Annotated in this window: 67 protein-coding genes, 5 tRNA genes and 5 pseudogenes (1 of these 77 running past the window's edge); 24 read left to right on the forward strand and 53 right to left on the reverse strand. The window is 61.6% G+C overall.

Annotation, left to right across the window (positions count from 1 at the left end):
• The 11 genes from folC to leuC all read right to left on the reverse strand — a co-directional run.
• Nucleotides 1-1193: the 5' portion of a bifunctional tetrahydrofolate synthase/dihydrofolate synthase gene (folC, locus tag LQ215_RS03495; protein WP_230147446.1), read on the reverse strand. It extends 115 nt beyond the left edge of the window; the window shows 1193 of its 1308 coding nt (coding positions 1-1193); its start codon is at nt 1191-1193; its stop codon lies off the left edge, out of view.
• Nucleotides 1190-2110, reverse strand: a complete 921-nt coding sequence (gene accD, locus LQ215_RS03500; RefSeq protein WP_058546590.1) for an acetyl-CoA carboxylase, carboxyltransferase subunit beta — start codon at nt 2108-2110, stop codon at nt 1190-1192. The genes folC and accD overlap by 4 nt, the downstream gene beginning before the upstream one ends.
• Nucleotides 2111-2362: 252 nt before the next feature.
• Nucleotides 2363-2995 carry a phosphoribosylanthranilate isomerase gene (locus LQ215_RS03505; protein ID WP_230147447.1) on the reverse strand — a complete coding sequence of 211 codons (633 nt, stop codon included), beginning with the start codon at nt 2993-2995 and terminating at the stop codon, nt 2363-2365.
• A 63-nt stretch (nt 2996-3058) separates the two neighbouring features.
• Nucleotides 3059-3883, reverse strand: coding sequence for a tRNA pseudouridine(38-40) synthase TruA (gene truA / locus LQ215_RS03510; RefSeq protein ID WP_230147491.1), 825 nt, complete (start codon nt 3881-3883; stop codon nt 3059-3061).
• Between the two features lie 385 nt (nt 3884-4268).
• Nucleotides 4269-6863, reverse strand: a complete 2595-nt coding sequence (locus tag LQ215_RS03515) for a FimV/HubP family polar landmark protein (protein ID WP_230147448.1) — start codon at nt 6861-6863, stop codon at nt 4269-4271.
• 209 nt (nt 6864-7072) lie between these two features.
• Nucleotides 7073-8083, reverse strand: coding sequence for an aspartate-semialdehyde dehydrogenase (locus LQ215_RS03520; RefSeq protein ID WP_230147449.1), 1011 nt, complete (start codon nt 8081-8083; stop codon nt 7073-7075).
• A gap of 246 nt (nt 8084-8329) precedes the next feature.
• Complete coding sequence (asd, locus tag LQ215_RS03525; protein ID WP_024779161.1) at nt 8330-9442, reverse strand: aspartate-semialdehyde dehydrogenase; 1113 nt, start codon at nt 9440-9442, stop codon at nt 8330-8332.
• Between the two features lie 54 nt (nt 9443-9496).
• Nucleotides 9497-10579, reverse strand: a complete 1083-nt coding sequence (gene leuB, locus LQ215_RS03530) for a 3-isopropylmalate dehydrogenase (RefSeq protein WP_230147450.1) — start codon at nt 10577-10579, stop codon at nt 9497-9499.
• A gap of 48 nt (nt 10580-10627) precedes the next feature.
• Entirely contained in the window at nt 10628-11392 is a 765-nt protein-coding gene (locus LQ215_RS03535; protein ID WP_230147451.1) for a class I SAM-dependent methyltransferase, read from the reverse strand.
• Nucleotides 11393-11550: 158 nt separating this feature from the next.
• Nucleotides 11551-12195 (reverse strand): 3-isopropylmalate dehydratase small subunit, encoded by a 645-nt coding sequence (gene leuD, locus LQ215_RS03540; RefSeq protein ID WP_003203864.1) that lies wholly within the window; start codon nt 12193-12195, stop codon nt 11551-11553.
• 11 nt (nt 12196-12206) lie between these two features.
• Entirely contained in the window at nt 12207-13625 is a 1419-nt protein-coding gene (gene leuC / locus LQ215_RS03545) for a 3-isopropylmalate dehydratase large subunit (protein WP_003179747.1), read from the reverse strand.
• Nucleotides 13626-13782: 157 nt separating this feature from the next.
• On the opposite strand from leuC, the gene LQ215_RS03550 reads away from it, so the two are divergent.
• Together LQ215_RS03550 and LQ215_RS03555 are read left to right on the forward strand one after the other, a co-directional pair.
• Nucleotides 13783-14673 (forward strand): LysR family transcriptional regulator, encoded by an 891-nt coding sequence (locus tag LQ215_RS03550; protein ID WP_058546583.1) that lies wholly within the window; start codon nt 13783-13785, stop codon nt 14671-14673.
• A 68-nt stretch (nt 14674-14741) separates the two neighbouring features.
• Nucleotides 14742-18020, forward strand: a complete 3279-nt coding sequence (locus tag LQ215_RS03555; protein ID WP_230147452.1) for an EAL domain-containing protein — start codon at nt 14742-14744, stop codon at nt 18018-18020.
• Nucleotides 18021-18143: 123 nt separating this feature from the next.
• Here the strand turns inward: LQ215_RS03555 and LQ215_RS03560 are convergent, their stop codons facing one another.
• The 11 genes from LQ215_RS03560 to uvrB form a co-directional block, all read right to left on the reverse strand.
• The gene (locus LQ215_RS03560; protein WP_003203872.1) at nt 18144-18596 is read right to left on the reverse strand and encodes an Hsp20 family protein; all 453 of its coding nucleotides are present in this window, start codon (nt 18594-18596) and stop codon (nt 18144-18146) included.
• Between the two features lie 119 nt (nt 18597-18715).
• Nucleotides 18716-19675: a tRNA dihydrouridine synthase gene (locus LQ215_RS03565; RefSeq protein ID WP_230147453.1), complete on the reverse strand. Its 960-nt coding sequence runs from the start codon at nt 19673-19675 to the stop codon at nt 18716-18718.
• 247 nt (nt 19676-19922) lie between these two features.
• Nucleotides 19923-20372 (reverse strand): acyl-CoA thioesterase, encoded by a 450-nt coding sequence (locus LQ215_RS03570; protein ID WP_230147454.1) that lies wholly within the window; start codon nt 20370-20372, stop codon nt 19923-19925.
• Between the two features lie 76 nt (nt 20373-20448).
• Nucleotides 20449-21282: an alpha/beta fold hydrolase gene (locus tag LQ215_RS03575; protein WP_230147455.1), complete on the reverse strand. Its 834-nt coding sequence runs from the start codon at nt 21280-21282 to the stop codon at nt 20449-20451.
• A 28-nt stretch (nt 21283-21310) separates the two neighbouring features.
• The gene (locus LQ215_RS03580; RefSeq protein WP_230147456.1) at nt 21311-21850 is read right to left on the reverse strand and encodes a TetR/AcrR family transcriptional regulator; all 540 of its coding nucleotides are present in this window, start codon (nt 21848-21850) and stop codon (nt 21311-21313) included.
• Nucleotides 21851-22030: 180 nt separating this feature from the next.
• Nucleotides 22031-22106 (reverse strand) — tRNA-Glu (locus LQ215_RS03585).
• A gap of 75 nt (nt 22107-22181) precedes the next feature.
• A tRNA-Ala gene (locus LQ215_RS03590) sits at nt 22182-22257 on the reverse strand.
• Between the two features lie 53 nt (nt 22258-22310).
• Nucleotides 22311-22386: transfer RNA gene (locus tag LQ215_RS03595), tRNA-Glu, on the reverse strand.
• A 79-nt stretch (nt 22387-22465) separates the two neighbouring features.
• Nucleotides 22466-22541 (reverse strand) — tRNA-Ala (locus LQ215_RS03600).
• Between the two features lie 146 nt (nt 22542-22687).
• Nucleotides 22688-24169 (reverse strand): glutamate--tRNA ligase, encoded by a 1482-nt coding sequence (gene gltX, locus LQ215_RS03605; protein ID WP_014337445.1) that lies wholly within the window; start codon nt 24167-24169, stop codon nt 22688-22690.
• Nucleotides 24170-24398: 229 nt separating this feature from the next.
• Nucleotides 24399-26414, reverse strand: coding sequence for an excinuclease ABC subunit UvrB (gene uvrB, locus LQ215_RS03610; protein WP_230147457.1), 2016 nt, complete (start codon nt 26412-26414; stop codon nt 24399-24401).
• Between the two features lie 331 nt (nt 26415-26745).
• Here uvrB and LQ215_RS03615 point away from each other — a divergent pair, with 331 nt between their 5' ends.
• The gene (locus LQ215_RS03615) at nt 26746-27942 is read left to right on the forward strand and encodes an amino acid aminotransferase (protein WP_230147458.1); all 1197 of its coding nucleotides are present in this window, start codon (nt 26746-26748) and stop codon (nt 27940-27942) included.
• Between the two features lie 305 nt (nt 27943-28247).
• On the opposite strand, the gene LQ215_RS03620 is transcribed toward LQ215_RS03615, so the two are convergent.
• The gene (locus LQ215_RS03620) at nt 28248-28475 is read right to left on the reverse strand and encodes a hypothetical protein (protein WP_018612405.1); all 228 of its coding nucleotides are present in this window, start codon (nt 28473-28475) and stop codon (nt 28248-28250) included.
• Between the two features lie 235 nt (nt 28476-28710).
• Here LQ215_RS03620 and LQ215_RS03625 point away from each other — a divergent pair.
• From LQ215_RS03625 to LQ215_RS03640, 4 genes and pseudogenes are all read left to right on the forward strand, one after another.
• Nucleotides 28711-28786, forward strand: a tRNA-Asn gene (locus LQ215_RS03625).
• Between the two features lie 161 nt (nt 28787-28947).
• Entirely contained in the window at nt 28948-30270 is a 1323-nt protein-coding gene (locus LQ215_RS03630) for a tyrosine-type recombinase/integrase (RefSeq protein WP_230147459.1), read from the forward strand.
• Between the two features lie 912 nt (nt 30271-31182).
• Nucleotides 31183-32153, forward strand: a pseudogene (locus LQ215_RS03635) (integrase domain-containing protein).
• A pseudogene (locus LQ215_RS03640) lies at nt 32150-32451 on the forward strand (hypothetical protein). Before LQ215_RS03635 ends, LQ215_RS03640 begins: the two co-directional pseudogenes overlap by 4 nt.
• A 16-nt stretch (nt 32452-32467) precedes the next feature.
• Here LQ215_RS03640 and LQ215_RS03645 read toward each other — a convergent pair.
• Genes LQ215_RS03645 through LQ215_RS03675 form a run of 7 tightly spaced genes read right to left on the reverse strand, consistent with a single transcriptional unit; the run spans nt 32468 to nt 39736 of the window.
• Nucleotides 32468-32905: a hypothetical protein gene (locus tag LQ215_RS03645; RefSeq protein WP_032904920.1), complete on the reverse strand. Its 438-nt coding sequence runs from the start codon at nt 32903-32905 to the stop codon at nt 32468-32470.
• Between the two features lie 10 nt (nt 32906-32915).
• Entirely contained in the window at nt 32916-33749 is an 834-nt protein-coding gene (locus tag LQ215_RS03650) for an enoyl-CoA hydratase/isomerase family protein (protein ID WP_020302259.1), read from the reverse strand.
• A 37-nt stretch (nt 33750-33786) separates the two neighbouring features.
• Nucleotides 33787-34521, reverse strand: a complete 735-nt coding sequence (locus LQ215_RS03655; RefSeq protein ID WP_020302260.1) for a nitroreductase family protein — start codon at nt 34519-34521, stop codon at nt 33787-33789.
• Nucleotides 34521-35441 (reverse strand): alpha/beta hydrolase family protein, encoded by a 921-nt coding sequence (locus LQ215_RS03660; RefSeq protein ID WP_020302261.1) that lies wholly within the window; start codon nt 35439-35441, stop codon nt 34521-34523. Before LQ215_RS03660 ends, LQ215_RS03655 begins: the two co-directional genes overlap by 1 nt.
• A complete protein-coding gene (locus LQ215_RS03665; RefSeq protein ID WP_230147460.1) occupies nt 35438-37129 on the reverse strand; it encodes an AMP-binding protein in 1692 nt (563 codons plus the stop codon). Before LQ215_RS03665 ends, LQ215_RS03660 begins: the two co-directional genes overlap by 4 nt.
• A 12-nt stretch (nt 37130-37141) precedes the next feature.
• The gene (locus LQ215_RS03670) at nt 37142-38917 is read right to left on the reverse strand and encodes an acyl-CoA dehydrogenase family protein (protein WP_115486828.1); all 1776 of its coding nucleotides are present in this window, start codon (nt 38915-38917) and stop codon (nt 37142-37144) included.
• Nucleotides 38918-38938: 21 nt separating this feature from the next.
• Nucleotides 38939-39736: a crotonase/enoyl-CoA hydratase family protein gene (locus LQ215_RS03675; RefSeq protein WP_038442105.1), complete on the reverse strand. Its 798-nt coding sequence runs from the start codon at nt 39734-39736 to the stop codon at nt 38939-38941.
• 173 nt (nt 39737-39909) lie between these two features.
• Here LQ215_RS03675 and LQ215_RS03680 point away from each other — a divergent pair, with 173 nt between their 5' ends.
• A complete protein-coding gene (locus tag LQ215_RS03680; RefSeq protein ID WP_020302265.1) occupies nt 39910-40485 on the forward strand; it encodes a TetR/AcrR family transcriptional regulator in 576 nt (191 codons plus the stop codon).
• Here the strand turns inward: LQ215_RS03680 and LQ215_RS03685 are convergent.
• Nucleotides 40482-41069: a TetR/AcrR family transcriptional regulator gene (locus LQ215_RS03685; RefSeq protein ID WP_020302266.1), complete on the reverse strand. Its 588-nt coding sequence runs from the start codon at nt 41067-41069 to the stop codon at nt 40482-40484. The genes LQ215_RS03680 and LQ215_RS03685 overlap by 4 nt on opposite strands.
• A gap of 128 nt (nt 41070-41197) precedes the next feature.
• Between LQ215_RS03685 and LQ215_RS03690 the strand changes: the two genes are divergently transcribed.
• Nucleotides 41198-41593 carry a cupin domain-containing protein gene (locus LQ215_RS03690; RefSeq protein WP_020302267.1) on the forward strand — a complete coding sequence of 132 codons (396 nt, stop codon included), beginning with the start codon at nt 41198-41200 and terminating at the stop codon, nt 41591-41593.
• A 462-nt stretch (nt 41594-42055) separates the two neighbouring features.
• Here LQ215_RS03690 and glyA read toward each other — a convergent pair whose 3' ends face one another.
• Together glyA and LQ215_RS03700 are read right to left on the reverse strand one after the other, a co-directional pair.
• A complete protein-coding gene (gene glyA / locus LQ215_RS03695; RefSeq protein ID WP_230147461.1) occupies nt 42056-43327 on the reverse strand; it encodes a serine hydroxymethyltransferase in 1272 nt (423 codons plus the stop codon).
• Nucleotides 43328-43423: 96 nt separating this feature from the next.
• A pseudogene (locus tag LQ215_RS03700) lies at nt 43424-44244 on the reverse strand (YggS family pyridoxal phosphate-dependent enzyme).
• Nucleotides 44245-44341: 97 nt separating this feature from the next.
• Here LQ215_RS03700 and LQ215_RS03705 point away from each other — a divergent pair.
• The 3 genes from LQ215_RS03705 (at nt 44342) to LQ215_RS03715 (ending at nt 46551) form a co-directional block, all read left to right on the forward strand.
• Nucleotides 44342-45841: a PLP-dependent aminotransferase family protein gene (locus LQ215_RS03705; RefSeq protein ID WP_230147462.1), complete on the forward strand. Its 1500-nt coding sequence runs from the start codon at nt 44342-44344 to the stop codon at nt 45839-45841.
• Between the two features lie 243 nt (nt 45842-46084).
• Complete coding sequence (locus LQ215_RS03710) at nt 46085-46279, forward strand: hypothetical protein (RefSeq protein WP_003203896.1); 195 nt, start codon at nt 46085-46087, stop codon at nt 46277-46279.
• Between the two features lie 89 nt (nt 46280-46368).
• Nucleotides 46369-46551 carry a hypothetical protein gene (locus LQ215_RS03715; RefSeq protein ID WP_003203898.1) on the forward strand — a complete coding sequence of 61 codons (183 nt, stop codon included), beginning with the start codon at nt 46369-46371 and terminating at the stop codon, nt 46549-46551.
• Here the strand turns inward: LQ215_RS03715 and LQ215_RS03720 are convergent.
• On the reverse strand, nt 46548-47609 hold the full coding sequence (locus LQ215_RS03720) for an AI-2E family transporter (RefSeq protein WP_230147463.1): 1062 nt from the start codon (nt 47607-47609) through the stop codon (nt 46548-46550). The two genes, LQ215_RS03715 and LQ215_RS03720, sit on opposite strands and share 4 nt — an antisense overlap.
• Before the next feature lie 148 nt (nt 47610-47757).
• On the opposite strand from LQ215_RS03720, the gene trhP reads away from it, so the two are divergent.
• Nucleotides 47758-49083: a prephenate-dependent tRNA uridine(34) hydroxylase TrhP gene (trhP, locus tag LQ215_RS03725; protein WP_230147464.1), complete on the forward strand. Its 1326-nt coding sequence runs from the start codon at nt 47758-47760 to the stop codon at nt 49081-49083.
• 243 nt (nt 49084-49326) lie between these two features.
• Here trhP and LQ215_RS29650 read toward each other — a convergent pair whose 3' ends face one another.
• The 7 genes and pseudogenes from LQ215_RS29650 to LQ215_RS03755 all read right to left on the reverse strand — a co-directional run bounded on the left by LQ215_RS29650 (nt 49327) and on the right by LQ215_RS03755 (nt 55357).
• Nucleotides 49327-50148, reverse strand: a complete 822-nt coding sequence (locus LQ215_RS29650) for a methyl-accepting chemotaxis protein (protein WP_436839556.1) — start codon at nt 50146-50148, stop codon at nt 49327-49329.
• A 36-nt stretch (nt 50149-50184) separates the two neighbouring features.
• Nucleotides 50185-51162, reverse strand: a pseudogene (locus LQ215_RS29655) (cache domain-containing protein); the annotation flags it as partial.
• 44 nt (nt 51163-51206) lie between these two features.
• Nucleotides 51207-52523, reverse strand: a complete 1317-nt coding sequence (locus tag LQ215_RS03735; protein WP_230147492.1) for a Na+/H+ antiporter family protein — start codon at nt 52521-52523, stop codon at nt 51207-51209.
• Nucleotides 52524-52759: 236 nt separating this feature from the next.
• Nucleotides 52760-54073, reverse strand: coding sequence for a sensor histidine kinase (locus LQ215_RS03740; protein ID WP_230147466.1), 1314 nt, complete (start codon nt 54071-54073; stop codon nt 52760-52762).
• Entirely contained in the window at nt 54070-54738 is a 669-nt protein-coding gene (locus LQ215_RS03745; protein WP_230147467.1) for a response regulator transcription factor, read from the reverse strand. Before LQ215_RS03745 ends, LQ215_RS03740 begins: the two co-directional genes overlap by 4 nt.
• Complete coding sequence (locus tag LQ215_RS03750) at nt 54738-55049, reverse strand: PepSY domain-containing protein (RefSeq protein ID WP_230147468.1); 312 nt, start codon at nt 55047-55049, stop codon at nt 54738-54740. Before LQ215_RS03750 ends, LQ215_RS03745 begins: the two co-directional genes overlap by 1 nt.
• A complete protein-coding gene (locus LQ215_RS03755; RefSeq protein ID WP_230147469.1) occupies nt 55049-55357 on the reverse strand; it encodes a PepSY domain-containing protein in 309 nt (102 codons plus the stop codon). The genes LQ215_RS03750 and LQ215_RS03755 overlap by 1 nt, the downstream gene beginning before the upstream one ends.
• A 228-nt stretch (nt 55358-55585) precedes the next feature.
• Here LQ215_RS03755 and LQ215_RS03760 point away from each other — a divergent pair, with 228 nt between their 5' ends.
• The 5 genes from LQ215_RS03760 (at nt 55586) to codA (ending at nt 60993) form a co-directional block, all read left to right on the forward strand.
• On the forward strand, nt 55586-56665 hold the full coding sequence (locus LQ215_RS03760) for a patatin-like phospholipase family protein (protein ID WP_230147470.1): 1080 nt from the start codon (nt 55586-55588) through the stop codon (nt 56663-56665).
• 82 nt (nt 56666-56747) lie between these two features.
• Nucleotides 56748-57104, forward strand: coding sequence for a 6-carboxytetrahydropterin synthase QueD (gene queD / locus LQ215_RS03765; RefSeq protein WP_003203918.1), 357 nt, complete (start codon nt 56748-56750; stop codon nt 57102-57104).
• Nucleotides 57105-57349: 245 nt separating this feature from the next.
• Nucleotides 57350-58180, forward strand: coding sequence for an alpha/beta fold hydrolase (locus LQ215_RS03770; protein ID WP_230147471.1), 831 nt, complete (start codon nt 57350-57352; stop codon nt 58178-58180).
• A 281-nt stretch (nt 58181-58461) separates the two neighbouring features.
• A complete protein-coding gene (gene codB / locus LQ215_RS03775) occupies nt 58462-59733 on the forward strand; it encodes a cytosine permease (protein WP_230147472.1) in 1272 nt (423 codons plus the stop codon).
• 12 nt (nt 59734-59745) lie between these two features.
• Nucleotides 59746-60993: a cytosine deaminase gene (codA, locus tag LQ215_RS03780; RefSeq protein WP_230147473.1), complete on the forward strand. Its 1248-nt coding sequence runs from the start codon at nt 59746-59748 to the stop codon at nt 60991-60993.
• A 215-nt stretch (nt 60994-61208) separates the two neighbouring features.
• On the opposite strand, the gene LQ215_RS03785 is transcribed toward codA, so the two are convergent.
• Nucleotides 61209-62201: a diaminopimelate epimerase gene (locus LQ215_RS03785; RefSeq protein WP_230147474.1), complete on the reverse strand. Its 993-nt coding sequence runs from the start codon at nt 62199-62201 to the stop codon at nt 61209-61211.
• A 169-nt stretch (nt 62202-62370) separates the two neighbouring features.
• Here LQ215_RS03785 and LQ215_RS03790 point away from each other — a divergent pair, with 169 nt between their 5' ends.
• Nucleotides 62371-63522 (forward strand): MFS transporter, encoded by a 1152-nt coding sequence (locus LQ215_RS03790; protein WP_230147475.1) that lies wholly within the window; start codon nt 62371-62373, stop codon nt 63520-63522.
• A 59-nt stretch (nt 63523-63581) separates the two neighbouring features.
• Here LQ215_RS03790 and LQ215_RS03795 read toward each other — a convergent pair whose 3' ends face one another.
• From LQ215_RS03795 to LQ215_RS03840, 10 genes are all read right to left on the reverse strand, one after another.
• Nucleotides 63582-64022 (reverse strand): carboxymuconolactone decarboxylase family protein, encoded by a 441-nt coding sequence (locus tag LQ215_RS03795; protein WP_230147476.1) that lies wholly within the window; start codon nt 64020-64022, stop codon nt 63582-63584.
• Between the two features lie 286 nt (nt 64023-64308).
• Nucleotides 64309-65751 (reverse strand): mechanosensitive ion channel family protein, encoded by a 1443-nt coding sequence (locus tag LQ215_RS03800; protein WP_230147477.1) that lies wholly within the window; start codon nt 65749-65751, stop codon nt 64309-64311.
• Nucleotides 65752-65943: 192 nt separating this feature from the next.
• A complete protein-coding gene (locus tag LQ215_RS03805; protein ID WP_230147478.1) occupies nt 65944-66810 on the reverse strand; it encodes a pirin family protein in 867 nt (288 codons plus the stop codon).
• 226 nt (nt 66811-67036) lie between these two features.
• A complete protein-coding gene (locus LQ215_RS03810; RefSeq protein ID WP_230147479.1) occupies nt 67037-67651 on the reverse strand; it encodes a response regulator transcription factor in 615 nt (204 codons plus the stop codon).
• Nucleotides 67652-67765: 114 nt separating this feature from the next.
• A complete protein-coding gene (locus LQ215_RS03815; protein ID WP_230147480.1) occupies nt 67766-68200 on the reverse strand; it encodes a response regulator in 435 nt (144 codons plus the stop codon).
• A gap of 107 nt (nt 68201-68307) precedes the next feature.
• The gene (locus LQ215_RS03820; protein ID WP_230147481.1) at nt 68308-71529 is read right to left on the reverse strand and encodes a transporter substrate-binding domain-containing protein; all 3222 of its coding nucleotides are present in this window, start codon (nt 71527-71529) and stop codon (nt 68308-68310) included.
• A gap of 55 nt (nt 71530-71584) precedes the next feature.
• Nucleotides 71585-71761, reverse strand: a complete 177-nt coding sequence (locus tag LQ215_RS03825; protein WP_230147482.1) for a hypothetical protein — start codon at nt 71759-71761, stop codon at nt 71585-71587.
• A 45-nt stretch (nt 71762-71806) separates the two neighbouring features.
• The gene (locus tag LQ215_RS03830) at nt 71807-72289 is read right to left on the reverse strand and encodes a sigma-70 family RNA polymerase sigma factor (RefSeq protein WP_290369081.1); all 483 of its coding nucleotides are present in this window, start codon (nt 72287-72289) and stop codon (nt 71807-71809) included.
• 357 nt (nt 72290-72646) lie between these two features.
• The gene (locus LQ215_RS03835; protein WP_230147484.1) at nt 72647-75118 is read right to left on the reverse strand and encodes a TonB-dependent siderophore receptor; all 2472 of its coding nucleotides are present in this window, start codon (nt 75116-75118) and stop codon (nt 72647-72649) included.
• Nucleotides 75119-75485: 367 nt separating this feature from the next.
• A complete protein-coding gene (locus LQ215_RS03840; RefSeq protein ID WP_230147485.1) occupies nt 75486-76220 on the reverse strand; it encodes a thioesterase II family protein in 735 nt (244 codons plus the stop codon).
• Between the two features lie 200 nt (nt 76221-76420).
• Here LQ215_RS03840 and tam point away from each other — a divergent pair, with 200 nt between their 5' ends.
• From tam to LQ215_RS03860, 5 genes and pseudogenes are all read left to right on the forward strand, one after another.
• Nucleotides 76421-77191, forward strand: a complete 771-nt coding sequence (gene tam / locus LQ215_RS03845; protein ID WP_230147486.1) for a trans-aconitate 2-methyltransferase — start codon at nt 76421-76423, stop codon at nt 77189-77191.
• Nucleotides 77192-77319: 128 nt separating this feature from the next.
• A complete protein-coding gene (locus LQ215_RS29660; protein ID WP_230147487.1) occupies nt 77320-77505 on the forward strand; it encodes a hypothetical protein in 186 nt (61 codons plus the stop codon).
• Nucleotides 77480-77685: pseudogene (locus LQ215_RS29665) on the forward strand (cupin-like domain-containing protein); the annotation flags it as partial. The gene LQ215_RS29660 and the pseudogene LQ215_RS29665, both read left to right, overlap by 26 nt.
• Before the next feature lie 412 nt (nt 77686-78097).
• The gene (locus LQ215_RS03855; protein ID WP_230147488.1) at nt 78098-78898 is read left to right on the forward strand and encodes an SDR family oxidoreductase; all 801 of its coding nucleotides are present in this window, start codon (nt 78098-78100) and stop codon (nt 78896-78898) included.
• Nucleotides 78891-80714, forward strand: coding sequence for a glycoside hydrolase family 15 protein (locus LQ215_RS03860; protein WP_230147489.1), 1824 nt, complete (start codon nt 78891-78893; stop codon nt 80712-80714). The genes LQ215_RS03855 and LQ215_RS03860 overlap by 8 nt, the downstream gene beginning before the upstream one ends.
• Nucleotides 80715-80854: 140 nt before the next feature.
• On the opposite strand, the gene LQ215_RS03865 is transcribed toward LQ215_RS03860, so the two are convergent.
• The coding region (locus LQ215_RS03865) for a DUF6124 family protein (RefSeq protein ID WP_230147490.1) at nt 80855-81139 on the reverse strand (285 nt) is incomplete at its 5' end.

An 81139-nucleotide genomic window follows, 5' to 3' on the forward strand; every position in this document is an offset into this window, starting at 1 on the left:
AGGGCGCACTGCCCTTCCAGCGCGGCGGCTACGCTAGCGTAGGCTTGCACCGAAGCACCACGGCGCTGCAGGGCTTCCTGCAACTGAGCCGCGGTACGCGAACGTGGCGAATCCAATGGCGTCACTGCCCAATGTTGGACACTAGCACCCAACGCCTCGACAACGCCATCCAGATCCTTGTCGGACAACAGCCCGAACACCGCCAGGCGCCGCCCCACCACGGGCCGCCGTGCCAGGCGCTCGGCCAGGTACTGCGCGGCGTGGGGGTTATGGCCGACATCCAGCAACAGGTTCAGACGCTTGCCTTGCCAATCGAACTGGCGACGATCGAGGCGCCCGACCACACGGGTCGCCTGCAGCGCCTGGACGATTTGCCCGGCATCCCATGGCAAGCCCAGCAACAGGTAGGCCTGGAGCGCCAGGGCGGCGTTCTCCATCGGCAGGTCCAGCAAGGGCAGATCGTGCAACTCCACTGGGTTGCCCTGCAGGTCGCTGCCGCGCCATTGCCAATGCTGCTCGGTCATCGCCAGGTCGAAATCCCGCCCGCGCAGAAAGAACGGGCAGTTCAATTCGCGAACCTTGTCCAGCAACGGCTGGGGGGGATTGAGATCGCCGCAAAGCGCAGGCGCGCCCTGGCGAAAGATCCCGGCCTTCTCGAAGGCCACCGATTCGCGGGTATCGCCCAGGTAATCGGCATGGTCCACGCCAATGCTGGTGACCAAGGCAATGTCTGCGTCCACCAGATTGACTGTATCCAGCCGTCCGCCCAGGCCGACTTCCAGCACGACCGCATCGAGACCGGCACGGGCAAACAACCAGAACGCCGCCAGGGTGCCCATCTCGAAATAAGTGAGGGTTGTATCGCCTCGCCCGGCTTCCACCGCGGCAAAGGCTTCGCACAGCTGGGCGTCCGTGGCTTCGACGCCGTTCACTTGCACCCGCTCGTTGTAGCGCAGCAGGTGCGGCGAGCTGTAGACGCCGACACCCAGCCCCTGGGCTCGCAGCAGCGAGGCCACGAAGGCGCAGGTCGACCCCTTGCCGTTGGTGCCGGTGACGGTGATGACCCGAGGCGCCGGCTTGGCCAGCCCCATGCGGGACGCTACCGCTTGCGAGCGCTCCAACCCCATGTCGATGGCCGATGGATGCAACTGCTCGAGGTAGGCAAGCCAGTCGCCCAGGGTACGTTGGATCATAGGCCAGCAGGCACCGGCGGAACCACGATCGGCTCGATCGGCGCGGCGACGAACTTCGGCGTCGGCAGGCCCATCAGTTGAGCCAGCAGGTTGCCCAGGCGCGGACGCAACTCCTGGCGATGGATGATCATGTCGATGGCGCCGTGCTCCAGCAAAAACTCACTGCGCTGGAAGCCTTCCGGCAGTTTTTCACGCACGGTCTGCTCGATCACGCGTGGGCCGGCAAAGCCGATCAGGGCTTTCGGCTCGCCGACGATCACGTCGCCCAACATGGCCAGACTGGCGGAAACGCCGCCGTAGACCGGGTCGGTCAGCACCGAGATGAACGGAATGCCTTCTTCGCGCAGACGCGCCAGCACCGCGGAGGTCTTGGCCATTTGCATCAGGGAGATCAGCGCTTCCTGCATCCGCGCCCCGCCGGAAGCGGCGAAGCAGATCATCGGGCAACGATTTTCCAGAGCATAGTTGGCGGCACGAACGAAGCGCTCACCGACGATGGCGCCCATGGAACCGCCCATGAAGGAAAACTCGAAGGCCGAGACCACTACCGGCATGCCCAGCAGGGTGCCACTCATGGAGATCAGCGCGTCTTTTTCGCCGGTCTGCTTCTGGGCAGCGGTCAGGCGATCCTTGTATTTCTTGCCGTCGCGGAATTTCAGGCGATCGACTGGCTCCAGGTCGGCACCCAGCTCAACACGGCCTTCGGCATCGAGGAAAATGTCGATACGGGCACGCGCACTGATGCGCATGTGGTGGTTGCACTTGGGGCAAACGTCCAGGGTCTTTTCCAGCTCGGGACGGTACAGCACCGCCTCGCAGGATGGACATTTGTGCCACAGACCTTCAGGCACCGAGCTTTTCTTCACCTCGGAACGCATGATCGAAGGGATCAGTTTGTCTACCAACCAGTTGCTCATGCTTTCTTTCTCCAGTACCGGCGGCCCGAACGCTTTGGTTCGCGGCCCCGCGTATGCCCTTGAGCTAAATTCATTGTGCGGCGAGTCGAGGGGCCGCCACGGTCAGTGCAAAACATGACCTGCGTGCAACCCAGCCTTCCTCAGCCATCCCGGCAACCGCACGGCGGCTACCACTTCGCTATCGGCCCACCCGGAGGCGGCGCCTGCCTGCTTTGTACAGTGCTGGTATGGACGGCGGCAGTCTGCCAGCCGTCACATTGACGACTGGCTGTTGCGCACAGCGGCCATGAATGCACGAATCTTTGCAGGGTCCTTGATGCCCTTGCTCTGCTCCACGCCTCCGCTCACGTCCACCGCGTAAGGGCGAACCTGGCGAATGGCCTGAGCCACGTTGTCCACGGTCAGGCCACCGGCCAGGATAATCGGTTTGTCCAAGCCTTGGGGCACCAGCGACCAATCGAACGCTTCGCCGGTCCCTCCGGGAACGCCTTCCACATAGGTGTCCAGCAAAATGCCGCTGGCACTGGCAAACGCCTCGCATGCGGCGGCGATGTCGTCACCGGCCTTGACCCGCAACGCCTTGATGTACGGACGATGCCAGCCTTCGCAATCAGCTGGGGCCTCGTCGCCATGGAACTGCAACAAGCCCAGCGGCAGCGCATCGAGTATTTCGCCCAACTCGCAACGACTGGCATTGACGAACAGGCCCACCGGGGTCACGAACGGCGGCAGGGCCTGGATGATCGCCCTCGCCTGCTGCACCGTCACCGCGCGCGGGCTCTTGGCGTAGAACACCAGCCCAATGGCATCGGCCCCGGCCTCGACCGCCGCCAACGCGTCCTCAACGCGGGTGATCCCGCAAATCTTGCTGCGAACGACCGGCATGATGGGTAAAACCTCAGGCAAATCCGTGAAAGTCCCGGATGGTAGCAAATGCTGCGCAGGGCGTCAGCCGTCGAGCTCCGAGAAGCCCGTGAGGAAATGTGGCCCGATGTAACGCTCCGGCAGCTCGAATTCATCGCGATATTCGACCTGTACCAGGTACAAGCCAAACGGGTGCGCCGTGACGCCACCGGAGCGACGGACACGACTGTCGAGCACTTCCTTGATCCACTCCACTGGCCTCTCGCCCGCACCAATGGTCATTAGCACGCCGGTAATATTGCGCACCATGTGATGCAGGAAGGCGCTGGCGCGGATGTCGAGCACGATCATCTTGCCGTGACGGGTCACGCGCAGGTGATGCAACTCCTTGATCGGCGACTTGGCCTGGCACTGGCCGGCACGGAAGGCGCTGAAATCATGGACGCCGACCAGGTATTGTGCGGCCTCGGCCATGCGCTCGACGTCCAGCGGACGGTGATTCCAGGTAATTTCTTCGTTCAGGTGCGCCGGGCGGATCTGATCGTTGTAGATCACGTAGCGATAACGCCGGGCGATGGCCTTGAAGCGGGCATGGAAATGCGCCGGCATCACCTTGGCCCAACTGACGCTGACGTCGTGGGGCAAGTTGATGTTGGCGCCCATCACCCAGGCCTTCATCGAACGCTCGACCTGGGTGTCAAAATGCACCACCTGGCCGCAGGCATGCACGCCAGCATCGGTACGGCCGGCGCAATGCAGCGACACGGGCGAGTCGGCGACTTTGGACAGGGCGTTTTCAAGGGCTTCCTGTACCGTCAATACACCGGAAGCCTGGCGCTGCCAGCCACGGTAGCGCGAGCCTTTGTATTCAACGCCCAAGGCGATCCGGAAAAAGCCGTCGGCCGCCATTTCGGCGGCCGGGTTGTCTATGTTTGCCAAGGAATTACAGCCTGCTGAGGTACGCAAAGGCGGGCATTATAAGGCCGATGGCTGGGGATGCCAGTCCGACGGGTGATCCTGTGTTGAATGGGCTGGCGCTATCGGCGGATCGCCGCCCGGAGCAAGCTCGCCCCCACAGGGGCTCAGATGATTTTTCAGACCAGGACAAGTCCTTGTGGCGAGGGAGCTTGCTCCCGCTGGGCTGCGAAGCAGACCCTCTTCATGGCGCGTCGAGCACTTTTGCGAGCTCTGCGCACTCGAGCGGGAGCAAGCTCCCTCGCCACAAGAGCAGCGTGAATTGCTCACAAACAAAAACGGCAGCCTCACCGGCTGCCGTTCTTGTATAACCACTGACTCAAGCCAAACGCGACAACATCTCCTGCGCTTCGCTCTTCTGGGTGGCGTCGCCTTCGCTGAGGACTTCGCCGAGGATGTCGCGGGCGCCGTCGTTATCGCCCATATCGATGTAGGCCTGGGCCAGATCGAGCTTGGTCGCCACTTCGTCGGTACCGCTAAGGAAGTCGAAGTCCGGCTCGTCTTCAGCACCGACCAGGGCATCTTCGGCGGTAAACGTCGGCTGGCCCAGGCTGTCGGACAGGCGATCCAGCTCGGCGTTTACATCGTCCAGCTCGGACTCGAAGGCATCCTTGGGCGCATCGTGCGCGTCCATCTCATCGGACAGGGACAGATCGAAATCCGCCGGCAGTTCGAGATCGTCAGCCGGGGTATCGACCAACGCTGGCGCTTCAGTCGCAGGCAAGTCCAGGCCCTTGAGATCGTCGTCCAAGTCCAGCAGGAAGTCTTCGTCGTCGAGCGCAGGAATTGGGGTCGGGGCATCGGCACCCAGGTCCAAATCGAATTCCGACAGGTCGTCCAGGCTTTCGCTGGCTTCAGTCTGCTGCTTGAGCACCGACTCGAAACTCAGGTCGTCGTCTTCCGGGAACGCGTCCAGTTCGGCGACAGGCTCTGGCGTCGGCGCAACCGGGGCGGCTTCCAGGTCATCCAGGCTCAGGTCGAAGGCGCTGTCCAACTCCTCATCGGTCGGTACCTTGTCTTCCAGCAGCTCCTTGACGTACTGCGCGTCCAGCTCTGCTGCCACTGCCGCGGCTGCCAAGCCTGCGGCGGTGGCGACCACCATGGCCGGGAAACGGCTTTTCAGCTGTTCGACCTGGGCGAAGTTTTCGCCATTGGCCACCAACTGGCGTTCCTGGGCAACGAAGGCGTCGCGGTCGCCCTGCTGACCGTAGACTTCCATCAGCTTCAGGCGCAGGTCGCTGCGCTGGGGCTCGGCCTTGATGCCCTGCTCAAGCAAGTCGGCAGCCTGGTTCAAGCGACCGCGGTCGATATGGGACTGGGCCTGGGGCAGCACGTCGTCGGAGCGCTCGGCAGCCGGCGCCACCAAGGGTGCCGCGATAGGCGGCGTAACCACTACAGGCGCAACCACTGGCGCCGGCTTGGGTACTGGCGCAGGAGCAGGCGCGGGTTTTGGCTCGAGTTTTACGCTAGGCGGTGGAACGTCAATGCCCTCGAAGCTGCTCGGGGGCAGATCGAGCTCCGGGGAGAAGTCAGCCTCCTCCTCGAGGGCCCGGGCCATGCGCAAGTGTTTTTCCGCTTCCTGTTGAGCCTTGCGCCGACGGGCGAGCAGCAACAGCAGCAACAACAGGAGCAGCGCGCCGCCACCAATCAATCCCAGCAGGATCGGGTTGGTCAGCAGGTCGTTGTATTTTTGCTCGTTGGACGCGGCAGGCGTCGGCTCGACCGGAGCGGCAGGCGGCGTCGCTTCCGGGGCCGCCTCTGGCGCAGGTGCAGCCGTCGGGGCCTGTGCCGCTGGCGCAGGGGTCAGCTCCGCGGACATCGCCGGAGGCGCTTCGCCAGCAGGAGGCACGGCGACACCTTCGGCCTGCATCTTGGCCAGTTGGTTGTTCTTCAGCTCGATCAGGCGCTGCAGTTTGTCCAGTTGACTCTGCAGATCCGCCATGCGGCTTTTCAGTTCTTCGTTATCCCGGCGAGCCGAGTCGAGGCTTTCCTGGGTGACGGCAAGCTTGTTGGAGAGCGCCTGGGCATCGCCGGCAGCGCCCTTGCCCTTGCCGCCCGCCTTCGCTGCGTCAGCCGACACCAGGCTCAAGTTGTCGCGACCGGCAGCCTGTGCCGGCGCGCCTTCGCCACGGCCACGCTTGGTGGCATCCAACTGCTGCTTGCCAGCACCCGCCACGCCACGGCGCCCCGAGCGCCAGGCGGCGTTCTGTGCAGCCACTTCAGCGATGGCCTGGGGTTGCGGCAATGCCGTGCTTTGCACCGGGTCCGGCAGGCGTAATACCTGGCCGGTCTTGAGCAGATTGATGTTGCCGTTGATGAATGCGTTCGGGTTCAACGCCTGGATCGCCAGCATGGTTTGCTGGACCGATCCACCATTACGCACCTTGGCGGCGATTTCCCACAGGGTATCGCGCGGCGTGGTGGTGTATTGCGAAGGCTTGGTCGCCCCGGTGACCGGCGTGGACACGACCTGGGGCGGTTTCGCCCGGGCGGCGTCGGCGGCCTGTGGCGAGAATTTGGAGGGATCGAGCAATACGCTGTAGTCGCGCAGCAGGCGGCCGTTGGGCCACATCACCTGCACCAGGAACTTGACCATGGGTTCAGACAGCGGCCGGCTGGACGTTACCCGCAGGACGCTCTTGCCATTGGCGTTGATGACCGGGGTGAAGCTCAGGTCATTGAGAAAGGCCTGACGGTCGACGCCGGCCTTGGCGAAGTCTTCGGGCGAGGCCAGGCTCGGCACGACTTCGGCGGCGGTCAGTTGCTGGACGTCGAGCAGCTCGATCTCGGCGACCAGGGGCTGGTTCGGCGGCGACTTCAGGGTCAATTCCCCGAGCCCGAGCGCTTGCGCCATACCGGAGGACAGCGCCGAGGCGGCCGCTATTGCTAACACCAGTTTGCGAACTTGAACCATAGCCTCTTCCTTTGTTTGAACATTCCTCGGCCAGCGAGAAGGTATTGATGCCGCTGCCGTAAGGCATTGCGCGCAGCCCCGAAGCGACGGTGCGCGCGATCATTTCACTCATGCCCCGGGAAAGTCCCCCAGAGGGATGTTCGCCTCAGCACTCCGACCAAGCATAGCGCCCAGCTAGAATCATTCGACAAATTGATGCCAAGTATCTTTTACAGCAAGTCTTTTATCAACAACTCAGCCACCTGCACGGCATTGAGCGCCGCGCCCTTGCGCACGTTATCTGACGTCAGCCACATATTTAGTTCCGCCGGATCGTCGATCCCACCGCGTACACGACCAACGTAGACCACATCCTGCCCCACCGCATCGCCCACCGCCGTCGGGTAATCGCCCGCATCCACCAGCTCGATACCCGGCGCCGCTTCCAGCATCGCGTTGACCTTGGCCAGGTCGATGGGACTGGCAGACTGCACCGTCACGCTAAAGCTATCGCCAAAAAACACCGGGGCTTGAATGCAAGTGACGGAAATCTTTAACAAAGGTTGATTCAGCACCTGGCGCAACTCGCGGACCAGGCGCTTTTCCAACTGCGTATGGCCCTGCTCGTCCGGGGTGCCGACCTGGGCCAGCAAGTTGAACGCCATCTGCCGATCAAAGAATTTCGGCTCCAGCGGACGGGCGTTGAGCAGCTCGGCGGTCTGGCGCGCCAATTCGCTCACGGCCACGCGACCTTGGGCGGACACGGCGAGGCTGGCGGTCAGGCTGATGCGCTGCAAGTCCAGGCACTCGCGCAGCGGTGCCAGCACGACCGCCAAGGCCGTGGCCGAAGCGCTGGGGCTGCTGACCTGCAACGGCTTGCTCAAACCGGCGAGCACCTGGGGATTGGCTTCCGGCACGATCTGCGGCGCCTGCTCGGGCGGCAAGGCGCCGGACAGGTCGATCAACGCACAGCCTGCCGCCGTGGCCCGCGGGGCGAAACTCAGGGTCACCGCCGGCCCGGCGGCGAAGAACACCAGTTGGACTTTGCTGAAATCGAACTCGTCGACTTCACGCACCCGCACGTTTTTGCCGCGGAACATCACCGAGCTGCCTGCCGATTCGCTGCTGGCCAGCAGGTGCAGGGTGCCGACCGGGAAGTCCCGCTCTTCGAGAATCTGGACGAGGGTTTCGCCGACAGTACCGGTGGCGCCGATCACGGCAATATCAAAGGACTGGCTCATGGGTCTACCTCAGGTAAAACGTGGGGAGCGGCACTTTACCGGGTGGTGGGTATGCAGGCAATTGAACACAAGAGAACCTGTGGCGAGGGAGCTTGCTCCCGCTCGGTTGCGCAGCAGCCGCCAGAGTTTTGGGGCTGCTTCGCAGCCCAGCGGGAGCAAGCTCCCTCGCCACAGAGAACTCACCAAACCGACATAAAAAAACCCGCACCTCTCACAAGGCACGGGTTCTTTCACAGCAGCAATCGATCAACGCTCAAGCAGGATCCGCAGCATGCGACGCAGCGGTTCGGCCGCGCCCCACAGCAGTTGGTCGCCGACGGTGAAGGCACCGACGAATTGCGAACCCATGTTCAGTTTGCGCAGACGGCCCACCGGTACGTTCAGGGTGCCGGTGACCTTGGTCGGGCTCAGCTCCTGCATGCTGGTTTCGCGGTTGTTCGGCACCAGCTTGACCCAAGGGTTGTGCTGGCTGATCAGCCCTTCGATGTCGGCGATCGGCACGTCTTTGTTCAGCTTGATGGTCAGCGCCTGGCTGTGGCAGCGCATGGCGCCGATACGCACGCAGATACCGTCCACCGGGATCGGGCTCTTGAAGCGACCCAGGATCTTGTTGGTTTCGGCCTGGGCCTTCCACTCTTCGCGGCTCTGGCCGTTGGGCAGTTCCTTGTCGATCCAGGGGATCAGGCTGCCGGCCAGCGGTACGCCGAAGTTCTCGGTCGGGTAGGCATCGCTGCGCATCGCCTCGGCGACCTTGCGGTCGATGTCGAGGATGGCGCTGGCCGGATTGGCCAGGTCATCGGCGACGGCAGCGTGGGTGGCGCCCATCTGCTTGATCAGCTCACGCATGTTCTGCGCGCCGGCACCGGACGCCGCCTGGTAGGTCATGGCGCTCATCCACTCCACCAGACCGGCTTCGAACAGCCCGCCCAGGCCCATCAGCATCAGGCTGACGGTGCAGTTGCCGCCGATGTAGTTCTTGGTGCCCGCGTCCAGCTGCTGGTCGATGACCTTGCGGTTGACCGGATCGAGGATGATCACCGCGTCGTCCTGCATGCGCAGGCTGGAAGCGGCGTCGATCCAGTAACCCTGCCAGCCGGCTTCACGCAGCTTGGGAAAGACTTCGCTGGTGTAGTCGCCACCCTGGCAGGTCAGGATCACGTCGAGAGTCTTGAGCTCTTCGATGCTGTAGGCATCCTTGAGCGCACCGGTGTCCTTGCCCACGGACGGGCCCTGGCCACCGACATTGGAAGTGGTGAAAAACACCGGCTCAATGAGATCGAAATCCTGCTCTTCCAGCATTCGCTGCATGAGCACGGAACCGACCATGCCGCGCCAACCGATCAGACCTACACGTTTCATCGCAACTACACCTATACAAAAGTGGGCCACCGTCGAAGCGGTGGGCCCGAAAGATTACAGATTCCGCAGCGCGGCGACTACTGCATCGCCCATTTGCTGCGTACCGACTTTGGTACAACCTTGCGACCAGATATCACCGGTGCGCAAGCCTTGGTCCAAGACCACGCTGACGGCTTTTTCGATCGCGTCGGCGGCATCGTTCAAGTTGAAGCTGTAGCGCAGCATCATCGACACCGACAGGATGGTCGCCAACGGGTTGGCAATGCCCTGCCCGGCGATGTCCGGCGCCGAACCGTGGCACGGCTCGTACATGCCCTTGTTGTTGGCGTCCAGGGACGCCGACGGCAGCATGCCGATGGAACCGGTGAGCATCGACGCTTCGTCGGACAGGATGTCGCCAAACATGTTGTCGGTGACGATCACGTCGAACTGCTTCGGCGCACGCACCAGTTGCATGGCGGCGTTGTCGACGTACATGTGGCTCAGCTCGATGTCCGGGTAATCCTTGGCCACCTGCTCGACCACTTCACGCCACAGTTGGCTGGAAGCCAGCACGTTGGCCTTGTCCACCGAGCACAGCTTCTTGCCACGCACGCGGGCCATGTCGAAGCCGACCCGGGCGATACGGCGGATTTCGCTTTCGCTGTACGGCAGGGTGTCGTAGGCCTGGCGCTCGCCATTATCCAGCTCACGGGTGCCACGCGGGGCGCCGAAGTAGATACCGCCGGTCAGCTCACGGACGATGAGGATGTCCAGGCCCGCGACGATTTCCGGCTTCAGGCTCGAGGCATCGGCCAGTTGCGGGTAGAGAATCGCCGGACGCAGGTTGCCGAACAGGCCCAGTTGCGCGCGAATCTTCAGCAGGCCGCGCTCAGGACGGATGTCGCGTTCGATCTTGTCCCATTTCGGCCCGCCCACGGCGCCCAGCAGCACGGCATCGGCTGCACGGGCACGGTCCAGGGTTTCATCGGCCAGGGGCACGCCGTGCTTGTCGATGGCCGCGCCACCGATCACGTCGTGGCTGAGTTCGAAGCCCAGGCTGTACTTGTCGTTCGCCAGCGCCAGGACCTTGACCGCTTCGGCCATGATTTCCGGGCCAATGCCATCACCTGGGAGAATCAGAATCTGCTTGCTCATGCTTTCCTCGTTTTACTATCGGCGCCCATGGGCTGGCCGGGAAAAATGCTATCGCTCGGCCCACAGCACCAGTACATCTGTACTGAACGAACCATCGGCCTCAATCTCAAAATATTCACGCACTTCATCGCCCATCGCGCGCTGCAACTCGAGGATCGCCCCACGCATCACCTCGGGGGTGCGCATGCGTTCGACCCAGGAGCGGTATTCCAGGCGCAGGCGTTGACGCGAGGTGCTGCGGGTGTGCAACCCCGCTTCGCTGACCTGGCGCAACCACTCGCCGGCAGAATAATCGCGCACGTGGCTGGTGTCGCGCAGCACTTCGACGCTTTGCAGGTACGTGTCCAGCAACGGCATGCCAGGCGACAGGACGTCGATGAACGCCACCACCCCGCCCGGCTTGAGCACCCGGCGCACTTCCCGCAACGCCAGGCCCAGGTCGCTCCAATGATGCGCCGAATAGCGGCTGAACACGAAGTCGAACTCAGCGTCGGCGAACGGCAGGCGCTCGGCGGCGCCGCATACCGTGCTGACATTGCCCAGGCCACGCTCGGCAGCCGCCGTGGCGACCACGTCGAGCATCTGCTGGGACAAATCATAAGCCACCACTTCACCGGCCAGCGGCGCCACGTGGAAACTCACATGGCCAGCGCCACACCCCAGGTCCAGCACACGAGCATCGCCACGACCGGCCAATGCAGCCTGTAGCTGCGCGAATTCAGCGCCCTGGGCGTGCACGGCACTGCTCAGATAGGCCGAAGCCTGTTCACCGAATTGCTTTTGTACAACCTGGGTGTGGGCGGTGCTGGTCATGGGTGGTTTCCTTTTTGGTGTTGTGTTGCCTGGGCGGGCCTCATCGTCGGATCGCCGCCCGGAGCAAGCTCGCTCCCACAGGGAATTTGTGGCGTTCACAAAACACCTGTGGGAGCGAGCTTGCTCGCGATAGGGCCGGTACTGCCTACATCAATCCATCAAGCATCACGAAACAACCAAGGCTGGCTCGCCCGGTGCTTGGCCTCGAACGCGGCAATCGCCTCGCCGTCCTGCAAGGTCAGGCCGATGTCATCCAGGCCGTTGAGCAGGCAGTGCTTGCGGAACGCGTCGATCTCGAAACCCAGCACCTTGCCGTCGGGACGGGTCACGGTCTGGGCGGCCAGGTCGATCTGCAGTTGATAGCCGGGGTTGGCCTCGACCTGCTGGAACAGCTCATCCACGTCAGCATCGCTGAGGATGATTGGCAGCAAGCCGTTCTTGAAGCTGTTGTTGAAGAAGATGTCGGCATAGCTCGGCGCGATGATGCTGCGAAAACCGTACTCTTCCAGGGCCCACGGCGCGTGCTCGCGGCTCGAGCCGCAGCCGAAGTTCTCCCGGGCCAGCAACACGCTGGCGCCTTGGTAACGCTCGGCGTTGAGCACGAAATCCTTGTTCAATGGCCGCTTGGAGTTGTCCTGGTACGGCTGGCCGACATCCAGGTAACGCCATTCGTCGAACAGGTTCGGGCCGAAGCCGGTGCGCTTGATGGACTTCAAGAACTGCTTGGGAATGATCTGGTCGGTGTCGACGTTGGCACGATCCAAAGGCGCGACAAGACCGGTGTGCTGGGTAAAAGCTTTCATGCTGCGCTCCTTCAGATCAATTCACGGACGTCGACGAAACGGCCGTTGACAGCCGCCGCCGCGGCCATGGCCGGGCTCACCAGGTGCGTACGGCCACCGGCGCCCTGACGGCCTTCGAAGTTACGGTTGGAGGTGGAGGCGCAATGCTCGCCCGACTCCAAGCGGTCCGGGTTCATCGCCAGGCACATCGAGCACCCCGGCTCACGCCATTCGAAACCGGCCTCGAGGAAGATCTTATCCAGCCCTTCCGCTTCGGCCTGGGCCTTCACCAGGCCCGAGCCCGGCACCACGATGGCCTGCTTGATGGTCGAAGCCACCTTGCGACCCTTGGCGATCACTGCAGCGGCGCGCAGGTCTTCGATCCGCGAGTTGGTGCAAGAGCCGATGAACACGCGGTCGAGCTGAATGTCGGTGATCGCCTGGTTGGCGCTCAAGCCCATGTATTTCAAGGCGCGGACGATAGAGTCACGCTTGACCAGGTCCATTTCCTTGGCCGGATCCGGTACGTTCTGGTCCACCGCCAACACCATCTCAGGCGAAGTGCCCCAGCTGACTTGCGGCTTGATCTGCGTCGCGTCGAGCTCGACCACGGTGTCGAACTTGGCATCGGCGTCCGACACCAGGTCTTTCCAGGCCTCGACCGCCAGGTCCCATTCCGCGCCTTTTGGCGAGAACGGACGGCCCTTGACGTATTCCACGGTTTTTTCATCGGCGGCCACCAGGCCAACGCGGGCACCGGCCTCGATGGACATGTTGCAGATGGTCATGCGGCCTTCGACGGACAAATCGCGAATCGCGCTGCCGGCGAACTCGATGGCATGGCCGTTACCGCCGGCGGTGCCGATCTTGCCGATCACGGCCAGGACGATGTCCTTGGCGGTCACGCCGAACGGCAACTTGCCCTCGACGCGCACCAGCATGTTTTTCATTTTCTTGGCGACCAGGCACTGAGTGGCGAGCACATGCTCCACCTCGGAAGTGCCGATGCCGTGGGCCAGGGCGCCGAAAGCACCGTGGGTCGAGGTGTGCGAGTCGCCGCAGACCACGGTCATGCCAGGCAAGGTCGCGCCCTGCTCCGGGCCGATGACGTGGACGATGCCTTGGCGCACGTCATTCATCTTGAATTCGACGATGCCGTATTCATCGCAGTTGTCGTCGAGGGTCTGGACTTGCAAGCGCGAGACCTGGTCGGCAATGGCTTCGATGCCGCCCTTGCGCTCCGGCGTGGTCGGTACGTTGTGGTCCGGGGTCGCGATGTTGGCATCGATGCGCCACGGCTTGCGCCCGGCCAGGCGCAGGCCTTCGAAGGCTTGCGGCGACGTCACTTCGTGGATGATGTGACGATCGATGTAGATCAGCGCCGAGCCATCGTCGCGCTGCTTGACCAAATGCGAATCCCAGAGCTTGTCGTAGAGCGTTTTGCCGGCCATCAGACGGTTTCCTCATCAGCTTGTTTCTATGCCCCGGGCCTTGAACGAATCAATAACCCCTTGGCTTGTGAGGCTGATCCTATGGGGTTACATTAAATAACTCAAATTCATATTTTTCATACTTTGCATAACCAACTGGAATTCGACCGGAACCGCCATGGACCTCGCCAATCTCAACGCCTTTATTGCCATCGCCGAGACCGGCAGTTTCTCCGGCGCCGGCGAACGCTTGCACCTGACCCAGCCGGCCATCAGCAAGCGCATTGCCGGCCTCGAGCAACAGCTCAAGGTGCGCCTGTTCGACCGCCTGGGCCGTGAAGTGGGCCTGACCGAGGCCGGCCGGGCCCTGTTGCCACGGGCCTATCAGATCCTCAACGTACTGGACGACACCCGTCGTGCCCTGACCAACCTGACCGGCGAAGTGACCGGGCGCCTGACACTCGCCACCAGCCACCACATCGGCCTGCACCGCCTGCCACCTTTATTGCGGGAGTTCACCCGGCGGTACCCCCAGGTGGCGCTGGACATCCAGTTCCTGGATTCGGAAGTGGCCTACGAAGAAATCCTCCATGGCCGGGCGGAACTGGCCGTCATCACCCTCGCCCCCGAACCCCACACGCTGGTACGGGCCACGCCAGTGTGGGACGACCCTTTGGATTTCGTGGTCGCCCCGGAGCACGCATTGCTGGAAAACGGCGCGGTCAGCCTGGCGGACATTGCCTTGCATCCAGCGGTTTTCCCGGGGGGCAACACGTTTACCCACCACATCGTGCAACGACTGTTCGAAGCCCAAGGCCTGACACCGAACATCGCCATGAGCACGAATTACCTGGAAACCATAAAAATGATGGTCTCCATCGGCCTGGCCTGGAGCGTCTTGCCGCGCACCATGCTCGACGAACAGGTGGCGCGCATTCCTTTGCCGGGCATACAACTCAGTCGCCAGCTAGGCTATATCTTGCACACCGAACGGACGCTGTCGAATGCCGCACGGGCTTTCATGGCCTTACTGGACGCACAAATCGATTTGCCAGGGACAAGGGCATAGGTTGTGCCGCGCCTGCAGGCCCGAACGCTTGTGCTTTATGCCCAAACCCGCTCAAGGCTCGCGAGATAATGCCCAAACCTGCTGACCACCTCCCGCCCATGCCACGCATCCAGGCGCTCGACCCAAAACGGTCCGAGCAAAGCTGGGACAGCGCGCCGCAGCTGCTGGCCGCCCTGAACGGTGCGCGGCTGGGGGCCTGGTCGTGGGACATCGATAGCGGACAGATCAGCTGGTCCCGCGGCACCCAGGCGCTGTTCGGCTTCGATCCACGCCAGCCATTGCCGGCGGATGTGGACTATCTGGATCTGTTGCTGCCCGAAGACCGGGCCAAGGCCGTGCGCGCCTTTCACGCGGCAGTGGCCGGGGCGCCGCTGGAACAGGCCATGCACCACCGCATCGTCTGGCCCGACGGCAGCCTGCACTGGCTGGAAATCAGCGGCAGCGTGCTGCCCGACAAACACGGTCGCCCGCGCATGATCGGGGTAATCCGCGAAATCACCCATCAGCGTCAACGGGAACAGGCACTGCGCAGTTCGGAAAAACGCTTTGCCACGCTGTTCCACCTGAGCCCCAACATGGTGCTGTTGACCCGTCAGGAAGACGGGATGATCAGCGAGGCCAATCAGTATTTCGAAAGCCTGTTCGGCTGGCCGCTGCACGATGTGATTGGCCGCACCACCCTGGAACTGGGCTTGTGGGTCGACCCCGGGCAACGGGTAAAACTGCTGGAAGCCATCAAGGCCAAGGGCGAACTGGCGGGCATGGAGGTGGAACTGCGGGCCAGCAACGGCCAGATCCACACCGGCCTGCTCAGCGCGCAGAAAGTCGAACTGGAGGGCCAGCCCTTCCTGCTGAGCACCTTCCTCGACACCACCGAGCACAAACTCGCCGAACAAGCCCTCAAGGACAGCCAGGAACGCCTGGACCTGGCCCTCGACTCGGCACAACTGGGCACCTGGGACTGGCACATTCCCAGCGGCATGCTCTACGGCTCGGCCCGCGCCGCGCAGCTCCATGGCCTGGAGCCCAAGCCGTTCCACGAATCGTTCGATGCGTTTTTCGAAGGCGTCCCCACTGAAGAACGCAACAACATGCGCAATGCTTATCGCAGCCTGCGCGAAGGCCCGGCGGGCAACTATCAGTTGACCTACCGCGTGCAACTGCCGGACGGCAGCTCGCGCTACCTGGAAAGCCGCGCCCGTCTCTATCGCAACGACGACGGCAGCCCCTTGCGCATGGCCGGCACCTTGCTCGACATCACCGACCAGGTGGAACGCGAACAGAGCCTGGTCGCCTCGGAAGAAAAATTCGCCACGCTGTTCCAGGTCAGTCCTGACCCGATCTGCGTCACCCACCAGGACAGCGGCCGGTTCCTCGAAATCAACTCCAGTTTCACCCAAACCTTCGGCTGGACCGCCAGCGACGTGATCGGCCTCAGCGCCGACGAAATCGGCCTGTGGGGCGCCTCAGGCAGTAGCCTGCAACGCATCGAACGGGTGATCCGCGAACAATCGCTGAACAATGTCGCCATCGTCGTTCACCATAAGAACGGCCAGCCGCTGACGTGTGTGATTTCCAGCCGGCAAATCAACGTCGGCAACCAGCCCTGTATCGTCACCACCTTGCGCGACATTACGCAGCAGCAACGCTCCGAAGCCGCCCTCAAGGCCAGCGAAGAAAAATTCGCCAAGGCGTTTCATTCCAGCCCCGACGCCATCACCATCACCGAACTCGAAAGCGGTCGCTACCTCGAGGTCAACGACGGTTTCTGCCGGTTGACCGGCTACCGCGCCGACGAAGTGATCGGGCACACCGTCTACGAAGTGGGGATCTGGGCCGAAGAAAAACAACGCGCCGCCCTGCTGGCCGAACTGCAACTCAAGGGCCGCGTCTTCCACCAGGAAATGCTCGGGCGCAATAAACGCGGGGAAATCCTCACGATGGAGGTGTCCGTCGAGCCCATCACCCTCAATGAAACCGCGTGCCTGCTGCTGACCGCCCGGGACGTGAGCCTGCTGCGCAATGCCGAAGCCCAGATTCGCCACCTGGCCTACCACGACTCACTGACCAACCTGCCCAACCGGGCCTTGCTGATGGACCGGCTGAGCCAGCAGATCGCCCTGCTCAAACGCCATAACCTGCGTGGTGCCCTGTTGTTTCTCGACCTGGACCACTTCAAGCACATCAACGACTCGCTCGGTCACCCGGTGGGCGACACTGTGCTGAAGATCATCACCGCGCGCCTGGAAGCCAGCGTGCGCCTGGAAGACACCGTCGCGCGACTGGGTGGCGATGAGTTCGTGGTGCTGCTCAGCGGCCTGGAAGGCTCGCGCAACGAAGTCAGCAAGCAAGTGCAGACCCTGGCCAACACCCTGCGCGAACTGCTCTCGGAGCCGATGTTCCTCGATGGCCAGCGACTGCAGGTCACGCCGAGCATCGGTATCGCGCTGATTCCCGACCACGGTTCCACGCCCACCGATTTGCTCAAGCGCGCCGACATTGCGCTGTACCGCGCCAAGGACTCGGGGCGCAACACCTCGCAGATGTTTCACACCACCATGCAAAAAGCCGCCAGTGAGCGGCTGCGCATGGAAACCGACCTGCGCCTGGCCCTGGCCCGTGGCGAGTTCAGCGTGCATTTCCAGCCTCAGGTCGATGCCCGGGACAACCGCATCATCGGCGCCGAAGCCCTGGTGCGCTGGCATCACCCGGACCTGGGCGCCCAGTCGCCCAACGAATTCATCAAAGTGCTGGAAGACAGTGGCCTGATCCTGGAGGTCGGGACCTGGATCCTCGACGAAGCCTGCGACGGCTTCAAGCAACTGATCGCCAAGGGCAAGATCGACCCCCAGCAATTCAGCCTGTGCGTGAACATCAGCCCACGGCAATTCCGCCAGAGCGACTTTGTCGAGCGCATCGAAAACAGCCTCGTCACCCACGGCCTGCCCTTCTCCCTGCTGAAACTGGAGATCACCGAAGGCATCGTGATCCAGAACCTGGACGACACCATCGCCAAGATGCGCCGACTCAAGAAACTGGGGGTGAGCTTCGCCATGGATGATTTCGGCACCGGTTATTCGTCGCTGACCTACCTCAAGCGCCTGCCGGTGGACACGCTGAAAATCGACCAGTCATTCGTGCGCGACGCCACCAGCGACCCCAACGACGCCGAAATCATCCGCGCCATCGTCGCCATGGCCCGTAGCCTCAACCTGATCATGATTGCCGAAGGCGTGGAGACCCTGGAGCAATTGCAGTTCCTGCAAGGGCTTGGTTGTCATTTGTACCAGGGTTATTTGCATAGCCGGCCGTTGCCGCTGGAGGCGTTTGAGCGGTTGTTGCCCTAGCCTGTGCAGCCAGGCAGGAGGCTTTTGTGGCGAGGGGATTTATCCCCTCGCCACAATTAATCTTCCACTGATCTCCACAATGAAAAAGGGCGCCATTGGGCGCCCTTCTTCATTTGCGCTGCATCAGTTTTGCAGCGCGGGTTGCTGCTGCGCTCCGTTGATCGGGATGCGCTTGGCCTTGGCCTCTTCCGGGATCACCCGCAGCAGGTCGATGCTCAACAGACCGTTGCTCAGGCCGGCGGACTTGATCTCGATATGATCGGCCAACCGGAAGGACAGCTTGAACGCACGCTGGGCGATGCCTTGGTGCAGGTAGGTGACGCTGTCGTTACTGGCTTCACGTTTGCCGCCACTGATGGTCAGCACACCTTTTTCCACTTGCAGGTCCAGGTCTTCTTCCTGGAACCCGGCGGCGGCGACCACGATGCGGTACTCGTCATCACCATGTTTCTCCACGTTGTAGGGTGGATAGCTGCTGCCCGGCTCGTTACGCAGGGCGGTTTCGAACAAGTCGTTGAAACGGTCGAAACCGACCGAGGAACGGAACAGCGGGGCCAGCGAAAATGCAGTACTCATGATTCAAATCTCCTGAAAAATTCAGCAAGTTTTTTTGTCTCCGCGACCCGAATTCGGCATCGCGTAACCCCTATCTAGGGACCGCCAAAAACTTTTCAAGCGCTTTTTTGAAATTTTTTTCAGGCCGCTTCGCTGCGTTTCACACCCAGCAAATGGCCCACCGCGTCCAGGTCGGTTTCCCGGCGCAAAGCGGTAAACAGCGCCACCGCTTCGGGGTAGTTGCGGGTCAGCATCGCCAGCCACTGCTTCAACCGGCCCGGCGCCTGGCGCGGCGTCAGTTGCTCGACCACTTGCACCCAGAAGTCCTGGAGCATCGGCTGCAGCTCGGCCCAGGACATCTCGACCACGTCCTCACCGGCCCGGGCGGCGGCGATCTGCCGGGCCAGGTCAGGACGGGAAACGAGACCGCGACCGAGCATGATGTCTTCGACACCGCTGATTTCGCGACAACGGCGCCAATCCTCAACGCTCCAGATATCGCCGTTGGCAAACACCGGCACCTTGACCACTTCCTGCACCCGGGGAATCCACTCCCAGTGGGCCGGAGGCTTGTAGCCGTCGACCTTGGTCCGCGCATGCACCACGATGTGCGCCGCGCCGCCTTCGGCCAGCGCCGTGGCACACACCAGCGCGCCGTCCGGGCTGTCGAAACCCAGGCGCATCTTGGCGGTGACCGGGATGTGTTTCGGCACTGCGCGGCGCACGTGCTCGACAATTTCGTTGAGCAGTTCCGGCTCCTTGAGCAACACCGCCCCGCCCCTGGACTTGTTCACGGTCTTGGCCGGGCAACCGAAGTTCAAGTCGATGACCTGCGAACCCAGCTCACACGCCAACGCCGCGTTTTCCGCCAGGCACACCGGATCGGACCCGAGCAACTGCACCCGCAACGGTACGCCGGCAGCCGTCTGGGCACCGGTCAGCAGCTCAGGGGCGAGCTTATGGAAATAGGCCGGCGTGAGCAGACGGTCGTTGACACGGATGAACTCGGTGACACACCAGTCGATCCCGCCAACACGGGTCAGGACATCCCGCAGGATGTTGTCGACCAACCCCTCCATGGGCGCCAGGGCAATTTGCATGGAAACACACACTCGAACGAAAAAACGTGCGGCAGTTTACCGGATTTTGCCCACAACATCGGAATTCACCACCCATCCCTGTGGGAGCGAGCTTGCTCGCGAAAGCGGTGGGTCAACTTGCTGGGATGTTGGATGTACCGCCGTCATCGCGAGCAAGCTCGCTCCCACAGGGGTTCTCGATCATTCAAAAATCCTGTGCTCACCACAAATCCCTTGTGGGAGCGAGCCTGCTCGCGATGACGGCGGGTCAGTCGATGAGGATGCCGGATGGCCTCAACGCGGGACCATAACCTTCGATGAATTCCGGCGGCATGCGCTTGGGCCGGCCTGTGGACAGTTCGATGCAGACGAAGGTGGTCTGGGCCCGCAGCAGCGTGGTGTTGTCGCTGGGGCGGATCAACTGGAAATGCCGGGTCATCTTCAACCGCTGGTCCCAATCGACGATCCAGGTCGCCAACTGCAATTCGTCGCCTTCATAGGCGGCCGCCAGGTAATCGATTTCATGCCGCACCACTGCCATGGCCCGGTCCAGGCGCCGGTACTCCACCAGATCCAGGCCCAGGCGCTGGGAATGACGCCAGGCGCAGCGCTCGAGCCAGCTGACGTACACTGCGTTGTTGGCGTGGCCCAGCCCGTCGATGTCTTCGGCATTTACCTGAAGATCAATAATAAACGGTGTTGCGCGATCCCAGCCCATGCCCCTCTCCTGGTCGAATTTGGATGGGGGCAGTGTACCGGATCCGAGCTGGACCGCTATCGCGAGCAAACTCGCTTCAAGCCGATTGCCGCGCCTGCAGGCTGCGCCCGGCCAGCAGTGATAACACCCCATCAATGACACGAGGATCGGCCAGCACCCGCTGGTGCCCGCCCTGCGGCAGTCGCAGCAGGCGGCTGTCGAACCAGGCTTCATGAATCAGTTGCGATTCCTTGGCCGAGACGAAAGTGTCGTCCTCGGCATGGACGATCAGCCCGGGTACGTCCAGTTGGTAATGGGCAACATCCATTTTCGAGGCTTGCATGCCGACATCGCTTTCCACCAGGCGAATGAACGCCGAACGCGCCTTGGGTGGCAGCCCCATCATCCGGGAGAAACCGCGCAGTACCCCAAGAATGCGCGCAGGAGCAGCGATGCTGACCAGCGTTTCGGTCCGCAACCCCAACTGAACCGCGAGCATGGCACTGGCGCCGCCCATGGAATGCCCGATCACAGCCTGCAACGGCGGCAGCTCAGCGGCGGCTTCGAGCATGGCCCTGGCAAACAACAGGACATTCGCCTCGCGACCCGGTGAGCGACCATGAGCCGGACCGTCCAGTGCCACCACCGTGTAACCGGCGTCCACCAGGGCTGTGATCAGCGCTGCGAACTGAGTCGGCCGCCCTTCCCAGCCATGCATCAGCAAGACGGCCGGGCCTTTGCCCCAGCGCAAGGCCGAGAGACCGAAGCGCAAGGTAATACGTTCGGACGAGGCCAGCAGCGGCAGTTCCCAATCCCGCGGCGGCAAGTTGCGCGGGCGCATGAACAGCGTACGCATCTGTTTGGCCACCAGGCGCGGCGCCACCCAACCAAGCGTGCCATTGACGCTACGAATCCAGCTCAGCCTGTTCATCGCTCATCTCCAGGGCTTGCGCCTCAGCTCATCGCACCGCCGACTTGGCGGCGCGTAGCAAACGGTCCGATAACTCTCCAGGGCCCAGCGCCCGTGCCAGGGCCAGCCCGCCCACCATCAAGGCGATGTCGGCCAGGGCCTTGTCGGCCTCCTCGGGGCTGGCCGCCAATTGCGCGACCATCAACTCGATGTGCTCGTTGAGCACTTCACGAAATGCATCCGGCAGCCGGCCGAGCTCGCCGACCGACGCGGGGATCGGACAGGCTTGTTCGGTGGAGTCACGGTGCTTGCGTGACAGATAGAACGCCGCCACCAGAGCGCGCCGCTCTTCGCCTGTCAGCTCGCCGTCCATGTCGGCGATCAGGCCGCGGCGGCGATTGAGCAATTGCTTGAATGCCTCCAGCATCAAGGCATCCTTGCTTTCGAAATGGGCATAAAAACCGCCCACCGTCAGCCCGGCCGCGCCCATCACCTCGCCCACGCTCGGCTCAGCCGGCCCACGCTGGATCAGCGCATCGCTGGCGGCCTTGAGAATGCGTTCACGGGTTTGTGCCTTTTTATCGCTCATCGTCGCCTCCGAATATTACGATTGAAATATTATTCCTATAATAATTTTCCGCAAGCGGAAATTTGACCGCTGGTCAGAAGTCTATTTTCAAGGATAAGGGAATTGGCCGAACGCCAGACAAACAAAAGGGCCATTCAAGAATTGAATGACCCTTATAAAATCCCGCAGAGCGGGTAATCGTGGCGTCCCCTAGGGGACTCGAACCCCTGTTACCGCCGTGAAAGGGCGGTGTCCTAGGCCACTAGACGAAGGGGACACAAACCTTCTGACTTGATCAGCGCTGAGAACTGATCGATTCAAGGACGGTGTGGCCAGACCTTGAACCTGTAATTGGTGGAGCTAGACGGGATCGAACCGTCGACCTCTTGCATGCCATGCAAGCGCTCTCCCAGCTGAGCTATAGCCCCGGATTTTTCGCCTCGCGGCGGAGTGACATCTTGCAACATCGCTTCTGTAAAACTGGCGTCCCCTAGGGGACTCGAACCCCTGTTACCGCCGTGAAAGGGCGGTGTCCTAGGCCACTAGACGAAGGGGACGCAAACCCTTCTATACAACTGATCAACGCTGAGTGTTGATCGCTTCAAGCCCCGTGTGGCCAGGTCTTGAAGTGTAAATTGGTGGAGCTAGACGGGATCGAACCGTCGACCTCTTGCATGCCATGCAAGCGCTCTCCCAGCTGAGCTATAGCCCCTCATCGCTGAGGACGGGGCGAATCTTAAGGGCGTATCGGAGGGCTGTCAAATTTATTTTCAACAAATTTGAAAATTTTTTGCCGGGATAACAATCACTTACCGACAAACCCCGGAAAACCGGGGTATGTCCTGCCTCATCGAGCGCTTACGCGATCGCGCCCAGCAGTTTTTCCCACTCCTTGTTTTCCTTCTTCGACACACCACCGAGCAGATCGATGGCCTGGCGCAGGCGGAAACGGGTCAGGTCCGGCCCGAGGATTTCCATCGCATCGAGCACCGACACCGAGCTGGCCTGGCCGGTAATGGCGGCGAACATCAGCGGCATGGCATCACGCAGTTTCAACTCCAGCGACTCGACCACGGCCTGGATGGTCGCGGTGATGCTGTCCTTCTCCCACTGACGCAGGCTTTCGAGCTTCCACAGGATCAGTTGCATCAACTGGCGCACCTGGTCGCCCGAAAGCTTCTTGGATTCGAACAACTTCGCATCCGGCGTCACGCCACCGGCGAAGAAGAAGCCGGCCAGCGGGGCGATCTGGCTGAAGGTCTCTACCCTGCCCTGCACATGGGGAGCGATCTTCATCATGTATTCAGGGTTCAAGGCCCACTTCTGCACACGTGCGGCGAACTCTTCCACCGGCAGGTCCCGCAGCCACTGGCCGTTGAGCCACGACAGCTTCTCGACGTCGAAGATCGGCCCGCCCAGGGACACGCGCGACAGATCGAAATGCTCGACCATTTCCTGCAGCGAGAACTTCTCGCGCTCGTCTGGCATCGACCAGCCCATGCGTCCCAGGTAGTTGAGCATCGCCTCGGGCATGAAGCCCATGCGCTCGTAGAACGTCACCGAGGTCGGGTTCTTGCGCTTGGACAGCTTGCTCTTGTCCGGGTTGCGCAACAGCGGCATGTAGCACAGCTGTGGTTGCTCCCAGCCGAAGTATTCGTACAGCAGGATCAGTTTCGGCGCCGATGGCAGCCATTCTTCACCGCGCAGGACGTGGGTGATGCCCATCAGGTGATCGTCGACCACGTTCGCCAGAAAGTACGTCGGCAGGCCGTCGGTCTTCATCAGCACTTGCATGTCCATGCGATCCCACGGGATCTCGACATCGCCACGCAGCATGTCCGGCACCACGCAGACGCCCTCGGTCGGCACCTTCATGCGGATCACATGGGGCTCGCCGGCCGCCAGGCGACGGGCGACTTCTTCCTTGGACAGCAGCAGCGCCCGGCCGTCGTAGCGCGGGGTTTCGCCACGGGCCATTTGCTCGGCGCGCATCTGGTCCAGCTCTTCGGCGGTGCAGAAACACGGGAACGCATGCCCCATGTCCACCAGTTGCTGGCAATACTGCTGGTAGATATCACCGCGCTCGCTCTGGCGGTACGGACCGTGCGGGCCGCCGACGTCCGGGCCTTCGCTCCAGTCGATCCCCAACCAGCGCAGGGCGTCGAAGATCTGCTGTTCGGACTCGCGGGTCGAACGTAACTGGTCGGTGTCCTCGATCCGCAGGATGAACTCGCCGCCATGCTGCTTGGCAAAGCAATAGTTGAACAAAGCGATGTAGGCGGTGCCGACATGGGGATCGCCAGTGGGCGAAGGCGCGATGCGGGTGCGGACGGTGGTCATGGCATGTCTCGGAAAGAATATAAAAGCGAAGATCAAACAGGGGGCGAATGGTAACAGGCGATGGCGGGCGGGCTCCAGTGAGAGGCTGATTTGAGTAGAACCTGCCAGACCGAGTCGCGCCCATCGCGAGCAGGCTCGCTCCCACATTGGACCGCATCCAGTCCAGACGACTCGGTTTCCTGTGGGAGCGAGCCTGCTCGCGAAGAGGCCTTTGAAGCCACTGCAAAACTCAAACGGTCAGCAACCGCTCACGCAACTTGCCAATCTCATCACGCAACTGCGCCGCCGCCTCGAATTCCAGGTCCCGGGCCAGTTGATACATTTTCTCTTCCAACTGCCGGATGCGCTTGGTGATTTCGCTCGGCGAGCGCAGCTCGGCCTCGTAGCGGGCGCTCTCTTCGGCCGCCTTGGCCATGCCCTTGCGCTTCTTGCTGCGCGAGCCGGGCACGGTGGCGCCTTCCATGATGTCGGCGACGTCCTTGAACACGCCCTTGGGGGTGATGCCATTGGCCAGGTTGAAAGCGATCTGCTTGTCGCGACGGCGCTCGGTCTCACCGATGGCCCGCTCCATGGAGCCGGTGATGCGGTCGGCGTATAGAATCGCCCGGCCGTTGAGGTTACGTGCCGCGCGACCGATGGTCTGGATCAACGAGCGCTCGGAACGCAGGAAACCTTCCTTGTCGGCGTCGAGAATTGCCACCAGCGACACTTCCGGCATGTCCAGGCCTTCGCGCAGCAGGTTGATACCCACCAGCACGTCGAAGGTCCCCAGGCGCAGGTCGCGGATGATCTCGACCCGCTCCACCGTGTCGATGTCCGAGTGCAGGTAGCGCACCCGCACGCCATGGTCGGCCAGGTAATCGGTGAGGTCTTCGGCCATGCGCTTGGTCAGCGTGGTAACCAGCACCCGCTCTTCCAGTGCCACGCGCTTGGTGATTTCCGAGAGCAGATCGTCTACCTGGGTCAGCGCCGGGCGCACTTCGATCTGCGGGTCGACCAGCCCGGTAGGCCGTACCAATTGCTCGATGACCCGGCCAGCATGCTCGGCCTCGTAGTTGCCAGGGGTGGCCGAGACAAAAATCGTCTGCGGGCTCACGCTTTCCCATTCGTCAAAGCGCATCGGCCGGTTGTCCAGCGCCGAGGGCAGGCGGAAGCCGTATTCCACCAGGGTTTCCTTGCGCGAACGGTCGCCTTTGTACATGGCGCCGACCTGGGGCACGCTGACGTGGGATTCGTCGATGACCAGCAAGGCATCGGCCGGCAGGTAGTCATACAAGGTCGGCGGCGGCGCACCCGCTGGACGGCCCGACAGGTAGCGCGAGTAGTTTTCGATGCCGTTGCAGTAGCCCAGCTCCAGGATCATCTCCAGGTCGAACCGGGTCCGCTGCTCCAGGCGCTGGGCTTCCACCAGCTTGTTGTTCGAACGCAGGTACTCCAGGCGCTCCTGCAACTCGACCTTGATCCCTTCGATGGCGTCCAGCAGGGTTTCCCGGGGCGTCACGTAGTGGCTCTTGGGGTAGAAGGTGAAGCGTGGCAACTTGCGGATGACTTCGCCGGTCAGCGGGTCGAACGCCGAAATGCTCTCCACTTCGTCGTCGAACAGCTCGATGCGGATCGCTTCCAGGTCCGATTCCGCCGGGTAGATGTCGATCACATCGCCCCGCACCCGGAACGTCGCCCGGGCAAAATCCATGTCGTTGCGGGTGTACTGCAAGTCCGCCAGGCGCCTGAGCAAGGCGCGCTGGTCGAGTTTGTCGCCGCGATCCACGTGCAGCACCATCTTCAGGTAGGTTTCCGGGCTGCCCAAGCCGTAGATGCACGACACCGTGGTGACGATGATCGCGTCCTTGCGCTCGAGCAACGCCTTGGTCGCCGACAGTCGCATCTGTTCGATGTGGTCGTTGATCGAGGCATCCTTCTCGATAAAGGTGTCCGACGACGGCACGTAGGCCTCGGGCTGGTAGTAGTCGTAGTAGGAAACGAAGTACTCCACGGCGTTATTCGGGAAAAACGCCTTGAACTCACCGTACAACTGCGCCGCCAGGGTCTTGTTCGGCGCCAGCACCAGGGTCGGGCGCTGAATCTGGGCGATCACGTTGGCGATGCTGAAAGTCTTGCCCGAGCCGGTCACACCGAGCAGCGTCTGGTGCGCCAGCCCGGCCTCGATGCCCTCGACCATCAGGCGGATGGCTTCCGGCTGATCGCCGGCGGGCTGGAAGCGGGTGACTAGCTGGAATTCAGACATGATATAACCTCTGGATTCACTCCTGTCGGCCAGCCGACAGGAACGAGAAAGACCGAAACGACTGATGTCGCCCGAGGAAAAAACTGGAATGCACACAATGTGGAGGTGAATGCCTTCGCTTTCAAGACGAACGTCCTACACCCCTTGAAGACTTTGACGCGGCGAGAGGACTAACGGTCGAAAAAAATCGTAAAAACTTAGTGTAAAAACCGAATCGCCTGTCGCCGCGCCGGGTGATGGCCTCTATACTAGCTCCCCGTTTGTGCACCGCTCTAGTGCATTCGGCTGGAGCGCCACACCTCCCCTCACTCTCCATTAGAGCCGCGCAATAATGAGCCTGTTTTCCGCTGTCGAATTGGCACCCCGCGACCCCATCCTGGGCCTCAACGAAGCTTTCAATGCCGACACCCGTACCAATAAGGTCAACCTGGGTGTAGGTGTTTACTGCAATGAAGAGGGGCGTATTCCACTCCTGCGCGCGGTTGTCGAGGCCGAGACGGCTCGCGTGGCTCAGCACGTTTCCCGTGGTTACCTGCCGATCGACGGCATTGCCGCCTACGACCAGGCCGTGCAGACCTTGCTGTTCGGCAAGGATTCGCCGCTGATCGCCTCCGGCCGTGTCATCACCACCCAGGCCGTGGGCGGCACCGGTGCCCTGAAGATCGGTGCCGACTTCCTCAAGCAATTGCTGCCTGACGCCGTCGTCGCCATCAGCGACCCAAGCTGGGAAAACCACCGCGCCCTGTTCGAAACCGCCGGCTTCCCGGTGCAGAACTACCGCTACTACGACGCCGCCACCCACGACGTGAACCGCAGCGGCCTGCTGGAAGACCTCAACGCCCTGCCCGACCGCTCGATCGTTGTGCTGCACGCCTGCTGCCACAACCCGACCGGCGTGGACCTGAGCCCCGAAGACTGGAAAAACGTGCTGGCCGTGGTCAAGGCCAAGAACCACGTGCCGTTCCTGGACATGGCCTACCAGGGCTTTGGCGCCGGTATCGACGAAGACGCGGCGGCCGTGCGCCTGTTCGCGGAGTCGGGCTTGACCTTCTTCGCCTCCAGCTCGTTCTCCAAGTCGTTCTCGCTGTACGGCGAGCGCGTCGGCGCCCTGTCGATCGTCAGCGAATCGAAAGAAGAAAGTGCCCGCGTGCTGTCCCAGGTCAAGCGCGTGATCCGCACCAACTACTCCAACCCACCGACCCACGGCGCCAGCATCGTCGCCGCCGTGCTCAACAGCCCGGAACTGCGGGCCCAGTGGGAAGCCGAACTGGCCGAAATGCGCCTGCGCATTCGCGGCATGCGCAACCAGATGGTCGACATGCTGGCCAAGGCTGCCCCGCACCACGACTTCAGCTTCGTCGCACGCCAGAGCGGGATGTTCTCCTACTCCGGCTTGAGCGTTGAACAAGTGACGCGCCTGCGCAACGAGTTCGGCATCTATGCCCTGGACACCGGCCGCATCTGCGTGGCCGCGCTGAACCAGAACAACATCGATGCGGTGACCAAGGCCATCGTCCAGGTGATCTGACGCCCTCGGCGCTGGATAAAAAACGGGAAGCCATTGGCTTCCCGTTTTTTTTGGCCTGATGCTTCTGTGGCCTGCTTTTGTGGCCTGCTTTTGTGGCCTGCTTTTGTGGCGAGGGAGCTTGCTCCCGCTGGGGTGCGAAGCAGCCCTAAACCAGGCAACTCGGTGTGTCAGGCTGAGTGAGTTGACTGTTTTGGGGCTGCTTCGCACCCCAGCGGGAGCAAGCTCCCTCGCCACAAAAGCAAAACCACCAAAGCAAAACCACCAAAGCAAGGCCACAAAAGCATCTGGCACGACTCTCGGTGAGCCTACAACTCCGTCGCCCGCTGGCTCGCCGCATCGTCATAAATGACATACAACGACTCGGCCACCTGGCTCTTGATCGCCTTGGTGCTTTCCAGCCCCAGGACAAAGCCCTCGGCCTTGCCACCGGCGCGGTTCAGTTCTTCGGCGGTGCTGGCCTGGGTAATGGCGTCGTACAGTTTCTCGGCATGAGGTCCCACGCCCTTGGGCAAGCTGATCTGGGCGGTACTCACAGGATCACCTCGGCGCGGCGGGCACTGAGAAGGGGTAATAGGTGGTTCATGGCGCGTACCTTAATGTCGGCGAATGGCCGGCAGCGCGTCCTGCCACTTCCGGGCGACCATGGTAGTCCTCTCCTGCCCTGGCGGTAACTGCCAATCGTTGATTGACCGTCAAAGCGCACCAGGAATGCGCCGTCCGCCAATGGACGCTTGACTTCTCTTTTCCAATCAGTAACATACGCGCCATTCCGCGATAGCTCAGTTGGTAGAGCAAGTGACTGTTAATCACTGGGTCCCTGGTTCGAGTCCAGGTCGTGGAGCCAGACAAGGTTCCAGAGAAGGCTTTAAAAATCTCTGAAACCCCCGAAAACCCGCCTTCTGGCGGGTTTTTTCGTTTTGGCGTTCTGTCGGATTCCGGTGGATACCAGCCATTTTAAGGGTAGAGTTTGGGATAAAGGTCAGTTCGATAAAAGGGAGTACCCTTATGTCGCGCACTACTGCTCCACTCTCCGACGCCGCTTGCCGTTCGGCCAAGCCCACAGACCGCGCCTACAAGCTTTTCGACGGCTACGGCCTTTACCTTCTAGTCCAACCCAATGGCCGCAAAGGCTGGCGTCTCAGATACGTCAAACCTGATGGCCGGGAAGGACTGACCTCATTCGGCAACTACCCCATCGTTGGCCTCTCGGATGCGCGCCGCAAGCGCTTGGAGGTCAAGCGAATGCTGGCGGATGGCATTGACCCTATAGGAGCCAAGCACCAAGCCAAGACGCAAGCCCTAATCAAAGGCCGCACCTTTGAAAGCGTTGCCCTCGGCTGGCACACGGAAATGTCAGCCAAGTGGGCACCGGACTATTCCAAGACAGTGATGAGTCGCCTCAAAACTCATCTCTTCCCGCTGATCGGCGCCCGCGCCATTGTCGACCTTGATACCCACGACCTTATGCGGCCCCTGGACGCGATTAAGAAGCGCGGAACGATAGATATTGCTTTAAGGGTACAAAACTACCTGCAGAGCATCATGCGCGAGGCAAAGCGCCTCCGGCTTATCACCGTAAACCCTGCTTACGACCTCGTAGGCTCGATCAAAGCCTCGCGGGTCGTCCACCGCCCCGCCTTATCCTTATCGCGCTTGCCTGAATTGCAGGAACGGATCGACACCTATAAAGGCCGCGCACTTACCCGGCTGACGGTCTTGCTGTCGCTGCACGTGTTTGTACGCTCCAGCGAGCTGCGCTTCGCCCGCTGGAGCGAGTTCGACCTCAAACGTGGCGTCTGGGAAATACCCGACACGCGACCAGCGTTGGAAGGCGTACCCTTTTCCACAAGGGGTACGAAGATGGCAGGCGATATCCATCTTGTACCCTTATCGCCGCAAGCGATCGCCCTGCTCGAGCAGATCCACGCAATCACAGGCAAATTTGACTTGGTGTTCGCAGGCGATACCAAGTCTTGGAAACCAATGTCCGAAAACACGGTGAACAGCGCGCTTCGGAAGATGGGGTACGACACCAAATCCGAGATCTGTGGGCATGGGTTTCGTTCGATGGCCTGCAGCGCACTGATCGAGTCAGGCTTGTGGACGGACACAGCCATCGAGCGGCAGATGAGCCACAAGGAACGCAACAACGTCCGCGCCGCTTACATCCACAAGGCCGAGTTCATCGAGGAGCGCAGGCTGATCATGAACTGGTGGAGTCGCTACCTTGAGGCTAATCAGCAGAAGCATGTCAGCCCACGCGAATTCGCCAATCAGACGGGTGCCAATGTCACTCGCCTAAAAGCAAAACGTGGCGCAACTGAGTAAGCGCTCGGTCCTCATATCTCAGTGATCCGTTTGTCCACGCGGGTCCATCCAAACAGGGCTGCAAAGCCGCCCTGTTTGGATGGACCTCACTTAAAAAATCTAAAGCCCACGCAATTGTCTGTGGAAAACCACTGATTTCCATTAGTGGATAATTTCATCCACAGCCGCAGAACTCCCGAAAATTCGAGCCTTGACCCTAATTCTCCACAGGCGTAGAAAAGGTCGGGCAAAGCGCTGTCGCTGACAGCAACCCAGGTAGCCAGAACCTTTAAGGCTACGCCACACCGTGGTGGTTCTCCCAAAGTGCGATTAGCGTCCGGCGGCTCGCACGGTCACTCACCGAGTGATGGATGCCTACTTTTACCAGTGTGCCCACTGCGGCAACTCATACCCTTTTATAGCTGCCCTGCAGCAACCTATTCGCTTGGCCATTTCATTGCGCCAACCTGCGCCCGTCTCTTTCTCCCGGAAAGAGACGGGCGCTCCTACCGCTGCTGCAGCCCAACTCGTACAAGGCTTTGCGGCATTCCCCCTCGTGACAATCGGCGTGACAAACACCGAAGTCACCAGCAACAGCGATGCAGATGATGGTGCCGCAGCCCAAGGAATGGGTTGCACCTGACTGACAGTCAGGCATGCCCCAGTCATCTCATCACTGCCTTCACCCGACTCAGGATCTCGCGGCGCTGGTCTCGTCAGCCAGTGCAGCCTCCACCCGCCCACTTCCTCGGAAGTGCTCAGGAGGTCAGATCATGAGATGCCCAAGCTCCCGGTCGTAAGGAGCCGCCAGTCCCGCGTGAGTGGACAACCCTCACAGGCCGCAGGGGCCTTGATCCCTGATAACACTCAACATTCTTGGCGGGATGACGTGGGGAAGGTTTTAAAAGTATTGGCTTCGAGAGGCGTTCGATCATGGCACTGGTGGGCAGGCGAGATGAACGCAATTTTGGCTATGGCCGGCAACTGAGTTATGCCGGGCCGCAGGCATTGCGCGATCTATTTGGCGGCGGGCATTACGGGACCGTCAAGGCGCACAGTGATCGCTGGCAGGCGTTTGTACGCTGGTGTCGCTCGGAGGATGGGCCAGGGTTTAACGATGCGCGGCAGATTGATCGGCAGACCTTGCTGGACTACGCCGGACATCTGCGCCAGCACGTTGAACAAGGCGCTATCGGCATCGCCACCGCGCAAAACCGGTTGTCCAGCGTGAACCGAACGATGGCTGCGCTGCGCGGTGATCAGTATGTGAAGGTGGCGAGTCCGAGCAAGGCGTTGGGAATGCGGCGCACCAGTGTTCGTCGCTCGGTGCCGCAAGGCCAAGACCGCGAACACGTGAAGCGGGTCGTAGACGGGCTCTGCGGACATCAGCAGTCGCGCGCCGCCTCCATCGCGCAGTTGGCGCGAGCAACCGGTATGCGCTTACGCGAGGCGATTTTGGCCGACCTTCCCCGACTACAACGGGAAGCCGAGCAACTCGGGAGGATCAACATCCAAGACGGCACCAAAGGTGGCCGATCCGGCGCCTCGGCCCCTCGGTGGATGAGCACATCCTCGACGCACTGGCATTCGCCCTTCAAGTCTCGCCTGACGGTAGCCGCAACCTGCTTGCAGCGAATGAACGCTACCTCGATTTCCAACAGGTAATCGTTCGCCCCGCACGGGAGATTCTCCATGCGCACAACCTCAAGGGTTTCCACGAATTGCGGGCGACCTATGCGTGCAAACGCTATGAGCAAATCACCCAGCATCCTGCACCCATCAACGGTGGCAGCTGCTACCAGCCCGACCGACACCTCGATCAGGAGGCCCGAGCACAAATCAGCTATGAGCTGGGGCACGGTCGTATCGACGTAGTTTCGGCTTACATAGGGGGCCGAGCATGAGTAAGGCATTCGATATGGAGTTGTTCCTGGCGGGCGGGTCTCATACCACACGCCAACGCCACCTGCGTCAGCGAAGGCTATCCAAACAGCAATAGCTGATCGCTGGCGACGCGACAATCCATGGACTTGGCAGCAAAAGCATCTCGCATGGTTCCTATATCACCATATGAACCAGCACGCTGAATCGACGCGCTATTACTATCTGCTGACCGTGCACTTGCTTGCTCATCGTCTAGGAAAGTCCTGGCAGTTCAACCGCCAAACAAGGGCCAACAACCGGCCAAAAACGAACCTTTGAGCAGGGTATCAAGATGTCAGCGAAGTACCGTCAGATAGACACCACAGGCTAGTGCCACCAGCCCAGCCGGGATGGCCAACAAGGAGATCTGGTCGATCATCTTTGACTGATAAATGACATCGGCGAGGTCGTCTGTCTCTGCGGATGCACGTCGCTTCAGTACGGGCACAAGGCACAGTGCATTGCCGAGAACAGCGATGCCTCCTGCCACAACTTTTAGGGCATAAATTCCGTCGAAGCGCGCAGGCTCGATGAGCAGCAATCCGGTCACCAGCACCACGCTGAAGGCGGGCATCTCGAAGAACAGATCGATCTGGCTGTGCAGCCTGGCGACTGTGAAGCCCTGACTCCGACTCTGTGCTCGGGTGCGTTCAAGCAGGTACTCGACCGCTACGACGCCCAGCCAGAAGGCCACGGCGAAAAGATGTAGTTGAAGCAAAAGGTTAAATCGCATGGTGTTCTCCTCAGTCCCTGATCAAACCTGGCGTCTTAGTTGGCGCATCGGAGCGTCTGTCGGGATGATCGCGCTCAAGAAAGCGACGCAGCCCCTCGCGGGTCTCGGGTTGATGGATGGAACGGTTGAAACACTCCGCCTCGATGCGCAAGCCCTCAGACAGGGGTTGGCCATAGCCGCGGATCGCGGCCTCCTTGTCCCCGCACATGGCGGGTTGAGGGAGGGCACAGAGGAATTTGGCCAGTTCCATCGCACGCTCCAGTGAGCGCCCTTTGGGGACCACTTCATTGGCCAAGCCGATGGTGAGGGCTTCAGAGGCCGAGATGACCTTGCCTGTCAGGATCAGCTCCATTGCCCTGCCCAACCCCACGATGCGCGGCAGGCGTTGGCTGCCGCCATCGGCCAGGCCAATGTTCCAGCGGCGACAGGTCACACCGAAGGAGGCGTGCTCCTCGGCGATGCGCATGTCTGCGAAGCAGGCCCATTCCAGGCCGCCGGCGTAGGCAGCGCCATTCACAGCAGCGATCACGGGCTTGTAGATGTCCGTCCAACGGCTGGGTCCGAGAATACCCGGGCGCTCGCCGCGGTCGTGCGCAGCAATCTCGTCCGCGGTGGAAGGCACCAGGTCAAATCCTGCCTCAAGGTCTCCACCGGTACAGAAAGCTTTGTCGCCGGCACCAGTGATGATCGCAACCAGAGCACTCTGGTCATCCCGGAAACGTGTCCAGGCCTCCACCAGCTCCAAGTGGGTGGTTGGCCCAATGCAGTTGCGCTTGTCTGGGCGATTGAAACGGATGACCCTGATAGGGCCGTGTGTCTCGTAGTCGATTTGGGTAAAAGCCATGGCAGCTAGCCCTCTTGTTATTGTTCTGTGCGGATGATCAATGCCACGCCACGCGCTGATTGAGCGGGAAGCGCAACCGTGGGTTGTAGACCGCGCGTTCTCCGGGCATCCCGACCGCCAGCAGCATGACTGGGATTGCGCCTTTCGGAACGGGCAGCACCTGCTTCAGACGCTTCTCATCGAAGCCCTCCATGGGGCAGGTGCTGTAGCCGTGGCTCTGGAACGCCAGCATCAGGTTCTGCGCCGCCAGCGCTGTCGACTTCACGGCCCAGAGTCGCATCTGTTCCAGGCTATTGGGCGTGCGCATGACGGGGCGCCTGAAGCCCATCAGCCTGACCATCTGTCGTTTGAGCAAACCGCGCCAACCCAACCAGCCTTGGTTGTACTGGAATGGGGCGCTGTTCTTGTAGAAATGCTCAATCGCCTTGGGCACAGCGGGTTCTGGCCAAAGCCTGAGTACATCGGCACATGCCTGTTCCCAGGTGTTCGAATGTGCGAACACGGCAATGATCAGCGGTGCTTTCGCAGCGCTCTGGCCCAAACACACAGGCTGCAGTTGTTGCAGGAGATCGGGATTGCGTACGACATGAAAAGACCAAGGCTGCAGATTACATGAGCTAGGTGCCAGCATTGCCAGCTCCAGACACTCCTGGATAACCGCCTTGGGCACCGCTTCGGCCGTGAAATGTCGCACTGCGCGCCGACTTTCGACCAGTGAGCGGAATACCTTGGCAGATGCAGAAAACTCTGTGCGTGGCGCGGTGGTGCTCATCAGCGGCATCCCGTGCCAGCGCGACTTTGCGTCGTTGTACTGTTGCTCTGCGCCGCAAACCAGTTGAGCACCTCGTCCCAGGCATCCGTAGCTGAAGCCCGGAAATACCCCATGTGACCGATGGGGTGCTTTTTCGTCTCGGGATGGAGATCACGCGTCAGCAACGGAGCATTGCGATAACCCTTGAGGAAGGCGTCTCGCGAGGCAGGAGGCGCCCATGGGTCATCCACCGCATTGGCGAAGACGCAGGGCATGCGGACTTCGGCATAAAGGCTGGCGACCGGAGCCATTGAGGGATCGTCGAAAAAGTAATGGGGGTGGGCACACCAGCGCCGCCAGTCTTTGTAGACACCCAGTGGCAGGTCATCGCCCATCCCCAGCATGCTCCAGGCCATGTAGCCCTTGTACGCGACGATCAGCGGCAGAACACAAGACCACAGCAGGCGAACTTTGAAGGCTTCAAGCCTGGGCATCCACCCGGCCCATCCGGCGCCAGTACCGAAGCAATAGGCAGAAGTGATCTTGTGATGATTGGGCAGCAAGCCCAGAGCATGCCCACCAAAGGAGTGGCCGACCCAGAACAGCGGAGTCCTGCCATCGTCCATGTGCTCAACGGCTGCTGCCAGATCGCGAAAGCCCCAGTCCAGGTAGGACATCTCGAAACCTTTCAGGGATGTGGGCCTGGACTCTCCGATACCTCGGTAATCGACAGTCAGGACGTTGAAGCCTTGTTTACTGGCATGCTCGGCGAAGCGGCGGTAGAAACGCTGTTGCACACCGGTCGCACCGGCCATGATCAGGTTGCCCTTCAGATTGCCCTGTGCTGAATAGTGGGTGGCGGCGAGGCGGTAGCCGTCGTCGGCCACTAGCGTCAGTTGATCAATCACCGAGAAGGTGGCGGCTGAATTAGGCAGAGTCATTCAGAGCACTCCTGCTGTTCTGCGCCAACCAGTTCTTTTCGGAGAATCTTGCCCACATTGCTCTTGGGCAAGTCGTCTCGGAAGATGATGCGGCGGGGACGCTTGTAGCTGACCAGATACTTTTCGCAGTGTGCGATCACGTGGGCCTCATCCAGATAGGGTTGGCGACGAACGACGTAGGCGATGGGTATTTCTCCGGCCTTCTCGTCAGGAGCCGGCACGACCGCCGACTCCATCACCCCGGGGTGAGCATTCAGAACTCGCTCGATCTCCGAAGGGAAGACTTTGAATCCCGAGGAAATGATCATTTCCTTCTTGCGGTCGACCAGGCGCAGATAGCCGTCCGGGTCGAAGAGACCGATGTCCCCCGTGCGGAAGAAGCCATCGCTGGTGAATGCAGACGCGTTTTCTTCGGGCCGTCGCCAGTAACCGGCCATGATGGCGGGGCTGCGCACACATATCTCGCCGGCACCGACGGTGACCTCGTCGTCATTCTCGCTTCGTAGGGAAATTTCAATTCCCGCTACTGGCAAACCTACCGAGCCGGGGCGGGAGCGTCCGGCCGGGTTGCAGGAAATCAGTCCGGTTTCAGTCATACCGTAGGCTTCGGTGATATGGCAGCCAGTGATCCGGTGCCAGAACTTGGCCGTGGACTCGCTGACCGGCATGCCCGCACCGAGGCAGAGAGCGAGGTCCGTGAAGTCCTGCGAGTGAAATTCTTCGTTCTCCAGGAGCGAGTTGTAGAGGGTGTTGACGCCGGGGAAACTGCTTATGCGGTGCCGGGACCACTCTTTGACAAACGCCGTGGTATCGCGTGGATTCATCACCAATACCGCTTTACCGCCTTTGGCCAGGGTGAAGAGCAGATTGCCCAGGCCGAGAATGTGGTAGAGCGGCACCGCGAGCAGCAACACGTAATCCGGCTCGGCCCTGCCTAAAAGATGCGGACGCAGAGCCGAATGCTGTTGGCCAACGTTGAACAGCAAAGCCCGATGACTGATGGGCACTCCTTTGGGCTGCCCTGTAGTGCCACCGCTATAGATTATGAAGGCCGTCTGCTCGGCTGTAATGGGCGCGCGTTGACTTAGTTTGGTCGCACGAGTCGCTACGACCTTGCGCCAGTCGACGGCTCCTTCTATGCGGGTGAACTTACTACCCAAGCGTCGATGAGCTACCCAATTAACCAATGACCGTCGCCAGCCTAGTTGATCACCTGGGGCGACTTGCACAGCAATACTTACACCGGCCTTGAGCATGGCCTGCTGGACACCCTGGCCCATGGGTTCGAAGAGAAATACGGCTTTGACTTCACTGTCCTTGAAAACCTGCGCCAGCTCCTGCGGCGTATACAAAGGGTTCACACAGACGGCGATCAAACCCGCCCGGATTATTCCCAGGCACGCCACCGGATGGGCGAGCATGTTCGGCAAAGCGACTGCAACCCGAGCTCCCGGTTGCAGCCCCTGGTTGATCAACCAGGTCGCTACCGCAGCACTCAGATTCTGTAATCGCTCGTAGCTTATGTTGGCACCCATTGCCGACAGGGCCGGGGCTTTAGGCGTTTTCATAGCGCTACGCTGCAGCAGCTCTTCTATGGTGCAAACCCCAAGGTCAGCAAGCTCGCTGCCACTCTGCGGGGTACTGACTAACTTCAGTTTCTCATTATCTTTTTTATTTGAACGATTCATCTGTGGTCCGCCCTAGCAGAGTTGGATCTGTTCGAGCAGCCCAAGACGCGATGCATTGCGCTTCAGCTTTTCGATAAGTGAAGGAACACGTACTTCGGCTTCGGAAAAATACAGACGGGCCAGAGCAGGTTTGCTTCTGAGGAATTCTTCATCAGACGTTGACGGCGCGACGGCATCCGCGATCCATGCCCACAAATAGCCAAAAACAACGGTACCCAGCAGTTCAAGAAAGTCCGGCGCAACCAAACCCACAACGTCCCGGTTGAAAACCGTATCGACCGATAGTTGCTGAACCAATGGTTCGAACTCGGTCCCCCATGACGCCAAGGTCGTGGCGACCCCTTCCAGTCCTGGACGCTGGCGCAGACGCTCGGCTAGCGCGGGGATGTGGCTGAGGAAGATCCCCAAGCGCTGTCCCTGATCGCTCAGAGTCTTGCGCCCTAGCAAGTCCAGAGACTGGATGTAGTTCGTGCCTTCATAGATCGGACAGATGGCCGCATCGCGCAGCAGCTGCTCCATGCCGGTTTCGACGATGTAACCGTGCCCACCGAACAGCTGGAGAGCGGACGAGATATGTGTACCCGCGTGCTGAGACAGGTAGCCCTTGACGATGGGGGTCAACAACTCTGCCAGCTGTGAGGCCTCCTTGCGTCGCGCGTCATCCGGGTGGCAACGCGCTTCATCAAGCAGGGTGCCGACCCAGGCGCAGAGCAAGCGTGCTGGCTCAATAAACAGCCGCTGCTGAACAAGGCTCGACTTGACGCCAATATGACTTAACAGAGGGTCAGCGGGTTGATCGGGGTGCGTGGCACCATTCAGCGCGCGGCCTTGCAAGCGCTCCTGGGTATAGCGCAGCGCGTTTTGGTAAGCGACCTCGGCCAGACCTACGGTTTGGACACCGACGGCGAGCCGTGCGCTGTTCATCAGCAGGAACATGCAGGCAAGGCCACGGTTCAATTCGCCGACGCGGTAGCCCCTGGCATTCTCGAATGCCAGGGCGCATGTGGCGTTGGCACGAATGCCATGCTTGTGCTCAAGCGCGATGACCGACACCCCGTTGGCTGAGGCAGGAACCTCCAATTGGTATTTCGGCACGACGAATAGGCTGAGGCCGCCAGTACCTGCCGGGGCCCCTTCCGTTCTGGCGAGCACCAGGTGAACGATGTTCTCGGTCAGGTCGTGATCGCCGTTCGAGATGAATATCTTGGTTCCACTCAGGAGGTAGGAGCCATCCGACTGCGTGACTGCAGTCGTGCGAATCAGACCAAGATCGCTGCCAGCCTGAGGCTCGGTAAGGCACATGGTGCCAAGCCATTCGCCACTGGCAAGCTTGTCGGAAAACAGGGATCGAACCCGCTCATCGCCGAATCGGTCGACACAACGGAGAACACCTTCGCGCACGTTGGCGAAAATGCTGAAAGACAGGTTGGTGGAGGCGAGCATCTCGTCAAAGAAGACACCTGCCGTTCCTGGGAAACCTTGCCCCCCAATGGACAGTGGGACCGTCAGGGCGGGCCAGCCGTTCTCCTGAAACAGGCGGTAAGCTGACTTGAAGCCCTGTGGGGTTTTGACCCCACCCTGTTCAAGCCTGCAACCCTCGGCATCGCCGCTGCCGTTCAAGGGCAGCAGTTGCTCTTGGGTGAGCTCGGCACCGACCTCCAGAGTGGCCTTGAACAGGTCGACGTCGATATGGTGGTGCTCTGGCAGCAGAGGCAACAGCTCTGAAAGTCGAAGAACCTTGTGAGCGAGGAAGTTGAACTCCTCCAGTGGTGCTTGGTACTGCAGCATCTCTTGCCCCTGCCTTATTGGTTAACGACCTTTGAACACCGGTTCGCGCTTCTGCATCATCGCCATGACGCCTTCACGCACGTCTTCGCTCTTGATCAGCGTGAACAGCAGTTCGTTGAGCTTGGAGAGCGCGGCATCGTCACCCTCGTCGCGCGCCTGGAAGGCAGACTGCAGGGTGGCCTTGATGGCCAGCGGTGCGGCTTTGGCGATGCGCTCGGCGTACTCGATGGCGCGCGCCAGTTCCTGGCCTGGCTCAACGACCTCGGTCAACAAACGCATAGCCAGCGCCTCGTCAGCCCCAAACTCTTCGCCGGTCAGCATGTAGCGCATGGCGTTAGTCCAACCTGCGGCCTGAGTAAAGCGCACGGTGGAGCCGCCAGACGGCGGAATGCCGCGCAGCACCTCCAGATGGGCGAAGCGGGTGTTGCTGGCGGCAATCGCGATGTCGGCGTTGAGCACCAGCTCGATGCCCGCAGTCCAGCAGGTGCCTTGCACGGCGAGGACCACTGGTTTGGTGCGGCGCGGCTTCGAGACGCCCCACGGGTCGATACCCTCGTCCGGGTACTTGAAGCCGCCCGAAGCCAGCTTCGGCGTCAGCTCCATCAGATCGAGGCCTGCCGTGAAATGGTCGCCGTGGGCGAACACGACGGCGCAGCGCATTTCATCGTTGCGCTCGAATTCCCCCATGGCCAGGGCCAAGTCATTGAGCATGGCGCTGTCGAAAGCGTTGCGTTTGCCGGCCCGTTCAAGACCGATAAGGAACAGATGACCACGCTGCTCTCGGGTAACGCGACCCGGACCGCTGTTTGCTTCGCTCATGGGAGACTTCTCCTGGCTTAATGAGGGGGCTGCCTGGCAATTCCAGGCGGGCTCTAATTACTTACCGAATGTTCGGTTTGATAAACCTAAACAAACATTCGGTAACCGTCAAATTGAGACGCCAAGGCTTATGACGTAGAATCAATCTGCATGATTTAGAGCAGGAGTAACCCGTGCGCCCACTGAAAATCCCACGCGATGAGCTTCTGCAGCGCTGCGCCAATACCTTCAAGCGCCTCGGCTACCACGGCACCACCATGGATGCGTTGTCGTCCGCCTGCGGGTTGACCAAGGCGTCCTTCTACCATCACTACCCCAACAAGGAATCGCTACTGCGGGACGTGCTGGGCTGGACGCATGAGCGGTTGAAACAGTCGCTGTTCTCCATCGCCTTCGATGAAAACCTGGCTCCGCAAGAGCGACTCACAAGCATGGGGCGCAAAGCCAAGAAGCTCTTCCAGGACGACTCGATCGGTTGTCTGATGGGCGTCGTCGCGGTCGATGCCACCTATGGCAAGGTGGAGCTGATGGAGCCGATCCGGCTCTTCCTGGATGACTGGACTGCCGCGTTCGCCAAGCTCTATAGCGCCGGGTACAGCCAGGAGGAGGCGCAACGGCTGGCGAGGCAGTTGGTGGCCGACTTCGAGGGGGCCATCTTGCTGGCTCGTATCTATGGCGATCCGAGCTACATAGATGCTGTGACCGAGCGAGGCCTGCATCAGCTGGAATCAGCGGGCGTAGGCGTCTAGGCCAGTTCCCGCTCAAAACTCCGTTGCAATTCCTGCCAGATCAGGTCGAGCGGCTCCACACTGCGAGCGGCTCTGCACAGCGCGACAGAACCCTCGATGGAAGCAATCGCGAACAGTGCCAAGCTGCGAGAGCGGATTTCCGCTACGCCCGCTTCCTGTAGCGAATGACTGATGATTTCCTGCCATCGCACAAAGATGCCGTTGGCCTGATCCAGCAGCTGCAACTGGATCTGCGCTTCCAGTTCGGTTTCCGACTCGCCGCGCTGGTCGGACGTGTACTGCTCGACCGCCACGGCCAACACCGCACAGCCGGCCTGGAAGGCCGTCTCTTCAAGGGTGCTGCGCCACAGGGCGACGAACAGCTCCAAACCTTTCAAAGGACCATGCTTGCCCAGCAGCTGCACCAGCGGCTCGCTAACCTCTCGACCCGCGTGGTCGACGGCGGCCTCAAGCAGCTGACGCTTGCCGCCGGGAAAGTGGTGCGCAATGGAGCCGCGCGGCGTGTTCGAGTAACGAACGACCTCGCGCATGCTGGTCGCGGTCATGCCCTTGCGGCGCAGAAGATCCGCGGCGCCGACGATCATTCGGTCACGAGTGGAAGCGCTCATCGTAAAAATTATGCCACCTGTCATATTTTGATGTAGTCTCGACCTCGACTATGCCACTTGTCATAGTCGTTCATCCACCTCTTCCAATACGAGGCACCGAAAAGATGACCGTTCGCCCCACACTTCCCAATCCAATCGATTCCGTAGCCCTGGCATCGCTGAACACTCCCGATGGCTGGCTTGCCTACCCACTGGGCGATGATGTGATCGAAGGCAATCCCGACACCCGGATGAAGCTTCTGCGTACGGTCGGCGTGAAAACCCCGTACAAAGCCGTGGCGTTCTTCACTTCACAACCGTCGAAGTTTGACTGGCGCTTCGATAATGATGAAGCCTTCGTGCTGATCGAAGGTCGCATCGCCATCACCATGGACACCGGCGAGCGATTCGAGATGAGCGCGGGCGATGCCGTCTCGATTCCGGCTGGGCACACGGGGGTCTGCGAGGTCTTTGAGTTCAGCCGGAAATTCACCGTGGTAACCAGCGGATCCGTTGATTGACCTCACATGGATCTTCGCATCGTGTTCAGGCCACCTGCAGTCATGCTCCAGTTTTATGACCTGAACAGTTGCTCGCCCCGCTCACAGGTGAACGCACCCAACTTGAATTGAAATTGATTGGCTGCTTTGGGTTGCTTTCGGCCATTTATGACAAGCAGTCACAACCAAAAGGAGTCATTCGGATGTACTTTCCTGATCCAGCACAGAATGGCCTGGGTACGCCACCTTCGGCAGCTTGCTGCTGCCGTGCTCATGGGGAATCGAAAGAACTCCAATAAAATACGGGCTTGATTAGGATAATCGTAGGGATATGAATACTAAAAATCAGCATAATTTCATTGTAAAACAAATGCTTATTTTTCTGTTCGAGTCCAGGTCGTGGAGCCAGACAAAGGGTCCAGAGAAAGCTTTCAAAATCTCTGTACCCTCCGAAAAACCCGCCTTATGGCGGGTTTTTTCGTTTTAGCGCTGCCGATATACAGGATGACGACGACACAGCGCCACCACCTGCTCGCGCACATGATGCGCAACCTGCTCGCTGCCGCCGGATTCCAGCGCGTCCAGCACATCACACAGCCAACCTGCCAATTGCTCGCACTCTAGTACTCCAAACCCGCGAGTGGTTACCGCCGGGGTGCCGATGCGCAGCCCTGAGGTCACGAACGGCGAACGGGGATCGTTGGGCACCGAGTTTTTGTTGGCCGTGATGTAGGCATTACTCAGGGCGGCATCGGCGTCCTTGCCGGTGTAAGGCTTGTCGGACAGGTCGATCAACATCATGTGGTTGTCGGTCCCCCCGGAGACAATCCTGTAGCCACGCTGCTGCAGCACGGCAGCCATGGCCCGGGCGTTGATCACGATCTGCTTCTGATAGGTCTTGAACCCGGGCGCCAACGCTTCCTTGAAGGCAACGGCCTTGGCCGCGATCTGGTGCATCAACGGACCGCCCTGGACACCAGGAAATACCGCCGAGTCGAGCTTCTTGTAAAACGTATCGTCCTGCCCCTTGGACAGGATCACCCCGCCCCGTGGGCCACGCAGGGTCTTGTGGGTCGTACTGGTGACCACATGGGCGTGGGGCAATGGGTTTGGATACTCGCCCGCCGCCACCAGACCGGCGACGTGGGCCATGTCGACCCAGAAAATCGCTCCGACCTTGTCGGCAATGGCCCGCATGCGTCCCCAGTCCTTGTACCGTGAATAAGCGGAAAAACCACCAATCAACATCTTTGGCCGGGTTTGAAGGGCGATGCGCTCCATTTCATCGTAGTCGATCAACCCCGTCTGCGGGTCGAGACCGTAGGGAACGATCTTGTAATGGCGGCCAGAGAAATTGGAGGGGTTGCCGTGGGTCAGGTGACCACCCTGGGCCAGGTTCATGCCCATCACGGTGTCGCCAGGATTGAGCAGCGCCAGGAACACCGCGGCATTGGCCTGGGCCCCGGCATGAGGCTGGACGTTGGCGTAATCGCAATCGAACAGCGCCTTGACCCGCTCGATGGCCAGGCGCTCAGCCACATCGACATACTCGCAACCGCTGTAGTAGCGCCTGCCCGGGTAACCTTCGGCGTACTTGTTGGTGAGCACCGAGTTCTGAATCTCCATCACTAATGGGCTGGCATAGTTCTCGGAGGCGATCAGCTCGACGTGATCTTCCTGGCGGCATTCTTCGTTGTGAATCGCCTCACATAGCTCGGCGTCGAACGCTTCAAGGGTCAGGGATGAGTCGTACATGATGATAGGGTCCTGTGGATTGGGAAAATGTGACGGGCGCAGTGCCTGACGATCAGCGACGGCAGCAGTCGCCCCGAGCGGCTCCTTCGGCTCGGACTAGTCGTGACTGCCTGGCCGGGCATCGGCCGTAGGCCAGTAATAGGCGTCCGGCATGGCGCGTGCACCGAAGATGGCCTGACCGACACGTACCACGGTCGCCCCTTCTTCGATGGCGATTTCGAAATCGCCGGACATGCCCATGGACAGCTCCTCCAGCCCGATACCGGCCGGTGCGTCCTGGCGCAGGCGCTCGCGCAGTTCGCGCAGCCGCACGAAACAAGGGCGGACACGGGCGACGTCGGCCGAGAACAGTGCCAGTGTCATCAGCCCGCGCACGCGTAGCGCCGAGAACGCAGGTAGCGCACGCAAAAAGGCAGCGACCGCTTCGGGTGGCAGGCCGTACTTGCTGACCTCTCCAGAGGTATTGACCTGGACGAACACATCCATCCGCCGTCCCTCGATTTGCAGGCGACGGTCCAGCGCCTCGGCCACACGCAGGCTGTCCAGCGCTTGGAATTCGCTGGCAAAACGAGCCACTTGCTTAACTTTGTTGGTTTGCAAGTGGCCGATGATCGACCATTGCAGGTCAGCCAGATCAGCCATGGCTTCCCATTTGCGCTGCGCTTCCGCACCTTGTTCTCGCCCAGTAGCCGGCAGCCTGCGGCGTAGGCCAGGCGAAGTTGTGCTTCGTCAAAGGTTTTGCTCACCGCCAGCAGGCGCACGCTCGCCGGATCACGACCGACACGCCGGCAGGCGCTGGAAATGCGCTGCTGCACTGCCGCCAGATTGCGGCGAAAGTCCTCAACGCTGTTGGCCTGTGGGTAGCGGCCGTGGGACTCGTGCAGGGCTGGGGTGACCTCTTCAATAGAGACTTTCATCGGTTGGCGACTCCTTCGCGGGCAATAGCGATGGACAGAGTCTACGGATAAACTGGCCTGCCAAAGCAGGCCAATTTATTCCTATAGAGCAGACCGCATGGCAAAAACCTTCGAGCTCGAAACGCTGAAGATTCGACTCAACGATGCCGAACTTCAGATGCTGGATCTGCATCAGCGGATTCAGCGCGCCCTGCGCGCACTGATCCTCGATGGCGCCCTTGACGCAGGCCTGAAGCTGCCGGCAACCAGGGTTTTGGCCAAGACGCTGGGCGTTGCCCGTGACACGGTGGAGAACGCCTATGTGCAATTGCACCGGGATGGCTTCATCGTGCGGCGCGAGGGCTCGGGCAGCTATGTATCGGAGACGGTTGGCACCGAGTTGCGCGGGGCTGCGCGTCGGCATAGGAAATTGCAAGACAGCCAGCGCAGCGAGGCGACGCCAGGATCGGGCTTGAGCCGGCGCGGTCGGATGATTTTCGACAGTGGTGGCGTGGCCGATCAACAGGTCATCAAGGCCTTTGCCACAGGGCTGCCGGAAACCCGCACCTTCCCCACCGATCTATGGGAACGCCTGCAACGCCAGGTCATGAAGGACTACCGGGGTAACATCCTGCTGCACGGCGACCCGCAAGGCGCCGAGCCTCTGCGCAAGGCGATCGCCACCTACTTGAACCTCGAACGCGGGGCCAAATGTTCCCCCGAGCAGATCCTGGTGTTGAGCAGCACTCGCCAATCGCTGTTTCTGTGCGCGCAGTTGCTCGTGGATGCCGGCAAACCAATCCTGCTGGAAAACCCGGGCTACTACGGCGCCAGGAAGGCCTTCGAAACGGCAGAGACCAAGGTCGTGCCCATTGACGTCGATGCACTGGGTATACGCACCGACCTGCTACGGGCAGATCGCAGCGGCGCCAGCTGCGTCTATGTGACGCCTTCGCATCAATACCCCACCGGGGCAACCTTGCCGCTGGAACGCCGACTCGAGCTGATCAACTGGGCGGCCGAGCATGGCAGGTGGATCATCGAGGACGATTACGACAGCGAGTTCCACTACGACGGGCTGCCGACCGCATGCGTGCAGGGCCTGGACAAATACCAGCGCACGATTTATCTCGGTACCTTCAGCAAAACGCTCTATCCGGGGTTGCGGATGGGTTACATGGTGCTGCCTTTCGAACTGGTCAAAGCCTTCACCTACGCACGCAGCATCATGGACGGCCACACACCACAGATCCTTCAGTTGACCCTGGCTCGCTTCATGGAAGACGGTCACTACAATGCCCATGTCCGGGCCATGCGCAAACTCTACGCCGGACGCCGTACCACCCTGCTCGATGCCATTGGCAAGCACCTGGACGGAATCGTTACCGCCTTGCGCCCACAAGGCGGGCTGCAGATTCCCTGCCTGCTGGCCGATGGCTGGTCGGAGGAAAAGACCCTCCGCCAAGCGGCCAGTGCGGGCGTGCAGCTGCCCGGCCTCAGCCGGCTGTACGCCGGCGACGAAAAGAAACAAGGTTGGCTGTTGGGGTACTCGTCCTTGACCGCCCATGAAATCGAAGCGGCCATGCGGCGGCTGGCCAACGCGCTGAGCAAAAAATAGACCGACACATGGCGTTCGACGCTCAAAACGCATCCCTTTTTTGTCGGTAAAAAAGCACTTCGATGGCCATATATGCCTGGCCGAGGTCGCTGCCGGAACAATAATCCGGCGCCAAAAAGGCATTATGGTCCGGATCCTGCTTGCTTTTTTTCCAACAACCCAAGCTGTCACGTGTGCGTCATGACCGGGCCGCAAACTGGCTCTGTCCGCCAACAACAGCTTCATAAAAACAAGGACGAAGGTATGCCCACACAAAACCCTCATCGTATCGTCGGCCTGTGCACTTCCAGCAAGGTGTACAACGTGCTGACCGAACTCAAGCAACTGGAAGGCCACCGCAGCGCCAAGTTCCTTTCCCTGCTGGCGGAAAACCTGGTGCGCAAGGGTCTGCTCAATGAGCAGGAAGTGGTGCACATGCTCGATCTGGTCGTCGATTGAGCGGCATCGATTCCTACTATTGAGCCGGTTGATTTTTCGTTACCCCCACTGAGTCGTAAGGTAACCCCATCGATTGATGGAGGTTTCCCATGCCCAAGGTTCAAATCATGTCTGTCATTGGCAGCGCCGTCCCCGCCCCACTCCGGGAACTCGGATTGCTGGCCTGCTGGTATCTGGTGCAGGACGGCGTGACCATCAGCGGCCCGCTGACTTCACTGCCCGCCGCCCAGGCCCTGTCGCAACGTATCGGCCCGTACCTGCTGAGCGCCTAAGGCAACTGCACCCGCGGCGTGGTTTCGACGAACAGGGCCCAACACGACATGAACAGCGCGGCGATCAGCGGCCCGATCACGAAGCCATTGAGCCCGAACACCGCCAGCCCGCCCAACGTCGAGACCAACACCATGTAGTCGGGCATCTTGGTGTCCTTGCCCACCAGGATCGGCCTCAGGAAATTGTCCACCAGGCCGATCACGAACACCCCGAACAGCGTCAGTACCACGCCCTGCCAGATCGCCCCCGAGAGCAGGAAATACACCGCCACTGGCGCCCAGACGAGGCCCGCCCCCACCGCCGGCAATAACGACAGGAACGCCATCAGCACCGCCCAGGGCAACACCGTTGGAATCCCCAGGATCCAGAAGATCAGCCCACCCAGCGCACCTTGGCTGATGGCGACCAGCAGGTTGCCTTTCACCGTGGCCCGCACCACCCGATTGAACTTCAACTGCAGGCGGCGCTTCTGGTGTTCGGCCAAGGGAATGGCCGTGCGCACCTTGCGCACCAGCTCCGCGCCGTCGCGCAGAAAGAAGAACAGCAGGTAGATCATCACGAAGAAGCTGACCAGGAACTGAAAGGTCCCCTGGCCGAAACTGAAGGCTTGGGTGGCGAAGAACTCGCTGCCCTGCATCGCGCTCTTGACGATCTTGTCGCGCAAGCCGTTCAGGTTGCCCAGGCCGAAGCGATCCAGCAGGTGCTGGAAGTACGGCGGCAAGGCATCCTTGAAGCGGGCCAGGTAATCGGCAATGTCCAGTTCTCCGCTTTCCAGGCTCTTGTACAACGCCGCGCCTTCCTGGACCAACAACGTACTGATGATGATCACTGGCAAGATCGCGCTGACCACACAGATGCTCAGCGTGAACAGCGAAGTGACATTGCGGTGCCAGCCGAACTTCAACTGCAAGCGACGCTGCATCGGCGCAAAGACGATGCCCAAGATCACCGCCCAGAACACCGCGCCGTAAAACGGCAGCAGAATCCAGATGAAGGCGATGGTGACCAGCACCAGGAGCAACATCTGGGCTTTGTTTTGCAGCAACTTTCGATTCATCAGCTTTCCATGTCCAAAGGCGGGATACACATTAGTCAGCCAGGACGCGCCGGAGTGCCTTCGCGTTTGCCCTGTGCCTTTGATCCAGATCAATAACGCCTGGCCGAGCATGGGCTACCCTCGCCGCCTTTTGCGATCCGACGCCATCATGACCCTCGCCGCCCCCGAACTGCTGGCCCCCGCCGGCACCCTGAAAAACATGCGCTATGCCTTCGCCTACGGTGCCGATGCGGTGTATGCCGGCCAGCCGCGCTACAGCCTGCGGGTGCGCAACAACGAATTCGACCATGAGAACCTGGCCTTGGGTATTGCCGAGGCCCAGGCCATGGGCAAGCGCTTCTATGTGGTGGTGAACATCGCCCCGCACAACGCCAAGCTGCGCACCTTCCTCAAGGACCTCGAACCGGTGATCGCCATGGCGCCGGACGCGCTGATCATGTCCGACCCGGGGCTGATCATGCTGGTGCGCCGGCATTTCCCCCAGATGCCGATTCACCTGTCGGTGCAGGCCAACACGGTGAACTGGGCGAGCGTCGAGTTCTGGCAGCAGCAGGGCTTGAGTCGGATCATCCTTTCCAGGGAACTGTCCCTGGAGGAAATCGCCGAGATCCGCGAGCAGGTGCCGGCCATGGAGCTGGAAGTGTTCGTCCACGGCGCGCTGTGCATGGCCTATTCCGGACGCTGCCTGCTGTCCGGCTACTTGAACAAGCGCGACGCCAACCAGGGCAGTTGCACCAATGCCTGTCGCTGGAAATATTCGGCGCAACCGGCGGTGGAAAACGCTGTGGGCGACATTGTGCAGACCTATCAACCCGAGCCGACCCTGGGCCTTGGCGCGCCCACCGACCAGGTGTTTTTGCTTCAGGAAGCCAACCGCCCGGGAGAATCCATGCCGGCCTTCGAGGACGAGCACGGCACCTACATCATGAATGCCAAGGACCTGCGAGCCGTGCAGCACGTCGAGCGCCTGGCGCGCATGGGCGTGCATTCGCTGAAGATCGAAGGGCGGACCAAGTCGCACTTCTATTGCGCGCGCACCACCCAGGTGTATCGCCGAGCCATCGATGACGCGGTGGCCGGCCGGGAATTCGATCGCAGCCTGATGACCGACCTGGAGTCCCTGGCCCAGCGCGGCTACACCGAAGGTTTTCTAAGGCGCCATGTGCATGATGAGTATCAGAACTACCAGAACGGCAGCTCGGTATCGGAGCGCCAGCAGTTCGTCGGCGAACTGACCGGCGAACGGCGTGAACGCCTGGCCGAAGTGCGGGTGAAGAACCGCTTTGGCCTGGGCGACCACATGGAATTGATGACCCCCAAGGGCAATTTTCACTTCGACCTGCATCAGTTGCAGAACGTCAAAGGCCAGGGCATCGAGGTAGCACCGGGGGATGGACACGTGGTCTACGTGCCGATTCCGGATGCGGTGGATCTGCGGTTTGGGTTGTTGATGCGCGATGTGCGCGAGCCATAGCCCCTGTGGGAGCGAGCTTGCTCGCGATGGCGGTGCGTCTGCCAAATGAATGTTGGCTGATCCAACGCTATCGCGAGCAAGCTCGCTCCCACAGGGTTTTGTAGCGGTTTGCACCTGTGAAGCACGGCAAGAACTGCCGAAGGCTGCGATCCTTCTTTCTCGATAAGACCCGGTTGCCCAGGTGAAAACATCTGGATCGAGAGCAAAAGATCGCAGCCTTCGGCAGCTCCTGCCGCGACGGGATCAGATTCGGAACTGCCCGACCAGCTTGCCCAGGCGCTGGCCCAGGTCGGCCAGGCTGCGGGAGGTCTGGGCGCCGAGTTGGGTTTCGTCGGCGACGCTGTCCACGGCCACGGCGATCTGATGCACGCTGCGGTTGATTTCCTCGGCCACCGCGGTCTGTTCTTCGGCTGCGCTGGCGATCTGGGCGTTCATCGAGTTGATGGTGCCGATCAGTTGCGCCATGGTGTCCAGGGAGGCGCCCGCCTCGTTGGCCCGTTCCGAGGTGCCGTCGCCGGCCTCACTGGAACGGCGCATCGCTTCCACCGCTGCGTGGGTGCCCGATTGCAAGCGGTCGATCATGCCCTGGATTTCCTGGGTGCTCTGCTGGGTTCGGCTGGCCAGGGCCCGCACTTCATCGGCCACCACCGCAAATCCACGCCCCGCCTCGCCGGCACGCGCGGCCTCGATGGCGGCGTTGAGGGCCAGCAGGTTGGTCTGCTCGGCAATCGAACGAATCACCCCGAGCACGCTGACAATCGAGGCCACGTCCTGCTGCAGGCTGTCCAGGGACACGCCGCTGCTGCGGATATCGTTCACCAACGCATGAATCTGCTGGATGCTGCCGGCCACCACGCGCTTGGCCGATTGCCCTTCTTCGTCGGTCTGCTGGGCCGCGACGGCGGCGCCCTGGGCGCTGCGGGCGACTTCCTGGGCCGCCGAGGACATCTCGTTGATCGCCGTGGCGACCTGATCGGTTTCGTGGCGCTGGCGCTCCATGGCCAGCTCGGAACGCTGGGCCTGCTCGGAAACTTGCGTCACCAGCCCGGTCAGTTGTGAGGTCATGTCGGTGATCTGCCGCACCAGGCCGTGGATCTTGTCGACGAAGCGGTTGAACGAACCGGCCAGTTGGCCCAGCTCGTCCTGGCTGGTGATGGTCAACCGACGGGTCAAGTCACCCTCGCCCGCGGCGATGTCGTCGAGGTTGTCCTTCATCAGGTGCAGGGGACGCAGGATCGTGTTGGCGAGCACCAGGCCCACCACCGCAATCACCAGCAACACCACCGTGGCGATCCCGACGATGCTCAAGATCACACCTTGCAGGCGATCGTGGACCTTGGCCTCCACCAACGCCACCTGGGCTTCGATGCCGTCCAGGTTGACCGAGCTGCCGACCGCCAGGTCCCACTTGGATAGGTAGTCGGTGTAGCCGAGCTTGGGCACCAGGTCTTTGCTGCCGGGCAGCGGCGAGCTGTATTCCAGGTAATGCGTCCCGTCCTTGGCGACTTTCACCAGGTCGCGGTTGACGTAGACACCGTTCGGGTCGCGGTTGTCCTTGAAACTCTTGCCCACGCCATCGGGGCTGTTGGCCTTGAACAGACGAATGGTCTCGGAGTCGTAGCCGAAGAAATAGCCGTCCTTGCCGTAGCTGATATTCGACAGCAGCTTGATCGCCTGGGCACGTGCCTCGTTATCGCCAGGCGCGGCGGCATCGTAGAGCGGCTTGATGGCGGTCAGGCCCACCGCCACATAGTTCTGCAGCGTAGCCTTGGCCTCGCTGAGCAGGCGCTCGCGGGTTTGCTGGACCTCTTTGACGGCCTGTTCCTGCAGAATGAAAGCCGTGGTCAGGCTGATGATCACGGCGGACAGCAATACCGGCAGTATCGCAAGGGACAGGACTTTAGCCTTCAGGCTCAGGCGCATGCTGTTCACTCTTGTAGGTGTTATTGGCGTGGTTAGCTGTATTAACGGCACCGCGCGGCAAAACTGTAGGACAAGGTGAACAGGGTCTAAGAGAAGGGTTGGATTTGGGGGCCCCCTTCGCGAGCAGGCTCGCTCCCACAGGGGAACGCATTCCATTGTGGGAGCGAGCCTGCTCGCGATGAAGGCGACTCGGTCTTGGGTTACAAGACCATCGCCGCCACCCAACCAAACACCAGCAGCGGCAGGTTGTAGTGGATGAAGGTTGGGACCACGGTGTCCCAGATGTGATGGTGCTGGCCGTCGATGTTCAGGCCCGAGGTCGGGCCCAGGGTCGAGTCCGAGGCGGGCGAGCCGGCATCGCCCAGGGCGCCGGCCGTGCCGACGATGCAGACGATCGCCAGCGGGCTGAAGCCCAGTTGCAGGCACAGCGGCACGAAAATCGTCGCCAGGATTGGCACCGTGGAAAACGACGAGCCGATGCCCATGGTCACCAGCAGCCCCACCAGCAACATAATCAGCGCGCCGACGCCCTTGTTGTGGCCAATCCAGGCCGCCGAGGTTTGCACCAGGCTCTGGACTTCACCGGTGGCCTTCATCACTTCGGCAAAACCTGAGGCCGCGATCATGATGAAGCCGATCATCGCCATCATCTTCATGCCTTCGGTGAACAGGTCGTCAGTCTCGCGCCAGCGCACCACCCCCGACAGCGAGAAAATCAGGAACCCGACCAGGGCGCCGATGATCATCGAGTCCACCAGCAGTTGCACCGCGAATGCCGCCGCCACCGCACACCCGGCCACCATCAGGCTCAGCGGGTTGTAGCGCACCGCCACTTGCTCGACCCGGGCAATTTGCTTCAGGTCGTAGACGCGCTTCTTGCGGTAGGTAAAAAACGACAGCGCCAGGCCGAACACCATGCCCAGCGCCGGAATGCCCATGGCATGGGTGACGTTGATGCCGCTGACGTCCACACCGCTGCGGGCGATGTTGGCCAGCAGGATCTCGTTGAGGAAGATATTGCCGAAGCCCACCGGCAGGAACATGTAGGGCGTGATCAGGCCGAAGGTCATGACGCAGGCGATCAACCGGCGGTCCAACTGCAACTTGGTCAGCACATAGAGCAGCGGCGGCACCAGCAGCGGAATGAAGGCGATGTGGATCGGCAAAATGTTCTGGGAGGCGACCGCGACCGTCCCCAGCAGACCGATCAGCACCCATTTGACGCCCGAGCCACCCGCGGCATCCTGGCGATCCACCAGGGCCAGGGCTTTGTCCGCCAGGGCATGGGCCATGCCGGACTTGGCAATCGCCACGGCGAAGGCACCGAGCAAGGCGTAGGATAACGCCACCGTCGCACCGCCCCCCAGGCCGGCGTTGAACGCCTTGAGCGTCGCCTCGATTCCCAGGCCACCCGTCAGGCCACCCACCAACGCGCCGACAATCAGCGCGATCACCACATGCACGCGGGCCAGGCTGAGCACCAGCATGACGCCAACCGCGGCAATTACTGCATTTATCATCATTACCTCAAAGCACAGCGATGGAAAGCCACCGGACAAAAAGGTCGCGACTTTGCAGCAAGCGGCGGCAAGCTGCAAGGGCCGTGGGGCGGGTTTTCAGGTGTTCGTAATATCCGCATCCACCATTCCCCCTGTGGGAGCGAGCTTGCTCGCGATGGCGGTGTATCAGGCAATGATGCATGGACTGTCAGACCGCTATCGCGAGCAAGCTCGCTCCCACAGGGGGGTGGACTTCAGCGCTTGGGCAATTCGATCACCACCTTCAAGCCGCCCCACTCACTGTCATCCAGCGCCAGCAGGCCGCCCCAGGTGTCGACGATGTCCCGCACGATGCCCAGGCCCAGGCCGTGCCCATCGGTCTGTTCATCCAGCCGCGTGCCGCGGCTGAACACCTGGTCGCGGCGATCCTTGGGAATGCCCGGGCCATCGTCCTCCACGGCCAGGCTGAACCCCTCGGCGGCCTCGGTCATGGTCAGGCGCACCTCGGCGTCGGCCCATTTGCAGGCGTTGTCCAGCAGGTTGCCCAGCAATTCCAGCAGGTCTTCACGGTCCCAGGGCAGGTGCAGGCCTGGCGGGGCGACGTAGCTCAGTTGCAAATGTTCGCCGTGGATCATGTTCAGCGTGTCCAGCAACCCCGGCAGCTCCGCGTCGCAGTCCAGGTGCGCGCCAGGCAAGGCATCGCCGGACAGGCGAGCGCGATTGAGCTCCCGGTTCAGGCGCTGGCGGACCTGTTCCAGTTGCCCGAGCAATAGTTTGCGCAGCTCGGGATACGGGTCGAGCTTCTCGTTCGACGCCAGGCTTTGCAGCACCGCCAGCGGGGTCTTCAAGGCATGGCCAAGGTTGCCCAGGGCGTTGCGCGAACGCTTGAGGCTGTCTTCGGTGTGGGCCAGCAGATGGTTGATTTGCGCCACCAGCGGTTCCAGCTCCCGTGGCACCTGTTCGTCGAGTTGCGAACGCTGGCCACGCTGCAACTGGGCTATCTGTTCCCGTGCCCGGTCCAGCGGACGCAACGCACGGCGCACGGTGATGCGCTGCAGCAACAGAATCAACAGCAGCCCCGCCAACCCGAGACCCAGGCCGATCTGCTGCATTCGACGGAAACTGTCGCGCACCGGCGTGTAGTCCTGGGCCACGCTGATGGAAATCGACTGGCCCAGCCGTCGATAGTCGGTGCGCAGCACCAACAGCTTCTGGCCCTCCGGCCCCAGTTGCAGGTTGCTGTGCAGGCCCGGGTGGTCGAGCCGCGGCAATTCCTGGTCCCACAGGGAACGGGAGCGCCAGTGCACGTCGGCAAAATCGATGCGGAAATAGTGCCCGGAAAACGGCCGCTGATAGGCCGGCGACAGGCGCCGCTCATCCAGTTGCAGCCCCTGCGGGCCGCGCACCAGGGCCACCAGCAGGTTCTCACTGTCGTTGCGCAGCCCGGCTTCCAGGTAACGCTGCAAGCCCAGCTCGAACAGCCACAGAGTGGTCTGTGCCAGGACCAGGCCGACCACCACCATCACACCGATCAGCCCCAGGCTCAGGCGCCGCTGGATGGATCTCACTGCGCCTGCCCGCCGAACAGGTAACCCTGGCCGCGACGGGTTTCGATCACGCTGCGTCCCAGCTTGCGCCGCAGGTGATTGACGTGGACCTCCAGCACGTTGGAATCGCGCTCAGTCTCACCGTCATACAGGTGTTCGGCGAGATGGCTTTTGGAAAGGATTTGCTCGGGGTGCAGCATGAAATAGCGCAGCAGGCGGAATTCGGCGGCGGTCAGCTGAATCTCCGCACCGTCACGAATCACGCATTGGCGGCCCTCATCCAGGTGCAGCCCCGCCGATTGCAGCGTCGGTTGGTTGACCTGGCCGTGGGAGCGGCGCAGCAACGCCTGGATCCGCAACTGCAGCTCTTCAGGATGAAAGGGTTTGGTCAGGTAATCGTCGGCCCCGGCCTTGAGGCCTTCGATGCGCTCGGCCCAGGACCCGCGGGCGGTGAGGATCAGCACCGGCGTGCTCAGGCCGCCGGCACGCCATTGGGCCAGCACGTCGAGTCCCGGCACGCCCGGCAAGCCAAGATCGAGGATGATCAGGTCATAGGGTTCGCTGCTGCCCTGATACACCGCGTCGCGACCATCGGCGAGCCAGTCGACGGCGTAACCCTGGCGAGCAAGCCCGGCCATCAGTTCGTCAGCCAGGGGCACGTGATCTTCCACCAGAAGCAGGCGCATCAGTCTTCCTTATCTTTGAGTAAGCGGCCGGTCGCGGCCTCCAGGTCCAATTCGCGCACGACGCCCTCGGTATCCAGCAGCTCGACCTCATAAATATAGACGCCGTGTTTCTCCTCCAACTCGGCTTCCAGCAGTTTGGCGCCAGGGTGCAGGTCCAGCGCCTGTTGCAGCAGTTGCTCCAGCGGCAAGATCACACCCTGCTGGCGCAGTTGCAGGGCCTCGTCCTGATCCAGGTCCCGGGCCATGGCCAGCGAACAGAATGCCAGCAGCGCCAGCGCCCATCGGCTGCGGGCGCGCAGATTAAGCTTCATTACGTATCCTGCTGATTCTTGAGTTCCTCGCCGTTGGTGGCGTCGAGTTCAACGTCCCACTTGATACCCTTGGCATCGCGCAGGTCCACCTTGTAAATGTACTTGCCGTATTCCACTTCCAGCTCGGTATCGGTCACGGTGGCGTCTGGATGTTTGGCCAGGGCAGCAGCGTTAAGTTTTTCAAAGGACAGGATGGTACCAGCGTCTTGAAGTTTGCGGGCTTCGTCCGTGTTCAGGTCTCGTGCGTGAACCAGGTGGGTACCGAATGCCATGAGGGTCGCGATGAAAAAGGCAGTCAGGCGGTTCATGGGTTATCTCCTTCTTATAATCTTTACCGGGGGGGACTGTATCGGGATGAACTTAACTGAAACTGAATCGCCATCATGGAACCCACATCAATGTGGGAGCGAGCTTGCTCGCGATAGCAGTCTGTCAGCAGGCATTGAAGTGACAGTTCCACCGCCATCGCGAGCGAGCTCGCTCCCACAGGGTTGTGTGTCGTTATAATCAGCTGCTTACCCGTATTCGAGGCCGGTATGACCGCCATTCACATCAAGTTCCCCGCCCTCACCCTCAAGGCCGGCCCGCGTGCGTTCGGACGGATTCGCCAGGCCGGCTTGAACGCCGCCGACGTCGGCATCCTGCCGGGCGCAGCCGGTGGTCCGAAGGCATTGGGCATCCAGGGATTGGACCTGGCGCTGTTCGGCCAATGGCTGCCCGCCGCGCCCCGGGAGCGCTCGCTGATCGGGGCCTCGGTGGGTGCCTGGCGCTTCGCCAGCGCCTGCCTGCCGGACGCCGCCGAGGGCATCCGGCGCCTGGGCACCTTGTACAACGAACAAAGCTTCGCCAAAGGCGTGACCATGGCCGGGGTCAGCCAGAGTTCGCAACGCATGCTCGATGATTTGCTCGACGGCCGCGACGCTTCGATCCTCGATAACCCGCGATACCGGCTCAACATCATGGTGGTCAAGAGCCACGGCCTGCTGGCCCAGGATCATCGCGGCCGGCTGGGCCTGGGCTTGTCGTCGGTGATCGCCGACAACCTGCGCGGCCGGGCGCGGCTGTCGCGGCATTTCGAACGGCTGATCATCCATGACCCGCGCCTGGCCCCGCCCCTGCATCCGTTGAATGACTTTCCGTCGCGCTTTGTTCCGCTGGCCGCCGGCAACCTGCGCCAGGCCCTGTTGGCCTCGGGCTCGATCCCGATGGTCATGGAAGGCGTGCGCGACCTGCCCGGGGCCGGGGCCGGCACCTTCCGCGACGGCGGTTTGCTGGACTACCACCTCGACCTGCCGTACAGCGGCGAGGACATCGTGCTGTACCCGCACTTCACCGACCGGGTCATTCCCGGCTGGTTCGACAAGGGCCTGCCGTGGCGGCGGGGCAACGTCGACCGCCTGCAAGACGTGCTGCTGCTGGCGCCGTCCCGTGAATACCTGGCGCGCCTGCCCTACGGCAAACTGCCGGATCGCAACGACTTCAAGCGTTTCATGGGCGATGACCCGAGCCGCCGCCAGTACTGGCGCACGGCGATGGACGAGAGCCGCCGGCTCGGTGATGAGTTCCTGGAACTGACGGCCAACGGCCGGTTGGGCGAGCGTTTGCTGACCCTTTAGTCAGCACGGTCGCGCAACGCCGTTATCAAACTGATAAACTGCGCCGCCTGCCTCGCGACCGATATCTAAAGAGCCCGAACCTGTGGAAATTTTCAAAGAGTTTACCTTCGAGTCCGCCCACCGCCTGCCCCACGTGCCGGACGGCCATAAGTGCGGCCGCCTTCACGGCCACTCGTTCAAGGTGGCGATCCACCTGAGCGGCGACATCGACCCGCACACGGGCTGGATTCGCGACTTCTCGGAAATCAAGGCGATCTTCAAACCGCTCTACGAGCGCCTGGACCACAACTACCTCAACGACATTCCTGGCCTGGAAAACCCCACCAGCGAAGTCCTGGCCAAGTGGATCTGGAATGAATTGAAGCCATTGCTGCCGGAACTCAGCGCCATTCGCATCCATGAGACCTGCACCAGCGGTTGCATTTACCACGGCGAATAAAACAGGCACTGCTGGGAGCCTTCTGTGACAGGGGGCCTCTGTGGCGAGGGAGCTTGCTCCCGCTGGGGCGCGAAGCGGCCCTGAAACCTGGTGGTACGGTGTTGCAGGTGGATTGAGTGGCGCCTATTGGAGGGGCTGCTTCGCAGCCTAGCGGGAGCAAGCTCCCTCGCCACAAAGGTGTTTTTACCCAGTAATTGGCATTGGCCTATGCTCTACCCCGAACCATTTTCAGGGGAATATCGAGCATGACCCACTGGCCGCTGGATCAGGTTTACGACTTCAACGGACACCCCATCCGCTACGCCATCCACGGCGATGGCCCGCCGCTGGTGTTTGTCCACGGCACGCCCTTCTCTTCCTACGTGTGGCACCGCATCGCCCCGCTGTTCTTTGCCACCCACACGGTGCATTACTTCGACCTGCTGGGGTATGGCCAGTCCGCGCAACCGGATGCCGATGTGTCCCTCGGCGTACAGAACCAGGTGTTCGCACAACTGCTGGAGCACTGGCGCCTGGATTGCCCGGACGTGGTGGCCCATGACTTTGGCGGCGCCACAGCCCTGCGCACGCACCTGCTCGATGGCAAGGACTACCGCAGCCTGACCCTGATCGACCCGGTGGCCCTCTCGCCCTGGGGTTCACCCTTTGTGCAGCATGTACGCCAGCATGAAGCTGCCTTCAGCGGCCTGCCCGACTACATCCAGCGGGCGATCGTGCCGACCTATATCCGCGGCGCGATCAAGCGGGACATCCCGGACGCGGAACTGGCGCCCTACGTGCAGCCATGGCTTGGCGAGCCGGGCCAGGCGGCGTTCTACCGGCAGATTGCACAGATGGACGAGCGTTACACGCGCGAGGTCGAGGGCTTGTACCCGACCGTGCGCTGCCCGACCCAGATACTGTGGGGCGAGGATGACCAATGGATCCCCATCGAGCGCGGTCGTGCCCTGCACCGGCTGATTCCAGGGGCACAGTTGCACCCTGTTCCGAACGCCGGGCACCTGGTCCAGGAAGATGCGCCGGAGGCCATCGTCGCGGCGGTGTTGCGGTTCCTGGCGTTGCGTTCCCCGACCTGAAAAACACTGCATTCCCCCAGTGGGAGCGAGCTTGCTCGCGATGAGGGTGTATCAGTCACCATCAATCTTGACTGAGCTACCGCTATCGCGAGCAAGCTCGCTCCCACAGGGGGGCTGGATCATCGGCAATGAGAGCTGTGTTCCAACTTGAATCACAGTCGCACCGCTTTCGCCCCCTTCGCCCACCCAATCCCAAGGATTGTCTATAAATAACCTCGCGATCACTCGCTTGGCACGGCCGCTGCACGCTTGCGACATCCCTCTTCCGCAAGGACCGCCACATGACTCAGAACGACCCGGGCAACGACTACCCCTTGAGCGAAGTCCCGATGCACGCTCGCAAAGGCCTGGCCTCCACGGCCATGGTGCTGCTGGGTTTCACCTTTTTCACCGCCACCATGTTTGCCGGCGGCAAGCTGGGGGTGGCGTTCGGTTTTGCCGAAATGCTCACGATCATCGTCATCGGCAATTTGCTGCTGGGGCTCTATGCCGCTGGCCTGGGCTACATCGCCTTCAAGAGCGGGCTCAATTCGGTGTTGATGGGCCGCTTCTGTTTCGGCGAGGTGGGCAGCAAGCTCAGTGACTTGATCCTGGGGCTCACGCAGATCGGCTGGTACGCCTGGGGCACGGCGACCGCCGCGGTGGTGCTGGGCAAGTATTTCCAATTAAGCGAGGGCACCGTGCTCGGGTTGATGGTGCTGTTCGGCCTGGGCTTCTGTGCCACGGCCTATATCGGCTATCGCGGGCTGGAAATCCTCTCCTACATTGCCGTACCGGCGATGATGTTGCTGCTGATGCTGTCGATGTGGGTCGCGACAGTGAAGGTCGGCGGCCTCGATGGTTTGCTGGCGGTGGTGCCGACGGGCAGCCTCGACCGGTCCACCGCCATCACGCTGGTGTTCGGCACTTTCGTCAGCGGCGCGACCCAGGCGACCAACTGGACGCGGTTCTCCCGCTCGGCGAAAGTCGCGGTGCTGGCGAGCCTGATCGGCTTCTTCATCGGTAACGGCCTGATGGTGCTGATCGGTGCCTACGGGGCCATCGTCTATCAACAACCGGACGTGGTCGAAGTATTGCTGCTGCAAGGCTTCGCCATGGCGGCGATGGCCATGCTGCTGCTCAACATCTGGAGCACCCAGGACAACACCATCTACAATTTCGCCGTGGCCGGTTGCAACCTGCTGCGCACCCGCCGGCGCAAGGCCGTGACCCTGGGTGGCGCGGTGATCGGCACGCTGCTCGCGCTGTTGGGCATGTACGACCTGCTGGTGCCGTACCTGATCCTGCTGGGCACGGTGATTCCACCCATTGGCGGGGTGATCATGGCCGACTTCTTCTTCCGTTGGCGTGGTCGTTACCCGCGCCTGGCCGAGGCGCAACTGCCGGCGTTCAACTGGCCCGGGCTGTTGGCCTATGGGGTTGGCACCGTCGCGGCATTCAATTCGCCATGGGTCGCGCCACTGGTAGGAATCGCTGCCGGCGCGCTAACGTATGTGCTATTGATCAGCGTAATGGGTACTCGCGCCGCTGACGCTCCCCTACAAGACCTCTAAAGGATTCGCCTGATGCACATCATCAACGCCCGTCTGCGCAACCGTGAAGGCTTGCATGAACTGCACCTGGAAAACGGCCTGATCGCCAGCATCGCTCGCCAGACCGAGGCCCCCAGCCTCGGCCCGGAAGACCTCGATGCCGGCGGCAACCTGGTGGTCCCGCCCTTCGTCGAACCGCACATTCACCTGGACGCGACCCTCACAGCCGGCGAACCGCGCTGGAACATGAGCGGCACGCTGTTCGAAGGCATCGAGTGCTGGGGCGAACGCAAGGCCACCATCACCGAGGAAGACACCAGCACCCGTGCCAAGAAAACCATCCAGACCCTCGCCGCCCATGGCATCCAGCATGTGCGCACCCACGTCGACGTGACCGACCCCGAGCTCACGGCACTCAAGGCACTGCTGCAAGTGCGCGAGGAAAGTCGTCACCTGATCGACATGCAGATCGTCGCGTTTCCCCAGGAAGGCATCGAGTCCTACCGCAATGGCCGTGAGCTGATGGAAGAAGCGATCCGCATGGGCGCCGACGTGGTGGGCGGCATTCCTCACTTCGAGTACACCCGCGACCAGGGCGTCAGCTCGGTGAAATTCCTCATGGACCTGGCCGAGCGTACTGGCTGCCTGGTGGACGTGCATTGCGACGAAACCGACGACCCGCACTCACGTTTCCTCGAAGTGCTCGCCGAAGAAGCCCGCAGCCGCGACATGGGCGCGCGCGTCACCGCCAGCCACACCACGGCCATGGGCTCCTATGACAACGCCTACTGCGCCAAGCTGTTCCGCCTGCTCGGGCACTCGGGCATCAGCTTTGTCTCTTGCCCGACCGAAAGCATTCACCTGCAAGGGCGCTTCGATAACTTCCCCAAACGCCGTGGTGTCACCCGGGTCAATGAACTGCTCGAAGCCGGGATGAACGTGTGCTTCGGCCAGGACTCCATCGTCGACCCGTGGTACCCGCTGGGCAACGGCAACATCCTGCGGGTGCTGGAAGCCGGGCTGCATATCTGCCACATGCTCGGCTACCGCAACCTGCAAAGCGCCCTGGACCTGGTCACCGACAACAGCGCCAAGGCCCTGAACCTGGGCGAGCGCTACGGGCTGGAACCCGGGCGCCCGGCGAACCTGCTGATCCTGTCGGCGGACAGTGACTACGAAGTGATCCGCAGCCAGGGCTTGCCGCTCTATTCGATTCGCAACGGTGAAGTGCTGATGAAGCGCCAGATGCCGGTGGTGGAGTTTGCGCAGCAGCCAGGCTGATTTTCCTGTGGGAGCGGGCTTGCTCCGGGCGGCGTTCCGACGATGGCGGTCTACCCGTTGATATGGATGTGACTGACCCGCCGCTATCGCGAGCAAGCTCGCTCCCACAATAGATCTGCGTCGGATACAACATTTCTATCCACTGAAGATCCCCTGTGGGAGCGAGCTTGCTCGCGATAGCGGCATCAGCCGCGCCACAAAACGTCCAGAAAGCTCTAGGGCACAGACCGCGCCGTCCCAAACAACCTGACCCGCACCAATTCACCCGCCTCTTCTTCCAGCAAAATCGGCGCAGTCCCCCCCGGCATCACGACACTCACGGCTCCCGCCTGCACCCAACCCACCCGCCACGCCGCACTGGCCACGGCACTGGCGCTGGTACCCGAGGAAGCCGTGGGCCCTTCGCCCCGCTCAAACACCCGGGCCGCGATTCGCCCCTCGGCTTCCAGTCTGGCCCATTGCAGATTTATCCCGCTGGGACATGGCTGCCCGGCGCCACTCGGTGCGGCATAGGCGATGCGAACCAAGCTTTGCGACAGCGCTGTAGCACGCATCTGCGAATTACTCGGCAACCCTTCGGCACCGGCCACCAGCGTCACGCAATGAGGATTGCCAATGTTCACGAACTGGCTGTGGCCCCACGCTGGGTTCAACGCATGGAGCGCTGGCACACGGCTGACATCACGCAGGTTGAACATCACGCTCCCCACACCTTGGGCATCCACGGCCTGGGCTCCGAACAGCGGTTTGCCCAGGTCCAGCCAGAAGCCTTGGACGCCGTCGAATTCAGCGGCACGAACCGAGGTTGGCAGCGGTGACACGCCGTCGGGTTTGTCGTGATGAACCTGCAGCACACACTCTCCCGCGCCCGGCATCAAGCCCTGCGCTTGCAACGCCTGGGAAAAAATCGTCAGGCCGTTGCCGCTGCGCTCGGCCAGGGTGCCGTCGGTGTTGACGATCAACAGATCAAAAGGCGGTTCGCTCTGGAACGGGCCGATCAACAGGCCGTCACTGCGATGGGCCTTGGCGTCCGGCGGCGCCTCATCCGGTGCCCAGGCGCAAAACGCGTGCACGGCAGCCGTAGCCCACGATTCGCGTGCGCATGCTGCGTGGGCGGCTGACGGCGGCAGGTCAATGCCGCGGTCACGTACCTGTTGCGGTGAAACGACGCCATAAATATTGCCGCGTGCATCATAAAACTGCGTCATGGACCAGACTCGGAATCAGCCAACAGGGGCCGGTACTTTATGCTGGCAAAGGCTGCGGGAGCAAAGCCCGCACGCTGGCCGGCACCTTGGGCTCGCGGTGCGGTCAGTGGATATGCAAGCATAGGCCCCTGCCTGCACCACCGCACCGCACGACAGCCAAGGACGTTTCATGACTGCCATTACACCCCCGCCCACCTTTATCCCCGGACGCCTGGAACAGATGTCCACCCGCATCGCCTATCTCATCGCCGGCATCGGCATCGCCGCCTGGGCGCCGCTGGTGCCTTACGCCAAGGTACGGGCGAACCTGGATGAAGGCACCCTCGGGTTGCTGCTGTTGTGCCTGGGGGTCGGGTCGATCCTGGCGATGCCGATTTCCGGCGCGCTGGCGGCGCGGTTCGGCTGCCGACGGGTGCTCAGCGGCGGCACGATTCTGATCTGCCTGGCGTTGCCGTTGCTGGCGACGATGACCTCCCTGCCCTGGCTGGTGGCCGCCTTGTTCCTGTTTGGCGCCGGGCTCGGCACCGTGGACTCGACCGTGAACCTGCAAGCGGTGATCGTCGAGCGGGCCAGCGGCAAGACCATGATGTCGGGTTTCCACGGCATGTTCAGCCTCGGCGGGATCATTGGCGCGGCGGGTGTGAGTGCCCTGCTTGGCCTGGGGCTTTCGCCGCTGGGGGCGACGCTGGTGGTCAATGGGGTGCTGCTGGTGGCGTTGTTCAAGGCTGCGCCGCACCTGCTGCCCTACGGCAGCGAAAGCTCGGGACCAGCGTTCGCCATTCCCCACGGCGTGGTGCTGTTTATCGGCATCCTGTGTTTCATCGTGTTCCTGGCCGAAGGCGCGGTGCTGGACTGGAGCGCCGTGTTCCTGACCACCGAACGCGCGGTGGATACCGCTTATGCCGGGCTCGGTTATGCCGCCTTCGCGCTGACCATGACCGTCGGCCGGCTGACCGGCGATTCAGTGGTGCATCGCCTGGGGGCCAAACGCGTGATCATCTATGGCGGATCGATCGCGGCAGCCGGGTTCCTGTTGGCGACCCTCGCACCGATGTGGCAAGCCGCGCTGCTGGGCTATGCGTTGGTGGGTGCCGGGTGTTCGAACATCGTGCCGGTGCTGTACACCGCCGTCGGCAAACAGACCTTGATGCCAGAGGCCATCGCGGTTCCGGCCATCACCACCATCGGCTATGCCGGCATCCTTGCCGGTCCGGCGCTGATCGGCTTCGTCGCCCATGGCAGCAACCTGAGCATTGCCTTTGGGTTGATTGCGATATCGCTGGTGGCGGTGGCGGCCAGTGGCAAAGTGTTGAAGGTCTGAGGCCCCCCATAGCCTCTGGTGGGAGCAAGGCTTGCTCCCACAGATATCTTTGCTTCTGATTACGCTTCAGGCATCTTGCGAAAGCCCACCGCCAAGCGGTTCCAACCATTGATGGCGTTGATCGCCACAGTCAGGTCGACCATTTCCTTGGGGTTGAAATGTTCGCTCAACAGGGCGTAGTCGGCGTCTGGCGCGTGGGTGTCGCTCAGGCGGGTCAGGGCTTCGGTCCAGGCCAGTGCGGCGCGCTCACGGCCGGTGAAGAACGGCGCTTCACGCCAGGCCGTCACGGCGTACAGCCGACGTTCAGTCTCGCCGTCCTTGCGGGCATCGGCGGTGTGCATGTCGATGCAGAAAGCGCAGCCATTGATTTGCGAGGAGCGCAGCTTGACCAGCTCCAGCAGGGACTTCTCCAGGCCCAGCTTCGAGACGGCAGTTTCCAGGGCCAGCATGGCTTTGAAAGCGTCAGGGGATGCGGTGTAGAAATCGGTACGCGGTTGCATGGTGAACTCCAGAACAATTGGGTGTGGCGCTACGTTAGCCGTGCAATGGCGCGGTACAAATAGCCAATTGTTGGGAAGTTCGGGTGGCCAATGGCAGGCGGTGGGAACAACCTATGGAAGGGAGAGCGGCTCCTCTGTGGCGAGGGAGCTTGCTCCCGCTCGGCTGCGAAGCAGTCGTAACCTAACCGATGCGGTCCGCCTGGAAAGTGGTGTCAGGCCATTTTGGGGCGGCTGCGCCACCCAGCGGGAGCAAGCTCCCTCGCCACAGGGGCCATGAGCACTTCAGTCAGGCCCGGCGGCGCAGCCATTGCAGGAAGCGTTTCTTGGCGACCGGCTTGGGGGTTTCGCGGGTCAGGTTCTGGGCAAGATGCATGCGTACGTCCAGCAGGTTTTTCATCGCGTCGTTAATGTCGCGACGGGCCTCTAGGCAAGGCTTGAGGTAGCTGTTCTCGATGCGGTACAGGGTGCAAAACGTCTTGGCGGAAAAATTCGCCAGCGCTGCCTGCTCGGCGACGATCCCGGCTTCGCCGATCACCTCCCCCGGCCCCATGCGCCCGCCCTCCAGTGGCTGGCCGTTGCGCATGAGGGTCACGCTGACCACCCCGGACTCGATGATGAACAGATGATCGCTGACCTCCCCGGCCGCCAGGATCACGTCACCCGCACGGAAGGTTTGCAAGGTCATGTTCTGGCTGAAGGTGTCTTTCTCGTCCTGGCGCAAGGTGGAGAAAATGTTCGAGCTTTCCAGCAAGGCCCGGGGGCGCGACAGCGCCTGGGGCGCCGCACTTTCAGTGGTGGACAACAGGCTCACGCCCGACGCCTGCAAATGCCGGAACGCCAGGTCGAACAACTGGTTGCGTACCGTGCGTTTCTGGGCCATGGAGGCGACAAACCCGCTGATTTCGTACTCCGCCCCGCCACTGCCGCTGCTCTTGAGGGCGACGCTGGGGGCCGGGGTGGCGAGCAACGAGCGACAGCCGATCATGGCCCGCTCCAACGCGTCGATCACCGTTTGTGGACGCGCGTGAGGGCTGACCTGGATGCTGATGGACAAGCCATGGACGTCGCTGGGTCGACTGAAGTTGATGACCTTGGCTTTTGCCGCCAACGAGTTGGGAATCACCGCCATGCTGCCCTGGGCAGTCTGCAAGCGCGTGGCCCGCCAATCGATGTCAGTGACCCGGCCTTCGGTGCCGTCGATGGAAATCCAGTCATCGAGCTGATAAGGCTTGGTGGTGTTGAGCACGATCCCGGAGAACACATCGCTGAGGGTGCTCTGCAAGGCCAGGCCGACGATGATCGCCACCGCGCCGGACGTCGCCAGCACGCCTTTGACCGGCAAATCCAGCACGTAGGCCATTGCGGCGATGACGGCGATCAGGAAAATCACCGCGCCGAGCAAATCCTGCAGCAACCGCCCGGTATGGCCGACCCGTTGCATCATCGCCGCGCCGATCAGCACCGTCAGGGTTCGCGCGGCGAACAGCCACCAGGCGATCTGCAAACCGGTCGCGGCCAGCTGCCGCGGCACATCCTCGACCCACTGCGCCGGGACCATTGGGTTGAGGCCTTCGTTGAACAGCAGCACGCTGAACAGCGAAAAAATCACCAGCCTTGCGCCGATTTTCCAATAGGTCCGATCCGCACTGACCAGGCGCCATATCAGTAGATCGAGCACCAACAGCGCCAGGGCACAGAGCAGCGGGTGCTCGGAGATCAGAGACAGCATCGGGACAGCTCCAGGAAGGCGGTTGGCGAAGATTGGCACAGAATGACCACGCTGTAGAGTTCCCCACTGATCCCATGTGGGAGCGAGCCTGCTCGCGATGGCGGTCTGACAGTCAACCCATCATTGAATGTCCTACCGCTATCGCGAGCAAGCTCGCTCCCACACTGGTTTCTGGGCGGCTGTTGTTTCGCGTCAATCGTCCATCCGACCAAAACGCCCGGAGTGGAAATCATTGAAGGCCTGGTGGATTTGCTGCTCGCTGTTCATCACGAACGGACCATGGCCGACGATGGGTTCGTCGATCGGCTCACCACTGAGCAACAGCACCACCGCGTCGTTATTGGCTTGCAGGCTCAATTGGTCGCCAGCCCGGTCGAACAGGGCCATTTGCCCGGCCTCGACCCGTTCGCGACCATTGGCCTGGACCGAGCCTCGCAATACCACCAAGGCGGTGTTGTGGCCTTCGTGCAGGTCAAGGATGAGGTTTTTCCCGGCATTCAAGCGGATGTCCCAGACATCGATAGGGGTGAAAGTCCTGGCGGGGCCTTGGTGCCCTTCGAAGTGCCCGGCGATCAGGCGCAGGCTGCCGGCGTTGTCCTTCAGGGCGATGTTCGGAATGTCGCCCTTGAGAATCGTCTGGTAGCCGGCCGGGGCCATCTTGTCCTTGGCGGGCAGGTTGACCCACAGCTGGACCATCTCCATGAACCCGCCCTGGCGGGCGAAGGCTTCGGAGTGGAACTCTTCGTGGATGATGCCGGACGCGGCGGTCATCCATTGCACGTCGCCGGGACCGATCTTGCCGCCGCTGCCGGTGGAATCACGGTGCTCCAGTTCGCCCTGGTAGACGATGGTCACGGTTTCGAACCCGCGATGCGGGTGCTGGCCGACGCCACGACGCTCGGTGGTGGGCGTGAATTCAGTGGGCGCGGCGTGGTCCAGCAGCAGGAACGGGCTGACGTGCTTGCCCAGGTTGTCGTAGGAAAACAGCGTGCGAACCTGGAAGCCATCGCCAACCCAATGAGGCCGTGGGCTGGTGTAGAGGCCGATAATGTTTTTCATGCTGTGTCTCCAAAAATCAGCTGCTGCGATTCAATGGACACAGCTTAGAACCGACACCTTTTCAGCACTAGACGGCAAAAACCGGCTTTAGCGTTCTATTTAAAGAACGACTGGAAAACTGTGGGAGCGAGCTTGCTCGCGATAGCGGTGTATCAGCCGAAGATGCATCGACGGGCAGACCGCTATCGCGAGCAAGCTCGCTCCCACAGGTTTGGGGTCAATTCAGTTAGAGGTGATTGCGCTTGGCAAACTCCGACAGTCCCACCAAGGATTGCAGGCCAAGCTTTTCCAACAGGCGAGTCTTGTAGGTGCTGACGGTTTTTGGGCTCAGGAACAGGCTTTCGGCGATGTCCTTGCCGCGCATGCCCATTGCCAGCATCCGCAGGATGGACAACTCGCGGGTGGAAAGGCTTTCCAGCGCCTGGTGTTCGCTGCGCTGCTGAAAATCCAGCCTGACGGACATCTGCGGAAAATAGGCATAACCGGACTTCAAGGCATGGATGGCCTTGGTCAGCTCCTTGAGGTCGCTTTTCTTGGTCACAAAGCCGCGAGCCCCGGCCGAGATGCAGCGGTTGCAGAAGTGCTGCGCATCTTGGGAAGTGAACACCAGCACGCTGCACTCAGGGAACTGGGCCATGATCCAGACCAGCAGGTCCAGGCCATCGAAACCGTTCATCACCAGGTCCAGGATCACCAGGTCTGGCACGCGCTTCTTGATGAGGGCCCTGGCATCGGCCGCGCCGCTGGCGTCCCGGATGTGGGTGAACGCCTCATTCTGGCAAATAAGCCGCAGCGCCCCTCGTATGACAGGGTGGTCATCCACGATCAATACGTCTTTCAAGGCAATTCCCCAGGTCATTACAAACGGCACAGGCGCCATGACTGCACCGGACTCTTGCACAAGCGCCAGGACCTGACACCTGTCAGATCCGACAGTACAGACCAACGGTCTCTCTCAGCGTCCATGGCCCTGTCTGAGGGCACGGGTCCACGGTTGCAGCGACTCACTGGTTTGAGGATCGACCTGTTCCATCAGGCGCCGCAGGGAGGCAAGGTCTGGCAGTGGCGCCTGGTTCAGGTGCATGTTCGATCGGCGCGCGTCCGGCACCGGCGACACACTGGCCGGTTGTGCGTTGTAAATCATCCCATGGCGAACCTGTGGGTTATAGACCACAAAATCGTGCAGGTTCAGCGCCCCGCTTGCCAGCCCGGCATTGACGACGATCAGGTCGAACGGCTCGCTGCCATACTCCACCAGCGTCAGCAGCTCTTGCACATGGCTCACGGGGACAATCCGGAAATAGCCCTGTTGATTGAACAGGCGCTCCAGCACGATTCGATGAGCATGGTGTGGGTCGGCAATCAGGATACGGAGTGCTTTGTTCGGCATGGCAAGCTTTCCAATAGCAACGCGCCAGGTAGAAACCGGCTCAAGAACATTAAGGGTCGTCAGGCTAGAGGAAGCGTTTGGAAGGCGATGTAGGACTATTCCTAAAATTAAGCCAGACGAAGCCCTTGTGAGGTCTTCAGTTGCTCTGCCAGATGCTCGATGGCTTGGCGAAGATCTTCCACCGCTTGGGCGAGCAGCATGGTGTCGCCGCCCCGACAAGCGCTTTCCAGCGCATCGCAGGCGGCGATCAGGCGTTGCGCCTGGATGATCCGCGCCCCACCCTTGATCCGGTGCGCCAGGTCCGCCAGGCCCGGCAGGTCTTGTCGGCTGGACAGATGCAACAGTCGCGCTTGATCGTCGGCATTGCTGCTGAGCAGTTCCTCCAGCAGTGCCCTGAGGGCGGTCGTGTCGCCGCCGGTCAGTTGTTCCAGGCCGGTCAAATCAAAGCCATCGCTGGGCTGAGGCGTCCCCATGTCCGGCGTGACCGCAGCCAGGCACGCGTTGAGCGCACGAAGGCTGATGGGTTTGAACAAGCAATCGTCCATCCCGGCCTCGGCGCAGCGGTCCTTTTCCTCAGGCTGGGCATTGGCCGTGAACCCGAGGATCACCCCGGGCGAGAGGTTTTGCGCACGCTCTTCGTCGCGAATGGCCCGCGCCAGTTCATAGCCGCTCATCAAGGGCATGTTGCAATCAGTGATGACCACATCGAAGTGCTCGCTGCGCCAGGCGTGCAGACCTTCGACACCGTTCTGCGCTTCCTGGACACGATGGCCCAGGTAGCCCAGTTGCTGGGACAGCAACAAGCGATTGGCCGGGTAGTCGTCGACCACCAGGATACTCAGCGCCCGGCCCGGCACCAGCGCCTCGACCGCCACAGGCGGCGCGGTCGGCAAGGCATCGAGCGCCGGCAGGTCCAGCAGAATCTCGACCTGCGTGCCCTGCCCCGCCACACTACGCAACGTCAGGGTGCCGCCCATCATTTCGCACAAGGTGCGGCTGATGACCAACCCCAACCCGGAACCACTGCGGGCCGACTGGGTCGTGTGGCTCGCCTGGGCAAAGGGGCTGAACAGGCGGCGCTGGTCCTCCGGCGTAATCCCGCAGCCGGTGTCCTCGACGCGCAGGCAAATGCCTAGGTGCCCACGTTCAACGTCCGGTTCGCTGCGCACACTCAGGCGCACCTCGCCCTGGTCGGTGAACTTGATGGCGTTGCTCAACAGGTTCGAGACGATCTGCTTGAAACGCAACGGGTCGATCAACACGTCACGGTTGATCCCGGTGTCCAGCACCCGCAGCAGGCGCAGGTGTTTCTGTCGGGCCAGGCCTTCGAAAATCCGCGCCACCGACTCGGTCAATTCGTGCAGATTGGCCCGTTGCGGCGCCAGCGACAGCTTGCCCGACTCGATGCGGGCGATGTCGAGGATGTCGCCGATCAAGTCCAGCATGCCATGGGCGGCCCCCGAAGCAACCTCGATGGCGAACCGGTCCACGATGCCCTGGTCGGCTTTTTTCAGGGCCAATTCCAACAGGCCGATCACCGCGTTCATCGGTGTGCGGATCTCATGGCTCATGGTCGCCACGAAGGTGGTCTTGGCCCGATTGGCGTCATCGGCGCTTTGCTTGGCGACGCGCAATTGCTCCAGCAGGCGCCGCAGGTAAATGACCCAGCCCAAGGTCACCAGCAACAGCAGCGCAGCGACGGTGAACCCCTGGAGAATCGTGGTGCGGTTGCGCAGCCAATAACTGTCGTCGATCACCACCTCACTGCGCCAACGGTTGGTCAGCTCGTCCATCTCTTCGGGAGAAATGCTCAACAGTGCCTTGTCGAGAATCGAGTAAAGCTCCAATGCGCCCCGGTTCGTCGCCAACGCAACGCGCGCGGGCAAGGTGCCGACGGTACTGGTGACCTGCAGCTTGTCGCGGTACTGGCGGGAGATCATGTAGCGGGCGCTGATCAGCGGATTGACCGCAGCGTCCGCCGTGCCGGCGGCGACCATGGCCATGGCGTCGGCGGTGTTTTGTGCCGTCACCAACTGCACGCGGGGGAACTGCTCGAGCAGGAACTCGCGCAACACGGTGCCACGCACCAGCGCCAGGCGCTTGCCGGCCATCTGGTCCAGGGTGAGCGGGCCCTTCGCCCGAGCAGGCACCACCAGCACGAACGGGTTCGTCAGGTACGGTCGGGTAAAGCGCAATTCGTCTTCGAGTTCGGTGCTGGGTATGGCGGTCGCCAAGACGTCGGCCTTGCCGCTCTTGATCTGCCCGATCAAATCGTCAACCGAGCCGCCACGCTGCACATCGAATTTCAAACCGGTGCGCAAGCTGACCCTCGCCAGCACATCGGCGCCGATGCCGCGCAAATGGCCTTGTGCATCGAAGAACGTCAGCGGCAGGAAGTTTTCGTTGACCGCCACCCTGATCCGCGGATGAGCGTCCAGCCAGCGCTGTTCGTTGACGCTGAAATGCAGCACCTGCTGACCCGGCATACTCGCGCCGCCGGCACTCCAGCGCCTCAGGATGCTCATGTGTTCGCTGGCGGGGATGGCTTGCAGCGCAGCATTGACGATGCGCAACAGGCGCGTGTTGTCGCGGCTGACCGCAAAGGCGAACGGCTGCACTTCCATGCGCGAGAAATCGGCCAGTTGAATATTGTTCAGGTAATTCTTGCTGATCAGGTAGTTGGAACTGATCGAATCCCCCAGATAAACGTCGGCCTGGCCAAACGCCACGGCGCCGATGGCACTCAAGGTCGAGGGGAACAACTGCAAGGAAGCCTTGGGATAAAACGCCTCGACCGTCTCCGGCGGCAAGTAGTGATACAGCATCGCCACCCGCTTGCCCGCCAGGTCGGTGGGCAGGTCCTGGCTGTCGTTGATACGGGCCACGAGGGTCGGCAGGTCATCGGCGTAGGCCTGGGACATCGCCAGGTCCGGATCGGCGGCTTCGAAGCCGTTGGCGGTGCCGAGCATATCGATTTCACCGCCGCGCAGGGCCTGGAGCGATTCGGCACGGGATGGATAGCGCTGGACCTCGACCCTGACGTGCAGGAGCTGCCCGAGCAATTGCGCATAGTCGGCGGTCAGGCCTTCATAGTCGCGACCATTGCCGGTGATGCTGAACGGCGCGTAGTCCGGCGCCGAGGCGCCCAGTTGCAACGTGCCCTTTTGGCGCAGCCAGGTCCAGTCGGCATTGTCCAGGGACACCGAATAATCGCTCACATTGGAGCGCCCGAGCACCTGCAGCGACTCAGGCGCCGCGCCCACCGGTGGCGCCATACTCACTGAGCCCAGCAACAGCGCCACCAGGCCTGTGCGGAAAAGCAGCATCATCTGGTCAGGTTGTTTCGTTTGGCGTAGTCGGCCCGGCGCACCACCCACTGCACATTCAGTCAGGGTGGCCGGCTGAGGGGTTCAGACTGCCAATACGAGGGAACAGCGAACCGGCGATGCGCCTGTCGAACAGACGCATGACATGAGTGTAGGAAATTTCTGAAGAATTTCCTGGCTGGCTTGCGGTTGCTTTGTAGGAGCTGGCGAAGCCTGCGATCTTTTGATCTTTCACTTGGGACTCAAGTGTTTGGGAAAGATCGCAGGGGCGATGCGCAGATTAGTGCGCGTCCCACTGCCGCACGCGAACGCGGCAGTGCTTCATGGCGTTGACGATGTGTTTTTCCACCAGCGCCCGGGAAATGCCCAGGCGTTCGGCGATTTGCGGGTGGGACAAGCCTTCGAGCTTGCGCAGCAGGAAGCTCTCGCGGCACAGCGGCGGCAGCTCGGCCAGGGCACGCTGGAGCATGTCCAGGCGCTGGCCGTGGTCGAGGCTGGTCTGGGGCGACGGGGTGAAGAAGCGCTCTTCGTTGTCCAGCACCTCCAGGGACTCGCCCTGGCGCAGGGTATTGCGCCGATGCCCGTCGATCACCAGGTTCAATGCCGTGCGATAGAGGAACGCGCGGGGCTGTTCAATGGGGGTGTCGCTGGCGCGTTCCAGCACCCGTATATAAGCGTCATGCACCACATCCTCGGCCACCTGGCGGTTGCCTAGCCTGGCGTTCAGGAAACACACCAGCTCGCGATAGTAGTTTTCCAACATGACTCCCGTGCGCAATGGCTGCGACCACTATCCCTGTGCCCACTCGGCATGCCTGGGATAGGCAATGGCACGACAGTGGCAGATCAGTCGCGTAATCTATAGTAATTCTCATATAGATTTAAAGCGTTGGTTTGTATCCGGGCTGATTCATTCGGACAAATGGGGCGCCAGGGGCGCTTTCGTGGCTGCCCTCGCTAAATATTTCATACCACCCAATCCCGCCCGAAGCGCTCGTTTACCAGAACAGCCTCCCGTCCCTGCCGTTCCTGCTGTTCAACCGGCCCCATTTCTGAAGAAAACGCCGTTTTTTCAAAGTGAACCGCATCACTCACAAGCGCTTTTTGATTCTCGCGCGAATCAGAACTGCGGTTTGTACGTCACGCTGAACATCAGATTACGCGGATCACCAAAGTTGTTGTTGCCATTGAGCTGGTTGTAAGCAGACGTTATGTACGTCTTGTCAAACAGGTTGTTGGCATTGACCGCCAAAGCAATTTCCGGCGTCAGCTGATAGCCCACACGGGCATTCCATACGGTGTAACCCGGGATTTCACGATCATAGTCGTAAACCATCGTGTGGCTTTGGGTGGTGAAGCCCAAGCCGGTGCTGACACGGCTCCAGTCGCCAGTGAGCTGGTAGTTGCCCCACACCCGCAGCATGTGCTTCGGCGTCCAGGTGCTGTAGATGCTGCCTTCATTGCTCGGATCCTCCAGGTACTTGGTGGTGTTGTAGGTGTAACCCGCAAACAACTGCAGGTTGTCCATCACTTCACCACTGATTTCGGCGTCGATCCCCTGGCTACGCACTTTGCCTGAGGCTACCGAGCAACCCGAGCCACCACACCCCGAACCGCCGTCGTTGATCGCACGGTTCTCATGGTCGTAGCGGAAGACAGCCAGGGAGGTATTGACCCGACCATCCATCAATTCGCCCTTGAGGCCGACTTCATAGTTGCTGCCGACTATCGGCTTGAGCACCGAACCGCCGGCGTCCCGATTGGTCTGCGGCTGGAACACATCGGTATAGCTGGCATACACGGCCCATTCACGGCTCAGGTCATAGATGATCCCGCCGTAGGGCGTGACCACGCCGGTTTCAGTTCCGGTGCTTGGCGTGTTGGTGACAATACCGTTGGCCGCGGTTTCGGTTTTCGATTTGTAGCTGTAGTCATACCAACTGACCCGGGAACCCAGCACCAACGTCAGGTCGTCGACCGGCTTGACACGCCATGTGCCGTACACACCCTTCTGGCGAATATCGTACTTACTAAGGGTGCCCTGACCGCCCGCGGCGATCAGACTGTCGTAGCTGATGTCCGGACGGTCATTGTTCAGATCGAAGATGGAGTCGCTGGTGTTGTTGAAGGTACGGGCGTAGCGATCATCCGTCTCCAACTGAGAAAAGTTGCCGCCCAGCATGACCTCCTGCTCCATCGACAAGGCTTCGAACTTGCCGGTCAGGTTCATGTCCAGACCAGCCTTGGTGGACTGGAAATCGGTCGCGAAGTCGGCATATTGCACGCCACTGCCATCCGCCAAGAGCCCCCCACCCCTTTGGACTCGCTGGTTTTTCGCCTGGTTGTCTTCGGTCATGTACACGGCGCCGACCTTGAAAGCCCAGTCATCGTTGAAGCGATGCTCCAGATCGGTGTAGTAGGTGGTGACATCGATTTCGGACCGGTTCCAGCGCGCGCCGGTGTAGGTGGAGCGCGACACGTCCGGCATCGAACCGTCGACGTAGCGTGGCAGGCCACGGATGTTGCCGCGCGATTCGCCGTTGGATTGGCTGACCGCGAAGCCCAGGGTGGTGTCTTCGTTCAGGTCGACGTCCAGCGCGCCGTACAGCGAATGGGTCTTGCTCCACGCATGGTCGACGAACGAGTTGCTCTGGTCTTCGTCGACCACGATGCGGCCACGAATGTTGCCGGCCTGGTTCAGCGGGCCGCCGGCGTCCAATTGCAGGCCGTAGTGATCCCAGGAGCCGGCCTTGCCGGTCAAGGTCACGGTGGGTGCGTTCTGGCCGCGCTTGCGCACCAGGTTGACGGCACCACCGGGGCTGCCAGTGCCTTGCAACAGGCCGGAGGCGCCGCGCATGATTTCCAGGCGGTCGAAGAAGATCAGGTCCTGGGTCGCCCAGTTACCCAGCGAATAGGTGTTACGCGGGATCGGCACACCGTCGTACTGCCAGTCGTCGATCTGAAAACCACGGGACGACAGGATCATGCCTTGGCCGACGCCTTGCAGGCCGACGATGCCGGTGGTCTGGTTGACGGCGTCCTTGAGGCTGACCAGGTTCTGGTCATCCATCTGCTTGCGCGTCATCACAGTGATCGACTGGGGAATTTCCTTGAGGGTGTGGGTGCCCTTGCCAATGGTCACGGCGTTGCTGGTGTATGAGTGGCTGCCTTCGGTGGTCGCGTCCACCGACTCTGCACTGATGGTGGTCGCGCCCAGCTCGAGGCCTTCACCGGCAGAACCGCGCACCAGCATCAAGGTATTGCCCTCGACGCTGTAACGCACGCCAGTACCTTTGAGCAGTTCGGCAATGGCCGCCTGTGGGCTCATCTTGCCGCTGACACGGGTGCTCTTCAGGTCGGCCATATCAGCAGCGTTGTAGATCACTTGCTGGTTGGTCTGCTGACCGAACGCTTGCAGTGCCTTGGGCAGCGGTTGCGCAGCAATGTTGATGCTGACGTCTTCAGCCATCACCTGAGCGCTGAGGGGCAGTACGCAGACCAACCCCAGACCGGCCAACACCCGCCGCGAACGCAGGCCGCGGGACATGACGAGTGCCTTGAACAGAGGTTTCAACTCATGAATGGATGACATCGTGCTCTCTATTATTGGTAGAAGTAAAAGTCCATGGGGCCAAAGGGTCCGCTGCTCGCCAGCACACGTGGACCCGCACGGTCGACTGCCCTGGGGCAATGTCTCGATGCGTGGCCGGCCGCCCCCTCCCCGGGCACGGTCATCTGGCTGGACGAAACCCTTGCCGGACAAACCGGTGCCCGGACGTCCTGCCCGCCCCGATTTGCCCACATACCTAAGTAAGACGCAGCACATGCCAAAAAACGGAATGAGTTTATTTATCATTCGCGAAAAAGATCAAAAAAAGGCCGTCGCTGTTGGGCGACGGCCTTTTGTGTCGTGTGCCCTCCAATGTGGGGGCGGTACTTGAATGAGCCTGGGAATCAAATCAGGCGCTGATCGCCAACCCATGCCGCCGATGATGCACGCTCAACTGATCCTTGATCAGCCGCAGCACCTTGGCCTCGTGCTCGTGAATGAAGAAATGCCCACCGGCCAGCATGTCCACCGAAAAGCTGCCCGTGGTCTCCTGGCGCCAGCCAATCAGTTGCTCCGTGGTGGCCTTGTCGGTGGTGCCGCCGAGCACATGCACTGGGCAGTTGAGCGGCGGTCGGATTCGCGGCTGGAAACGTCCGCACAGCAAAAAATCGGCTCGCAGGATCGGCAAGGTCAGGGCCATCAGTTCTTCATTGGCCAAGATCTCTTCGCTGGTGCCGTTGAGGGTGCGCAGTTGCTCGATCAGTTCAGCGTCGGTTTTCGCTTCGGCGAAACCGCGGTCATAGTCGGCCCGCATCGTCGGTGCCGCGGTGCCGGACGCAAACAGCGCCACCGGTTCCGGGCAGCCGAGCTCACGCAGGGCATGGCCGATCTCGCAGGCCAGCAGCGCGCCCAGGCTGTGGCCGAACAAGGCGTAAGGGGCCTGGAGCGTCGCGGACAGCTCCCGTGCCAACTGCATCGCCAACGGCCCCATGTCGGTGTGCAGCGGCTCATCGAAGCGCGCCCCGCGACCCGGCAGTTCCACCGGTTGCACGTGCAGCCATTGCGGCAACTTGCGCCGCCAGCGGCTGTACACCATCGCGCTGGCGCCGGAATAAGGCAGGCACAGCAGGGTCAGTTGGGTCACTGCGGTTTTCTCCGATTGGTCGTGTAAGCAAGATAACGAAATCGTAACCCACCGATTTAGTCAAAACCGTGACGTTCGCTACGAGATGACGATACTTGTGGGAGCAAGGCTTGCCCGCGATGAACGATAACGCGGTTCATCTTCCCACCCGACCTTATACTGGCGATGCCTCGACTCACGCCGCCACACAGGAGAACGCCATGAGCTGGTCCGCCAAGCAATACGTCGCCTTCGAACAGGAACGCACCCGTCCGTCCCGAGACCTGCTCGCCGCCATTGCCCCCACCCAGGCCGGCTCGGTGATCGACCTGGGTTGCGGCCCGGGCAACTCCACCGAGCTGCTGGTGGAACATTTCAGCAGCGCCACGGTGCGCGGCCTGGACAGTTCCAGCGACATGGTCGACGCCGCACGCAAACGCCTGCCCGCCGTGGCGTTCGACACCGTCGACATCGGCCAATGGGATGAACCCGGGCCGTTCGACGTGATCTTCGCCAACGCCGTGCTGCAATGGCTGCCCGACCACGCCACCCTGCTGCCCTCGCTGGTGGGCAAACTCGCCCCCGGTGGCAGCCTGGCGATCCAGATGCCCGACAACCTGCACCAGCCCTCCCACCGCCTGATGCGGGAAATCGCCGTCAACGGTCCGTGGGCCAGCCAACTGGCCGGGGCGGCTGACTCACGGACCGAAGTGGCGGACGCCAGCACCTATTACGCGATCCTCAAACCCCACTGCAGCCGCGTCGATGTGTGGCGCACCACCTACCATCACCCCTTGGCCGGTGGCGCCGCAGGCGTGGTGGAATGGTTCAAGGGCAGCGGCTTGCGCCCGTTTCTCGACCCGCTGGATGAGACGCAACGCGAGCAGTACCTGGCGCAGTACCTCAAGGCGATTGAACAGGCTTATCCCACCCTGGAGGATGGGACGGTGCTGCTGCCGTTTCCCCGGGTGTTCATGGTTGCGACGCGTTAGGGCAACGGTCGATGACGCGGCGATGGGGGCTAAATTTCTGCTCCAGCCCCTCGTTACCTGCTAAGACCAAAAACCCGCAAGAGTGACCGCCGTGGACCTGCAAACCATCCTGGGCAAGCTGTTCGCCAATGCCGGCGCCGTTGGTATCGAAGGCGTCTTCCAGTTCGTGTTCGGTCCGCACCACCAGCGGGCGCCTGAAGATCGGCGGCAACATGGGCCTGGCGACGTTGCTGCCGCAGATCATCGACCATGCCCGGCATGGCGGTGGCGAGGAAGCAGATGGAGTAGCCGCCCCGCGGGCTGGACGGCTGTGATTTCAACCGGACGCGCCGGGCTACCAACACTTCCCCCCACGCCCGCGACGTGACCTTCATGCGCGTGACATTGGAAGCTGGGGATTGGCGGTTTTGCCGGAAGGCTGGTTCCATCAGGTGGAGTTGGTAACTACGGCGTTGTCGGTGAATTTCTGGGTGAAGTCGGGGTGGGGTCGGTAACAGCCGAACACCGCTTTCGTGGCGAGGGGATTTATCCCCGTTGGGCTGCGCAGCGGCCCCAAAAGCAACGATCTCGATCTTACTGGCACACCGAGTTGTCTGGTTGGGCTGCTGCGCAGCCCAGCGGGGATAAATCCCCTCGCCACACGGGAATAGCGGACCAACTGAGCCATCTCGCAGCTTGTTGAAAAGTACTTTAAAAACATGGGGTTTTAATTTGTTCCATGAGAGCTCCCGCTGGGCTGTGTAGGAGCTGGCGAAGCCTGCGATCTTTTGATCTTTCGCTTAAGACTCAAGTGTCTGGGGAAAGATCGCAGCCTCGCTTCGCTCGGCAGCTCCTACATCACCCAACTGAACTCTGCACGCCTCACACCAGTCAGCAGGTAAGGCCCTCCGTTCAAGGTGCTAGACCATGCAGATATCCCTCGCCCGACAGGTTGCCCTGGTCACCGGCGCCAGCTCCGGCATTGGCGCAGGCGCGGCCAAGGCGTTGGCAGACGCGGGTGCCGCGGTGGTACTCAACTACCACTCCAGCGCCGGTCCGGCCGAAGCGCTGGCCCGTGAAATCAACGCCAACGGCGGCCGCGCCATCGCCGTCGGCGCCGATGTTTCGAAAGAGCCGGACGTCGAGCGGCTGTTCGCCCAGGCCCTCGATGCCTTTGGCACGCTGGACATCCTGGTTGCCAATTCCGGCCTGCAGAAAGATGCACCCGCCGTCGATATGCACTTGGATGACTGGAACACCGTGATCGGCACCAACCTCACCGGCCAATTCCTCTGCGCCCGCGCCGCCCTGCGGATCTTCAAGCGCCAGGGCATTCGCCAGGGCGTGTCCCGGGCCGCTGGCAAGATCATTCACATGAGCTCGGTGCATCAGCGCATTCCGTGGGCGGGCCACGCCAATTACGCCGCGTCCAAGGGCGGTGTCGATCTGCTGATGCAGAGCCTGGCCCAGGAAACCAGCCACCAGCGCATCCGCATCAACAGCATCGCCCCGGGCGCCATCCGTACCCCCATCAACCAGGACGCCACCGAAGGCGAGCAGGAACAGAAACTGCTGGAGCTGATTCCTTACGGTCGCGTCGGCGATGTGGAGGACGTTGCCAACGCGGTGGTCTGGTTGGCCTCGGACTTGTCCGATTATGTGGTGGGCACCACGCTGTTCATCGATGGCGGGATGAGCCTTTATCCGGGATTTCGCGGCAATGGCTGATCATGACGAACCGCAAAGCCCCATCGAGAACCACGGCATCATCGGCGACATGCGCAGCGCCGCGCTGGTCAACGACCGAGGCAGTGTCGACTTTTTCTGCTGGCCGGAATTCGACAGCCCAACGATCTTTTGTTCGCTGCTGGATACGCCCGAAGCGGGTATTTTCCAATTGGCTCCGGACCTGCCGAACGCTCGTCGCCAGCAGATCTACTTGCCCGATACCAACGTGCTGCAAACCCGCTGGCTGAGCGACGGCGCCGTGGTGGAAATCACCGACCTGCTGCCCATCGGCGACAGCGAGGATGATTTACCGGTGCTGATGCGCAAGGTGCACATGACCGTCGGCAGCGCGAAGTTCAGCATGCGCTGCGCCGTGCGGCATGACTACGCCCGGGCCGCCACCACGGCGCGCCAGGACGCTGCCCACATCTGTTTCGAGGCGCCGGGGCACCCGAGCCTGCGCTTGTGCGCCGACCAGCCCATGACACTGGACGGCAATGCGGCGGTGGCCGAATTCACCCTGGAACAAGGCCAGAGCGCCGAGTTCCTGCTGGGCGGCATCGACGACCCGCGCCTTCAGGACGATCTCAGCGCGATATGCCTGGAACGCACCCTGGCGTTCTGGCGCGGCTGGATCGGCCAATCCAATTATCGCGGACGCTGGCGGGAAGTGGTCAACCGCTCGGCCCTGGCCCTGAAGCTGCTGACCTCGCGCAAACACGGCGCCATCCTCGCCGCCGCCACCTTCGGCCTGCCGGAAACTCGCGGTGGCGAGCGCAACTGGGATTACCGCTACACCTGGATCCGCGACGCCTCCTTCACTGTCTACGCGTTCATGCGCCTGGGCTTCGTCGAAGAAGCCAACGCCTACATGCGCTGGCTGCGCGGGCGGGTCAGCGACTGTTGTGACCAGCCGACCAAACTCAACATCCTCTACGGCCTGGACGGCAGGCTGGAGCTGCCGGAAACCGAGTTGCCGCACCTGAGCGGCTTCGGCAATGCGCGACCGGTACGCATCGGCAACCTGGCCTACAAGCAGGTGCAGTTGGACATTTTCGGCGAACTGATGGACGCGGTGTACCTGGTCAACAAATACGGCGAAGCCATCTCCCATCAAGGCTGGAAACACACCGTCGACGTGGTCGACCAGGTGTGCAAGGTCTGGCAGGACAAGGACGTGGGTATCTGGGAAATGCGCGGCGACAAGCAGCATTTCCTGCATTCGCGGCTGATGTGCTGGGTCGCTGTGGATCGCGCCATCCGCCTGGCTGAAAAACGCTCCCTGCCCGCCCCATTCGCCCGCTGGGACGAGACGCGCCAGGCCATCTACCAAGACATCTGGACAAACTTCTGGAACGACGAACACCAGCACTTCATCCAGCGCCTGGGCAGCACCGCCCTGGATGGCTCGATGCTGTTGATGCCGCTGGTGCGCTTCGTCAGCGCCCGCGATCCGCGCTGGCTCTCGACGCTCGATGCCATCGAAAAAGACCTGGTGCGCGACGGCATGGTCTATCGCTACCGCAACGACGACAGCCCCATCGACGGCCTCAGCGGCATCGAAGGCTCATTCGCGGCCTGCTCGTTCTGGTACGTCGAATGCCTGGCCCGCGCCGGCCGCGTGGAAAAAGCCCAGCTGGAGTTCGAACAACTGCTGCGCTACGCCAACCCGCTGGGGCTGTACGCCGAAGAGTTCGACAGCCACGGCTACCACCTGGGCAACACTCCCCAAGCCCTGACCCACCTGGCACTGATCAGCGCGGCGAGCTTTCTGGACCGCAAGTTGAGCGGGGAGAAAACGCATTGGCAGCCGTGAGCTGCCCTTCAGCCTGAACGCGATCCCTGTGGCGAGGGAGCTTGCTCCCGCTCGACTGCGCAGCAGGCGCAAAAATCTTGGGGTCGCTTCGCAACCCAGCGGGAGCAAGCTCCCTCGCCACAGGGAAAGCGGTGTGCTGGCTATCGCGCTGAGTCGCTCAATTCGATGTCATCCAACGCACGGTTGGCCAGCAACCTGGCCAGCTCGATCAACTGCTGAATCCCCAGCGCAACATGCCGTCGGGAACCTTCCAGCTCGAACCCCAGGTCGCTGACCAACGCATCGGCCGAGGCCAGGGTTTCGCTGAGGGTGGTCAGCACCGATTCGGTATTTAGCCCGGGGACCACGGTGAAAACCTGGCCGTTCTGGGTGTCGGGTTTGGGCGGGGTGGGCGACAAATGCATATTCAGCGCCCGGTCGGCGGC

Origin of the sequence: Pseudomonas brassicacearum, from assembly GCF_918698105.1 — a bacterium.
GTDB classification, from domain to species: Bacteria; Pseudomonadota; Gammaproteobacteria; order Pseudomonadales; family Pseudomonadaceae; genus Aquipseudomonas; species Aquipseudomonas brassicacearum_F.

Bases quoted from the DNA above. Each gene is read 5' to 3' on its own strand.
- glyA (WP_230147461.1), bottom strand. From the start codon at position 43,327: ATGTACGACTCATCCCTGACCCTTGAAGCGTTCGACGCCGAGCTATGT.
- trhP (WP_230147464.1), top strand. From the start codon at position 47,758: ATGACCCTCGCCGCCCCCGAACTGCTGGCCCCCGCCGGCACCCTGAAA.
- LQ215_RS03705 (WP_230147462.1), top strand. From the start codon at position 44,342: ATGGCAAAAACCTTCGAGCTCGAAACGCTGAAGATTCGACTCAACGAT.
- LQ215_RS03820 (WP_230147481.1), bottom strand. From the start codon at position 71,529: ATGATGCTGCTTTTCCGCACAGGCCTGGTGGCGCTGTTGCTGGGCTCA.
- LQ215_RS03570 (WP_230147454.1), bottom strand. From the start codon at position 20,372: ATGGGCTGGGATCGCGCAACACCGTTTATTATTGATCTTCAGGTAAAT.
- LQ215_RS03515 (WP_230147448.1), bottom strand. From the start codon at position 6,863: ATGGTTCAAGTTCGCAAACTGGTGTTAGCAATAGCGGCCGCCTCGGCG.
- LQ215_RS03750 (WP_230147468.1), bottom strand. From the start codon at position 55,049: ATGAAGCTTAATCTGCGCGCCCGCAGCCGATGGGCGCTGGCGCTGCTG.
- LQ215_RS29650 (WP_436839556.1), bottom strand. From the start codon at position 50,148: ATGACCTCACAACTGACCGGGCTGGTGACGCAAGTTTCCGAGCAGGCC.
- codB (WP_230147472.1), top strand. From the start codon at position 58,462: ATGACTCAGAACGACCCGGGCAACGACTACCCCTTGAGCGAAGTCCCG.
- leuD (WP_003203864.1), bottom strand. From the start codon at position 12,195: ATGAAAGCTTTTACCCAGCACACCGGTCTTGTCGCGCCTTTGGATCGT.
- LQ215_RS03800 (WP_230147477.1), bottom strand. From the start codon at position 65,751: ATGCTGTCTCTGATCTCCGAGCACCCGCTGCTCTGTGCCCTGGCGCTG.
- LQ215_RS03745 (WP_230147467.1), bottom strand. From the start codon at position 54,738: ATGCGCCTGCTTCTGGTGGAAGATCACGTGCCCCTGGCTGACGAACTG.
- LQ215_RS29660 (WP_230147487.1), top strand. From the start codon at position 77,320: ATGCCGGCGCCGTTGGTATCGAAGGCGTCTTCCAGTTCGTGTTCGGTC.
- LQ215_RS03580 (WP_230147456.1), bottom strand. From the start codon at position 21,850: ATGAGCGATAAAAAGGCACAAACCCGTGAACGCATTCTCAAGGCCGCC.
- uvrB (WP_230147457.1), bottom strand. From the start codon at position 26,414: ATGTCTGAATTCCAGCTAGTCACCCGCTTCCAGCCCGCCGGCGATCAG.
- LQ215_RS03560 (WP_003203872.1), bottom strand. From the start codon at position 18,596: ATGAGTACTGCATTTTCGCTGGCCCCGCTGTTCCGTTCCTCGGTCGGT.
- LQ215_RS03630 (WP_230147459.1), top strand. From the start codon at position 28,948: ATGTCGCGCACTACTGCTCCACTCTCCGACGCCGCTTGCCGTTCGGCC.
- LQ215_RS03755 (WP_230147469.1), bottom strand. From the start codon at position 55,357: ATGAACCGCCTGACTGCCTTTTTCATCGCGACCCTCATGGCATTCGGT.
- accD (WP_058546590.1), bottom strand. From the start codon at position 2,110: ATGAGCAACTGGTTGGTAGACAAACTGATCCCTTCGATCATGCGTTCC.
- LQ215_RS03790 (WP_230147475.1), top strand. From the start codon at position 62,371: ATGACTGCCATTACACCCCCGCCCACCTTTATCCCCGGACGCCTGGAA.
- LQ215_RS03785 (WP_230147474.1), bottom strand. From the start codon at position 62,201: ATGACGCAGTTTTATGATGCACGCGGCAATATTTATGGCGTCGTTTCA.
- LQ215_RS03860 (WP_230147489.1), top strand. From the start codon at position 78,891: ATGGCTGATCATGACGAACCGCAAAGCCCCATCGAGAACCACGGCATC.
- LQ215_RS03675 (WP_038442105.1), bottom strand. From the start codon at position 39,736: ATGAGCGAAGCAAACAGCGGTCCGGGTCGCGTTACCCGAGAGCAGCGT.
- LQ215_RS03565 (WP_230147453.1), bottom strand. From the start codon at position 19,675: ATGCAAATTGCCCTGGCGCCCATGGAGGGGTTGGTCGACAACATCCTG.
- LQ215_RS03760 (WP_230147470.1), top strand. From the start codon at position 55,586: ATGACCGCCATTCACATCAAGTTCCCCGCCCTCACCCTCAAGGCCGGC.
- LQ215_RS03690 (WP_020302267.1), top strand. From the start codon at position 41,198: ATGACCGTTCGCCCCACACTTCCCAATCCAATCGATTCCGTAGCCCTG.
- leuB (WP_230147450.1), bottom strand. From the start codon at position 10,579: ATGAGCAAGCAGATTCTGATTCTCCCAGGTGATGGCATTGGCCCGGAA.
- LQ215_RS03535 (WP_230147451.1), bottom strand. From the start codon at position 11,392: ATGACCAGCACCGCCCACACCCAGGTTGTACAAAAGCAATTCGGTGAA.
- LQ215_RS03835 (WP_230147484.1), bottom strand. From the start codon at position 75,118: ATGTCATCCATTCATGAGTTGAAACCTCTGTTCAAGGCACTCGTCATG.
- LQ215_RS03660 (WP_020302261.1), bottom strand. From the start codon at position 35,441: ATGACTCTGCCTAATTCAGCCGCCACCTTCTCGGTGATTGATCAACTG.
- LQ215_RS03685 (WP_020302266.1), bottom strand. From the start codon at position 41,069: ATGATCGTCGGCGCCGCGGATCTTCTGCGCCGCAAGGGCATGACCGCG.
- LQ215_RS03715 (WP_003203898.1), top strand. From the start codon at position 46,369: ATGCCCAAGGTTCAAATCATGTCTGTCATTGGCAGCGCCGTCCCCGCC.
- LQ215_RS03505 (WP_230147447.1), bottom strand. From the start codon at position 2,995: ATGCCGGTCGTTCGCAGCAAGATTTGCGGGATCACCCGCGTTGAGGAC.
- LQ215_RS03575 (WP_230147455.1), bottom strand. From the start codon at position 21,282: ATGAACAGGCTGAGCTGGATTCGTAGCGTCAATGGCACGCTTGGTTGG.
- LQ215_RS03830 (WP_290369081.1), bottom strand. From the start codon at position 72,289: ATGTTGGAAAACTACTATCGCGAGCTGGTGTGTTTCCTGAACGCCAGG.
- LQ215_RS03805 (WP_230147478.1), bottom strand. From the start codon at position 66,810: ATGAAAAACATTATCGGCCTCTACACCAGCCCACGGCCTCATTGGGTT.
- LQ215_RS03815 (WP_230147480.1), bottom strand. From the start codon at position 68,200: ATGCCGAACAAAGCACTCCGTATCCTGATTGCCGACCCACACCATGCT.
- LQ215_RS03520 (WP_230147449.1), bottom strand. From the start codon at position 8,083: ATGAGCCAGTCCTTTGATATTGCCGTGATCGGCGCCACCGGTACTGTC.
- LQ215_RS03720 (WP_230147463.1), bottom strand. From the start codon at position 47,609: ATGAATCGAAAGTTGCTGCAAAACAAAGCCCAGATGTTGCTCCTGGTG.
- LQ215_RS03665 (WP_230147460.1), bottom strand. From the start codon at position 37,129: ATGAATCGTTCAAATAAAAAAGATAATGAGAAACTGAAGTTAGTCAGT.
- LQ215_RS03710 (WP_003203896.1), top strand. From the start codon at position 46,085: ATGCCCACACAAAACCCTCATCGTATCGTCGGCCTGTGCACTTCCAGC.
- LQ215_RS03550 (WP_058546583.1), top strand. From the start codon at position 13,783: ATGGACCTCGCCAATCTCAACGCCTTTATTGCCATCGCCGAGACCGGC.
- LQ215_RS03855 (WP_230147488.1), top strand. From the start codon at position 78,098: ATGCAGATATCCCTCGCCCGACAGGTTGCCCTGGTCACCGGCGCCAGC.
- LQ215_RS03555 (WP_230147452.1), top strand. From the start codon at position 14,742: ATGCCCAAACCTGCTGACCACCTCCCGCCCATGCCACGCATCCAGGCG.
- LQ215_RS03645 (WP_032904920.1), bottom strand. From the start codon at position 32,905: ATGCGATTTAACCTTTTGCTTCAACTACATCTTTTCGCCGTGGCCTTC.
- LQ215_RS03770 (WP_230147471.1), top strand. From the start codon at position 57,350: ATGACCCACTGGCCGCTGGATCAGGTTTACGACTTCAACGGACACCCC.
- LQ215_RS03670 (WP_115486828.1), bottom strand. From the start codon at position 38,917: ATGCTGCAGTACCAAGCACCACTGGAGGAGTTCAACTTCCTCGCTCAC.
- LQ215_RS03650 (WP_020302259.1), bottom strand. From the start codon at position 33,749: ATGGCTTTTACCCAAATCGACTACGAGACACACGGCCCTATCAGGGTC.
- gltX (WP_014337445.1), bottom strand. From the start codon at position 24,169: ATGACCACCGTCCGCACCCGCATCGCGCCTTCGCCCACTGGCGATCCC.
- truA (WP_230147491.1), bottom strand. From the start codon at position 3,883: ATGGCGGCCGACGGCTTTTTCCGGATCGCCTTGGGCGTTGAATACAAA.
- tam (WP_230147486.1), top strand. From the start codon at position 76,421: ATGAGCTGGTCCGCCAAGCAATACGTCGCCTTCGAACAGGAACGCACC.
- LQ215_RS03795 (WP_230147476.1), bottom strand. From the start codon at position 64,022: ATGCAACCGCGTACCGATTTCTACACCGCATCCCCTGACGCTTTCAAA.
- LQ215_RS03655 (WP_020302260.1), bottom strand. From the start codon at position 34,521: ATGAGCACCACCGCGCCACGCACAGAGTTTTCTGCATCTGCCAAGGTA.
- LQ215_RS03615 (WP_230147458.1), top strand. From the start codon at position 26,746: ATGAGCCTGTTTTCCGCTGTCGAATTGGCACCCCGCGACCCCATCCTG.
- codA (WP_230147473.1), top strand. From the start codon at position 59,746: ATGCACATCATCAACGCCCGTCTGCGCAACCGTGAAGGCTTGCATGAA.
- leuC (WP_003179747.1), bottom strand. From the start codon at position 13,625: ATGGCCGGCAAAACGCTCTACGACAAGCTCTGGGATTCGCATTTGGTC.
- asd (WP_024779161.1), bottom strand. From the start codon at position 9,442: ATGAAACGTGTAGGTCTGATCGGTTGGCGCGGCATGGTCGGTTCCGTG.